The 101,727-nt window shown below is 42.6% G+C and carries 97 protein-coding genes and 2 tRNA genes (1 of these 99 cut by a window edge); 56 read left to right on the forward strand and 43 right to left on the reverse strand.

Annotation, left to right across the window (positions count from 1 at the left end; all coding sequences use genetic code 11):
- The 5 genes from ccsA to maf all read left to right on the forward strand — a co-directional run.
- Nucleotides 1-1,827: the 3' portion of a cytochrome c biogenesis protein CcsA gene (ccsA, locus tag HY064_04185; protein MBI3509839.1), read on the forward strand. It extends 885 nt beyond the left edge of the window; the window shows 1,827 of its 2,712 coding nt (coding positions 886-2,712); its start codon lies off the left edge, out of view; its stop codon occupies nucleotides 1,825-1,827.
- Complete coding sequence (locus HY064_04190) at nucleotides 1,824-2,603, forward strand: DUF2520 domain-containing protein (protein MBI3509840.1); 780 nt, start codon at nucleotides 1,824-1,826, stop codon at nucleotides 2,601-2,603. Before ccsA ends, HY064_04190 begins: the two co-directional genes overlap by 4 nt.
- Nucleotides 2,600-3,100 carry a 3-deoxy-D-manno-octulosonate 8-phosphate phosphatase gene (locus tag HY064_04195; protein ID MBI3509841.1) on the forward strand — a complete coding sequence of 167 codons (501 nt, stop codon included), beginning with the start codon at nucleotides 2,600-2,602 and terminating at the stop codon, nucleotides 3,098-3,100. Before HY064_04190 ends, HY064_04195 begins: the two co-directional genes overlap by 4 nt.
- 234 nt (nucleotides 3,101-3,334) lie before the next feature.
- On the forward strand, nucleotides 3,335-4,330 hold the full coding sequence (locus HY064_04200) for a geranylgeranylglycerol-phosphate geranylgeranyltransferase (GenBank protein MBI3509842.1): 996 nt from the start codon (nucleotides 3,335-3,337) through the stop codon (nucleotides 4,328-4,330).
- Nucleotides 4,320-5,003, forward strand: a complete 684-nt coding sequence (gene maf / locus HY064_04205; protein ID MBI3509843.1) for a septum formation protein Maf — start codon at nucleotides 4,320-4,322, stop codon at nucleotides 5,001-5,003. The genes HY064_04200 and maf overlap by 11 nt, the downstream gene beginning before the upstream one ends.
- 38 nt (nucleotides 5,004-5,041) lie before the next feature.
- Here the strand turns inward: maf and HY064_04210 are convergent, their stop codons facing one another.
- Nucleotides 5,042-5,782: a hypothetical protein gene (locus tag HY064_04210; protein ID MBI3509844.1), complete on the reverse strand. Its 741-nt coding sequence runs from the start codon at nucleotides 5,780-5,782 to the stop codon at nucleotides 5,042-5,044.
- A gap of 84 nt (nucleotides 5,783-5,866) precedes the next feature.
- Here HY064_04210 and HY064_04215 point away from each other — a divergent pair, with 84 nt between their 5' ends.
- A complete protein-coding gene (locus tag HY064_04215; GenBank protein ID MBI3509845.1) occupies nucleotides 5,867-6,517 on the forward strand; it encodes a hypothetical protein in 651 nt (216 codons plus the stop codon).
- Nucleotides 6,518-6,526: 9 nt separating this feature from the next.
- On the opposite strand, the gene HY064_04220 is transcribed toward HY064_04215, so the two are convergent.
- Complete coding sequence (locus HY064_04220) at nucleotides 6,527-7,930, reverse strand: FAD-binding protein (protein ID MBI3509846.1); 1,404 nt, start codon at nucleotides 7,928-7,930, stop codon at nucleotides 6,527-6,529.
- A 107-nt stretch (nucleotides 7,931-8,037) separates the two neighbouring features.
- Between HY064_04220 and HY064_04225 the strand changes: the two genes are divergently transcribed.
- From HY064_04225 to HY064_04245, 5 genes are all read left to right on the forward strand, one after another.
- Complete coding sequence (locus tag HY064_04225; GenBank protein MBI3509847.1) at nucleotides 8,038-10,230, forward strand: S9 family peptidase; 2,193 nt, start codon at nucleotides 8,038-8,040, stop codon at nucleotides 10,228-10,230.
- 122 nt (nucleotides 10,231-10,352) lie between these two features.
- On the forward strand, nucleotides 10,353-12,221 hold the full coding sequence (locus HY064_04230) for a peptide MFS transporter (protein ID MBI3509848.1): 1,869 nt from the start codon (nucleotides 10,353-10,355) through the stop codon (nucleotides 12,219-12,221).
- Nucleotides 12,222-12,313: 92 nt separating this feature from the next.
- A complete protein-coding gene (locus tag HY064_04235) occupies nucleotides 12,314-14,410 on the forward strand; it encodes an oligopeptide transporter, OPT family (GenBank protein ID MBI3509849.1) in 2,097 nt (698 codons plus the stop codon).
- A gap of 40 nt (nucleotides 14,411-14,450) precedes the next feature.
- A complete protein-coding gene (locus HY064_04240) occupies nucleotides 14,451-15,065 on the forward strand; it encodes a DUF255 domain-containing protein (GenBank protein ID MBI3509850.1) in 615 nt (204 codons plus the stop codon).
- Nucleotides 15,066-15,098: 33 nt separating this feature from the next.
- Complete coding sequence (locus HY064_04245) at nucleotides 15,099-15,500, forward strand: hypothetical protein (GenBank protein MBI3509851.1); 402 nt, start codon at nucleotides 15,099-15,101, stop codon at nucleotides 15,498-15,500.
- A gap of 17 nt (nucleotides 15,501-15,517) precedes the next feature.
- Here the strand turns inward: HY064_04245 and HY064_04250 are convergent, their stop codons facing one another.
- The 3 genes from HY064_04250 to HY064_04260 all read right to left on the reverse strand — a co-directional run bounded on the left by HY064_04250 (nucleotide 15,518) and on the right by HY064_04260 (nucleotide 19,722).
- The gene (locus HY064_04250; GenBank protein ID MBI3509852.1) at nucleotides 15,518-16,270 is read right to left on the reverse strand and encodes a response regulator transcription factor; all 753 of its coding nucleotides are present in this window, start codon (nucleotides 16,268-16,270) and stop codon (nucleotides 15,518-15,520) included.
- Nucleotides 16,271-16,300: 30 nt separating this feature from the next.
- The gene (locus HY064_04255) at nucleotides 16,301-19,288 is read right to left on the reverse strand and encodes a histidine kinase (GenBank protein MBI3509853.1); all 2,988 of its coding nucleotides are present in this window, start codon (nucleotides 19,286-19,288) and stop codon (nucleotides 16,301-16,303) included.
- Nucleotides 19,289-19,648: 360 nt separating this feature from the next.
- Nucleotides 19,649-19,722 (reverse strand) — tRNA-His (locus HY064_04260).
- A gap of 100 nt (nucleotides 19,723-19,822) precedes the next feature.
- Here HY064_04260 and cadA point away from each other — a divergent pair.
- The 7 genes from cadA to HY064_04295 all read left to right on the forward strand — a co-directional run bounded on the left by cadA (nucleotide 19,823) and on the right by HY064_04295 (nucleotide 29,810).
- The gene (gene cadA, locus HY064_04265) at nucleotides 19,823-21,958 is read left to right on the forward strand and encodes a cadmium-translocating P-type ATPase (protein MBI3509854.1); all 2,136 of its coding nucleotides are present in this window, start codon (nucleotides 19,823-19,825) and stop codon (nucleotides 21,956-21,958) included.
- A gap of 1 nt (nucleotide 21,959) precedes the next feature.
- Nucleotides 21,960-22,751 carry an FkbM family methyltransferase gene (locus HY064_04270; GenBank protein ID MBI3509855.1) on the forward strand — a complete coding sequence of 264 codons (792 nt, stop codon included), beginning with the start codon at nucleotides 21,960-21,962 and terminating at the stop codon, nucleotides 22,749-22,751.
- A gap of 3 nt (nucleotides 22,752-22,754) precedes the next feature.
- Entirely contained in the window at nucleotides 22,755-23,930 is a 1,176-nt protein-coding gene (locus HY064_04275) for a glycosyltransferase (protein ID MBI3509856.1), read from the forward strand.
- The gene (locus HY064_04280) at nucleotides 23,927-25,657 is read left to right on the forward strand and encodes a hypothetical protein (GenBank protein ID MBI3509857.1); all 1,731 of its coding nucleotides are present in this window, start codon (nucleotides 23,927-23,929) and stop codon (nucleotides 25,655-25,657) included. The genes HY064_04275 and HY064_04280 overlap by 4 nt, the downstream gene beginning before the upstream one ends.
- Entirely contained in the window at nucleotides 25,654-26,931 is a 1,278-nt protein-coding gene (locus tag HY064_04285; GenBank protein ID MBI3509858.1) for a hypothetical protein, read from the forward strand. The genes HY064_04280 and HY064_04285 overlap by 4 nt, the downstream gene beginning before the upstream one ends.
- Nucleotides 26,931-28,922, forward strand: coding sequence for an asparagine synthase (glutamine-hydrolyzing) (gene asnB, locus HY064_04290; GenBank protein MBI3509859.1), 1,992 nt, complete (start codon nucleotides 26,931-26,933; stop codon nucleotides 28,920-28,922). Before HY064_04285 ends, asnB begins: the two co-directional genes overlap by 1 nt.
- Nucleotides 28,923-29,096: 174 nt before the next feature.
- Entirely contained in the window at nucleotides 29,097-29,810 is a 714-nt protein-coding gene (locus tag HY064_04295) for a hypothetical protein (GenBank protein ID MBI3509860.1), read from the forward strand.
- Nucleotides 29,811-29,861: 51 nt separating this feature from the next.
- On the opposite strand, the gene HY064_04300 is transcribed toward HY064_04295, so the two are convergent.
- The gene (locus HY064_04300; GenBank protein ID MBI3509861.1) at nucleotides 29,862-30,320 is read right to left on the reverse strand and encodes a hypothetical protein; all 459 of its coding nucleotides are present in this window, start codon (nucleotides 30,318-30,320) and stop codon (nucleotides 29,862-29,864) included.
- An 89-nt stretch (nucleotides 30,321-30,409) separates the two neighbouring features.
- On the opposite strand from HY064_04300, the gene HY064_04305 reads away from it, so the two are divergent.
- Complete coding sequence (locus HY064_04305) at nucleotides 30,410-31,681, forward strand: replication-associated recombination protein A (protein MBI3509862.1); 1,272 nt, start codon at nucleotides 30,410-30,412, stop codon at nucleotides 31,679-31,681.
- A 72-nt stretch (nucleotides 31,682-31,753) separates the two neighbouring features.
- On the opposite strand, the gene HY064_04310 is transcribed toward HY064_04305, so the two are convergent.
- Complete coding sequence (locus HY064_04310; GenBank protein MBI3509863.1) at nucleotides 31,754-32,176, reverse strand: hypothetical protein; 423 nt, start codon at nucleotides 32,174-32,176, stop codon at nucleotides 31,754-31,756.
- A 144-nt stretch (nucleotides 32,177-32,320) separates the two neighbouring features.
- On the opposite strand from HY064_04310, the gene HY064_04315 reads away from it, so the two are divergent.
- The 5 genes from HY064_04315 to HY064_04335 all read left to right on the forward strand — a co-directional run bounded on the left by HY064_04315 (nucleotide 32,321) and on the right by HY064_04335 (nucleotide 38,670).
- Nucleotides 32,321-33,934 (forward strand): hypothetical protein, encoded by a 1,614-nt coding sequence (locus HY064_04315; GenBank protein ID MBI3509864.1) that lies wholly within the window; start codon nucleotides 32,321-32,323, stop codon nucleotides 33,932-33,934.
- Nucleotides 33,935-33,936: 2 nt separating this feature from the next.
- The gene (locus HY064_04320; GenBank protein ID MBI3509865.1) at nucleotides 33,937-35,202 is read left to right on the forward strand and encodes a hypothetical protein; all 1,266 of its coding nucleotides are present in this window, start codon (nucleotides 33,937-33,939) and stop codon (nucleotides 35,200-35,202) included.
- Nucleotides 35,203-35,241: 39 nt separating this feature from the next.
- Nucleotides 35,242-36,750 (forward strand): hypothetical protein, encoded by a 1,509-nt coding sequence (locus HY064_04325; protein MBI3509866.1) that lies wholly within the window; start codon nucleotides 35,242-35,244, stop codon nucleotides 36,748-36,750.
- Nucleotides 36,751-37,844: 1,094 nt separating this feature from the next.
- A complete protein-coding gene (locus HY064_04330; protein MBI3509867.1) occupies nucleotides 37,845-38,252 on the forward strand; it encodes a hypothetical protein in 408 nt (135 codons plus the stop codon).
- A gap of 19 nt (nucleotides 38,253-38,271) precedes the next feature.
- Nucleotides 38,272-38,670: an SRPBCC domain-containing protein gene (locus HY064_04335; GenBank protein ID MBI3509868.1), complete on the forward strand. Its 399-nt coding sequence runs from the start codon at nucleotides 38,272-38,274 to the stop codon at nucleotides 38,668-38,670.
- Here the strand turns inward: HY064_04335 and HY064_04340 are convergent.
- The 11 genes from HY064_04340 to HY064_04390 all read right to left on the reverse strand — a co-directional run bounded on the left by HY064_04340 (nucleotide 38,655) and on the right by HY064_04390 (nucleotide 46,693).
- Nucleotides 38,655-39,497: an N-acetylglucosamine kinase gene (locus HY064_04340; GenBank protein MBI3509869.1), complete on the reverse strand. Its 843-nt coding sequence runs from the start codon at nucleotides 39,495-39,497 to the stop codon at nucleotides 38,655-38,657. The genes HY064_04335 and HY064_04340 overlap by 16 nt on opposite strands.
- Nucleotides 39,498-39,577: 80 nt before the next feature.
- Nucleotides 39,578-40,249 (reverse strand): response regulator transcription factor, encoded by a 672-nt coding sequence (locus tag HY064_04345; GenBank protein ID MBI3509870.1) that lies wholly within the window; start codon nucleotides 40,247-40,249, stop codon nucleotides 39,578-39,580.
- 74 nt (nucleotides 40,250-40,323) lie between these two features.
- Nucleotides 40,324-41,265: a ribonuclease Z gene (locus HY064_04350; GenBank protein ID MBI3509871.1), complete on the reverse strand. Its 942-nt coding sequence runs from the start codon at nucleotides 41,263-41,265 to the stop codon at nucleotides 40,324-40,326.
- A 3-nt stretch (nucleotides 41,266-41,268) separates the two neighbouring features.
- A complete protein-coding gene (locus HY064_04355) occupies nucleotides 41,269-42,066 on the reverse strand; it encodes a T9SS type A sorting domain-containing protein (GenBank protein MBI3509872.1) in 798 nt (265 codons plus the stop codon).
- A gap of 18 nt (nucleotides 42,067-42,084) precedes the next feature.
- The gene (locus HY064_04360; protein MBI3509873.1) at nucleotides 42,085-42,459 is read right to left on the reverse strand and encodes an STAS domain-containing protein; all 375 of its coding nucleotides are present in this window, start codon (nucleotides 42,457-42,459) and stop codon (nucleotides 42,085-42,087) included.
- A gap of 77 nt (nucleotides 42,460-42,536) precedes the next feature.
- Nucleotides 42,537-43,475 carry an aspartate carbamoyltransferase catalytic subunit gene (locus HY064_04365; GenBank protein ID MBI3509874.1) on the reverse strand — a complete coding sequence of 313 codons (939 nt, stop codon included), beginning with the start codon at nucleotides 43,473-43,475 and terminating at the stop codon, nucleotides 42,537-42,539.
- Nucleotides 43,472-44,008, reverse strand: coding sequence for a bifunctional pyr operon transcriptional regulator/uracil phosphoribosyltransferase PyrR (gene pyrR / locus HY064_04370; protein ID MBI3509875.1), 537 nt, complete (start codon nucleotides 44,006-44,008; stop codon nucleotides 43,472-43,474). The genes HY064_04365 and pyrR overlap by 4 nt, the downstream gene beginning before the upstream one ends.
- Nucleotides 44,009-44,086: 78 nt before the next feature.
- The gene (locus HY064_04375) at nucleotides 44,087-44,785 is read right to left on the reverse strand and encodes a hypothetical protein (protein ID MBI3509876.1); all 699 of its coding nucleotides are present in this window, start codon (nucleotides 44,783-44,785) and stop codon (nucleotides 44,087-44,089) included.
- A gap of 207 nt (nucleotides 44,786-44,992) precedes the next feature.
- A complete protein-coding gene (locus HY064_04380; GenBank protein MBI3509877.1) occupies nucleotides 44,993-45,754 on the reverse strand; it encodes a hypothetical protein in 762 nt (253 codons plus the stop codon).
- On the reverse strand, nucleotides 45,724-46,416 hold the full coding sequence (locus HY064_04385; protein MBI3509878.1) for a hypothetical protein: 693 nt from the start codon (nucleotides 46,414-46,416) through the stop codon (nucleotides 45,724-45,726). Before HY064_04385 ends, HY064_04380 begins: the two co-directional genes overlap by 31 nt.
- Before the next feature lie 203 nt (nucleotides 46,417-46,619).
- Nucleotides 46,620-46,693: transfer RNA gene (locus HY064_04390), tRNA-Pro, on the reverse strand.
- Nucleotides 46,694-46,840: 147 nt separating this feature from the next.
- Between HY064_04390 and HY064_04395 the strand changes: the two genes are divergently transcribed.
- From HY064_04395 to HY064_04470, 16 genes are all read left to right on the forward strand, one after another.
- Nucleotides 46,841-47,746, forward strand: a complete 906-nt coding sequence (locus tag HY064_04395; protein ID MBI3509879.1) for a hypothetical protein — start codon at nucleotides 46,841-46,843, stop codon at nucleotides 47,744-47,746.
- A gap of 24 nt (nucleotides 47,747-47,770) precedes the next feature.
- Entirely contained in the window at nucleotides 47,771-48,244 is a 474-nt protein-coding gene (locus tag HY064_04400; protein ID MBI3509880.1) for a hypothetical protein, read from the forward strand.
- 99 nt (nucleotides 48,245-48,343) lie between these two features.
- Nucleotides 48,344-51,610 carry a PD40 domain-containing protein gene (locus HY064_04405; protein ID MBI3509881.1) on the forward strand — a complete coding sequence of 1,089 codons (3,267 nt, stop codon included), beginning with the start codon at nucleotides 48,344-48,346 and terminating at the stop codon, nucleotides 51,608-51,610.
- Nucleotides 51,611-51,810: 200 nt separating this feature from the next.
- A complete protein-coding gene (locus HY064_04410) occupies nucleotides 51,811-52,428 on the forward strand; it encodes a hypothetical protein (GenBank protein MBI3509882.1) in 618 nt (205 codons plus the stop codon).
- Between the two features lie 101 nt (nucleotides 52,429-52,529).
- Complete coding sequence (locus HY064_04415) at nucleotides 52,530-54,431, forward strand: RecQ family ATP-dependent DNA helicase (protein MBI3509883.1); 1,902 nt, start codon at nucleotides 52,530-52,532, stop codon at nucleotides 54,429-54,431.
- A gap of 121 nt (nucleotides 54,432-54,552) precedes the next feature.
- Nucleotides 54,553-54,906, forward strand: coding sequence for a hypothetical protein (locus HY064_04420; protein MBI3509884.1), 354 nt, complete (start codon nucleotides 54,553-54,555; stop codon nucleotides 54,904-54,906).
- A 23-nt stretch (nucleotides 54,907-54,929) separates the two neighbouring features.
- Entirely contained in the window at nucleotides 54,930-55,508 is a 579-nt protein-coding gene (locus HY064_04425) for a DNA-3-methyladenine glycosylase (protein MBI3509885.1), read from the forward strand.
- 96 nt (nucleotides 55,509-55,604) lie between these two features.
- Nucleotides 55,605-56,786, forward strand: coding sequence for a class I SAM-dependent rRNA methyltransferase (locus HY064_04430; protein MBI3509886.1), 1,182 nt, complete (start codon nucleotides 55,605-55,607; stop codon nucleotides 56,784-56,786).
- Entirely contained in the window at nucleotides 56,783-56,935 is a 153-nt protein-coding gene (locus HY064_04435; GenBank protein MBI3509887.1) for a hypothetical protein, read from the forward strand. The genes HY064_04430 and HY064_04435 overlap by 4 nt, the downstream gene beginning before the upstream one ends.
- 71 nt (nucleotides 56,936-57,006) lie before the next feature.
- On the forward strand, nucleotides 57,007-57,351 hold the full coding sequence (locus tag HY064_04440) for a hypothetical protein (protein MBI3509888.1): 345 nt from the start codon (nucleotides 57,007-57,009) through the stop codon (nucleotides 57,349-57,351).
- 95 nt (nucleotides 57,352-57,446) lie between these two features.
- Nucleotides 57,447-58,379: a methionyl-tRNA formyltransferase gene (locus HY064_04445; GenBank protein MBI3509889.1), complete on the forward strand. Its 933-nt coding sequence runs from the start codon at nucleotides 57,447-57,449 to the stop codon at nucleotides 58,377-58,379.
- 162 nt (nucleotides 58,380-58,541) lie between these two features.
- On the forward strand, nucleotides 58,542-58,817 hold the full coding sequence (locus HY064_04450) for an HU family DNA-binding protein (protein MBI3509890.1): 276 nt from the start codon (nucleotides 58,542-58,544) through the stop codon (nucleotides 58,815-58,817).
- Nucleotides 58,818-58,877: 60 nt separating this feature from the next.
- A complete protein-coding gene (locus tag HY064_04455; protein MBI3509891.1) occupies nucleotides 58,878-59,921 on the forward strand; it encodes an agmatinase family protein in 1,044 nt (347 codons plus the stop codon).
- The gene (locus HY064_04460; GenBank protein ID MBI3509892.1) at nucleotides 59,908-60,606 is read left to right on the forward strand and encodes an RNA methyltransferase; all 699 of its coding nucleotides are present in this window, start codon (nucleotides 59,908-59,910) and stop codon (nucleotides 60,604-60,606) included. Before HY064_04455 ends, HY064_04460 begins: the two co-directional genes overlap by 14 nt.
- A gap of 40 nt (nucleotides 60,607-60,646) precedes the next feature.
- Nucleotides 60,647-60,811, forward strand: coding sequence for a 30S ribosomal protein THX (locus HY064_04465; GenBank protein MBI3509893.1), 165 nt, complete (start codon nucleotides 60,647-60,649; stop codon nucleotides 60,809-60,811).
- 47 nt (nucleotides 60,812-60,858) lie between these two features.
- Complete coding sequence (locus HY064_04470) at nucleotides 60,859-61,227, forward strand: hypothetical protein (protein ID MBI3509894.1); 369 nt, start codon at nucleotides 60,859-60,861, stop codon at nucleotides 61,225-61,227.
- 184 nt (nucleotides 61,228-61,411) lie between these two features.
- Here the strand turns inward: HY064_04470 and pdxH are convergent, their stop codons facing one another.
- On the reverse strand, nucleotides 61,412-62,062 hold the full coding sequence (gene pdxH, locus HY064_04475; protein MBI3509895.1) for a pyridoxamine 5'-phosphate oxidase: 651 nt from the start codon (nucleotides 62,060-62,062) through the stop codon (nucleotides 61,412-61,414).
- Between the two features lie 247 nt (nucleotides 62,063-62,309).
- On the opposite strand from pdxH, the gene HY064_04480 reads away from it, so the two are divergent.
- The gene (locus tag HY064_04480; GenBank protein MBI3509896.1) at nucleotides 62,310-62,879 is read left to right on the forward strand and encodes a YqgE/AlgH family protein; all 570 of its coding nucleotides are present in this window, start codon (nucleotides 62,310-62,312) and stop codon (nucleotides 62,877-62,879) included.
- 174 nt (nucleotides 62,880-63,053) lie between these two features.
- Here HY064_04480 and HY064_04485 read toward each other — a convergent pair whose 3' ends face one another.
- Complete coding sequence (locus HY064_04485) at nucleotides 63,054-63,491, reverse strand: hypothetical protein (GenBank protein MBI3509897.1); 438 nt, start codon at nucleotides 63,489-63,491, stop codon at nucleotides 63,054-63,056.
- A gap of 564 nt (nucleotides 63,492-64,055) precedes the next feature.
- Here HY064_04485 and HY064_04490 point away from each other — a divergent pair.
- Complete coding sequence (locus HY064_04490) at nucleotides 64,056-64,538, forward strand: TlpA family protein disulfide reductase (GenBank protein MBI3509898.1); 483 nt, start codon at nucleotides 64,056-64,058, stop codon at nucleotides 64,536-64,538.
- A 10-nt stretch (nucleotides 64,539-64,548) separates the two neighbouring features.
- Here HY064_04490 and HY064_04495 read toward each other — a convergent pair whose 3' ends face one another.
- From HY064_04495 to HY064_04505, 3 genes are all read right to left on the reverse strand, one after another.
- The gene (locus HY064_04495; protein MBI3509899.1) at nucleotides 64,549-64,860 is read right to left on the reverse strand and encodes a hypothetical protein; all 312 of its coding nucleotides are present in this window, start codon (nucleotides 64,858-64,860) and stop codon (nucleotides 64,549-64,551) included.
- Nucleotides 64,861-64,865: 5 nt separating this feature from the next.
- Nucleotides 64,866-65,381: a hypothetical protein gene (locus tag HY064_04500; GenBank protein MBI3509900.1), complete on the reverse strand. Its 516-nt coding sequence runs from the start codon at nucleotides 65,379-65,381 to the stop codon at nucleotides 64,866-64,868.
- Between the two features lie 580 nt (nucleotides 65,382-65,961).
- A complete protein-coding gene (locus tag HY064_04505; GenBank protein ID MBI3509901.1) occupies nucleotides 65,962-66,882 on the reverse strand; it encodes a hypothetical protein in 921 nt (306 codons plus the stop codon).
- Nucleotides 66,883-67,184: 302 nt separating this feature from the next.
- Between HY064_04505 and HY064_04510 the strand changes: the two genes are divergently transcribed.
- Nucleotides 67,185-69,311, forward strand: a complete 2,127-nt coding sequence (locus tag HY064_04510; GenBank protein ID MBI3509902.1) for a BatA domain-containing protein — start codon at nucleotides 67,185-67,187, stop codon at nucleotides 69,309-69,311.
- A 4-nt stretch (nucleotides 69,312-69,315) separates the two neighbouring features.
- Nucleotides 69,316-70,590, forward strand: a complete 1,275-nt coding sequence (locus HY064_04515; GenBank protein ID MBI3509903.1) for a dihydroorotase — start codon at nucleotides 69,316-69,318, stop codon at nucleotides 70,588-70,590.
- Nucleotides 70,591-70,678: 88 nt separating this feature from the next.
- Here the strand turns inward: HY064_04515 and HY064_04520 are convergent, their stop codons facing one another.
- The 3 genes from HY064_04520 to HY064_04530 all read right to left on the reverse strand — a co-directional run bounded on the left by HY064_04520 (nucleotide 70,679) and on the right by HY064_04530 (nucleotide 75,749).
- Nucleotides 70,679-72,694: a hypothetical protein gene (locus tag HY064_04520; protein ID MBI3509904.1), complete on the reverse strand. Its 2,016-nt coding sequence runs from the start codon at nucleotides 72,692-72,694 to the stop codon at nucleotides 70,679-70,681.
- A 178-nt stretch (nucleotides 72,695-72,872) separates the two neighbouring features.
- Complete coding sequence (locus HY064_04525) at nucleotides 72,873-73,595, reverse strand: YebC/PmpR family DNA-binding transcriptional regulator (GenBank protein MBI3509905.1); 723 nt, start codon at nucleotides 73,593-73,595, stop codon at nucleotides 72,873-72,875.
- A gap of 132 nt (nucleotides 73,596-73,727) precedes the next feature.
- The gene (locus tag HY064_04530) at nucleotides 73,728-75,749 is read right to left on the reverse strand and encodes an HDIG domain-containing protein (GenBank protein MBI3509906.1); all 2,022 of its coding nucleotides are present in this window, start codon (nucleotides 75,747-75,749) and stop codon (nucleotides 73,728-73,730) included.
- A 186-nt stretch (nucleotides 75,750-75,935) separates the two neighbouring features.
- Here HY064_04530 and HY064_04535 point away from each other — a divergent pair, with 186 nt between their 5' ends.
- Both HY064_04535 and HY064_04540 read left to right on the forward strand, forming a co-directional pair.
- Nucleotides 75,936-77,114 carry a thiolase family protein gene (locus tag HY064_04535; GenBank protein MBI3509907.1) on the forward strand — a complete coding sequence of 393 codons (1,179 nt, stop codon included), beginning with the start codon at nucleotides 75,936-75,938 and terminating at the stop codon, nucleotides 77,112-77,114.
- 87 nt (nucleotides 77,115-77,201) lie between these two features.
- Nucleotides 77,202-77,981, forward strand: coding sequence for a C40 family peptidase (locus HY064_04540; GenBank protein ID MBI3509908.1), 780 nt, complete (start codon nucleotides 77,202-77,204; stop codon nucleotides 77,979-77,981).
- A 128-nt stretch (nucleotides 77,982-78,109) separates the two neighbouring features.
- Here HY064_04540 and HY064_04545 read toward each other — a convergent pair whose 3' ends face one another.
- From HY064_04545 to HY064_04575, 7 genes are all read right to left on the reverse strand, one after another.
- Nucleotides 78,110-79,000: an RHS repeat protein gene (locus tag HY064_04545; protein ID MBI3509909.1), complete on the reverse strand. Its 891-nt coding sequence runs from the start codon at nucleotides 78,998-79,000 to the stop codon at nucleotides 78,110-78,112.
- A gap of 98 nt (nucleotides 79,001-79,098) precedes the next feature.
- A complete protein-coding gene (locus HY064_04550; GenBank protein MBI3509910.1) occupies nucleotides 79,099-79,506 on the reverse strand; it encodes a hypothetical protein in 408 nt (135 codons plus the stop codon).
- 79 nt (nucleotides 79,507-79,585) lie between these two features.
- The gene (locus tag HY064_04555) at nucleotides 79,586-81,103 is read right to left on the reverse strand and encodes an NAD(P)H-hydrate dehydratase (protein ID MBI3509911.1); all 1,518 of its coding nucleotides are present in this window, start codon (nucleotides 81,101-81,103) and stop codon (nucleotides 79,586-79,588) included.
- Between the two features lie 7 nt (nucleotides 81,104-81,110).
- Entirely contained in the window at nucleotides 81,111-81,566 is a 456-nt protein-coding gene (locus tag HY064_04560) for a hypothetical protein (GenBank protein MBI3509912.1), read from the reverse strand.
- A 25-nt stretch (nucleotides 81,567-81,591) separates the two neighbouring features.
- Nucleotides 81,592-82,149, reverse strand: a complete 558-nt coding sequence (locus tag HY064_04565) for a hypothetical protein (GenBank protein MBI3509913.1) — start codon at nucleotides 82,147-82,149, stop codon at nucleotides 81,592-81,594.
- A 3-nt stretch (nucleotides 82,150-82,152) separates the two neighbouring features.
- Nucleotides 82,153-82,452, reverse strand: coding sequence for a DUF2752 domain-containing protein (locus tag HY064_04570; protein MBI3509914.1), 300 nt, complete (start codon nucleotides 82,450-82,452; stop codon nucleotides 82,153-82,155).
- Nucleotides 82,453-82,468: 16 nt separating this feature from the next.
- A complete protein-coding gene (locus tag HY064_04575) occupies nucleotides 82,469-82,825 on the reverse strand; it encodes a hypothetical protein (protein ID MBI3509915.1) in 357 nt (118 codons plus the stop codon).
- 392 nt (nucleotides 82,826-83,217) lie between these two features.
- On the opposite strand from HY064_04575, the gene HY064_04580 reads away from it, so the two are divergent.
- Nucleotides 83,218-83,562: a single-stranded DNA-binding protein gene (locus HY064_04580; protein ID MBI3509916.1), complete on the forward strand. Its 345-nt coding sequence runs from the start codon at nucleotides 83,218-83,220 to the stop codon at nucleotides 83,560-83,562.
- 284 nt (nucleotides 83,563-83,846) lie between these two features.
- Here HY064_04580 and HY064_04585 read toward each other — a convergent pair whose 3' ends face one another.
- A complete protein-coding gene (locus HY064_04585; protein MBI3509917.1) occupies nucleotides 83,847-84,608 on the reverse strand; it encodes an MBL fold metallo-hydrolase in 762 nt (253 codons plus the stop codon).
- Nucleotides 84,609-84,766: 158 nt separating this feature from the next.
- Here HY064_04585 and HY064_04590 point away from each other — a divergent pair, with 158 nt between their 5' ends.
- Nucleotides 84,767-85,189 (forward strand): hypothetical protein, encoded by a 423-nt coding sequence (locus tag HY064_04590; protein MBI3509918.1) that lies wholly within the window; start codon nucleotides 84,767-84,769, stop codon nucleotides 85,187-85,189.
- Between the two features lie 174 nt (nucleotides 85,190-85,363).
- The gene (locus tag HY064_04595; GenBank protein MBI3509919.1) at nucleotides 85,364-85,597 is read left to right on the forward strand and encodes a hypothetical protein; all 234 of its coding nucleotides are present in this window, start codon (nucleotides 85,364-85,366) and stop codon (nucleotides 85,595-85,597) included.
- A gap of 175 nt (nucleotides 85,598-85,772) precedes the next feature.
- Here the strand turns inward: HY064_04595 and HY064_04600 are convergent, their stop codons facing one another.
- The 3 genes from HY064_04600 to HY064_04610 all read right to left on the reverse strand — a co-directional run bounded on the left by HY064_04600 (nucleotide 85,773) and on the right by HY064_04610 (nucleotide 92,991).
- Entirely contained in the window at nucleotides 85,773-86,582 is an 810-nt protein-coding gene (locus HY064_04600) for a M48 family metallopeptidase (protein ID MBI3509920.1), read from the reverse strand.
- Between the two features lie 10 nt (nucleotides 86,583-86,592).
- Complete coding sequence (locus HY064_04605) at nucleotides 86,593-86,862, reverse strand: ATP-dependent Clp protease adaptor ClpS (protein ID MBI3509921.1); 270 nt, start codon at nucleotides 86,860-86,862, stop codon at nucleotides 86,593-86,595.
- Between the two features lie 219 nt (nucleotides 86,863-87,081).
- Nucleotides 87,082-92,991 carry a PD40 domain-containing protein gene (locus tag HY064_04610; GenBank protein MBI3509922.1) on the reverse strand — a complete coding sequence of 1,970 codons (5,910 nt, stop codon included), beginning with the start codon at nucleotides 92,989-92,991 and terminating at the stop codon, nucleotides 87,082-87,084.
- A 671-nt stretch (nucleotides 92,992-93,662) separates the two neighbouring features.
- Here HY064_04610 and HY064_04615 point away from each other — a divergent pair.
- The 7 genes from HY064_04615 (at nucleotide 93,663) to HY064_04645 (ending at nucleotide 98,043) form a co-directional block, all read left to right on the forward strand.
- Nucleotides 93,663-94,145, forward strand: coding sequence for a hypothetical protein (locus HY064_04615; protein MBI3509923.1), 483 nt, complete (start codon nucleotides 93,663-93,665; stop codon nucleotides 94,143-94,145).
- Nucleotides 94,146-94,219: 74 nt separating this feature from the next.
- A complete protein-coding gene (locus HY064_04620) occupies nucleotides 94,220-94,597 on the forward strand; it encodes a hypothetical protein (GenBank protein ID MBI3509924.1) in 378 nt (125 codons plus the stop codon).
- Nucleotides 94,594-95,262 (forward strand): hypothetical protein, encoded by a 669-nt coding sequence (locus HY064_04625; GenBank protein MBI3509925.1) that lies wholly within the window; start codon nucleotides 94,594-94,596, stop codon nucleotides 95,260-95,262. The genes HY064_04620 and HY064_04625 overlap by 4 nt, the downstream gene beginning before the upstream one ends.
- 423 nt (nucleotides 95,263-95,685) lie before the next feature.
- Entirely contained in the window at nucleotides 95,686-95,985 is a 300-nt protein-coding gene (locus HY064_04630; protein MBI3509926.1) for a hypothetical protein, read from the forward strand.
- Nucleotides 95,986-96,181: 196 nt separating this feature from the next.
- On the forward strand, nucleotides 96,182-96,391 hold the full coding sequence (locus HY064_04635; protein ID MBI3509927.1) for a hypothetical protein: 210 nt from the start codon (nucleotides 96,182-96,184) through the stop codon (nucleotides 96,389-96,391).
- A 45-nt stretch (nucleotides 96,392-96,436) separates the two neighbouring features.
- Entirely contained in the window at nucleotides 96,437-96,613 is a 177-nt protein-coding gene (locus HY064_04640) for a hypothetical protein (GenBank protein ID MBI3509928.1), read from the forward strand.
- Nucleotides 96,614-96,762: 149 nt separating this feature from the next.
- Nucleotides 96,763-98,043 carry a T9SS type A sorting domain-containing protein gene (locus HY064_04645; GenBank protein ID MBI3509929.1) on the forward strand — a complete coding sequence of 427 codons (1,281 nt, stop codon included), beginning with the start codon at nucleotides 96,763-96,765 and terminating at the stop codon, nucleotides 98,041-98,043.
- A 396-nt stretch (nucleotides 98,044-98,439) separates the two neighbouring features.
- Here the strand turns inward: HY064_04645 and HY064_04650 are convergent, their stop codons facing one another.
- From HY064_04650 to HY064_04675, 6 genes are all read right to left on the reverse strand, one after another.
- Nucleotides 98,440-99,078, reverse strand: coding sequence for a hypothetical protein (locus HY064_04650; protein MBI3509930.1), 639 nt, complete (start codon nucleotides 99,076-99,078; stop codon nucleotides 98,440-98,442).
- A 4-nt stretch (nucleotides 99,079-99,082) separates the two neighbouring features.
- On the reverse strand, nucleotides 99,083-99,667 hold the full coding sequence (locus HY064_04655; protein ID MBI3509931.1) for a T9SS type A sorting domain-containing protein: 585 nt from the start codon (nucleotides 99,665-99,667) through the stop codon (nucleotides 99,083-99,085).
- Between the two features lie 623 nt (nucleotides 99,668-100,290).
- Nucleotides 100,291-100,740, reverse strand: a complete 450-nt coding sequence (locus HY064_04660; protein MBI3509932.1) for a hypothetical protein — start codon at nucleotides 100,738-100,740, stop codon at nucleotides 100,291-100,293.
- Nucleotides 100,737-101,012, reverse strand: a complete 276-nt coding sequence (locus HY064_04665; protein MBI3509933.1) for a T9SS type A sorting domain-containing protein — start codon at nucleotides 101,010-101,012, stop codon at nucleotides 100,737-100,739. The genes HY064_04660 and HY064_04665 overlap by 4 nt, the downstream gene beginning before the upstream one ends.
- Nucleotides 101,009-101,473 (reverse strand): hypothetical protein, encoded by a 465-nt coding sequence (locus HY064_04670; GenBank protein MBI3509934.1) that lies wholly within the window; start codon nucleotides 101,471-101,473, stop codon nucleotides 101,009-101,011. The genes HY064_04665 and HY064_04670 overlap by 4 nt, the downstream gene beginning before the upstream one ends.
- Nucleotides 101,473-101,622, reverse strand: a complete 150-nt coding sequence (locus tag HY064_04675; GenBank protein MBI3509935.1) for a T9SS type A sorting domain-containing protein — start codon at nucleotides 101,620-101,622, stop codon at nucleotides 101,473-101,475. The genes HY064_04670 and HY064_04675 overlap by 1 nt, the downstream gene beginning before the upstream one ends.
- Nucleotides 101,623-101,727: the final 105 nt, after the last annotated feature.

Raw genomic sequence — 101,727 nt, forward strand, 5'->3', positions numbered from 1 at the left:
CTTTACAAACAAAAAGGACAATCGCTCTTCACCACATTTCTCCTCTGCATTTTTGCTTTTCTTCTCATAGTGTATTCCACCTTTCTCACGAAGAGCGGGATCCTCGCAAAAACTTCCGTGCATGCATTTACAGATGATGGGCTCAATGAAGAACTCACTGCCTTCATGGGATTTTTTCTCTGGCTTTCGGTGATGCTGCTTTCTTTCAATACTCGTTTGAAAATTATTTACACAGCGATCGCCGTACTGGTTCTCATTATGTTTTTCAACGGAATGCACGGCGCATCCATGTTGCTGCTGCTCGTCTCCTCGTTCATTTCGCTCATTCTCGGTTACTGGAAATTTTTTCCGAAGACCGACAAAGAAGAAGAATTGTGGTCGAGAGAATTCTGGATGTTCATCGGTTCTCTTGTTCTTCTTGTTGCTGCATTCCAGATCATCTTCTACACTTCATCGCCGGTCGTGAATAAATTCCTCGAAGTTTCTCCTGTTCATCATTTCATGCAGAGCATGTATCACCAGACCGGGTGGCAATGGATAGGAAAAATGGCCGATGCGAATATTGCACCCGATAAAGATGTGGTGAACTTCTTCAACAAATGGCAGATCTCATTCGCAGTCATCATTTGCCTGCTCGTTGGTTTCACACAATACCTGAAATACAGGAACACAGATTTCAAAACTTTTATCCGTGAGATCCGCATTCCGCTTATTGCTTCCATTGTTCTTTCCGTCATCATTTCGTTTACGATCTATTACAACAGCCAATGGAATTCAGTAACGCAGAAAAAACAATACATCTTCATGTTGTGTTCCATCCTGCTCTTCTCCTGCATCTTCACCATTCTTGCCAATGCGAATTACTGGAGAAAAGTTTTCGGTGGAAAAATTTCAAAAGCAGGTGCGTCCATCGCGCACGTAGGATTCGGTGTGCTGATACTTGGCGTGGTAATTTCCACTTCTAAAAAAGATACCATCTCGAGAAATACTTCGAAAATGGATCTCACTGGTTTTGCCGAGGACATTGACAATCTCGAAAATATTTATATGCTCAAAGGAGATACGCTGCCAATGGGACCTTATCTCGTAACGTACACAAATCACCAGAGAAAAATAAAGAACGGAACCGGTTACGTTTATTTCAATGTCGATTTTATCGAGAAGGGCGATAATGGGAAACCGGAAAAAGTTTTTACGCTCAGCCCGTTTTACCAGTTGAATCCCATTATGGGAAATGCGCGTGAGCCCGATACCAAACATTATATCTTCCGCGATATTTATTCGTCGGTGAAATTTGCCGAGGATCGTTTACTGGACGATTCTGCTGAAAAAGCAGATCTTAATTCCGATCATTATGATGAACCACTGGAACATAATCTCACCTTTCGCGATACGCTTGGATTGGAGAATTGCATTCTTGTCCTCGACAGTGCCAATGAAGATTCGCTCTCCCCGCTGAACCAGACAAATGAAAAAAATCTCGTTGCCTACTTCAGCATTTTCAATTCGAAGATGGAACGCCACATAATCGAGTCGCGCATTTTCTTCGATAAGAAAACATCGGTGTTCAAGCGCATTCTCGATGGAGAAGATGAATCGACCGGTGTCAAAGTCTCTTTTGCCGATGTGGACAATGAAACGAAAAAGCTGAAAATATACACGAGCATCCGCCTCAATCACAAACCGGATTACATGGTGCTGCAGGTTTCTGTTTTTCCCGGAATAAATATTCTCTGGATCGGTTGCCTCATTATGATCACCGGAACTTTCATTGCCGTACGCGAACGTGTCCGGAAAAAAAACAGGGACGATAAAAAAGCAGCATGAAAGATCTTCGTTGTGCACTCATCGGTTCAGGAAATGTAGCCACGCACCTCGGCATCGCGTTACATCGCGCGGGCGTACGCATCACGTGCGTGTACAGCCGCAATGGCGCACATGCACGCACGCTCGCTGCAAAAGTGCATTCAAAAGCGGTCACAAAAATTTCCGGGATCAATGAAGCAGATGTTTTTCTAATTGCGGTAAAAGATGATGCAATCTCCGCCATAGCGAAAAAACTCAATGTGAACGACGGGATCGTTCTCCATACTTCCGGTAGTGTGGGAATAGACGTGCTGAAAAAATTCAATCAGCACGGTGTACTTTATCCTTTGCAATCACTTTCCGTCAACCGGAATATCCACCTCGAAGATGTTCCGATGTGCATCGAGGCGAATGACAAAAGCACTTTACTTTCGGTGAGCAATATTGCGAGTGTGCTTTCTGATTTTGTTTATGAACTGGATTCACACCAGCGCGCAGCCGCGCATCTCGCAGCCGTGTTCGCAAATAATTTTTCCAATCACATGTATCACATCGCGGATTCCATACTCGAAGAACACGACCTTCCCTTCGATCTCGTTCGCCCGCTTATCCTGGAAACTGCAATGAAAGTGCTCGATCATTCTCCTGCTGCTTCACAAACGGGCCCCGCTTCGAGAAATGATAAGCATGTGATCAGCCGGCATCTTGCTTCGCTGAAAAAAAATCCGGCTTTGAGAAAAATTTATTTCGACATCACGAAAAATATTGCTGCGCAGAAAAAGAAAAGAAAAAAATGAACGGAAATTTTAAATCACGTTTGCACAGCGTAAAGGCATTTATTTTCGATATCGACGGCGTACTTACCGACGGAAAACTCATTCTCAATTCCGACGGTTCCATTTCAAGAAGTGTGAATGCGAAAGATGGTTATGCTTTAAGCCGCGCAGTGAAAGCCGGTTTCAAAGTGGCGATCATTTCCTACGGCCGCGAAGAAGTGATGAAAAAAAGATATTCAGAACTCGGGCTCACCGAAGTTTATCTCGGCATCACCGACAAAGAAGAAAAACTGAAAGAATTTGAAAGTGTTTATTACCTGAATGCAGATGAAATACTTTTCATGGGCGATGATGTTCCTGATCTCCTGGCAATGAAAAGATGCGGAGTTCCCTGTTGTCCGTATGATGCCGTGCACGAGATCCGCGAAATTTCTGTTTATGTTTCTCCAATGAAAGGTGGCGATGGTTGCGCGCGCGATGTGATCGAACAGGTGATGCGATTACAGGGAAAATGGTAAACCCTGTCAATTGTCATTGGGAAAATTATTTAAACTGAAATCTCAATGACAATTGGGTAGTGGGGCAGTTTGAAAATTCTTAGCGCCTTAGTGCCTTTGTGGTTTAATAAAAGAATGGTTTAGGAACCACGAAGGCGCCAAGGCGCGAAGTTGAATCGGAAAAGAGCAAACTGAGCCACTACCGACAATTGGCAAATGACCTGTGTCCAATGACAAATGACTATTTTTACGCAGATGATCTCCTTCCTCAAACTTATTCGTCTCCCGAATCTTCTCATCATGGCTTTCATGCAGTACATGGTGCGATACTGTGTTATCCTTCCCATACTCGAATTGCGCAAACATGATCTTGATTTTTCATTGCTGGAATTGCAGATGACCCCGCTCGATTTTTTCCTGCTTGTTCTTTCTACGGTAATGATCGGTGCGGCAGGATACATCATCAACGATTATTTCGATGTGAGGATCGACGGAGTGAATCGGCCGGAAACAAACCCGATCGGTAAAGTGGTCAAGCGGCGCGTTGCGATGGCGGCACACATGACGATCAATATCATCGGCGCTCTGCTCGGTGTTTATCTTTCCTGGAAATACGGATTGCTGCGCGTGGGTGCATTTATTTTTCTCTCTGCTCCTGCCCTGCTCTGGTTTTATTCCACGAATCTTAAACGGCAGTTTTTCATTGGTAATTTCATCATTGCACTACTTTCAGGATTGGTTCCACTGGTGGTCATACTTTTCGAGATCCCGAATATTTACAAGGCGTTTCCCGAATTAGTGCAGGGCGGTTATCTCGATCTCAGTTTTGCTTCTCACATCACACTCATCGTCGGACTTTTTGCATTCCTGGTTACATTGCTTCGCGAAATAATAAAAGATGCAGAAGATTACGAAGGCGATCTTGAATACGGATGCAAAACAATTCCTGTGGTTCTGGGAATTTCAAAAACAAAAATTCTCATCAGTACGCTTATCGGCCTCGTAGTTTGCGCCATCGGTTATGTGCAGTACCTGCAATTTGATGCGAAGGACTGGATCTCTTTCATTTATTTTTTAGTGTTGCTGCAGGTGCCTTTTCTTTTTCTTGCTTACCGCGTGATGAATGCGAAAGGAAAAAACGACTGGAGATTCATGAGTTTCATTGTGAAGATCCTCATGGTCGCCGGGATCTCCTACCTCTTCGTTTTCGCACACAGCATTCATGAACTTATCGCTGCTGATGTTTCCTGAAAATCTTTCCGGCAAAAAAATAATTCTGACTTCACGATCTCCACGGAGACAATTTTTATTGCGTGAATGTGGTTTGGAATTTGAGATCGCTGAAAATGAAATCGAAGAATATTTTCCACCCGAACTGAAAGCAGAACAGATCGCTCTTTATCTCTGTAAGAAAAAAGCAGAGGCGTTATATGATGATCTCGATGAATATTCATTGCTGATCACCGCAGACACCATTGTGTGGATCGAGGGCCGTGTATTGAATAAACCGAATGACGAAGCCGATGCTTTACGGATGCTGAAAATGCTCAATGGAAAAAAACATGAAGTGTTCACCGGAGTTTACCTCATGTCTTTGATGGATGAAAAAACTTTTTGTGTACGCAGCGAAGTGTATTTCAAAAACAGGACGGATGAAGAATTGCTGAATTACATCCGCATAAAAAATCCGTTCGATAAAGCAGGTGCGTATGGTGCGCAGGAATGCCTCCAACCGGGAATGAATCCGTGCTCCAATGAAGAAAATGATTTTCTGAAAAAAATTGGCAAAACTTCTTTGCTGGAAAAATGTCTTCCTCCTGCAGGAGAAAATCCATTCGTGCTGGTCGATCACATCGAAGGATCTTATTTCAATGTGATGGGATTGCCGGTGAAAGAATTGTTTGAGGAGTTGCAAAAATTCTGATCACAATTTGCTTTCGACGATCATTTCAAATTTCGAATTTATTGTTCCGAGGGATCATCAGCCCATACTTTAACATCGGCTGCATATTTTTCCTGGTGAATAACACCTTCGCCTTTTTTCACCCACGTCATCATCCCTTCTTTTTTCTCGCCACGATAATTACACAACTGTACCGTATCGCCGAGCGGATTGATGAGCGCGATCATTCCGTCTGGTTTTCCTATCGGGCAATACAAATAGGTTTGCCAGTCCGCAGGCGCGCGCGGATCCTTGCTCGCGCGTATGCGCACGCTGTAAAATCCGTCGGAAGTTTTTTCCAGTTCGGCCATTTGCTGCAGGTGAATGATGTAACACAATCCGCCGAGTGAACGATAGATCGTCTCGTATTTTTTCAGCAGCAGCGTATCCTGCGACGTGCGCACGAGTTCAGTTGAATCACATCCTTTGACATAATCTTTCCGCTGATCCTGCGCTTTGGTGACCGCCTTTTGCTTCTTCGCTTTTTTCTTTTTCAGTTTATCCAGGTTTTTCTGATGCTCGCGGTCGCGTTTCACTTTCTGCTTTCTCATTTTCGCTGTGTCGGCGGCTTTTTTCATTTTATCGGCATGTGTTTTCTTTTTTTTCTTCTTTTTCTTTTTTGGTTTTTTCTTTTTGTCTCGGTGGCCGTGTCCGTTTTCATTCTGCACAGTGTGACGCGCATTTGCCGGGTGAAAAGGCATTCCCGCCACGAAAATGATCGTGGCAAAAACAAACAACGGAATAAAAAAGCGTCCCCTCATGGTGAATTCTCTAAGAAATATAATGACAAATTTCAGAAAAGTAACAGCATTTGAATTCTAATTCTCATATTAGCGATCCGGCTCATGAATTTTTCACACAACATTCATAAATACATCCTTTTCATTATTGCGCCGGTTCTCGCTGTTGTAGTTTTCATTGGCATACAATTTCTGCGGAACAAAAAGATCCGGTACGCCTGGAAAAATCTTTCTTTGATCGGTGCGAAGTATGGAATTCCTTTACCGATGAAGGCGGTGACTTTTTTCAAACCGGTTTATCCGCAGTTGTCGGGAACAACGGGAAATGTAAAATTGATCGTTAATACAGAGAGGGAAACGGACGACAGCGGAGGAAATTATAAAACGACCGTCATTATCATTCAAACGCAACGTGCGAAATTCAAATTCGAACTCTGCAAAAAAAGTCTTTTGAATAAACTTCAGCGACTCTTTGCTGACGATCCTGTTGAGACCGGCAATACTGATTTCGACAAACATTTTATTCTCAACAGCAACAATCCTCCATTGATGCCCTCGTATTTCAATTCGAACATTTGTGTTTTATTGCTGAACAACATGCACCTGGTGGAAGGAACAATCAGTTTCGATTTCGATACCATCTTTTATTCCGAGAACACGATCATTTCGGATGATGAAAAAAGAGAACGCTTTTCAGCGCTCATCGATCTGCTGGTTAAAGTTTCATTGCACATGACCACTCCGCTGAAACGATAGAATGCGATCTCAATAAAATATTTTCCCGGGATTCAATATCTCATTCGGATCGAATAGTTTTTTTATTCCGCGCATGAGTTCAATTCTTTTTTTATCAATGGCAATGGGCAGGTAAGGTTGCTGCACCAAACCAATTCCGTGTTCACCGGAAATAGTTCCGCCGAGTTTCACGCACAATTGAAAAATTTCTGTGATCCCTTTTGGCAATTCATTCTTCCACACGTCATCACTCAACTCTCCTTTAATGATATTCACATGCATATTTCCATCGCCCGCATGGCCGTAACAAACGGATCTGAATCCATATTTTTTGCCAATGGCTTTCACCCCTCTTAAGAGTTCCGGTAATTCTGCTCTCGGAACAACAGTGTCTTCTTCCTTGTAAACTGAATTTGACCGAACGGCCTCCGCAACTTTCCTGCGCATTTTCCACAACATATCTTTCTGCGATTGCTGATCGGCAAAAAGAATTTCACCGCATTCGAATCGCTGCATCACTTGCGAAATTTTTTCTGCGTCTTTGTAAAGCAAATCCATTTCATTTCCGTCCACCTCAATCAGCAAATGAGCTTTTACATCATCACTTACTTCAACTGAAATATCCTTTTCAAATTTTCTCACCCAATCGATCGCATCACGCTCCATGAATTCCATTCCCGATGGAATAATTCCTGCACGGAAAACTGCATTCACCGCTTCACATGCTTTTTCCGCCGAATGAAAAGGAACCAGCATCACAAGATTATTTTCAGGATACGGAATGAGTTTGAAAATAATTTTTGTGATCACGCCCAGCGTTCCTTCACTGCCTATCATGAGTTGTGTTAAATTATAACCCGTGGAATATTTCAGCACATTCGCGCCCGTCCACACGATCTCGCCAGTAGGAAGAACCATTTCCATGTTCAATACATAATCTCTCGTCGTTCCATATTTCACTGCTTTCGGCCCGCCGGAACTGTGCGCGAGATTTCCGCCGAGAAAACAACTTCCCTTCGAAGCAGGATCGGGCGGATAAAAAAGTTTTTTTTCTTTCACCGCATTCTGAAATTCTTCATTGATCACGCCGGGCTCCACAGTTGCCTGGAGATTCCGTTCATCTATTTCAAGAATTTTATTGAACCGTTCCATCGACAAGCAGATTCCCGCGTGTATGGGAAGCGCGCCTCCGCTCAGCCCTGTGCCGGCGCCGCGCGGAGTGACCGAAATTTTTTTATTATTCGCAAGTTTCAGAATTTCTGAAATTTCATTTGCTGTACGCGGCTTCACGATCACAGAAGGTTTGTAAATTAAATCTTCCGTTTCATCGCGCCCGTATTTCTCACGGTTTTCTTCATCAGCAAAAACATATTCTTTCCCTGCAATGGAAATGAGTTGAGTAATGATTTCCTGATCGACCGAATTGTATTTCATCCTGAGAAACTGCCGTTGGTAATAAGATTGTTCCGGTAAAAACTGCTACAGATCGTGCAGCGAACATTTTCTTATTTTCACACAAAATTACTCTTTACCCACTCACTATGAAAAAGAATATTTCAGCCACCATTTTTGCAGCTTCCCTGGTTTGTTTTTCATTCGCTCAGAAACAGATCACGCTCGACGATGTATGGAAGAACGGAACTTTCCGCGCCGATTACAATTCGGGCTACACCTCGATGCATGATGGCGAACATTACATGGATTATACAGAGATCGGCGCCAAAAATGAGGCGGCCTACGTTACGTGCGAATACAAAACGGGGAAACAAACTTCGGTGCTTTTTAAAATGAATGAATTGATTCCTGAGAATGAAACGCAACCCGTCCAGATGGATGAAATGACGCTGAGTCCCGATGAAACAAAAGTGCTGATCTCCACAGCAACCGAACATATTTACCGCTACTCTACTAAAGTGACGAATTTTATTTTCGATATGAAAACGAAAAAAATGTTCCCGCTTTCCACCGGAGGGAAACAGCGCCTTGCACAATTTTCTCCCGACAGTAAAAAAGTGGCGTTCGTCCGCGACAACAATATTTTCATTGTGGATCTCGATACAAGAAAAGAAACGCAGGTAACGATGGACGGGGAATGGAACCATGTGATCAATGGCGGAACAGATTGGGTTTACGAGGAGGAATTCACTTTGCCCAATGGAATGTATTGGTCGCCCGATAGTAAAAAAATAGCTTTCTATCGTTTTGATGAAACGCGCGTGAAAGAATTCCAGATGACGATGTACAACACCGGGCTTTATCCTGAACCTTATTCTTACAAATATCCCAAAGCCGGAGAAGAAAATTCGATCGTTACTATTCACATTTACAATCTTGATTCGAAACAAACTATTCCTGTTGACATCGGTACCGAAACCGACCAGTATATTGCGCGTGTGAACTGGACGCAGGATGCGAATACACTTTCCTTTCAGCGTTTGAATCGTTTGCAGAATAAGCTGGAATTATTTCTTGCCAATGCAAATGACGGAACATCAAAAGTAATTCTAACCGAAAAGCGCGACACGTATGTGGAAGTGTATGACCATCTCACTTTTCTCAAAGACAAACTTCATTTCATCTGGAGCAGCGACGAGAGCGGCTATCTTGAATTGTATGAATGCACGATGGACGGGAAAAATAAAATGCAGATTACCAAAGGAGATTTCGATGTGATCGATTTTTATGGTTACGATGAAAAAACAAAAACACTTTTTTACCAGTCCAATGAAGGAAATATTGTGGGACGCGATATTTATTCCATCAAAATAGACGGGAAAGAAAAAAAGAAAATTTCTACGCGTTCCGGAAATAATTCTGCATCCTTCAGTTCGGGAATGAAATACTATGTGAATTTTAATTCGAATGCAAATACGCCTTATTACATTTCCATCAATGACGCGAGTGGCAAAGAAGTGAAAATGCTGGTGGATAATCATGAACTCGCGCAGAAAGCGAAAGATTATGGTTTTGCAAAAAAAGAATTTTTCACAGTGAAAGACCGTGATGGAGTTGAACTCAACGGATGGATGATAAAACCGGTAAAAATGGAAGAAGGAAAAAAATATCCGGTGTTGCAGGTTGTGTATGGCGGGCCGGGGCATAACACGGTGGTTGACCAATGGGAAAGCGCCGATTTTTACTGGCACCAGTATTTGCAACAACAAGGTGTGATCATTGTTTCTGTTGACAATCGCGGAACAGAATACCGCGGCGTGAAATTTAAAAAATGCACGTACGGCCAAATGGGAAAATTAGAAAGCGCCGACCAGATTGATGTTGCGAAATATCTCGGCACTCTTCCTTATGTGGATGCAAAACGCATTGGTATCTGGGGATGGAGTTACGGCGGATACATGGCAAGTTTGTGTCTCGGTGTAGGCGCCGATTATTTTAAATGTGCAGTAGCCGTTGCTCCTGTTTCGAGCTGGAGATTTTACGATTCTATTTACACGGAGCGCTACATGGGATTGCCGCAGAATAATGCGCATGGCTATGATGATTTTTCGCCGGTGAATAATATGGATAAAGTGAAAGGGAAACTTTTATTAGTACATGGAACCGGCGACGACAATGTGCATTTCCAGAATTCAGTTGCGCTTATCAATGCGCTCATCGATGCAAATAAAGAATTTGAATTCTACATGTATCCCGACCGCAATCACAGTATACGCGGAGGAAATTCCAGGATCCATTTGTACACCAAGATCACTGATTTTCTGAAAACCAACCTCTGAAAATTTACGATTTACAATTTACGATTAGCAATTTTTTAGTATCAATAAAATCAAATTGTACATCGTACATCCTACATTGTAAATCCCTTATCTTAGCGACCTATCTAAAAACACACGATTATATGTCAGAAACTCCAAAAGGACATCCGAAGGGATTGTATGTGTTATTTGTAACAGAAATGTGGGAGCGTTTCAGTTATTATGGAATGCGCGCACTGTTTGTGCTTTTCATGGCGAAGGCACTTCTTTTCAGCGTTGCACTCAAATCGCAGATCTATGGAAGTTACACCGGGCTTGTTTACCTCACTCCACTCATTGGAGGATACATGGCCGATCGTTATTGGGGAAACAGGAAATCGATCATCATTGGTGGAATTATGATGGCGGCCGGCCAATTCTTCATGTTCCTTGCCGGAACTTTCTACACCAATTTAAGTTTTGCATCCATTCTGATGTTCGTCGGTCTTGGATTGCTCATTTTCGGAAATGGATTTTTCAAACCGAATATTTCCACGATGGTCGGACAACTTTATCCTAAAGGAGATAAACGGATCGATTCTGCTTTCACCATTTTCTACATGGGAATCAATCTCGGAGCTTTTATCGCACCATTGTTATGCGGGTATCTCGGAGAACGTTACGATTCAGAAGGAAATAATCTTCCGCAATATTTCCGCTGGGGATTTCTTGCCGCCTGCTTCGGAATGATCCTGAGTGTGATCCTTTTCATCTGGCTGAAAAATAAATACATCGTTACTCCGGAAGGTGAGCAGATCGGTGTGAAACCAAACAGTCATCGTAATACAGACGACAATATCACGAATGAAGTAAAGAAGGAATTCCCGAAAAAACTTTTTGTGATCTGGGGTGCTGTTGCGGTTTTTCTTTTCTGGGCATTTGAATTTGGTTTTGGTTTTGCATCCGACAGCTGGAAATTTTCTTTCTCCAATGTCCACAGCAATCTCATCGCATTCATCCACGACCCGATGGGATTCACGCACCACACACTTGGAATCGATTTCGATCTTGTTGGAAGTATTATTTTCTCCATGGCTGTAGCAATCCCAGGACTTATCATCAGCGATCCTTCATTGACAAAAGTAGAGAAGCAGCGCATCTGGGTAATTTACATTGCTTGTTTCTTCGTTATATTTTTCTGGAGTGCATTTGAACAGGCGGGAGCATCACTCACTTATTTCGCGGATGAACAAACCAACCGGGTTCTTTTCGGATGGACCGTTCCCGCAGCTTATTTCCAGAGCATAAACGCGGTTGCTATCGTGATCTTCGCACCACTCTTTGCATGGTTGTGGACGAAACTCGGAAGTCGTGGCATGGAACCCGCTTCTCCTTTCAAACAAGCGCTCGGATTATTTCTTCTCGCTATCGGGTATGTGGTCATTGCATTTGGAGTAAAAGGACTTGCTCCCGGAATGAAAGTTTCCATGATGTGGTTGATCGCTCTTTACACCATTCACACATTCGGTGAATTGTGTTTGTCACCGATAGGACTTTCCATGGTAAATAAACTTGCTCCCGTGCGTCTTGCTTCTTTGTTGATGGGCGTTTGGTTTCTTGCCAATGCTACTGCGAATAAATTTGCAGGAACACTGAGCGGACTTTATCCCGAACCACTCGTACCAACTGAATTGGTTTCCGACATCAAAACAACAACAGGAATTGATATTGTGAAAAAAGATTCTAAATCGTCGGACTACAAAGGGAAAAAGGTTTACAGTATGGAAGTGATCGATTACAGTTCCATCAAAAAAGATTCTACTTACAACGGTATCAAAGGCGATTCACTGCGGAGTAACATTGTGATCAAAGTAGAAAAAGGAAGTGTCACCAAGGAAAAAGCATTCGCCGGATTCAGGATCGATAATTTATTTTCATTTTTCCTCATCTTCGTTTTCATGGCGGGAATAGCTTCTGTTATTCTTTTCGTGATCAGCAGTATGCTCGTAAAAATGATGAACGGCATCCGGTAAAATAGTATTCGAAAAAAAATAAAATCCCAAATTCCAAATTGCGCTGAAAACAAAATGGGATTTGGGATTTGTTTTTTTAATTTTTTAAATTAATGGCTGAAGAAAAAGAATTCAAACCGTACGTAAGCGATCTCGTGAAAATGCCGGAGCTTACTGTGCGTGCAGTGATCTTCGGTTGCATTTTCGGCGTCATCTTCGGTGCGGCGAATGTTTATCTCGCACTCAAAGCAGGACTCACCGTCTCTGCTTCCATTCCTATTGCTGTGCTCGCGATTTCTATTGGAAGAAAATTTCTGAAGACCACCATTCTTGAAAATAATATTATTCAAACCACCGGTTCCGCAGGAGAATCCATTGCATCCGGAGTAGTGTTCACGCTTCCCGCATTTTTATTTCTCAGCACCGACGCACACGGAGAAGTTTATTTCAATTACTGGACGATCCTCTCACTCGCAGTTGTCGGCGGATTACTCGGAACGCTCATGATGATCCCTTTGCGTCGTTCGCTCATTGTGAAAGAGCACGGAAAACTTCCTTATCCCGAAGGAACCGCGTGCGCGCAGGTACTCGTTGCGGGAGATAAAGGAGGAGATTTTGCAAAGACCGCTTATCTTGGATTGGCAGCAGCAACGATCTACGCATTCGGCCAGAAAATTTTCCAGGTGATCTGTGATGTTCCAACGTATCTCGTTTCTGCGAAAAATAAATTCATGCCTTCGGCGAGAATCGATTGTGAAATCACTCCTGAATATCTCGGCGTTGGTTACATCATTGGCCCGCGCATCGCCGGACAATTAGTGGCGGGCGGAGTTCTTGCGTGGCTCGGACTCATTCCTCTTCTCGCTTATTTATTGCCGCCGGAAACGATCGCACTGCAACAAGTGAAATTGGGTTTTCTCCAGGATATTCATTCGGCAGGCGGACAAGGCGGATGGGATCCGATCGCAAAAGTTTTTGCCGATCCTGCAGAAGCAGTTTATCGCGCGTACATACGCCAGATAGGCGCAGGCGCAGTTGCCGCCGGAGGATTCATTACGCTTTTCAAAACATTGCCAACCATCATTTCATCTTTCCGCGAAGGATTGGCGTCAATGAAAAATCGGGAAAAAACTGATTCACGAAAAAGAACGGAACGCGATCTTTCGTTGAAAGTAACTTTATTCGGTTGCCTCGCACTCGTTTTCATCATTGCACTTCTTCCGAATCTTCCGACAGCAGGAATTCCCGGAAAAATTCTCATCGGATTTCTCGTCATCATTTTCGGATTTTTCTTCGTCACTGTTTCCAGCAGAATTGTCGGCATCATCGGATCGAGCAACAGTCCTGTTTCCGGAATGACGATCGCCACCATCATGGGAACTTCACTCGTGTTCATCGCATTCGGATTGACCGGAAAAGTTTTTGAACCGATGGTGCTTGTGGTAGGAAGTTTAATTTGTATTGCCGCTGCGAATGCAGGAAATACTTCGCAGGATTTAAAAACCGGATATCTCATTGGGGCAACTCCACGCGCGCAACAAATCTCGCTTTTTATCGGCGCTGTTGTTTCCACTTTCATTGTCGGGCTCGTTGTGCATTTACTCGATACGCCAACAGCAGCACAGGTGTCAAAAGGAATTCATCACATGATCGGCCAGAAAGGATACGAAGCTCCGCAGGGAACATTAATGGCAACGCTCATCAAAGGTTTACTTTCTTTCAATCTCGACTGGCAATTTGTAATGGTCGGAGTTTTTCTCGCGATCACCGTTGAATTGATGGGAGTAAATTCACTTTCATTTGCAGTGGGCGCTTATCTTCCTCTTTCCACAACACTTCCGATTTTCGCCGGCGGATGTGTAAAAGGAATAGTAGATTGGAAAGCAAAACGCAAAGGAGAAAAAGCAGAAGATACTGAATTAGGAAAAGGAAGTTTGTTCGCTACCGGGCTTGTTGCGGGCGGTGCGCTGATGGGAGTGATCGTGGCGATACTCGGAGTAGTTGCTTCGAATATGATCGAAAAGAAAAATGCGTTGCTCGCTCAGCAGAATCTTCCCGCTGAAAAAAGTTTTATGGAAAAACTCAGTGTGAGAGATCACCTTGTTTCTTTAACAGGCGAGCATGGTTATGCGCTGCTGGGAGTAGTTTTCTTCATGGCACTTGGTTATATCCTTTACCGCGTTGCCACCGGGAAGAAAGCGATGAAATAATTGGCCTGATTTTCGTAACTTCGTTATATAAAATGCCATCATGAAAAAGACCCTCGTATTGTTCTTCGTTCTCTCGCTCTCTGCAGCCGCTTATGCGTGGATGCACAGCATTGCTAAAGCGAATGATCTGAAAGTTGAGGATTCCACGGAAATAAAATGGTACACGCTGGAAGAAGCGCAGAAACTCAGCGATCAGAATCCGCGGAAAATTTTTCTTGACATCAGTACCAGCTGGTGCGGATGGTGTAAGACGATGGATGCAAATACTTTTAAAAATCCTACCATCGCTAAATACATGAACGAACATTATTACTGTGTTCATTTCGATGCAGAAACTCATGACACTGTAATTTTCAACGGGCAGAAATTCTGGAACCGCGGGCCGGTGGGACAACGAAGCGCCAATGATTTTGCGATCACTGTTCTGCAGGGACGTCTCTCCTATCCTTCCTTTGCTTTTATTTCAAAAGACAGGATGACGTTTACCATCATGCAGGGATATATGTCGCCCGAACAATTCGAACCTTATATTCATTATTACGGGGAAGACAAAGAAAAGACAATGACGTATGATGATTTTCTGAAGATCTTCAAATCAGAACTTCCACCGCCTGATCCTAATCAGCAACAACAAAATGTTCCTGCTCCTCATTGAACGAAAAAGCGATCTGAAATTACAGTGAAGGAAATGGAAACTCCCGGCGAACTGCACACGGCTCCTGATCTCAAGGAAAGGATAGTTGCTGTACTCAGTGCAAAAAATCTCACCTACAAACAACTGGTCGATTACATTGGCGTTTCAGAAGCTGCGCTCGATCGTGCGCTCGCGGAAAACACCATCGAGATCCGCACACTGGAATTGATCTCAAAGGAACTCCGCATTCCGCTTTACAGTTTCTTCCGTGATCCGAATGCCGTGCCGGGTGAGATTGAACAACCTTTCTACAATGTGAATATCTGGGCGCCGGAAGAAATTCAACTGAGAACAGAGAATGAGAATTTGCGTCTTGAAGTGGAACGACTGAGAATGGAAATTGCGAAGAAAGAATTATTGATACAGGGGCTGGAAGGACAATTGAAGAGTAAATAATTCGGATTTTAAATCTCTCAGTGCAATCCCAGCCGTTCCATCAGCTCTTGTTTTTTTCTTCTTGAAACTTCCACCCGCGATCCGTCTGACATCACCACGCATCCTCCTTCTGATTTGATGAAACTATAAATATGATCGGCGTTCACGAGATGAGTTTTGTGAATACGGATGAATTTCTGCAACGGCGCCAGCATCTCTTCATAATCTTTCAGTGTTTTTGCAGAATGGAATTTCTCGCCGCTTGCCGTAAAAATAAAAGTGTAATTATTATCTCCTTCCATGCGAACGATATCATTGAGCGGCGTGAATTTAATTTCGTTCACTCCGTGAATCGCAAGTTTCTGAAGTGTTGGCGGCTGGCGCAGATTGCTATTGAGCGTTTGATAAACTTCGCGGTTATGATTGCCCGATTGAATTTTTTTCTCAGCCCTGTCCACTGCACTCTTCAATTCTTCCACCTCCACCGGTTTCAGCAGGTAATCGATGGCGCTGTAACGCAGGGCGGGGATCGCGTAATGGCCGTAAGAAGTGACAAAAATTATTTCGGAATTTTTCCGTTCCACTTCGTCGAGTAAACGAAACCCGTTTCCACCGGGCATTTCCACATCGAGAAAAATAAGTTCAGGATCTTTTTCAGCAATAACTTTTTTTGCTTCCTCCACATTTCCTGCTGTCCCCACAATTTCTACCTGCGGGCAAAAACGGGTGAGCAGAGTTTGTAAAACTTCCCTGCTTTTGGGTTCGTCGTCTACGAGAATGGAACGTATCATGGATTTTCGGTGGTGAATTTACAAAACAAATCATTCATTGGCATCAGTTTCCTTCTCAAATGAAACGCGTATTTCCACTTTTGTGCCCCGTGCTTTTCCGCCAAGATCTTTAAGATCGGTGATCGTGATAACAGGTTGCTGTTCGCCGGAACGATCGTTGAGCTGCAAACGTTCTTCCGTGATCTTCATGCCATGTGATTTTCTTTTCTCACTTCCCAATGAAGGTTCAGCGGTTTTACTCACTCTTCTTCCCACGCCATTGTCTTCGATCGTGATGATCACTTGTCCTTTTTCATGTTTCAGTTTCACATTGATCAACGCTTCTCCTTCCTGTTTCGGAAGCAATCCGTGCCAGATGGAATTTTCCACGAAAGGTTGAATAAGCATTCCGGGCAAACGGATATTATTTTCCGCAAGCCAGGGATCCACTTCAAGATCGAAACGGAACGTACGTTCAAACCGGAGTTTCTCCAGCTCTACATACAATTTCAAAATATCTGTTTCCTGGTCCACGGGAACAAGATCGGAACGAGACTGATCGAGAACGAGACGAATGAGGCGTGAAAATTTCGAGAGATAGGAATAAGCCTGATCGGTATCGTTTTTCAGAATGAAATGCTGGATGGAATTGATAGCGTTGAAAATGAAATGCGGATTCATCTGCGCGCGCAATGCAGACAAGCGCAACTCCGACATGCGCTGCTCGGTCCGGATCTTTTCTTCTTTTCTCCTGCGAAGTTGTTTCGTTCTCAACATCGCGATGTACCAGATGAAAGAAACAATGACGATCAATGAAAGAAGAATGAACCACCACGTTCTCCAGATCGGTGGATGAACGATGAAATGAAAAACAGCAGGTTGTTTGCTTATCGTTCCATCGCCATTCATCGCAAAAACTTCGAGTGAGTATTGCCCCGGTGCAAGACCTGAAAAAGTGATCTCCCTGTTCGAAGTGATCAGCCATTCTTCTTCATCACCACCGGCAAGACGATAACGGAATTTCAATCCTGCGGGATCGCGGAATTCCAATCCATCGAGAAATACACGTATCGCCTCATCGCCATAATTGAATTCTGCAGTTTGGTTGAGATCATATTCCCTGTGCGCAGTACGCACGCTCGATATGTACACGGGAGGTGCGTGATGTTTCTCCACGAGCAGATCCATATTTATCCAGCAGAGTCCATCGTTGCTACCGATCCATATCTTATTGTCGAAGACCAGCAGAAGTTTCACTTCATTCGTAAGTAAACCATTGGTGATATTGAAATTCCGGATGTCTGCTTTTCCTGATCCCGAATTGAAATTGCTGATCATCGCAAGCCCGTTATTCGTTCCAACCCAAATCCTGTTTTGCGGATCGATCGTTATGGTGCGACAAATATTGCTGGGCAATCCGTTTGACGTATTGAAAAAAAATCGTTTATCTCCATTCATAACAATAACACCTTCGCCGCGAGTCGAGATCCAGAGGTTTCCTGATTCGTCTTCACACATAGCGTCAATTCTCACCTGGAGATCTTTTATTTTTTCGGAATAATATTCCGGAACACTTTTCCCCATCTTCCATAAACCATTCAATGCGCCGAGCCACAGTGTTCCATCGTGCGTATAAAGCGCGGAGGTAAAACGCAGGGAAGTAAGCTGGATGGAATCGATCGAGAAATTCCGTTCGCACCACATAATATCGGAATGAGAAAAAAGAAAATATTTCCCATTCACAGGGTTGCGCGTTATTCCTTTTTCATGGCCGGTAAGTTTTGACATCCCGATTGTTTTCAGGTTTGAATCGAGAATCAAATTCCTGTTTCCACTCAGGAAAACAGAATCGCCCGAGGAGATCATGGCTTCTATGGCAATATCCATATCAGTGCCGATGAATGCTGATTTGAAATTTTTATTCCCGCTTTCGTCGGGCGAAAAAACCGTGACTGTTGCATTCGGCAAACCCAACAGCACTTTATTTTTTCCGAAACTGCTTAGTGACAGGATCGTATTTGCCGGAATTCCATCACTCGCCGTAAGGTATCCGAATTGAATATCGGGGCGGTAATACAACCCTTCACCTACTGTAGCGAACCAGAATCCTCCTTCATTGTCTTCGAAAACTGTTCCGACCGTTTTCCCGGGAAAAAATATTTTTTCCTCCGCATTCAGATCACCATTGGTAAAAAGATCGACGCCACCGTAATAGAACGCCACCCATATATTTCCCTCCTTATCTTCATTAAGGCCGATGATTGTTTTTGCAAATTCTTTTTGAGTAACCCTACCGTTGCCATCAATAATATAAAGTGTGTTCAGGAAAGAATAAAGTAAACGATTGTCTTTTGTAACAAGCATCCGGTTGTTCGTGGCGGAAGTAACCGCTTCCGGAAAAGTTATCGTAACCAGGTGATCATTATGAAAAAAAGCTCCATCAAGTTTGTCTGAGTTCATGGAACCATAAGAAAAAATATTTCCTGCAATATCGGTCCACGTAATTCGAAGCGAATTATAAACGATCGGGATCGGTGAAGGACAGGAATGCAAATGCGAATAATGATCGGCTTCTATCAGCTTGTAACAACCATTTGTGTAAAGCCCGCCGGTGGTAACGCTTCCGTCATTTCCCGTGACCATGCAGTAACTTACTTTTTGCCCGTTGCTGTAAATGATCTTCAGCGAATCATTCGCAGCAACAGGATTGAATTTTTTTCCATCGAAAAAACTGAGCGCTCCGGAAAATCCTTGCGTCCATATTTTTCCGTCAGAAGCTTCTTCTATCCGGAAAATAGTATTGTCGGCAAGGCCTTCATGTGTTGTAAAATTCTGAAACGATGAACCGTTGTACCTGCACACGCCTGCATCAGTGCACATCCAGATATAACCTTTAGAATCCTGAATCACCCTGTAAATTTCTGAACTCGGCAATCCATCTTTCACCGTGATGTGGCGGAATCCACCAATGACCGGCCCTTCCTGCGCGGAAAGAAAAAAATACTGGAGAAAAAAAAGTAAACTACAGAAGCGCTTCATTCCAGTCTAAATGTAGAAATAAAAAAAAGTCTCCATCACTGAAAACTTTTTTCGGTAGTGTATCAGTTTGGATTTTGACAATATTTTCAGTTTGAAACTTAGTGCCATTGTGTCTTTGTGGCATCGCGAAATTTCATTGATAACAAAACAATTTTTATCTGGAAAATACTTACGAGGTCACAAAGGCTCAAAGAAATATCAAAAATTTCAAACTGACCCACTACCCTTTTTTCGGGTGGCCAATGGGCTTCCCTCTTTTCGTTCAGCATTGCCGAACTTCACTCGGGATAAACTTCTCGCCCCATCGTTTTTTAATTATAGAAATCAAAAAAAAGTCTTCATCTCTGAAGACTTTTTTCGGGTGGCCAATGGGGCTCGAACCCACGACCCTCAGAACCACAATCTGATGCTCTAACCAACTGAGCTATGGCCACCGTATGCAAAAAATAAAACTGAAACGGGGGCAAAGATACAATTTCCGACAGTTCATCAAAACAAACTCCGCTCTCAAAATGCGTAACTTTGTAAATGAATATGCATCATCACGGAGAACATATTGACCTCAAAATTGAGGGAATGGATTGCGCGAATTGCGCAACGGGCATCACGAAACGCCTTACCAAGAAAGGATATCATGATGTGCAGGTAAATTTTGCCACAGGCGAAGCTTCTCTGGAGATGGCGGAAAATGCATCCATGGAAGATGTGATAGGTGAAATTGAAGATCTCGGTTATAAAGTGCTCCGCGGGGAGGAGAAAAAAAAAATAACGATCGGCATCCGTGAAAAATTCTGGTTCTGCCTGCTTTTTACGATCCCGCTTTTCTTCGGGCATTTTTTTCTTCCGCATGATCATTTTCTCCTCAGGCCGGCAACACAACTTCTTCTCTGTATTCCTGTTTTTCTCGTCGGTGCAATTCACTTCGGAAAAAGTTCGTTCGGCTCACTGAAAAGCGGCGTTCCGAATATGGATGTACTCATCCTGATGGGATCGACCGCTGCTTTTATTTACAGCATCGCCGGCTATTACCTGCATTCCGGAATGGAAGGCGCGGAAAAATACATGTTCTTCGAAACTACTGCCACCATCATAACGCTCGTTCTTCTCGGAAATCTTCTCGAACATATTTCAGTAAAAAAAACAACTTCTGCCATTTCGGAACTTTCTGCTCTTCAACCTGAAAATGCGCACCTGATTACGACGACCGGCAATGAAGAAAAAATAAACGACATCGCTTCACGCGAATTGAAAGTGCATGACCTCGTCCTTGTGAATACCGGGGAAAGTTTTCCTGCAGATGGAATTGTCATTGCCGGAAATGGTACAGTGAACGAAGCGATGATCACCGGTGAAAGTGTTCCCGCAGAAAAAAATACTTCATCTGTTGTTACTGGTGGAACTATTCTTCTCGCCGGCCCGCTTCGGGTGAAGATCACAAGCACCGGGAAAAACACTTCGCTTTCAAAAATTATTCAGCTGGTAAAGCAGGCACAACAGGAAAAACCTCCTGTTCAAAAACTTGCGGATCGCATCAGCGCAATTTTTGTTCCCGTTGTGCTTGCCATTGCCATTGCCACATTTCTGTTCTCCCATTTTCTTTTCAGCATGGAATGGTCAGTTGCCATGATGCATGCCATTGCCGTCCTCGTCATCTCGTGCCCGTGCGCAATGGGATTGGCTACTCCCACCGCAGTCATGGTTGGAATAGGCCGCGCCGCGAGAAATGGAATTCTTATTCGCGGAGGAAGAACGCTGGAAGAAATTGCTGCGGTAAAAACTATTGTATTCGATAAAACCGGAACGCTTACGACCGGAAAATTTTCCAATTTCGAGATCAATGTCAATGGAAATGAAAGGGAAGAATCGTTGCAGAATATTCTTTTCACTCTTGAACAGAATTCTTCTCACCCGCTGGCAAAATCGATCTGCGGGATACTGGAGAAAAAAAATGCGGTGATCGTAAATGGTTTTACTTCTATACAGGAAAAAAAAGGGATCGGGATCAGTGGAACAGATGCTTCCGGAAATAAATGGGAGATCGGTTCGTGGAGAATTTTGCCGGAAAATAATGGCAACGATGCCGACATTTATATTCTGAAAAATAACTTCATCGCTGCATCCATTACACTCAACGATGAGATTCGGCCGGGAATGAAAGAAATGATTGCTTTCCTGAAAATGAAAAAAATCCAAACAGTGCTGCTGAGCGGTGACCGGAAAAATAAATGTGATCATGTTGCGGCGCAAACCGGAATTGAAAAAGTTTTTGCAGAACAGCTCCCTGAAAATAAATCTGCTGTCATCGCACAATTGGTGAAGGAAGGAAAAACTGCAATGGTGGGCGACGGGATCAATGATGCGCCCGCGCTCGCACTTGCAAATGTGGGAATCTCTCCCGGTGATGCTTCACGTATCGCGATGCAGAGTTCGCAGGTGGTTTTACTGGGCAGTAACGAAATGAAAAAACTCAGGGAGGCATTTCTCATTGGCAAAGCAAGCGTGCGCACAATCCGTCAGAATCTTTTCTGGGCATTTTTCTACAACGTGGTCGCGATCCCCATTGCGGCAGCCGGGCTACTCAACCCGATGATCGCAGCGCTTGCGATGGCTTTTTCCGATGTGATCGTGATCGGTAATTCCATTCTTCTCCGCACAAAAAAACTTTCCTGATATGCAATTGATCAGGGAAATTCTCAAACCGGCTTTCCGTTATATGCGCGACAGGAATTTCCGTGAATACCTGCGCGTCAAAAATAAATGCAGAAATGTAAAAGCAGGAAAAAATATTTCCCTGCGCGTCATGGGATATCATCTCGAAACAAATCATGCTGCCGCTTTTCTCCATCAATACGAAACGATCGTTCGCGACCATGCTTTTGATTTTGTGAATGAAAATAATTCACCGCTCATTTATTCCATTGGCACCAACATCGGGCTTGAAATATTTTACCTCCGGAAAAAATATCCCGCTGCAAAGATCCGCGCATTTGAAGCGGATAAAAATTACGCTGAATTACTGAAAAAAAATCTTGCTGCTAATTCGATCACTGGTGTTGAGGTAATAACGGCGGCTGTGTGGATAGAAAAAGGAACAGTATCTTTTCGTCCGGATGGTGCGCTTGGTGGAAAAATAAATACAGGTTCGGAAAAAATTCCTTCTGTCCGCCTCCGCGATGAAATAAACGGAGAAAAAAAAATAGACCTGCTCATCATGGATATTGAAGGAGCGGAATTAAAAGTACTGGAAGACTGCAGCGATGTTCTTCACCAGATTGAAAATATTTTTGTAGAATGGCACGGAGAGCGAGGAGAGCGACAACAATTGCCCCGTTTGCTCGAATTGCTTTCCGCTGCTCATTTTCATTGCAGGTTCAACAATAATATTGCCTCTTCCCCGTTCAGGAATACGCCGGTTGAAAATGGTTTTGATTCCATGCTGGAAATCTTCGCTACGAGGAAATGAACTATGCAGAACGAAAAAATGCATATCCTTTTTATTTGCAGCTGGTACCCGAACCGGAAGTTTCCTGCGCTCGGAAATTTTATCCGCGATCATGCGCACGCGCTCAGCACAACGCATCGCGTGAGCGTATTGTATGCGTGTGCGGATGAAAAACTCGAAGAAGGGCGAAGTGAAATTGTAAAAAACAAAAAGGATAATTTACTTGAACTTGTATCCTATTACGGTAAAACAAAAATTTCGGCCCCGGTATTTTCCCAGCTTGCAAAAAAGAAGAATTACATGCGTGCGATGGAAAATATTTTTCAGATGGCAATTACGGAACATGGATCTCCATCTGTTATTCACGCCCAGGTGATCTGGCCAGCGGCGATCGCAGTACTCCCCTTGCTGAAAAAATATCCGGTTCCTCTTGTAATAACGGAGCACTGGTCGGGTTATCTTCCTGAAGACGGAAATTATAAAGGTGCGATCCTGAAATATTATTCACGGAAAATGGTTGAAAAAGCCAGAGCCGTTACGGTTGTTTCTGACCGGATGAAACAAGCCATGCATAAACACGGCCTAACTAATAATTTTATTCTGCTGCCGAATTGTTCCGATGAAAGAATATTTCACACCGCGGAAAATAAAGTGAAGAAAAACGGATTTCATTTGCTGCATGTTTCCATGCTTGTTGATCGGGAAAAAAATATTTCCGGTATCCTGAATGTAATGGAAAAGCTGAAAATCCAGGATGGCATCACGCTCGATATTATCGGTGAAGGTCCCGAAAGAAATAAATTCGAAGCGATGGTTCATGAAAAAGGACTTGAAGAAAATGTTTTTTTCAAAGGATTCGGAACGCCGGAGCAAATCGCATCCGCAATGAGAAATGCCGATGCTTTACTCCTCTTCAGTAATTTCGAAGGAATGCCGGTGACAATCATCGAAGCTTTACTTTCCGGAATTCCTGTCATCGCAACACGAACCGGCCACATTCCTCAAATGATCGATGCTTCCAATGGAATTCTTGTGGAGACGGGAAATGAAACGGAACTTATAAATGCGATCCTTGATCTGCAAAAGTCTATTGATAAATTCGATGCAGTGGCCATCAGCAGAAATGCAAAAGAAAAATACAGTTACGCCGCCGCGGAAAAGATTCTTTCCGGAATTTATGACTCGCTGAAAAAAGAATGACGGGAAAAAATAAAATACGCGTCGCCATTCTCTGCAGGAAATATGAATTCGAATCCTGGGAAGCCGGTTGTATCCGCGAAGTGCTTTCCCTGCCGTCCGTGGAGATCGTATTGCTCATTGCCGAAGAAAAAGAAATTATTCCGCATAAGAATATTTTTCAACGGATCGTTTCTTATCCCTACCGGAATTTTCTCTGGAGATTCTTCAAACGCTTCCGACTTAAAATTCCGGCCATGAAGATCGTTTCCATGGAGGATGAATTGAAACACATTCCGATCATCCATTGTCAAACAGAGAAAAAGGGAAAGTATTCTGAATATTTTACGGAGGCCGATCTTGAAAAAATAAGTTCACAGCAACCGGATGTTATTCTCCGTTTTGCTTTCAATATCATCCGCGGAAAAATACTCACGCTTCCCCGCTATGGCGTCTGGTCTTTTCATCACGCCGATGAGCAACTGATTCGCGGCGGCCCCGGCGGATTCTGGGAAATTTATTTTCACATCAATCGCACAGGAGCGATCCTTCAGCGGCTTACTGAAAAATTGGACGGGGGAATCATTCTCCGTAAAGGATGGATCAAAACCATTCATCGTTCTTACAAAGCAAACCTCGACCGGTTGTTATATAACACAACCCCATGGATGAAGCAGGCGCTCATCGATATTCAACTCGGGAAATCTCCTGCACTCGCGGGTACGCCCGTTCGCACGGAGGTGCGCGTGTACACGTTCCCGCGCAATGCACAGATGATCCGCTGCTGGCTCCTTGTAAAAAAAGCAAAATGGTCTTTCCGTTTCCGCAAACTTTTCCGGCCGGAAAAATGGCATGTTGCTGTTATCCATCAGTCGAAAAAAGATATGCTTGATTCCGGGCTCGTGAATAAACCGGAATGGCTTCCCGAACCTGCGAAGAATGAATATTACGCCGATCCCTTCGGATGGAAAAACGGAAATGAGTATTCCATTCTTTTCGAACATTACAGTTACAAAAAGAAAAAAGGGGTGATTGCCGGTGCGATGAATTACCCGGGAACAGGAATAAAAACAATTCTCGAAAAAAAAGAGCATCTCTCCTATCCATTTGTTCTCCAATGCCCGCCCGTGCCTCCCGCCCGGACGAGCCATTCGGACGGGGTACGGACGGGGAAAAATGAACCTGCTTTCATCCCGGAATGTTTTCAGTCGGGAAGAATTTCATTGTATTCAGGAATTGAAAAAAATAATCCTGCTGAGAATATTCTTCTTGAAAATTTTCCTGCAGTCGATACCACACTACTTCAATGGAAAAATAAATTCTGGATCTTCTGCACGAAAGCCGGCGAAGAAAGCAATACTTCACTTTATATTTTTCATGCTGATGATATTTCCGGTAAATGGTCGCCGCATTCCAACAACCCTGTGAAATGCGATATTGCATCGGCACGCCCGGCCGGAACTCCGTTCGTTGTTGATGGAAAATTATTTCGCCCCGCGCAGGATTGCAGTAAAACCTACGGAGGTGCTGTGGTTCTGCAGGAAGTTGTGGAATTGAGCGCGCATAATTTTTCCGAGAGAGAAGTGCAGCGCCTGGAAGCTCCGCCTCAATGGAAATACAACAGGGGATTGCACACGATCTCTTTCATTGACGAGGATACTTTGCTTGTCGATGCCAAACGATTTGCTTTTAACTTTGATAACTTCCGCCACCAGTTTTCCCTGATGATCCGGAATATCTTCCGTTCATGATCCGCAACATCCTCACTAATTTTTCCGCCCGGCTCAGTGTTGCTGCGCTGAATTTTTTTATGATGCTGCTTACCACACATTATCTCGGCAAGGATATACGCGGAGAAATTTCCATGCTCATGGTCGGCGTCGCCATCATTCACCTTGTGAGTGATCTCGCCGGAGGCCCTTCGCTCGTTTATCTTGTTCCGCGCACGAGCATACGCAAATTGATGATAACTGGAATTGTGTGGAGTTTCATCGCAACAGCCGGTACCGGGTGGATACTGCTTAACCGGCAAATGGTTCCAACGGAATATTCAAAAGAACTTTTCATCATTGGAATTCTTATTTCACTGCATTCGCTCAATCAGAATATTCTCCTCGGGCAGGAACGCATTCGCGCATTCAATTTTCTTTTCATTTTCCAGGGCGCTATCCAGTTCCTTTCTATGTGCATCGCATTATTTTTATTTCACCAGCACAAATCTTATCCTTACCTGTATTCTGCAATGGCGGGCAACGGGCTTGCATTTCTAACCGGCCTTTATCTCGTCAGTAAAAAAGTAGAAACGATGCGCGTTGAAGAAACGAGAAATATTTTTCTTCTTTTATTCATGAACGGTTACTTCACACAATTTGCAAGCTTAAGTCTTCAACTCTGCAAGAGCAGGAATTTCAATGTGCTTCAAAGCACACTTAAAGACGGCAAAGGCGCAGTTGGAATTTATTCGACTGCATTTTCTTTGTCGGAAGCCATTCTTTTATTGTCGGCGAGCGCTGCTGCGGTTACACTTTCGCGCGTTGCCAATAACGCGGATCATAAACTCGAACGGAATGCGGTTCTGCGTTTGGGAAAATTCAGTTTCATTCTTACTTCGTTGGCGGTGATCTTTTTTGTTTGCCTTCCTTCCGGTTTTTACACCTGGCTGCTCGGGAAAGATTTTTCAGAAGTGAAAAATGTTTTTATAACCCTCACACCGGGGATTCTCCTTCTTAGTTTCAGCACGGTCTTCTCCCATTATTTTTCGGGAGCCGGAAAACATTACATGAATTTTCTCAGCAGCATTTTTGCACTTGGCTCGACGTGGCTGCTCTCGCAATACATGGTCGATCACTTCGGAACAAATGGCGCTGGATATACTTCTTCCCTCTCCTACGTTTTACTCGCTGGTTTCATTTTCGCAGGATTCATGATCATGAGCAGGAACCGCGGTGAATGGAAAATTTTAATTCCGTCGAAGGAAGATCTCGCATTTGTAAAAAATTTCATGAAAAGAAATTCAGGGCGCTGATGTGTGGCATAACAGGCATAGTACGTTTTAATTCTTCGGTCAATGCAATTCACCGCGTTGCAGTGGAGATGAATAATGCATTGCGCCACCGCGGACCGGACGGAGAAGGATTTATTTGTGTGAATGAAAATGGGAAAATTGAAAAATGTTCCGGTGCAGAAACTCCGCAGGAAATAATTTCTTCTTCCTATCCGCACGCTCCCGTCAATTCCATTTCTGATCAGCAGGATCCAGTTCTTGTTTTCGGCCACCGCCGGCTTTCCATCATTGATCTTTCGCCCGGGGGCCACCAGCCGCTTTGTTTTGCCAATGAAGAATTGTGGATCACTTTCAACGGCGAGATTTATAATTTTCCGGAACTGCGTGAAGAGCTTTTGGCGCTTGGTTATTTTTTCAGAACACAAACGGATACAGAAGTTGTTCTTGCCGCTTATCATCAATGGGGAGAAAATTGCACCACGCACTTCAATGGCATGTGGGCGTTCGTGCTCTTCGATAAAAAGAAAAATATCCTCTTCGGTTCGCGCGACCGATTCGGAGTGAAACCATTCTATTATTATTCTGATAAAAATATTTTCACTTTCGCCTCAGAACAAAAAGCTTTTCTTAAAAACAAATATGTTTCCACTTCACTCAACCCATTGGCTGCGGCAGATTATTTTGTGGCGGGAGAAATAGAATACCGCGAAGAAAGTTTTTTCAAAAATATCATCGAACTTTTTCCCGGACATGCTTTTGTGCTGGGCCTCGACGGAAAGAATTTCAGGAAATGTCAATGGTATGCATTGCCGGAAAAAGAAGATCAGCCGGATCTTTCTGAAGAACGTTTCCAGCACTACATCGCCGAAACAAAAAATAATTTTATCAACGCGGTGAAACTCCGCCTGCGTTCGGATGTCCCGGTTGGATCCTGCCTGAGTGGCGGCATCGACAGTTCTTCCATCGTAGGTGTGATCGCACATTTTATTGCTGAAAAAGAAAAAATAAATATCGGCGATCAGCTGAAAGTTTTTACGGCTGCATTTGACGAACCGGAAATTGATGAAAGTAATTTCGCAGCGGAAGTCGTTGCACGCACAAAAGCAGAATGGCACAAGGTGACACCGGCTCCGCAGGAATTGATTACTGATCTTGAAAAACTAGTCTTCTGCCAGGATGTTCCCATCTGGAGCACGAGTACCTACGCGCAATACCGCACGATGAAACTGGCCCATGATTGCGGAATAAAAGTAGTGCTCGACGGGCAAGGCGGTGATGAATTGTTTGCGGGTTATTTTCCTTATTACATTCCGTTCTGGAATGAATTGCGTGAAAAAAATCAGCGCATGCGTGCGCGTGATGAGATGCGCGCTTTCGGGCCTGATGTGCGTGCGTACAGGAAAAGAGAATTTCTCAAACAGCGATTCGTTCCTTCACTTCCCGTTGGACAACAGTTGCTGATACAGAAACAATATTTCCCGGATCTTGCTTACGTTGATCCTGAACTGCTCTCGCTCTACAGAAAAAATTTTGTAAAAAAAGAATTGCCTTCTTCACTGAATGAAACTTTGCGCGGCGAATTCATCAATACGCGGCTGAAAGGATATCTCAAATGCGAGGATCGCTGTTCAATGTGGCATTCGGTGGAATCGCGCACACCTTTCTCCGACGATCATTTGCTCATCGAATCGGCGTTCCGTATTCCCGGTATGATGAAGATCAGGAATGGATTCACAAAATATATTCTTCGTGAAGCCGTGCACCAATTCGTTCCCGAAAAAATTCTTGCGCGAAAAGATAAAATGGGATACAACACACCGAACAATAAATGGATCACGAAACTCAAAGATGAATTCCGCCCGTATTTTGAAACCGGGATGGAAGGTTATGTAAGAAAAGAAAAATTGCTCCGCGATTATGATTCTTTCTTTTCGGTGGAAGGAAAACCGGAGAATGGAAGAACTTTCAAATTCATTGCATTCGCGGCGTGGAGAAAAGTAATGGGGCTTTGAACCTTATTGAGATCTTCAATTCTGAAACAACACGCGCTCTTTTCCACGCGATTAACTTTGCGCCTTTACGTCCTCGCCGTTCCAATCTTATTTTCTCATTTTACCGCTAAGGCGCGAAGGCGCAAAGGAAAATTAAACCGGGATATTATCAATTTTCAGTCGTAACTTTATAGTATGAAAAAGGTTTTCCCATTTGCTTTTATTTTTCTTCTGCTTGGGTCTTGCGGGAATCCAAATCGATTGTACAATGAAAACCCGGAACGTTTTCATGCAGTAATGGATTCACTGAGTGATGAACATCTTATTGACGTGCGTGTTTCTGCTGAATTTAATAAAGGCCATATTGCCGATGCACAAAACCTCGAATGGAATACCGATCAGTTTTCAATAGCTCTGCAGTTTGATAAAAATGAGCCCGTGATGGTGTATGGTTCCTCCGGAGCGCAAAGCGCCGATGCTGCCTACTGGTTTCTCAATCACGGATTTCATAAAGTTTACCAGTTGGATGGAGGGCTGCAAGCATGGGAAAATTCAGGATTAGCATTGACAAAATCAACGGAGAACACGACTACAACTGATGTTCCTGTTTCAACAGCTTCTTATGCGGCATTGGTAAAATCGCAACATGTGGTGCTTGCCGATTTCAGTGCGGTGTGGTGTGGCCCTTGTCATCGCTTAGCGCCGAAGCTCGAAGAACTTTCGCAGGAAATGGCCGGAAAATTTTTGCTCGTGAAAGTGGATGTCGATCGTGACCGCCCTGTGGCCGATTCGATGAGCATCGCTGCAATGCCTACTTTAATTTTATACAAAGACGGAAATGTGGTGTGGAGAGCGGAAGGTGATATGGAAAAAGATTACATTGCCGGAAAACTTCGCGACGCACAATAAAAAAATCCGGATACAACCGCAACCGGATTTTTTTAAAAGTATTTTTCAGAACTATTTGCTTTTCTTCTTGCTGTCTTTCTGCGTTCCCACAAAGTCCCAGTGTTTTTTCACTTTCTCTTTTTTAGAAAGCTCTACGTTTCCTTCTATCCCGTAACCATCGATGCTGCCGGTAACGTGAATGGTCTCTTCCATTTTGTTGGTCATCTCTCCGTCAAATTCCACATAAAGCATTTCCACATCCGATCCTTCTTCGGTGTAGGCGGAATCTTTGGTCAGATCAATAGGAATGGCATCTGCGCCGGCATTTTTTCCAAAAAATTTGCAATGAAATTTACTGCCTTTGAAAGAACATTCATCAGTGGCCTGCGGTCCCGATTTCCCTTTTTTATTTTCCGTGATCGTGATCTTGTACGTTTTATTTTCCACGCTCGAAGTATCTCCTTTGAAAAGGAAAGAAGCAGCGAGAAAAAAAGCCGGAATGCTGAGAAGGAGAGTTGACGTGCGGTTCATTTGTTTTTATTTTATAGAAGCAAAGTTAAACTTTCGGGTGTATTTTTGGAGATGCGCATTTATTATTTACCAACGGATTTTTCATTACGATGAGTATTCCGCTTGCAGAACGCCTTCGCCCGGTAACTATTGACGGATACATCGGGCAACAGCACCTGGTGGGTGAAGGAGCTGTGCTTCGCAATATGATCAACTCCGGCAATATTCATTCCATGATCTTCTGGGGGCCGCCCGGCGTTGGAAAAACTACATTGGCAAATATCATTGCAACTACTTTAAAACGCCCGTTCTATTCGCTGAGCGCTATCAATTCAGGAGTGAAAGACATCCGCGATGTCATTGACAAAGCAAAGAGCCAGGCATTTTTCGGTACGAATCTTCCGGTACTTTTCATTGACGAAATTCATCGTTTCAGCAAATCGCAACAAGATTCTTTACTGGGCGCTGTAGAAAAAGGAACCATCACGCTCATTGGCGCCACTACCGAAAATCCTTCATTCGAAGTGATCTCCGCTTTGCTTTCACGCTGCCAGGTTTACGTGCTGAAGCCGCTGGAGAAAGAAGATCTGCTTCATCTTCTCGATGTAGCCATGAAAGAAGATGAAATATTAAAAAATAAAAAGATCATTGTCGAAGAGAACGAAGCGTTGCTGCGCTTGTCGGGCGGCGATGCCAGAAAACTCCTGAATATTTTTGAACTCGTTGTGCAATCGGGAAAAGAGAAAGTCTCCATTACGAATGAAATGGTGATGAAAAATGTACAACAGAATCTTGCGCTGTATGATAAAGCGGGCGAGCAACATTACGATATCATTTCTGCGTTCATCAAATCCATGCGCGGGAGCGATCCGAATGCGGCCGTGTACTGGCTTGCGCGCATGCTCGCGGGCGGAGAAGATCCGCTTTTCATTGCGCGGAGAATGGTGATCCTCGCTTCTGAAGATATCGGCAATGCAAATCCAAATGCGCTTTTACTTGCGAATAATTGTTTCCAGGCGGTGAATATGATCGGTTTGCCGGAAGGAAGGATCATTCTTTCGCAATGCGCAGTTTATCTTGCTTCCTCTCCGAAAAGTAATGCATCGTACATGGCCATTGAAAATGCGGTGGAATTGGTAAATGAAACCGGCGATCAGCCGGTGCCTCTTCATTTGAGAAATGCGCCTACAAAAATGATGAAGGATTTTGGTTACGGCAAAAATTACGGTTACGCGCACGCCTACGAAGGAAATTTTTCGGAGCAGGAATATCTTCCGGAAGATCTAAGCGGAACAAAACTCTACGAGCCGGGAAATAATTTGCGGGAAAATGAAATGAGAAATTACCTGAAGAATTGCTGGAAAGAAAAATATAATTATTGATTTTTCATTTTCGATTATGGATTTGCGGCGAATAGAAAACAATTGCAAATTCAAAATAAAAGATCCAAAATGTTAATCGTTCTCCTCTTCTGCCGAATGCGGAAACGGTTCGAATACTAGCATATAAATTATCCCGATCAGAAATCCACCGAGCGCCTGTTCTATTCCCTGCCAGGTAATGTCCAGCACAAGAAATTTTAAACTGAAATCTTTATTGAAGTTCACGTGCACCACTGTTGCAATTATATAAACAAGAACACCGCATGCAAAGCCAACCATCGGTCCGCGGAGCAATGGATGCTGCGAGAGTTTGTCGAAAAATTTTATGGTGAACGCTTTGCTGACAACAAAACCGATGAACAGATAGGCAACTGCCGCAAACGAAAGATAAACCTGCAGCGGATAATTGATGAAAGAATAATCCGTGCAAACGATCCCGTGCCAGAAGTAAGAAAGACCGAACATTCCTATTGAAGAAACGATCCAGCCGATCATAAACCTTTTTCCGTAAGTGCGCATGGTGTCTTTATCCTTCAAATTTACGAATAACGGGCTCACAGGGTTTCAGTCATTTCTGAACAGGTAAGAACCAGCGAATTAACCTCTATGCAACGAATGATTTGCGTTATCTTCGTTACCATGAAAATCATTGGAAGAAACCTGCTTCTTATCCCGGCACTTTGCGTTCTTCTGTGCACCTGCAGGCGCGGAGATCCTTCCTGGGAAACCGGTTTGGTTTTTCCTATCGCGCATGCCTCCATGTCTATTGATAATCTTGTTCCCGATTCGCTGACCAGCATCAATTCCGACGGATCGGTGAAACTTGTTTACTCTACAGATTTTCTCGGGTTGAACATGGACACTCTTTTTGATTTTCCGGATACTACCATCACGAACAGTTATAATATTCCATTCGGCAATCCGACTTTTTTGCCCGGCCAGGCCGTCACACCGAATACACCGAATCAAACCACATTCGCAGTGAACAGCGCACAATTGGTTTTCGGAATCCTTGAAAGTGGAATTCTCACTATGAAAATGAAAAATGATATCCGCAGAAGAATTATTGTCAATTACCAGATTCCGAATGCAACACTGAATGGAAATCCTTTTGATACCAGTTTTACAGTGCAGGCAGCGCCCGATTCCATTCACGCAAATTATCTCACTGTTGCGCTCGATCTTTCCGGTTACTCCATCGATTTCACCGGAACGAATCATGATCGCGTAAATACACTCACCACACTTTTCACCGCTACAATCGATCCAACTGAAACGCTTCCTGTCATTGTTTATCCTGCCGATACCGTTGCGGTCATTGCAACTTACGCGGGCGTGCGTCCTTCTTACATCCGCGGTTATTTCGGAAATCAGAATATTCACATCGGGCCGGAAGAAAGTTATTTTTCTGTTTTTCATAAAGTGCGTTCGGGTTCAATTGGTCTTGATTCATTGAAGATGTCTTTGTCGATCGACAATTATGTGGGAATGGATGCGCGCATCACCATGAACAGTATCTGGTCGAGAAATTCACGGACCAATAATTCTGTTTATCTCAATCATCCCATCATCGGAACAACGATCAATGTGAATCGAGCCACTTACACGTATTCCGATCCTCCTTCGGCGCCGAGTTCTTACAATTATGTTTTTGATAATTCCAATTCGAATGCAAAAGCATTGCTTGAAAATCTTCCGGATGAACTGGGTTATGATGTAACGCTCATCACTGATCCGCTGGGAAATGTTTCGGGCAATAATGATTTTCTTTATACACAGTATGGCATCAAAGCAAAATTAGATGTGGAAATGCCGCTGAATTTTTTCGCCGATCAGCTCGTTATCGCAGATACATCTGCAGTGAATTTTTCTTCTGTTAAAAACAAGGAGAAAATTGAAAAGGGAACACTCACACTTTATGCGCAAAATGAATTTCCGTTCGAAGCCGGGATGCAGATCTATTTACTGGATGCTTTCGGCAATGTGAATGATTCCATTGTTCTTGCGCCGGGAAGGATCAATGAAGCGATCACCGGTGTGCAGAATAATTATACGGTTGCCATCGGTTACAGTTCGAGTGAAATAAAAATTCCAATCAGCGCCGATCAGACTCAGCACTTGCTCAACAGCACAAAAGTTATTTTCAAAACCACGTTCGACACGCATACGAATCCGACGTATGTGAAAATTTTCAGCAGCAATCATCTCGACCTGCAACTCTCTGCAGATTTCGATTACCTCATCGGAAAATAATGATGAAAAATTTTTTCTTCGCATTCGTCTTTTTTTCTGCAACGGAACTCTCCGCACAGGATCCGCAGGTTTTCGCTTATCATCCTTCGTGGCCATTGCCCGATTCCTCGTTGCGCGAATGCATTTCCGTTTCGAGCGAATACGCTGCAGCTTCCGATGCATTGACGAATTCTTTCATTGACAAATTCTACCAGGGAGGATTCATTGATTCGTCCATGAAAGCAGAACAGGGACAACGCCTTCTTCCTTCCAACCGCTTCGGCGCTTATTCCGGATTTTCTGTTTCGTGTTCGTGGCGGCCACACCCCGACAGTCTCAAATGGGAATATCTTGTTGCCGTGCGCGACCGCCAATCGCTTTTCGGAAAATTTTCTGATGATGCATTTCATCTTGCGCTCGAAGGGAATCGCTCGTTCCTCGGAAGCACGGCCGATGTGGGCAATACAAAATTCACACTCATTCACTGGCAACAGATCCAGTTCGAAGCAAAATATTATTCTCCCGATAAAAGATCGCAAATGGTTTTGGGAATTTCATTTCTCAACGGGCAGCAATTCCAGGAAGCAAATATCCGCAGCGGAAAATTATTCACATCGAGCGACGGAACTTTCATCGACGCGAGCGCAGATGCGTCCTGGTACGCGAGCGACACCGCACATAAAGTTTTCGGCAGCAGGAACGGTTCGGGAAACTGTTTCAATTTCCGTTTCATCACTGCACTTGGAGATCCGAATAAAAAAATGAATTCGCAACTAATGTTCTCGGTGCAGGATCTCGGTTACATTCGCTGGAACACACATTCGCAGATCTACTCTACCGATACTTCCATTCATTACACAGGTGTAGATGCATCGCAGGCCATTCTCAATCCGAAAAATGTTTCCGGTGTTCCCGGAATAGATTCATTGATCGGCAAAGTGAAAAACGGACAGGTCATTTCTTTTTTACCGATCGGTTTGCGCGGGAGATATACGTTGTTCCTTCCTTCCCGCACGTGGATGGGAATTGATGTGCGTATCTGGAGTTACACGGGAGCATCAGCACAATTCACTTTATTCGGAGGATGGCATTGTCCCGATTCAAAATTCAACATCAGCGGCGGAGCATCGTGGGGAGGATTTGCGCGATTGCAGTTTCCATTGCAGGTGGGCTACACACCTTGTAAAAGATTTTCTGTCACCGTCGGTACCATCAATGCGGCGGGTTACATTCTTCCGGCAAAAACATACGGGCAGGGCGCGTATATGAATCTCTCATTCGGAATATGAACATGAAAACAAAATTTTTGCTGATTCAAAATAAAAAAAATGAAAACGAAAAAAAATAAAAAAATATTTTCCCGCTTTTTTTTCCTTATTGCTGCTCTGTCTTTTTTGTTGCCGCGTTTTTCATGGGCTCAAAATTCCCTGCGTTGGGAACAAGCAATCGGTGGACCGGGAATAGAATATGGTTACAAGGTAAAATCGTGTTTGGATCAGGGATATATTGTTGCGGGAAGCACTTCGAGCGGTGGAATTTCCGACGGCTATTTAGTTCGTACGGATAGTTTGGGTTTGGTCATGTGGTCAAAATATTTTGTTGGAAATAATGTGGATGTTTTTCGAAGTGTAAAAATTCTTCCCGATTCCGGATTTATCGTAGCGGGATTTTCAAATTCTATTGGTACTCACGGCGGCTACGACGGATTTGTAGAACGCTTCGATAAAAATGGCGATTCGCTTTGGGCGAAATTTATTGGAACCGGCGATTGGGATTTTTTCTACGACGTAGCGCCAACGTATGATGGCGGATTTGTTTTGGCAGGAGGAACTTATGGTTTGGGACAAGGCGATGAAGATATTTATTTGGTAAAAATAGATTCCATTGGAAATACAATTTGGGTTGGCGCTTATGGTGGAACAAAACAAGATGAAGGAAGGGCGATTATCCAAACCGGCGATTCGATGCTGGCAGTTGTCGGATTTACTTTTTCTCTCGGAGATTCACTTGGTGACAGTTGGATTTCGCGATTGACGCCAAATGGTGGGACTGTTTGGAGTAGGACCGCTGGGTATGCAGGAATTGAAGATAAAGCTTGGGATTTAACAGACAATTATTTGACCGGAAGAATTTTCTATTGTGGAGAAAATGAATCAGTACCTGGAAATGGAAAGGATGCATATTTTGGTGCGTTTTATTACAATGGAAATAATCAGTTTATTTATTCTACTGGAGGTAATTTAGATGAAGCATTTTATGGAATCGCTTCCCGTCCTGATGGTTCTATTGCAGCAGTAGGAGTTGATTATACTGTTGGAGCAGGAAATGGAGATATGTATTTTTTCGAAGACTATCATCCAATTTGGAACAGTACAAATTTCGGTTCAGCACAAATTGATGTTGGTTATGGTGTTGACATGGCTCTCGATGGCGGTTATATTTCTGTTGGGTATACCGAAGGATTTAATTCTATTCTTGCAAATGTTTACTTGGTAAAAATTGACACCAGTGACCAATCAACAGGACTGTTAAGTATCAGGGAACAACCTACTCCACTTTCTTTTGGTTCTACTGTTGTTTTTCCTAATCCTGTACAAGATGAAGCAGTAGTTAATTTTGATTCATTTCAATCTATAAATGACGAAATAAAAATGGAAGTATTTGATATTGCAGGAAGATCCGTTATGAATATACCTTCATCTCAATGGGAAATTACAAGTTCCAAAAATGCGAAATGTATCCTTGCTACAAATAAACTTAATGATGGAATTTACCAGTATATAATTTCAGATCGTTCCGCTGGAAAATGTTCAGGGAAATTTATTGTCGCACATTAGGGTAAATACTCCGTTCTTGGTAATGCAACCCTTGAAATCAATCTTATTCGGTATAAACTCTAATAAACTAAAACATTTTATTTCAAGTTTCATCTTTCTAATTAATGGTTTTAGAAAATCGCAACCAATTTAACTTCCCTTCTTTCCAAAAGATAGTTGGGAATTTGTTTTTTATAATTCTTCTTGTTTACTCAATTGTGTATGCGGTCGAACGTGTGACATATATTGATTCGGCATGGTTATTTTTTGAACGTGTGAATGGAGAAAAATTTTCTTTTCCCGGTCATCGATACAGCGCATTTTTTTCGGAGATACCACTTTTTATCGCTGTGAAATTTCACTTTCCCTTGAAGGCATTGATTTATATTTTTTCAACGAGTTACATAGTTCTATATTATTTTGTTTGGCGAATTTGCACTTTCACTTTGAAAAACCCCGTCGCTGGACTTACAATTATTTTAGGAACAATTATTGGAGTAAGGGAAACATTTCTTCATACTGTTTCTGAAACACATCAGTGTTTCGTTTATAGTGCTTTGCTCTTTGCTGTAATGAATGCCGATTTTAATGGAACAATTATTCTAAAAAATATTTCATGTGGCATTATTGCGTTACTTATTTTGTTTGCTCACCCATTTGGAGTTTTTACATCAAGTTTTGTTTTGCTGTATTATTTCATTGAAAGAAAAAAAATAAAAGACAATTTGTTTTGGCTAATTGGTTTAATTATTGTTGGATTTACAGTACTTAGTTTTCTTCATCCTGCCAATCCTTATGATGCTGCACAATTCCAACGACTGGCATCTTCGACAGGAACTGATTCTTTTTTTGACAGTGCTGCATTAAAATTTTTTGTAATTCACATTAAACATTTTTATTGGTTACCTCTATTAACTATTTTGATCGTTATCATTTGGTTGACAGTAAAGAAAGAATTATTAAAACTCGCAACAATAATAATTTCAGTCGTCGGCTATTTTATTATCGGATGCGTCACTTTCAAAAACGGCGATTCCTCCATCATGCTTGAACGAATTTTCCTTCCGGCATTTTTCATGATCAATTTGGGTTTGGCAGATTTAATTGTGCATGAAATGAAAATCAACAAATGGATTTTAATGTTCGCCGTTGTTTTTTTTATTTTCAACGGAATCCATTACATCAATGTTGGGTGTCTCATGTACAAAAAACGCGTGGCTTATCTCGACAAAATTGTTTCCACAGGAATTAAAAATGGTAAAGACACGTATTATCTTTCGCCGGAACAAATGGAAAAAGATAAAGACCTCATTCTTGTTCCCTGGGCGCTGGGCACGGAGACTCTTTTGTATTCAAATTTCAAATACGGAAAAAATATTTCTGTTTCTGCCGGCAGTGATCCTTGTGGCCCGGGTTGCGTGCGAATGACTTCTTTCTTCTGCATTCCGGCATCTGAACTGAATAAAAAATATTTCTCGCTTTCCGGAAATGCCTCGGCTGCATTACCATTCGATAACCATTAACTTGATAAAACAAATTCCCATGAAAACAGGTTCCATAAAACAAAAAGTAAAATTCAGTGTTTCCCCGAAAGAAGTTTATGAAGCGCTCATGAATTCGAAAAAACATTCGGCATTCACCGGGACTAAATGCACGATCGGTAAAAAAGAAGGAAGTGTATATTCTGCATACGACGGATACATTGTTGGCAAGAATTTAAAACTGGTACCCGGAAAAAAAATTGTTCAAACGTGGAGAGCGGTCGATGGCAAGTGGCCCGACGATCATTATTCTGAAATTACTTTTGATCTTAAATCTTCTGGGAAAGGAACTGAACTTACTTTTTCGCAGAAGAAAATTCCCATCGGCCAGGTTGCGGAATTCACGCAGGGATGGAAGGAACATTACTGGGAAAGAATGCATGATTATTTTTCAAGGTGAAAATCAACGAGTCCATCCATGGGAGATGCAACTATTCTTCCCGGCGCAATAGAAAATTTTTCAAGAAGTGGCAGAAGTAATTCACGGTTGTGCCAGGCAACAGAACCTGTAAAAGACAATTTCATTTTACTGCCACGCGAAAATTTTTTGAAATTTTCCAGGAAGTTTATGAAACTTTCTTCAATAATATTCCGGCATTCTTCATAGTGAGAATTAGTTGTTGCAATTTTTGAGAAGGAAGCAATGAAACGTGCAGGATAAGGATGATGATAAACCTGGTCGAGGATCTCTGCTTCACTTTTCCCACATTCCTCTTCAATTTTTTTCTGAAGTACCGGCGACAACTCGTGGCGAAGATATTTTCCGAGAATCTTTTTTCCAATGTGCACTCCTCCTCCTTCATCGCCAAGAATGAATCCGGGCGACGGCATACTCCTGCAGATATTTTCTCCATCATACTCGCCGGCATTTGATCCGGTTCCGAGAATTGCTGCAAATCCTTTTTCTTTTCCGCACAATGCGCGCGCGGCCCCGAGCAAATCAGTGCTCACCTGTACGCGGGCGTGCGGGAATGCGCGCTCAAGAATGATCAGCCATGAATTTCTTTTCAGTTCATTGCCGCATCCGGCTCCATAAAAAAACAGTTTCAATTCATTATTCCCGCTGCAAAACGGAAAAATTTTTTCTTCGATCAATTTCCGGAAATCTTCACCGGAAATATGCCACGGATTCAGCCCGGTTGTGAATATTTTGTGCTGTTCACGCGCGTCATCAATGAATCTCCATTCTGTTTTGGAAGAACCGCTGTCAGCTAAAAGCAACTTCATGGGTTGAAGTTATAAATTAAGAGCTGGAATAAAATGAAAAAGGACATTCCGCAGAATGTCCCTGATGAAAAGATATTTGTTCAATTCGTATTGAAAAGAAAATGATTCGGCGTTACGATATTATTTTTAATAGCGAAGAGCACCAGCCCTGCCGTATTGTTTACACCCAGCTTCGACATGATGTTTTTCCGGTGAGTAGTAATGGTATGTGTACTGAGGAATAATTTATCGGCGATCTCTTTATTGGTGAGTCCTTCCGCAATGAAAGAGATGATCTCCGCTTCACGGTCAGATATCCGCAAACCGTCGCAGGAAATTGTTTCTGCAGAAATTTCTTCCCCGTTATTTTTCACAACACTACTCAGAATTTTTCCGCAAAAGAATTTTTCGCCCTTGGCAGTGGCGTGTACGGCATCAAGTATTTCATCTTTTTCACAATCGCGGAGAAGATAGCTTGTGATGCCGGTCGACATCGCATCTGCAAGCATCCACCGGCTTGGTTTTTCCGAGATAGTAAGAAAACGTGTGGAAGGTGATTCGGAAATAATTCTTCTCAAAGTTGAAATTCCGAAAGCCGGATCGAGATGATCGATGATAATGACGTCTGGTTTCCCTGCCAGGGCAATTCTTGACAATTCATCTCCATTTGAAGCTTCCCCTGATAATAGAAGACTTTTATCACTAATAATCAATGATTTAAGACCTTCTTTTACAAGGTAATTACTTTGCGCGATAAGTATCGTTGTGATCATTTTCTTATTTAGACTAATTAAAAATAAGTAAACAAAGATATTTATTCAAGCCGGATTAACCACAAGTATATTTCTTATTTATTCACAAGGAAAACCTCCGGAATTGTGAATTTCGTCCCCTCTTCGGCTAGCTGGGTTTGCGGAAATTCTGTTCTTGCTTCTTCGAGCAATGGAAGAAGATCGGTATAACGAACAGAAAAATGACCGATCACTAATTTTTTCACGCCTGCTTTTTTTGCTGCGAGGCCTGCTTCAAGTGCCGTAGTGTGAAAAGTTTTTTCAGCACGCTCCAGCATCTCGTGCAGAAAAGTAGATTCATGATAAAGGAGATCGACATCTTTCACGGCTTCAATTACTTTCTCATTATATCGCGTATCAGAAACAAACGCATACGATCGTGAAGCGTATCTGCCTTTTGTAAGTTCCTCATTCCGGAATTTTCTCATTCCATCGGGCATAATGTCTTTCCCATTTTTCAGATCAGAAAAAAATTCGCGGGATATTCCGTATTCCGCAAGTTTTTCTTTATCCAGAGAAAACATTTTTTCTTTTTCCCGGAAAATAAATCCGCAGCAGGGAATTCGGTGATTGAGAAGAACGGTCTCGACACTCAAAACATGATCTTCGAATATTATTCCTGCCTTGTGAATATCATGTTCATGCCAGTTAATCTTGTAATTAAGTACGGTGCCCGATAATTCAAATTGAAGGTCAATAATTGTTTTCAATCCCGGCGGATGATAAATGGTCAACTCTTTTTTTCTTCCGAGCAAATGCAAAGAAGAAAGAAGTCCCATTAATCCGAGATAATGATCGCCGTGAAGATGACTGATGAAAATATGATCGATGCGCTGAAAACGGATCTTGTACTTTCGCAACTGGATTTGCGTTGCTTCTCCGCAGTCAATTAAAAAAAAACGCTCAGCCACATTCAGTAGCTGAGCCGTAGGATGACGTTTGGATGTTGGTGTTGCAGAACTACTTCCGAGTATGGTCAATTCAAAAGCAGCAGCCATTCATCAGTGAGATACTGTGATCCTTTTTGTAACAACAGAATTTCCCATTCTGAAAGAACACAAATAAACGCCGGAAGAAAGTTCTGAAGTATTCAAATCGTATTGCGCGGTTCCTTTTGCAACACTGATAATATCCTGCTTTATCACATTACCCAATACATCGTATATCACCAAATTCACATTACCTGCATTCGGAATATTAAAACGGAAATCGGTATGATCATCAGCAGGATTCGGAGAGTTAGTTGCAACAGAAAATTGTTTGATCTCGTAACTGTTGAATCCGTTTGCAGGCTGAATGACGAGTTTATAGCCGGTCTTGGTTGTTGCCTCAGGAGTAGGCACACTAAAAATTACAACCGTCGCAGTATAATAAACGATCAACGGATAAACTCCATCGCTATTAGGTCCGCCAAGTTCCTGTCCCGCTACTGCTAATCCCGTCACCGCCACGCATCCATAACCTGTACCCGGAGGAGTGGCTGTTGGAGTTGTAAAAGTTCCGGTACTTGGATTAGGAAGGTAAGTGAAGTTGGCAGGAATTCCGGTTACACTGTCTATCTGAACCTGCGTGATCGGAAATGTTCCGAACATAGTGACCGTGTCGGGTTGAATATGAAACTGGAGATCGGTGTTATAAGGCGTGCCCACGTAAGCGATCGGCAGATTCGTGATCGTATCGGGAATGATGGAGTAATTTGTATTGTTAGGCGGGCCGAATAATGAACTATTGATCGTGCACTGCGAATGTGATGCAATTGCGAGAAGAATTCCGGGAATGAGCGTGTAAATTTTTTTCATGTGGGGTAAGGTTGATTTTCAATCGCGCCCATTGTGCTCCACATCTTCAGCAACAAGAAGATCAATGGCAGAGGGAAGATCGGTAGCTATTTTGAGAATACTGTCGAGCTGGGAAATTGAAATGAGTTTTTTTACGGGATCCTGCAAACCGGTGATCACGAGAAATCCGTTCGCATTTTTACAAAGGCGATTTGCAACCAGGATTGCACTGAGCCCCGAGGAATCACAATATCTTGTTTCGCCAAGATCAATGATCAGGTTTCTAACTCCGTCTGCATTCAGAACAACAAGTTCAGATTTTAAAGCAGGAGCGATCATCGTATCCAGTTTTTCAACATTGATTCGGATGAGGGAATACCGTTCGCTTCTTTCAACTACAAATGGCTGATTCATATTTGCAAAAATAGGTTTTTTCCCTGCGAATGCAAAATGAAATTCTGAACGTGAAAAAGCGTAGATCGACCGGAACCTCAGTCATCTGTTCTTCCTGCGAGGAGATAAAGCACAGCCATGCGCACAGCAACACCATTCTCCACCTGGTCGAGTATGATGGATTGTGCCGAATCAGCAACTTCACTCGTGATCTCCACGCCCCGGTTGATCGGCCCGGGATGCATGATCGTGATCTCCTTCCCTACTTTGTTCAGCATTTCCATATCGAGCCCGTATTGCATAGTGTATTCGCGCAGCGTTGGGAAATATTTGATGTCCTGTCGTTCCAACTGAATGCGGAGCATATTGGCAACGTCGCACCATTCGAGCGCTTTTTTCAGATCGTATTCCACTTTCACACCGAGCGAAGAAATATAGCGCGGCATCAGCGTTCGTGGTCCGCACACCATCACTTCTGCGCCGAGTTTCTGCAGGCAGAAAATATTGGAGATCGCAACTCTCGAATGAAGAATGTCGCCGACGATCACCACTTTTTTCCCTTTTACGCTTCCGTGTTTTTCGCGGATAGAGTAAGCATCTAGCAACGCCTGCGTTGGATGTTCGTGCGCGCCATCTCCTGCATTCACAATTTTAGCATCAATATATTTTGACAGAAAAACACAAGCTCCCGGATTCGGGTGGCGCATCACCACCATATCCACCTTCATCGCAAGAATATTATTTACGGTATCAATGAGCGTTTCTCCTTTTTTCACAGAAGAATTGGAAGCGGCAAAATTCACCGTGTCCGCAGAGAGGCGGCGTTCTGCAAGTTCAAACGAAACGCGCGTACGGGTTGAATTCTCAAAAAACAAATTAGCAATGGTAATATCGCGTAACGAAGGGACTTTTTTGATCGGGCGATTGATCACATCTTTGAACGTGTTGGCAGTATCCAGTATCAATTCAATATCTGCAGCATTCAGTTGTTTGATACCGAGCAGGTGTTTAACACTGAGTTTTTTTCCGTTACTCATCCGTTCGTGTTTAACCATACTTTATCTTCTCCGCCATTCTCACTCCATTCCACTGTTACATTTTCCGAACTCACCGTATCCACGGTTCTTCCGGTGTATTTTGCCTGGATCGGAAGATTGCGGCTGAAGCGTCTGTCAACCAGAACAAGCAATTCCACATCTTTCGGACGGCCGAATGCCATCATTGCATCCAGTCCTGAGCGAATGGTTCTTCCGGTGAAAAGAACATCATCGATCATGATCACATTTTTATCTTCGATGATGAAATCAATATTTGTTTTATTCGGGACGAGATCCTTTCTCCGGAAATCATCGCGATAAAAAGTAACATCGAGTTCTCCCAATGGAATTTTATCGTTGGAAAGAATTTTTCCGAGCGTTTTGTGAATGCGCCTTGCAAGCAGGATCCCTCGTGGCTGAAGGCCAATGATCACTGAGGAAGAAAAATCGTCGTGTACTTCGATCAACTGGTGGCAAAGACGATTGATCGTAATGGAGAACTGCTGCGGATTGAGTATTAATCGTGGAGCCATATTCGGCGATTCAAAGATAATTAATCGGCGCTTTGAACTTCACCCGACATTCAATTGTTTCAAACCAAAAATGAACATTCACCGAATAAACTTTCCTGTTTCCGGATCGCATTTGAGCGTGTCGCGTATTTCTCTTCTTCCTTCGATCGGAAAATCTACAAAGTGAATAGCGTGTTCGTGAACCAATGCGGGTTCGAATTTCTGATATGCATAATGAAGCTGGTCGTAAAGAGAATCATGCCTCCAGAAAAAATTTCCATTATCCGAATTCAGTTTACCAACCATGCCGAGCGAGGAAACATAAATTGCATTTCCATCCAATACCGGCTGACCGGGATTCGGCACTTTAAAAACACTTTCCCATTCCGGTTTAGTTGCTCCTTCGGGGAACGCTGCAAAATAAGTTTTCACTCCTTCATGATCTGTTTCCTGCCAGTTCACAAAATATTTTCCGGAGGAAAGGGGGATAATAAAAATCTTGTCGACAAGAAATTCCGCCTTCAGGTCAAACAAAAATTTCCGCCGTGAAGAAACAGTATCTGAACATTCCACTTTTCCTTTGTAAGAAGAATAGAAGCGATTACCACCAATCAAACCGGTGAAATCATCGTAGGCAGACCGCTCGTCTTTATTGAGTTCAACTCCTTTCACCACTCCGGGCTTCAGATCTGCAACTGCATTCTTCGGCGCAACAGAAATATTCTTGTCAATGACAACCGGCCTGTTCCCGCACGCGAATCCGGCAACAGCCAGCACAAGTACCGATAAATTTTTCATTGACATCATCGAAAAGCAAATTTACACAGAGGGCAATGATATTGAAAGTGATCTCAAAATTGACATTCAATCATGAAATAATAAAACAAAATTCACAGAATGTGGCAGGAAGAGAAATCACAAACTGTTAAAGCCACCAATGAATTTTGGAATTTGTTATTTGAGATTTTCCGGAAATGCATATTCAATTTTGAGGACCTGATTATACTATCGCTGATTGTGCAGGTGAAAATTCTGTGCCGCCCGGTATTGAAGAAATTTCTGGCGGATAAAAACAGCGAGATCATATTCTGATGCAGTTTTCAGAAATGATTCCGGGATATTTATAAAATCAATGAAGTTGTCAAATTCATTTTCCTGCAGATCGATCACGCCCGACTTATTATAGGTGCGGAAAAGTTCTTTCAGTATATCGCGCTTGTTGTCTTCATTCTCCAGCATGGCCACTGCTTCTTTCGAGCGCCCTTCCCTGCTGTAGCGCTCATAGAGGTAAGTGATCGGGCTCTCCACTGCGTCGGTAACGCCCGAGGTTGTTCGCGTTTGTACAGCGCCTATGTGTTCTCTTTCTTTCTGAATTTCGCTGAGATCTTTTGCGGGATAAATGACGACTGAGTTCATCACGTTCGCTTTCATTTTTAAACCGATCCGCTCTGAATATTCATTGCGCATCACAGAATCGCGAAAACAAATACGGACAGGATTATATCCACCGGAAGAAATAACAAACGTATCTGATTTCAATCCGCCAATCCTGAATTCACCACCGGCAGCCGCATTTTGCCCGCTTCCAGTTCTATGGTTTACCACGATCGGCATCAGTTTCAGCGAAGAGTCCATCACATCATACACGCGTCCTTTGAAGACGATGCGTGTGGTGTCATTCTGTGCGTGTACTTCCGAACAGAGGAAAAAAATAAAAAAATATGCAAGGAGATTTTTCAATTCTGTGAGCGGCGGTTCTTCATCCACTTATAGATCCTTCCGGGTTTTCCTTTGTTCTGCTTTTTGTCCATGTCGTGCTGATTCTCACCGTAAAATTTCTTTCCGTGAATATTCCAGGCAACATCAAAATAAAAACCGGTATCGGAAATACTAAGGAGATCTTTTTTCTCCGAAGCAAAACGCATGCGATAATCGGCTGAGATCATAAACCCACGTCCAAGTGTTCGTGCAACACCACAACCGAGATTTCCGCAATACCATTTTTCCATGAGACGCATACCGATGTAATATTTATTATTGTCGTTGAGCGAAGGGCCAATGTAAGTTCCTCTCCAGTCGAGATGGCCGGCACCGAATAGAAATTTAAAAAGGTATTTTGTCTGGCCTATGTCGAAAAGAAAATTTCCGTCGAGTTCAGAATTCCACGCCTTAATATCATTGATGGATCCCGAAGCGTGATTCACAAAACCGGAATACTCGAAACTCCAGTAGAACCAGGGTTTAGTATGAATACCAATAAAAAAATGATCGCCCGGTTTATAATTTCCTTTCACTTCTTTCCTGTTATTGATAACGGAAAAACACGGACCTCCGCCAATGGAAATAAAGGGATGGAATTTTGCCGAACCCGGAACAATACCCATGTAGGTTTCCTGCGCGCCCAGGTGTGCAGCAAAAAACAAAATCAAGAGAAGAAAAATTCCCGGAACCTTCATACTATAAAGATAAGACGAAGTTCCCAGTGAAAAGATGCTCTGCTGCAAATGGTTCAGCTGCCAAGAGTGATCCTGCTATGAAAATTACAATGACGCAGAAGGGGTATATTACAAAACGGGCGTTTGTTTCCCCCGTGCTAAAGAATGCTACATAATGATCCGGAAAGAGAAAATCGTCGGGGTGAGAGGACTCGAACCTCCGGCCTCCACGTCCCGAACGTGGCGCGCTAGCCAACTGCGCTACACCCCGAATTGAATCGGTTTCCGCAAAAGTAATATTTTCATTATTCCCGATTGGTTTTGCTTCTGCCTCCGGCGGCGATAACTTCATTTTCATCGCGGAGATGGAAAAAAAAACTATTTTTGCTGAAACAGGTCAATGACCAAAAATCCTACTATGAAAAACCGTTTTATCAAGTCGTGGCTTCTCCCGGCCGCTGTTCTTGTCTTTGCACTTCATTCCTGTGGTAATGATGGCGATGGAAAAACTCCTACTGATTCTACTGCGGGAGATTCTACAGCTACAAAAGGGGATACAACCAAAAATCTGAACATGATCTCCGTGCCTTCTCCAACAGAAGTTTTCGGTTACATGAAAATGGTTGGTGCATCAAATGCCAATTCGAATTATCTCAATCCTACTGATAATGAGAAAAAATATGAGAGCAAAAAATCGCAGTCTTTAAATCTTGGCATATATTCTGCTGACCTGCTGTATTGCTCCACGTTCGGAGTCTCCGATAAAGTTCTTGGCTATTTCGGCACCTGCATGCGCATGGGCGATAAACTGAAAGTAGCAACCAACCTCACGGATAAAGACAAAGACCGCATCAGCAAAAATACCGGTAACGGCGATTCACTTGTTGCAATTTCGAATGACATGTATCTTTCTTCATTCGAGAATCTCGAGAATACCGATCGCGGCGGAGACCTTAGTCTCATGCTTGCAGGAGGATGGGTGGAAAGCCTTTACCTTATGAGTAACATGGTTAAAGATTTTGACAAAGACAAATCAACGGCTGAACACATAGCTGAACAGCGTCTCGCACTTGGAAATCTTATTGAATTCATGGACAAGTACGCTGCTAAAGATGCCGATGTAAAAGCTGTTCAGGATCAGATCAAAGATTTAAAAACACTTTTCGATGCATCGCAAACCTCGGGAACCAACAGTGCCACCTCCAAGAAAAATGGAAAACTTGTCATAGGCGGCGGTGCAAAAACAACACTCACCAAAGATCAGTTTGATAAGATCCAGAGTAAACTCAATGAAATACGTACCGGTTATATTAACCTCCAGTAAGAATCAACCTCAGAAAAAATAACTATGAAAAAGCTGTCGAAATATGTTTTGATTGCCGCAATGATCGGCATCACTGCACCTATTCCTTCACAGAATACCTGTTTAATGTATCACCGCCAGCCGGGATGCAGCCAGGCGTCTGAAGAAGGTTTCATTTACAATTCACAATCGAAAAGCGGTTTGTTCGCAAAAGGAACAACTTCTAAACTCAAAGCTATTTTCTACGCAGGATTCGATTATTCGATCTCTCTCTGCGCAGATCCGGCATTGGGAACCGAAATTGGTCTTGTTCTTTCTGATGCATCCACAGGCGAAGTGCTCTATGATAATGCAACAGATAACAAATCCAGTCACATGGAATTCTCCTGCGAATCTACTCGCAACATGTTCGTCACCGTCACCATTCCCGGCGAAGGTGTTAGCCGCGGCAAAGCAGTAGATGCTGCCTGCCTCGGAATTCTCATTGAGCAAAAAGTTACCCCGAAAGTCGGTTTCTGACCGCTCGTCAATTTTATTTCAAAAAAGCCCTGTCTTCATTACGAACGACGGGGCTTTTTTATTTTCTTTGATTCACCTCAAAACAAATTCCTGAAAATTATGCGCTACCAGAATGTGCTACTGATCGCTTCCTGTTTTATTCTCTTCGCTGCAACCGGCGGCGACAAAAAAAAATGGAATGTAAATGATCCTCCCGGCGATTATAAAGATGTTTCCTTCACCGTTACAGAAGGGACGTGGATGAATCTCGATGTGAGCCCTGACGGAAAAACAATTGCATTCGATCTGCTTGGTGATATTTATTCCATTCCGATCACAGGAGGAACTGCTACTCCTTTACAAACAGGTCTTGCCTGGCAATGTCAACCTCGATTCAGTCCCGATGGAAAAACAATTTGTTTTACAAGTGACGGTGGTGGTGGAGATAATATCTGGACGATGAAAGCAGATGGCTCCGATGCAAAACAAGTGACCAAAGAAAATTTCCGCTTGCTCAATAATGCCGTATGGTCTGGCGATGGCCAATATCTCATTGGAAGAAAACATTTTTCCTCTACCCGTTCACTCGGTGCCGGAGAAATGTGGATGTATCACAAAACCGGCGGTGATGGAATTCAACTCACGAAAAAGAAAAATGCACAACAGGATGTGAACGAACCCAGCGCTTCTCCCGATGGAAAATATTTATACTACAGCGAGGACATGTATCCAGGCGGATTTTTCCAGTACAACAAAGATCCCAACAACCAGATCTATGTGATCAATCGCTATGATCTTACCAGCGGAGAAATTACAAACGTTACGGGCGGACCCGGTGGCGCATTTCGCCCGCAGGTGTCACACGATGGAAAATTACTGGCATTCGTGCGACGCGTTCATGAAAAATCTGTTTTGTACCTGCGCGATCTTGCAACTGGAGAAGAATGGCCTGTGTATGATGATCTGAGCAAAGATCAGCAGGAGGCATGGTGCATCTTCGGAGTGTATACTGGTTTCAACTGGATGCCCGATAACAAACACATCATCATCTGGGCGAAAGGAAAAATTAAAAATGTGGACATCTCTACTCAGAAAGCAACTGAAATTCCTTTCTCCGTTACTTGTCATCACAGAATTTATAACGCGCTTCATTTCGATCACGATGCTGCTCCCGATAAATTCACCGCGAAAATGATCCGCAACGCAGTGACTTCTCCCGATGAAAAATGGCTCGTGTTCAATGCGGCCGGTTATCTCTGGAAAAAACAATTACCGAACGGAACTCCATCGCGACTCACAACGGGAACTGATTTTGAATTCGAACCCGCATTCTCGAACGATGGAAATAAACTCACTTATGTTTCATGGAACGATGAAAATACAGGAGCGGTGATGTCGCTCGATATGAAAAATCCGAAAGCCGTTCCGGTGAAGATCACCAGTGAAAAAGGAATTTTCCGCACGCCATCTTTTTCTCCTGACGGAAAAACAATTGCATTCTGGAAAGAAGGCGGCAATGATCACCAGGGATTTACCTATAGCGTAAAACCCGGAATTTATTCTGTTTCATCTTCGGGAGGAAATGCAGCTTTTCTTTTTGATAACGGCGGACAAAAACCAATGTATTCTTCTGATGGAAAAGAAATTTTTTATTATTTGGACAATGGCGATTCGAAAGAACTCGATGCTTACGATGTGGAAAAGAAAACTTCGAAGCAAGTAGCCACTTCTCCTTACGCTTGGGAAATAATTCCGAGTCCCGATAATAAATGGATCGCATTCCGCGAGCTTTTCAAAGTTTACGTCTGTGCTTTTCCTCCTTCCGGAAAATCGCTCGATCTCAGCAAAGACATGAGCCAGGTGCCAATGAATTGTGTAACGCGCGATGCAGGTCAATCCATTTGCTGGAGCAGCGACAGTAAAAAAATTCACTGGACGATGGGCAGTAAATATTTTGAAAGAGAAATTAAAAACACATTCACATTCGTCAATGGAGCTTCCGATTCTCTTCCTGCACTTGATACCACTGGAATTGAGATCGGCCTGGAATTGCAATCGGATAAACCAAAAGGAACGATCGCATTGACCAACGCACGCATCATTACCATGAATGCAAACAGTGATGTGATCGAAAACGGAGTAGTTGTGGTAAAAGAAAATAAAATAATCGCGGTTGGAAAAACCGGTGATGTGCAGATTCCTTCCGATGCAAAAGTCATTGACTGCAGTGGCAAAACAATTATGCCCGGGCTCGTGGATGTGCATGCGCACCTGGGAACTTTCCGCCAGGGATTGTCTCCTCAAAAACAATGGAGCTATTATGCGAATCTTGCTTTCGGTGTAACCACTACGCACGATCCTTCTTCGAATACAGAAATGGTTTTTTCACAATCGGAAGCAGTACGTGCCGGAAACATGATCGGCCCGAGAATTTTTTCTACCGGTTGGATTCTTTATGGCGCTGAAGGAGATTTCAAAGCCGTCATCAACAATTATGACGATGCACGTTCTGCAGTTTACCGCACAAAAGAATGCGGCGCATTTTCAGTGAAGAGTTATAATCAGCCGCGGCGTGAACAAAGACAACAGGTGATAGCTGCTGCACGCAGCATGCAGATGGAAGTTGTTCCAGAAGGCGGATCCTTTTTTTATCACAACATGACGATGATCCTCGACGGACACACCGGCATCGAACACAATATTCCTGTTGTTCCTGTTTATGATGATGTCGTGAAATTGTGGAGCGCAAGTAAAACCGGTTACACGCCAACACTCATTGTCACTTACGGCGCTACAAGCGGAGAAAATTACTGGTACCAGCATTCCAATGTGTGGGAAAATTCAAAACTGCTTAATTTTTATCCACGCGGTGAGATCGATTCACGCTCGCGCCACCGCACGATGATCCCGGAAGAAGAATACAACAACGGTTTCATTCTTGTTTCCCAGTCGTGCAAAAAATTAGCGGATGCCGGAGTGAAAGTTAATCTCGGCGCACACGGGCAATTGCAGGGGCTGGGCGCTCACTGGGAATTGTGGATGCTGCAGATGGGTGGAATGACGAACATGGAAGCGTTGCGTTGCGCAACAATGAACGGCGCCTATTACATTGGCATGGACAAACAGATCGGTTCAATAGAAACAGGAAAATTAGCCGACATCATTGTGCTCGACAAAAATCCGCTGGAGGACATTCATAATTCGCAGTATGTGAAATACACAATGATCAATGGAAGAATTTACGATACGGAAACCATGAACGAGATCGGCAATTACGATAAGAAACGCACAAAATTCTGGTGGGAGAATCCAAAATATTCGGCGCAGTACAACTGGCACGAAGAAACAAATTCATTCATGGACGATAATTGCGGAAATATTGAATAGTGGATGTAGGTGAATTACGGATTTTCTACGGAATACGGATTACAGAGGTAAACCGATTTTACAGTGGGTTTGCATACAATACTCCGTAATCTCCGTTCCAATTCGTAATCTGTATTCCGTAGAAAATCCGTAATCCTCCCCCTAAATGGGAACGGTTATTGCAAATGAAAATCACCACCTTTTGTCTTAACTTCATCGTCATGAAAAAATTACTGCTCTTCCCCGCCCTTCTTTTTTCATTCATTTGTTTTGCACAAAAAGATTCTTCGCACGTTGTCACTTATCACAAGAACGGAAAAGTGAACGAGGATTATCATTTGAATGCGAGTGGCGACAAGGATGGTCCGTATCTGAAAATGGGACGCAACGGAAAAAAATATGTTTCGGGCCAATACAAAGACGGAATTCCAATTGGTGTGTGGGAATATTTCGCTTCCGATACCACCGGAGATCTTGTGCAGAAACTGGATTTCGATTCGCACAAAGAAATTTTTGTGGATCCCGTGAGGCAGAATATGCTCATTTGCGGCCCGCGCTATTTCGGTGGCAATATGCTGAAGCAGGAATACATTCAGCACAGGATAAAAACAGATTTCACGGCAGAGGAAAGAGAAAAACTAAAGGGTGAGAAATATACTGTTTCATTCACAATCGATAGTGTTTCTCTGAAACCGGTGCTGGTCAATTGCAATGAAACTGATGTTCCACCGGATGTAAAACCAAAACTTGAAAAAATTGTTTCTGAAATGCCGGCGTGGCTCCCACCTGTTTGCAAAGATGAAAAAGTGTGGAGATTCAGTGTGACGTTTGCGTTTTGAATGACACAACAAATTCACAACCGGAAGAATTTTCTTCACCAAAATAATTTTCTTTTAACAAAATCACTTTCTCTCCAATCCCATCGTACTTTTGAATTGCAATGCACTCTCCTTCTTCCATTCTAAAAAAATACTGGAGCTTTGAAAATTTCCGTCCGAACCAGGAAGAAATTATAAAAAGTGTGCTTGATGGAAAAGATACGCTCGCATTGCTTCCAACAGGCGGCGGAAAATCAATTTGCTTTCAGGTGCCTGCATTATGCAGCGACGGAATCTGTATTGTTGTTTCTCCGCTCATTGCGCTCATGCAGGACCAGGTTGAAAATTTAAATGCACGCGGAATAAAAGCCATCGCCATTACTTCTGTGATGTCGAAAAAAGAAGTGGATGTTGCTTTTGATAATTGCGTTTATGGCGATCTGAAATTCCTTTATCTCTCGCCCGAACGATTGCAAACAGAAATGGCGCGCATACGCATTTCAAAAATGAATGTGAATCTTTTCGCGATCGATGAAGCGCATTGCATTTCCCAATGGGGATATGATTTTCGTCCGCCGTACCTGCAGGTTGCCGCTTTGCGCGAAATTCATCCTCACATTCCCGTGCTCGCGCTTACTGCTACTGCAACGCTTCGTGTTGTAGATGATATCCAGGAAAAATTATTATTCAAAAAGAAAAATGTTTTCCGGAGCAGTTTCGCGAGAACAAATCTTGCTTACACCATTCGCAAAACAGAAAATAAAATTGACCCTGTCGTAAAATTATCTTCCACACCCGAAGGAAGCGGCATCGTGTATGTGCGCAGTCGCCGGCGCACGCGGGAGATCTCAGATTTTTTGAAACGGAAAGGAATTGCATCTTCATTCTATCATGCCGGGCTTCCTGCTGCAGAACGGATCACCACGCAGAAAGAATGGTTGAGCGGAAAATCGAAAGTGATCGTGGCAACAAATGCATTCGGAATGGGAATTGACAAAGCCAATGTCCGTTTTGTGGCGCATCTCGATCTTCCCGATTCTCCCGAAGCTTATTTCCAGGAAGCGGGTCGCGCGGGCAGAGATGGAAAACTTTCTTATGCCGCTTTATTCTGGCAGGAAAAAGATATTGAAGAACTCGAACGCAATCATAAACTTTCTTTTCCTTCATTGACAGAAATAAGAAGAGCGTATCAATCCATCGCGAATTTTTTTCAGGTGGCTATCGGGAGCGGGAATGCGCTCACCCTCGTTTTCGACCAGCAGAAGATCTGCGAATCGTACAAACTGGATCCGGCTGTTTTTTTTCATTGCATAAAATTTCTTGAGCGTGAAGGTTACATTGCGGTGAATGATGCCGTGTACACGCCTGCACGTTTGAAATTCCTGGCGAACAACGATCAGCTTTATAATTTTCAGGTTCAGAATCCGGCTTTCGATAAATTCATCAAAACCATTCTTCGCTCTTATGGAGGATTGTTCGACGAGTATGTGCGCATCCGTGAAAAAGATATTGCGCGCAAAACTTCGCTGGGAGATGAGGAAGTGAAACAAAAACTTTTTTATCTCGACAAACTGGATCTGCTCCACTACATTCCGCAGAATGATAAACCCATGCTCACATTCATTCAGCCAAGAGCAGATGCAAAAAAACTTTTCATCTCGCCGGAAAATCTTTCGGAGCGGAAAAAAATTGCAGAAGAGCGACTGCGCGCCATGATCCGCCTGGTGAGCGATGAACGGAATTGTCGGCAGAAATTATTGTTGCGTTATTTTGGTGAAGAAAATTCTTCCGATTGCGGGATATGTGATGTGTGCAGAAAAAAAAGCAGTTCCGGTAAAAAAGCGGGGCGTAATGATCTCGCTAAAATAATCGTCGAACTCCTTTCTCAAAATCCGAAAAATATCCGCGAACTTCCGGCCGCTCTTCCTTCCTGCACCGAAGAAGATATCAGTTTTGTGGTAAGGCAACTGCTTGATTCGGGAAAAATAAAATTCAATACCAAACGGCACCTCGTCGTAAGCTGATCTTTCAGGTCAATGAAATTTTTTCCTACCTGATAAAAGACAAAAAAATATTCCAGCCGGCTGAGATCCCGCTGAAAAACTTTCGTATCTTTTTATTCCAAATATTTTAAAAACAAAAAACATGAAACCAGGAACTTTTTTTTCGGCCATTCTCATTTCCGTTATTTTTCTTTTTGTTTCCCATCCACTTTCCGCAACTCCCGCCGGTAAAGGGAAAATAGAAATAGTCATTACCAGTCATACCACCCGCGCGCAATTGGATTCCATGGAAACTGCACTGGCTGCACAGGGCGTAACGCTGGATGTGGACATGGCTATTTTCAGCAAGGCAGGGCAATTGGAAAGAATTTCCGGGAAAGTAACTTTTTCTGCTAAACAATTCGGAACATTCTCAAGCGATAATGTGGGAACCATTACTATCACCAAAAAAGGCGGGGCAATGAAAATAAATGTGCAGGATCCTGTTCAACAGTAACGTTTTTTTCTAAACCGGATTTTATGCTTGCAAAATCTTTTTATGCGGGCGCTGATGTAACACGCATAGCAAAAAAATTACTCGGAAAAAAGATCTGCACAAATTTTCGTGGACAATTCACTTCGGGGGTCATCACCGAAACAGAAGCTTATGCAGGCGTAACCGACCGCGCATCACACGCACACGGGGGAAAATTTACCGAACGTACGAAGATCATGTATGAAAAAGGCGGGACAGCTTACATCTATCTGTGCTATGGAATTCATCACCTTTTCAACATCGTAACGAATAAAAAAGGAATTCCTCACGCTGTTCTGATCCGTGCGATAGAACCGAAAGACGGAATTGAAATTATGATGAAGCGACGGAAGAAAAATAAGATCGGAAAGAATTTTTCCTCAGGGCCCGGAACAGTTTCACAAGCATTGGGAATTCATGTAAAATATTCCGGCGCGGATCTTACGTCAAAAAAAATCTGGCTCGAAGAAACAGGAATAGTAGTCCCGAAAAATGAAATTATCATTGGCCCCCGAATCGGTGTAAGTTACGCAGGAGAAGATGCGAAGTTGCCGTATCGGTTTTTATGGAAGAAAAGGTATTAGGTAATTTAGGTATTGAGGTAATTTTTGTGTCGTGAAATAATTCCTCCCGCCGAATACCTCAATACCAAATATCCCAATACCTTACCTTTGCCATCTATGGAACGTACCGCTGTCATACTAAGTTCAGGAAAAGATCAGTCGCTGAAAAGATTTCATCCGTGGGTTTTTTCGGGCGCGATAAAAAAAATTAAAGGCCCCGTTCAGGAAGGCGATCTCGTTGACGTTTTTTCAAATAAAGAGGAATACCTCGGCACCGGGCATTATTCTTCGGGTTCCATTGCCATCCGTGTTTTTTCATTCGACAGTAAAGAGATCGGCGCACAGTTCTGGAATGAAAAAATTTCAAAGGCATGGGAGTACAGAAAAAATATTGGAATTACCGAAGATAAAAACACCAATGTGTATCGCCTCATCTATGCCGAAGGAGATGGAATGCCCGGGCTCATCGTTGATTATTACAATGGAATCGCAGTAATGCAGGCGCATTCTCCCGGAATGCATTTTCAGCGAATGGAAATTGCAACTGCGCTGAAAGAAATTCTCGGCGATAAACTGAAAGCGGTTTATGATAAAAGTGCGGAGTCTTTGCACAAAAATTCTGAACAACAGGTGACGAACGGATATATTCTCGGCGAAGCAGAGAACCACGTGGAAGTAACCGAGAATGGAAATAAATTCCTGATCGATTGGGAGAACGGGCAGAAAACCGGTTTCTTCATTGATCAGCGTAATAACCGGAAATTGCTTTCACAATATTGTAAAGGAAAAAAAGTAGCAAATACTTTCTGCTACACCGGCGGATTTTCCGTGTACGCAGGCACAGCGGGCGCGAGCGCAGTACACAGCGTTGATTCATCGAAAAAAGCAATTGCGCTTGCAGAAAAAAATATGGAACTGAACGGTCTGAAAGATCATGCTGCTTTTGCTATGGACACTTTCGATTTCCTGAAGGATAAAGAAAATGTTTACGATGTGATCATACTCGATCCACCGGCATTTGCAAAATCGATGAGTGCAAAACATCATGCAGTGATGGGATACAAACGGTTGAATGCAGAAGCGATCATGAAAATAAAACCCGGCGGAATTATTTTTACTTTTTCCTGTTCGCAGGTCGTGAATCGCGGATTATTTGCCGATACGATCATGTCGTCAGCAATCGTAGCCGGGAGAAATGTGCGCGTGCTGCATCACCTCACTCAACCGCCCGACCATCCTGTGAATATTTTTCATCCCGAAGGAGAATACCTGAAAGGGCTTGTACTTTACGTGGAATGAAAAAATTATTTTTCATTCCTGCTGTTCCGTTGTTTCTTTCACTAAAAGGAGATAACACGATCAACCTGCCTGTTTTCAATATTACTTTCAAAGTTCCTTCCAAATGGAAAGTTCAACCGTCACTGCCGCACGTGCTAATGAACTTTTAAATGTTCTTAACACGATGTGGCCGGCATCAGCCAATCACTGAGTTTTTATAATTTTGAAAAAAATCATACCCATGAAAAGTTCACGACTCATTATCATTCTGCTTCTCCTCTCTCCCATTCTTTTTTACCGGGCAAGTTGTCACCAGGTGAAAGAAGCTGTCACTTATAAAGCCGATCCTAACTATGATTACCCGGGAAACGGGTACATAAAAGCATTCGTTACCGATGTGGAACTCGACGGATGCAAATGGATGCTGCAACAGGAAAGTGATAATAAAAAACTTGAACCCGACGGATTGCAACCGGAATTCGAACACGACAGTCTCAAGGTCTGGTTGAAATTCGAACCGGAAGACCGGATGAGCGTGTGCATGGCCGGGCAAACGATCAAAGTACTCGATATTAAAATTCGATGATTTGATCCCGATAAATATCGGGACGAAATTTGAAATTGAATTCATTTCTATTGTACTGATCTCCGCTATCGAATCACGAATTTCAAATTTTCGAAATGGATCCTGAATCTTTAAGAATTATTTTCATGGGAACTCCCGGATTCGCTGCAGGAGTTCTTGAAAAATTAATTACTGAAAAGTACAAGGTGGTGGCGGTGATTACTGCGCCGGATAAACCTGCCGGTCGTGGAAAGAAGTTGAACGAAAGTGAAGTGAAACAACTCGCAGAGAAAAATAATATTCCAGTTCTTCAACCTGAAAAATTAAGATCGTCTGACTTTCTCGATGAACTTAAAAATTTAAAACCCGATCTCGGTATCGTGGTCGCATTCCGCATGCTTCCCGCAGTTGTGTGGCAACTTCCTCCAATGGGAACCTTCAACCTGCATGCATCACTTCTTCCGCAATATCGCGGCGCGGCTCCCATCAATCGCGCAATTATGAATGGTGAAAAGAAAACGGGGATCACTACTTTTTTTCTACAACAGGAAATAGATGCGGGAAATATTATTTTCCGCGAAGAAATGGAGATTGCTCCCGATGAAACTGCCGGCCAACTTCATGACCGAATGATGCATTCAGGAAGTGAATTGGTGGTGAGAACTATAAATGCCATTACCAATGGAAATGCTCCACGCGAAAAACAAATTGTTCCCCAGAATAGCAAACTTAATGAGGCGCCGAAAATTTTCCGGAATGATTGCCGCATCGACTGGACTGCTACTGGAAAAAAAATTCACGATCATGTGCGCGGACTTTCTCCTTATCCCGGTGCATGGACAACTTTTGAAACGAAAGATGCCGAACTCATGGAAATGAAGATCCTTCGCACAAAATTCATTCCGGGTGAACTGCGTAGCGATTTTCCTCATGTAAAAACTGCAGATGGAAATATTCTCATTGAAGAATTGCAGGTTGCAGGCAAAAAAAGAATGAGCGCTGCGGAATTCATGAATGGATATGCGGTGAATGAAATACGTTTCATCTGAAATTTTTTCTTTCGTTCGCACAAAAAAGAAAAAAATCTTTATCACCATTTTTTGAACAAAAGCTCTACAACCCTTGACTGATGCGGGTTTGCGCGTATATTTGCTCCCCGCAATTCAATCATTGTTTAACAGGACAAATAGTCCACCCCAAAAAAAAATAAGATGAACAAAGCAGAACTGATCGAAGCGATCTCCACCAGCGCCAGGATTTCCAAAGCAGATGCCGGCCGCGCACTTGATTCCACCATCGAGAACATTTCAAAAGCACTTAAAAAAGGAGAAAAAGTTTCTCTCGTCGGATTCGGAACATTTTCCGTATCAAAACGCGCTGCCCGCACAGGACGCAATCCGCAAACAGGAAAAGCAATTCAGATCAAAGCAAAAAAAGTGGCAAAGTTCAAAGCCGGATCCGATCTTGCAGGAACGGTGAATAAATAACTGAGAAAAAAACTATCGGAAATCCTCTCGAAATCGGGAGGATTTTTTATTCTGAGAATTATGAATACTGATAAAATAAAATCTTTCGACCCCAACTGCCCCGGCGATCCCGATGGAAATATTTACGGGCTTCCTTTCACTCCGAAAGAAGCAAACATCGTGATCGTTCCTGTTCCCTGGGATGTAACGGTTTCTTATTCCGATGGAAGTTCAAAAGGGCCGGAAGCAATTTTCGATGCTTCATTCCAGGTTGATATTTATGATCCGATGATGAAAGATGCGTGGAAGATCGGATTGGCAATGGAAGAAATTTCTTCGGAAATAAAAAGAAAGAACAGTTCGCTGAGAAAAGAAGCAAAAAAATATATTCACGCATTCACCAATAATAAACTGAACAAAACTTCCGGAACAATTCTTGAAAAAATAAATGCAGGATCGGAATGGCTGAATGAAAAAGTGAAACAGCAATGCCTTCATTGGATGAATAAAGGAAAAATGGTGGTGTTGCTCGGCGGTGATCACAGTACGCCGTTCGGTTTCATGAAAGCGCTGGCAGAAAAATATTCTTCATTCGGAATTCTCCAGATCGATGCGCACGCCGACCTCCGCGCCGCGTACGAGGGTTTCACGTACTCGCACGCGTCCATCATGTACAACGCGCTCACGATCCCGCAGGTGAGCAAGCTCGTGCAGGCGGGCATACGCGATTATTGTGAAGACGAAGCAAAACTCATTGCAAAAAATCCTGCGCGCATAAAAACTTTTTTCGATCGCGATCTCAAACACGATAATTATTTAGGAAAAAACTGGAGCGAACAGGTGGAAGATATCATTTCTCATTTGCCGAATAACGTTTACATCAGTTTCGATATCGACGGACTTGATCCTAAACTCTGTCCGAACACGGGAACTCCTGTTGCCGGTGGATTCGAATTTGAACAGGCGGCTTATCTAATTCAGAAAGTTGCGCAGAGCGGAAAAAAAATAATCGGGATGGATCTGAATGAAGTTGCGCCAGGACATGATGAATGGAATGCAAATGTGGGGGCAAGGATGCTGTTCCGCATGTGTACAATGATGGCGCTCTCCAATGAAAAAGTCTGAAACGGGACAATACAGCAGTGCGTTGTACGAATATCTCTCGGGTTTTCTCACCGAAGAGCGCAGGAAAAAATTCGAAAAACATATTGCACTCCGCAGCCGCTATGTAACCATCGTAGTTGAAGATATTTTTCAGCCGCATAATGCAAGCGCAGTTCTCCGCAGTGCAGAATGTTTCGGCTTACAGGATGTTCACATCATTGAAAGCAAAAACAAATACAATCCCAACCCCGATGTGGTAATGGGCGCAAATAAATGGCTCACCCTTCATCATCACAGCGGAAAAGAAAATAATACCGATGAATGTATTTCGTTTCTTAAAAAAAATAAATATCGTATTGTTGCCACCACTCCGCACAAAAATGATCAGCTCATCAGCCAACTCGATCTTTCGAAAGGAAAAGTGGCGCTCTTTTTCGGAACAGAACTCGAAGGAATTTCAAAAAATATCATGGATGCTGCCGATGAATTTGTAAAAATTCCCATGTTCGGTTTTACAGAAAGTTTCAACATCTCTGTTTCAGCCGCCATCTGCATGTATGAATTAATGACAAAACTCAGAACATCAAATATTGACTGGCAATTAAGCGAAGAAGAAAAAAATAATATTTTGCTGGATTGGGCGCGGAATTCCATTAAGAAACCGGAACTTCTCGAAGAGGAATTTCGAAAAAAGTTAACTCAATAACCATTACATTTGCACCACACCAAACGAAAAAAAATCAATCATGGGAAAAGGAGATAAAAAATCAACCAAAGGAAAACGCTGGAGACATTCTTACGGCAATACCCGTCCGAGAAAAAAGGCGATGGCAAAAGCAAAAGCGAAAGCAAAAGCAGGCGCAGCACCTAAGAAAAAAGCTGCAAAGAAATCTGCAAAAAAAGCTGATTAAAAAAAATCCTCCGCAACAACGGGGGATTTTTATTTTAACTTTCTATAGTGAAAGCGCAAATCATTTTCATTCTTTTTTTCGTTTCTGTCATTGGTTGTGCGGCGCAGAAAGACAGTATTGTTCATTCGAAAGATGGAAAAGATTCCATTATTTTTCATTTCAAAAAAGAGCACATCAGGCGGGTAGAGCGTTTTTACCCCGACGGAAAATTGAGCGAGAAGACGCTCGAGAGAAAAAACGGAGACTTCAGATGGGATAAAAATTTCTATGAAAATGGAAAATTAAAATCACTCATGAAAAACAGAATCATTCTCCGGAACATCAAAAGAAAGTTTTGGGATGAAAATGGTAAAAAAAGCAGCGTAGAAAAAACTTCTTACCGAATGAAAGATATTACCGCAAGGAAAAAATGGTAACTGCAACTTAATTTAGTGCGCCCTAAGCGTCGCGGAAAAACACCTTGCCTCTTTTTCTATCGGACCGAAGTCCATCTTCACCGAAACAATTGCAATCTGTAATTTGTATTCGGTAATCATTTCTTCATTAATTGAACCAAGCATAATCTCGAATTTCAAATTTTGAATTTCAAATCGTTAATCATCACGGCGCTTTCCTCATAATTTTCCATCCCCCATTCGCGTGCACGTAGCAGATGCGATCGTGCAGGCGACTCTCCCTTCCCTGCCAGAATTCAATTTCATCAGGCATCAAAACATATCCGCCCCAGAATTCCGGGCGATGCACATTTTTTCCTTCGAAATTTTTTTTCTGTTTGTTCAATTCTTCTTCAAGCCATTTCCGGTCGGGAATAATTTCACTCTGCGGAGAAGTCCACGCTCCTATCCTGCTCTCCAATGGACGCGTACTGAAATATTCTTCCGAATCTTTTTCATTTATTTTTTCTATTCTTCCTTCTATGCGAACTTGCCGTTGCAACTCGGGCCAGAAAAAATTCAGGCATGCAAACGGATTTTCATCAATGTCTTTTCCTTTTGCACTTTTGTAATTCGTAAAAAAAGAAAATCCTTTTGCACTGAAATCACGGAGTAAAACAACGCGCGCAGAAGGGCGCATGTCTTTTCCTGCAGTTGCAAGCGTCATCGCAATCGGATCTGTTACATTCGCATCCATCGCTTCACGAAACCATTTTTCAAATTGCCGCACCGGATCTTTTTCCACCATCGACTCATCGAGTGAGGCATGCGAATACTCCGTTCGCAATTTACTGATGTGAGCATTGAGTTTTTCCATGTGGCAAAGTTAATTTTTCCCGACCGTTTTCTGCTGATATAAATCATCAGGAGCGCACCGTCTGGTGCATTTAATTTCCTGCGTTCCTCCTGCCTCGCTGTACTCCGCGTGGCGCGCTGAGCAAGTTCCATCCCAAAAATGCGGGGTACTTGCGGGCATGAGGGCTATGAAAAAAACTGCATCACTTTTAAAAACCAAATAACTCATAACCAATAACCAATAACCCATTACTCATTACCTTTGTCAAATGCTATTCGCAGAAAATAAAATGATTCCCAAAGCAGGACGACTTCTCGTTTCCGAACCCTTTCTTGCCGACGGATATTTTCGCAGGGCCGTGGTTTTGCTTACCGAGCACGGAGCGAATGGCAGCGTGGGATTCATTCTCAACAAACCGCTCGATATTAAAATTGAAGAAGCTATTCCCGGTTTTCCTGAATTTAATTTTCCTGCTTTATTCGGCGGACCAGTTCAGCGCGACCAGTTGTATTACGTGCACACGCTTGGAGAAAAAATAAAAGATTCAGTGAAGATCGCGGAAGGATTGTGGTGGCTCGGCGATTTTGACCAGGTAAAAGACATGATCACGAAAAAAGAGATCGGCGTTAACGAGATCCGTTTTTTCATTGGCTATTCGGGCTGGGAAAAAGATCAGCTGAAAAATGAGATCAAAGAAAAATCGTGGTTCGTTTCCAAAGCCGATCTCGATCTTATTTTTTCTGAAAAGCCGGAAGAGTTGTGGCAGATTGCCGTAAAAAAAATGGGCGCCGATTTTGCAATGATGGCCAATTTCCCTGAAGATCCTTCTTTGAACTAATTTACAATTTTTCAATTACAAATTACAGATTGGTTTATTGCCACTTTTCATTTGTAATTTGTAAAAAGCACTAAAATAAATTTCAGTTGAATCCGCATTCAAAACTATAATCGCGGAAACTAAAAAAGATACGTTTGTTTATTTCACTTCAGCGCTTCTCATCACTCATCACTCCTAAAACCTGCTTCCCTTCTTAGTCACGATCGCAGAATTCCCGTTGAAATTAAAATCCCATCCCGATTCGAAAATTTTCGGAAGAAATCTTTTGTAGAGTACCGTTCGTTTCGACGCTTTGCTTTCATCCTCTCCGTCCTTAGGAATGCCGGTAAATTCATAGCACATGATCTTCGTGTGTTCTGCCATGAACATTTTAATGATCGCTGCAATCGTATTCATCACGCGAAAAACTTCCCCGCGATTAGTGACCACGTATTCTTCGCCGTCAAACTCATCATTGATCACACCGAAAACAATGGTAGCATGAAGAATATTATCCTGTCGCCGGCCGAATCGTACCTCGTAAACCAATCCGCTGTCGGAAGTAAAAAAATAAACACCTGCCGAAGCTATGGCAGGAGGAACGATCTTATAAATGGGCACCGGGGCCGGCATATAGCGTGTTTGAATTGTAAAAATACGTTTTTCGCAGGGTTAGTGACCAATTTATTAAATTCAGGTAGTGGCTCAGTTTGAAATTTTCCGATTCAACTTCGCGCCGGATCCTGCCTGAAGAATTGAAGGGTGGTTCCTAAACCATTCTTTTATTAAACCGCAAAGACGCTAAGGCGCTAAGAATTTTCAAACTGATACACTATCTAAATTCATCTTTATTCCGGTGATGCACCTTCTACCGATAATATTTTCCTTTTCTCCGCTCTCCGGCTCATTCTGCGACATTACCGAATAAAATAATCCGGCTCCATTCCTGTATCTATTTTCTCCAATGGCGTTATAAAAATAAACCATGGCACCGCTGGACTTCCGAATCTGGTGGGGAATATCCGGCGGCCTGGGAAAGCAAAGAACTGCCTTTTCGGGGGCGGTTCTTTTTTTTATGATCGTGCTAATGATTGTAATGAAGTTGATGTGGTAAGTCTGAAGAAAAAAAATGACCTGCAACAAATAAAAATTTCACTGACTCAATAACTCATTACCCATTACTCCTAACTTTACATTATGCACCGGTTTCCCATTCTGCTATTTTCCATTATTTTATTTTCCTTCTCGGGAAAACAACCTCCTTCATTGATTAAAGTCACTCCGCTAATGCAGCGCATAGAAAAAAACAGCGACACCACTTACGTTGTTAATTTCTGGGCAACATGGTGCGGTCCGTGCGTAAAAGAGTTGCATTGCTTCAAAGAGATCGATTCTGCTTATGCAGGAACAAAAGTGAAAGTGATCCTGGTCTCGCTCGATTTCAAACGGGAAATTCCCACCAAGCTTGTTCCATTCCTCGAGAGCAGGAAAATGAACCAGGAAATTTATGTACTCGATGAAACGAATGACAATGTGTGGATTCCGCGCGTGGACAGTTCCTGGCAGGGGAATATTCCGGTCACGCTGATATCGAATTCAAAAAACAAGAAAAGAGTTTTTCTCCCGCGCGAAACTTCTTATCCTGAACTGGATAGTTTAGTGAAAGACGCGAAAAAATAATTCCTGATTTTTATTTCGCTTTCTTCCGCACGTACGCGAGCGCAGACTTTGCAAATTCTTCCCAGCGGTTATTATGAGTTGCAGGAAGCACCACCCACTCTTTCATTGGCCTTCCCTTCATTGGTTCGAAAAGTTGCGCGCCTTTTAATTTCAAAGCAGAGGCATGCGTTTCTCCTGTGAGTTTGAACACCATCGCTTTTCCGTGCAGGCCGGCCAGCGCTTTGCCATTCACTTTAATGATGGGCATTCCGAACATCTGCCCCATTGCAACGCCTTTCAGATTTGTTCCGATCTCGCGGAACAGTTTTTCTTCTTTCACCATAAATTTTATTTTTCAGCAGACCATTTTCCGAGTTGCTTCAGCACTTTTTCTGCTTCTTCCATTTTCTGCGTTCCGAAAAGTATACGTTTATTATTTTTCATTACGAATTGAATTCCATTTTTGCCGGAAGTATTATAGCACCATCCCTGTTTACCGGCCCAGCGTATTCCCCATCCGCCAAATTCCATCAGCGGCCGATATTCTCTGGTGTAAACATGCTGCACATTTTCCCAATCGATCTTTCTCTTCGAAAAAAGGAAAGGATAAAACGTGTAAGTGAAACCTGACGAATCCATTCCGGTATTCAGTCTGCACAAAAGGAACATGAGCGTCATCAATGCGACAACGGATTCGCCGATATACAAGACCACGTTTGGCGCGGGTTTATTTCCGAAAGGATGGCCGGCAATGACCTGCCAGTAAATTCCGAAAAGAAAAATTCCATTGGCAATGAGCATCAGCACCCAAAGCCAGATCTGTTTGAATCGCTGTGATTCAGAAAAACTTGAAGTGGTTTCCATTTTAAGCGGGTTTGTTTGCCCGAAAGATACAATTTTACCCGGGATGGAATTTTCTCAATAAAATCCTTTGCGCATGTCGGTTTTGCCTGCGTAAAAAAAATAGGGTTGTGCGCTGGTGAGTGAAAGCATTTTTTATTTCAGCACACGGCGTAAATAATCAGCGCCCACTTCACGGTGAAAAACACCGAAGTTTTTCCAAATGAACAATAGCCCGCGACAGTCTGAAACCGAGGATCACACATCTCAAACCGAGGGTCACATATCTGAAACCGAGGATCAGATGTCTCAAACCGAGGATCACATATCTGAAACCGAGGATCAGACATCTCATTCCGAGGATCACATATCTCAAACCGAAGATCAGATGTCTCAAACCGAGGATCACATATCTGAAACCGAGGATCAGACATCTCAAACCGAGGGTCACCTATCTCAAACCGAGGATCAGATGTCTCAAACCAAAGATCAGACATCTCAAACCGAGGATCACACATCTCAAACCGAGAGTCACATATCTTATCCGATAATTAAGCGGGTTTGTTTGCCCGCAAGATACAATTTTACCCGGGTTGGAATTTTCTCACTTCGCGGATTCTCCCGTCCACATATCATTCTCCGTTTCAATCAATGAAATTTCAATACGCTCGGCTTCCAGTTCTGCTTTTGCACCGGTGGCGTAATCCGAAATTTTTCTATTGTAAATATTCGTCTCCTTGTAAATTTCGCTGGCAAAATGCCCGTAGTCGAGCAGGTCGGCAGAATTGTGAATATAGGTGGGGCCGTTCTGGATGAATAAAAATGTTTTGCTTTTCAATACCGGTTCCAGTTCGGAATAATTTATCCAGCATACATCCGTATCCTTATTCATTGCCGCAAGATGCATTACCGGGCAAATGCTGACGATCTTCGTTTCCGCGTGAGGGATCTTTCCACCGTACCAAACTATATCTTCCTTGATACGATAACCGGTAATGTGATGGAGCGAATCGTACATTACATATTCCGGAAGTTTTCCCGCACATTGTTTCTGTAATTGATCATCGTCGTAGATCGTGATCTCCCCATTCTCAAAAGAATTCTCGATGGTGCGATAAAAAGTATCATCTCCGAAAAGTGACATGCGATCATCGCGCGGGATCAAACGCCAGATCCTTTTGGTAATGAGCACCCCGTCTTTTTTGTCGGCATCTTTTTTCCCGGAAACAAAAATTACGGAGTCAGGAACTCCCATTTTGTAATTCACCTTTGCACGCACTTTTCCTTTTTTATCATACATCGTCCATTCGCCATCGCGCAAACTCCATTTGAATGAACCGGTAGATTTAGTTGTTCCGTCGGAGTAATAAGAAACATAATCGCCGAAGAGTTCTCCGCGCTTGGTCTGGTAAGTCACAGAAATGTTATCGTCCTTATAGGAATGATCGATGATGGGTGTAATGAAAAAAGCTACAGGAACCAGCAGCAGCGGCAGCAACAGAATTTTTTTCGGGAGAAGTTTCATAATGGAATAACGCCGAATGGCAGGAAAGTGACAGCAGGAAGGAAAAATAATCCTGAGTACCTGTGCAAATCCAACATCCTCAATCCAAATACCTCCATACCACCGCGCCGGTAACGGGTAGTGGCTCAGTTTGCTCTTTTCCGATTCAACTTCACGCCAGAGCTTGCCCTGAAGAATTGAAGGGCGGTTCCTAAACCATTCTTTTATTAAACCGCAAAGACGCTAAGGCGCTAAGAATTTTCAAACTGAACCCACTACCCATTAACGCATTACTCGCAACCATTTTTCCTTAACTTTAACCTTTGATGAAGTTTGTTAATCCTCTTTTTCTTTTTGCGCTTTTTTCTCTTGCGATCCCCATTATTATTCATCTTTTCAATTTCAGAAAATTCAAGCGGATCTATTTCACGAATGTCCGCCTGCTGAAAGAAGTGAATCTCGATACTAAAGCAAGAAATAAACTCAAGAATCTTCTCATCCTCGCCTGCCGGCTCCTAACTGTTTTCTTTCTCGTATCTGCATTCGCGCAACCTTACATTCCACAGGAGAATGCTGCCATTCGCACCGGCGACAAAGCGGTAAGTATTTTTATTGATAATTCCTTTAGCATGGATGCGATCGGGAAAAACGGGACGCTCCTCGATGAGGCGAAAAAAAATGCGAAGGAAATTGCAGCCGCGTATAAAGCCACCGATCGGTTCCAGTTGCTTACGAATGATTTTGAAGGAAGGCATCAGCGCCTTGTGAATCGCGAAGAATTTCTTTCGCTCGTGGATGAAGTGAAATCTTCTCCTTCAGTACGCACACTTTCAGAGATCACCAAACGGCAACAGGATGCACTGAATACAGAACCGGGAATTCAGCCGGGAAATAAACAGGCATTCATCATCAGCGATTTTCAGAAGACGATCACCGATCCGGCAAAAATAAAAACCGACTCTTCCATAGTTTTCAAAACACTACAGCTTTTTGCGCAAAGCAGGAATAATATTTTTGTTGACTCGGCATGGTTCTCTTCGCCCGTGCGCAATCTGAATTCACCGGAACAATTACACATTCGCATTCGCAGCAAATCAGACCAGGAAATGGTGAACGTGCCCATGCGGCTTTACCTGAACGGGGAAGCGCGCACACCTTCTTCATTCAGCATTCAACCGAATGGAACCATAGACACTTCCATTTATTTTACCATTCGTGAACCGGGCTTGCAACAGGGCCTCGTGGAGATCAATGACGACCAGGTGACCTTTGATGACCGGTTGTATTTTTCATTCAACGTTTTAAAAGCGATTCCGATTCTTTCTGTAAATCCATCGCCAGATGATGCCAGAATTCATTTGCCCGCAGGCCTTGATTACCCGGATTCACTTTTCGGAAAAGATTCATCTTTTAAATTCACTGAATCGGAAGAAAAAAAACTCGACTACTCTTCCTTCTCCGGTTTCCGTTTTATTGTGCTGAATAATCTTCCGGAAATTTCTTCCGGGCTTGCAACAGAACTGAAAAATTTTGTGAACCAGGGCGGAAGTATTTTTATTTTTCCGGGAGAGAATATCAACCTTGCTTCTTACAATGATCTGCTCAGCCAGGTGAATGCCGGAATGATCCAGGCAAGAGATACGATGAACACGGTGGTGGACCGGCTGAGTTATGATCACCCGCTTTACCAGGGAGTTTTTGAAAAACAATCGGGCAATATTGATCTTCCTGTTGTTTACGATCATTATAAAATTGTTACCGGATCGCGCACTACAGGTGAACCGCTCATGCACCTGCGCAATGGCGATCCGTTCGTGGTGGACTGGCGCTCCGGAAAAGGAAGTGTTTATCTCTGCGCTGTTCCTACGCTTGATGCGTGGAGTAATTTTCCGCAGCACGCCCTATTCGTTCCCACGCTCGATCAGGCGGCTTATTTCAGCGAACCGCAGGGAAATTTATTTTACACGATCGGTTCCGATGAAAATATTGACATTGGTGATCCCGGTGTAGCGGGCGAAAATGCTTTTCATCTTTCCAATCCGAAATTAAGTTTCGATGTCATTCCCGTGCATACCATCATTGACGGGCACACGATCCTTGATGTGCATCGCGAAGTAAAAGATCCTGGAAATTACATTGTAAAATTAGGGCCCGATAACGTGGGCGGAATTTCTTTCAATTACGACCGGAAAGAATCGGACCTCAGTACAAATACGAGTGATGAACTCAGTGAAAGTTTTGCAACTGCGGGATTGAAGAATTTTTCCGCACTCGAAAATGACGGCAAGGGAATTACCGCAGCATTAACCGAGATTGATAACGGAAAAAGATACTGGAAGATCTGCATCTGGCTTTCGCTGCTTTTCCTGCTCGGAGAAATTCTCATTATCCGCTTCTGGAAAAATTCAGCGATCACAACTAAAATTAAAACTACACCTATAACAAGATAAGATCATGAATGTGCTTCTGCAGAATGTAACAATAATAGATCCGTCGTCACCGCACCATGATACGAGAACAGATATTCTCATTGAGAATGGTAACATCCGCCAGATCGGAAAATATATTTCTCCCGAAGGAATAACACTGGTTAAAGGAAATGATCTGTATGCAGCGCCTGGTTTCATGGATCTTCACGCACACCTGCGCGATCCCGGATTTGAATACAAGGAGTCGCTCGAATCGGGAGCAGCAGCAGCAGCAGCCGGCGGATTCACAGCCGTACTCGCCATGCCCGATACTTTTCCCGTGGTGCAAACAAAATCTTCTGTTGAATATATTCTGAAACGTTCGCAGATTTTACCAATAGAAATAGTTCCTTCCGGCGCTATCTCGCAGGACCTTGATGGAAAAGAAATGGCGGAGTTGTACGACATGCATCTTGCAGGAGCGAAAGCTTTTACTGACGGTGAACATCCCGTTTCCAATTCAGGATTACTCGTGCGCGTACTCATGTATGCGAATAATTTCGGCGGAAAAATTCATGTGCGCTGCGACGACCGCACTATTTCTCATGGCGGACAAATGCACGAGGGGCCAATGAGCACCACACTCGGGCTGAAAGGAATTCCTTCACTAAGCGAAGAACTGATGATTGCGCGGAATATTTATCTCGCAGAATATGCAGGATCGCCCATTCATTTTATGGCGGTGAGTACTGCGAGAAGTGTTGAACAGATACGCTCGGCGAAAAAAGTAGGATTGAATGTTACTGCATCGGTCAATGCTGCCAATCTTTTCTGGACTGATGAAATGCTTTCCGATTTCAATACAAATTTCAAAGTGGATCCTCCATTGCGTTCGGAAGAAGATCGTCTTGCATTGCTCGAAGGGATCATTGACGGAACGATCGACTGCATCACCTCGGGCCACGCGCCGGAAGATGTGGAATCGAAAGTGGTGGAATTCGATCTCGCTGCTTTCGGAATGACGGCTCTTGAATCGGCATTCTCTGTTGCGAACAGCAGCGGAAAATTAAAACCTGCTCATCTCGTACGCGCACTCTCACTCGCGCCACGCATGATAACAGGAATGGAAATTCCGAAAATAAAAGTCGGAGAAAAAGCAAACCTTACCGTCTTCGATCCGACAATGAAATGGACCTTCACGGAAAAAGATAATAAGAGCCGATCGAAAAATACTCCGCTCCCTGGAAAAGAACTCACCGGAAAAGTGGTTGGAATATTCTGTAAAGGAAAATGGATAATGCATAATGAAATAATGAAATAATGTATAATGATTATTGCCACGAATAAGAGACAACCTTGCTATTATACATTCACCATTATACATCATCCATTATTTCATTATGCATTATTCAATTTCCCATTAACAGCTCTTTCTGTTTGATCAGCCGTTTCTGAATTTTTCGGTGCATGGCGTTGTGAAATTTTTCTTCCTTCCTGATCTTTCTCAATAGCGCACGTTTCATTCCTTTCACTTTCGTATGCAGTTCTTTTGCGATGCGCATATCGTTACTGAAGATGAGGTTGAGTGATTTTCCGTATTTCCTGAAGAAATTTCCCCACATCGCGTAACGCCATTTTTCACTCTGTAATTCGTCAGCGAACTGACGGCTGAGTATCCATCGTTTCCATCGTTCCTTTTTGTACATGTGATTGTAAATTTCCAATTCACGTTTTCTTTCTTTGTTGAATCGCACGAGCGAATCGTCAATATCACGGATCTGTTTTTTGCACGATTTGAATTCTGCTTTTTCGTCGAGCGTTCCCTGCGGAAGTTTCCCCATTTGTTTCAGCATTCCCATTGCCAGTTTCAGATCTGCTTTTGCTTTTACCGCATTGGCTTTGCTCACCGCGTAAGATGAATCCAAACTCCATTTGCCGGGATCACGAAGAAGTGATTGCAAAGAATCTTCCTGTTCCTGCACCAGCATCACTTCATTCTTGCGCGTGTACACGAGCGTGTCGAAAGCATTCTTGCCCATGCCGCGATAATAATTCACAAATTTCATGTCGTTGGTTTGAATGAGAAGGAATCTTTTTTTGTCCTTCACCAGCGAATCATAATACGGCCCTTCCCAATAGAACTGATCGTAACCTGCATCATTCATCGCCTGCTTTTCATCGGTGATCTTTTCCTGCAGCATTGCATATTTTTCTTCGAGATCGTCGTGCATTTTCTGTTGCTGCGGATTCAACTGGCCGGGCCGGTCAATATTTAATTTTCTTCCTTTCACAACGTGCGACTCCCATTCGAGATGAACATCGTCTATCCGCAATTTTCTTTTCTGCTTTACGATCAGGAATTTTGTTTTGCGCAATGCACCGAGTGCAGTGTGCTGTTTTCTCATCAGTGGTTTTGTTTCCGATTCCGTTTGAATTTTCATTCGCTTATTACGCCGCATATAGAATTTTCCTTCGTTGGAACCATCCTTCGCCGCTCTCTTGTAATAAAATGAAAGCGTATCGAGATAATCGAGCGCCGAATCATAATAAGCCATTCGCGTTTGCCACCACATATTCGTGTCGGCAGAAATGATGAGGTGATATTTTGCGCACGTGAGCATTCCGTAAGCAATGTCCTGGTGATTTTTTTCATTGAGATGCATGGCCTGGTAACCTTCCACAATTTGTTGCTCGTACTGTCGCGCATCAATGATGGGCGGAATGGAATCATACCACGAAATACAATTCACCGGGTTCTCTAAATAATTTTTTGTGGAGTTCGGAGAATACTGGAATGAATCAATGGGAACAGGACAATCCAGCAATTGCCAGGAAGCAGTCGCGGGATAATGATCAAGTATCATTTTTTCCGGTGGAGGGAGGTAATAATTCTCGTTGTGTTTTTTACGGAAACGATAACGCGGTGTGAATGGCAAATGAAAAAGACGGCAGAAAAATTTTCTTGCAGAAGATTTTTTTAATCTGAGCGAACCTCTCGACCACGTAACGTCGATCAGTTTCCATTCTCCATCAAGGTAAACTGCATTCCACGCATGATTATCGAGGTACAACGTGTCGCGCGCTTCGTACCAGGGCTCATACGCGTAACCGAAAATGATGGACGACTGAACGCCGGCAACCGAACAAAGCGAATCGAAAAGAATGCTGTAACCGAGGCAAACTGCCTGCCTGTTGAGAAGAATATCATTCGGATCTTCAATTGGCAAACCGTAACGGATGTGTTTGGTCATCCACAGAAAAATGCTTCTCACTTTTTCATCATCGGTCATCGTCGAATCCGTGAGCGCGTGTGCGAGCGTAATGTAATTGAACGAAGAAAGAAAAGGAGCTTTGCCGGGTTTCTTATTCTGGGAAAAAAGAAAAAGCGGGAGGATCAGGAAAATGAAAATAAATTTTGGCCGCATTGGGGAATTCTGCTGCAACTGTAACGCCGGATTTCACTAAAGATACAGATTCAAAATTCAAAAATTCAAAATTCAACGATTCAAAAATTCAAGATTCAAGATTCAATTATGGGCATCTCTAAAAACACAGAAATGCAAGGCGGGCAAGTTCGAAGTTATTAGAGATGCCCTTATTCAATTATTCCTCTGCTACATTGCTATACACTTCCTGCACATCTTCATCTTCATTTAATTTCTCAATGAGTTTTGTTACTTCCGCCTGTTGTTCCGGGGAAAGATGAATCGGAATATTAGCAATGCGCATGAGTTTAGCTTCGAGTACCTGCACTCCTGCCGACTCCAGCCCTTTCTGCATATTTCCGAATTCACCGAACGGGCAATAGATGTAAACTTCATTGTCATTCTCGGCGCCTTCAATATTATCCAAACCAGAATCAATGAGCGTCAATTCCAGTTCATCCATATCTTTTCCATCAGTAGAAATACGAAATACACCTTTGTGATCGAAGTTGAACGCCTGTGATCCGGAATTTCCGAGTTCACCTCCGTTGCGATTAAAGATCACACGCAAATTGGAAACTGTTCTTGTGGGATTATCTGTTGCAGTTTCCACCATGATGCCGGTACCGAACGGGCCTTTCCCTTCGTAGATCACTTCGTGATAATTCGTCGTATCTGCTTTTCCCGCTGCTTTGGTGATCGCATTATCTACACGATCCTTCGGCATATTCACCGCTTTCGCATTCTGCATAACGATACGCAAACGCGCATTGGTGTCAGGATTTGCGCCGCCGGCTTTTACGGCAATTGCAATTTCTTTTCCGATGCGGGTGAATTGTCGCGCCATTTGTCCGTAGCGCTTGAACATCCGGTGTTTTCTTTTTTCAAATACGCGTCCCATGATTATTCTTATTTAGGTGATTTTACCAATGAAAAATGCGGGGATTCAAAGATACGAATTTGGTTAATGAGGTATTTGCTATTGATTGAAATAAACTTTTGTCATAACCTCTCACCCCAATACCTCAATACCCTATTTAGGATATTCCACCCGCACATGATAAATACTCCGCAATTTTCTCTTGAATATTTTTTTGATCTCGGTAATATCTTTCAGGGTGATGTCTGAATTATCGAATTGTTTAAGATCGGCTTGCTCATCAATAATATTTTCAATGAGTGCATCAATGGAGTCGCCGTCATATTTCCGGAGTGAGCGCGAGGAAGCTTCCACGGCATCGGCCATCATGAGCACCGCTGTTTCTTTCGAATAAGGAATAGGCCCGGGATAACGGAAAAGTTCTTCATCGACAGGATCAGCAGGATTATTTTTTTTGAAGAGTGTGAGAAAATAAGCAGTGTTTGTTGTGCCATGATGTGTGCGTATAAAATCGATGACCTGGTCAGGAAGTTTTGCAGCTTTTGCTTTTTCAATTCCGCGGATCACGTGGCCAATGATGATGGAAGCGCTTTCCTCGAATGTAAGTTCGTCGTGCGGATTCACACCGGTCGCCTGGTTCTCGATGAAATAAACCGACAGGTCACCTTTTCCAATGTCGTGATATAGTGCGCCCGCGCGCACGAGGAGCGTATTCCCTCCCACTCTGCGAATCGCTTCTTCCGCAAGATTCGCCACCTGTATCGAATGCTGGAAAGTTCCAGGGGCTTTTTCTGCAAGCTCGCGCAACAATGGATTATTTGTGTCTGCAAGTTCCATCAATGTAACATCAGAAACAAAACCAAAAAGTTTTTCAAAAATAAAAATGAGCGGAAACCCGAGAAGAAGTAAAACTGCACTGATCGAATAATTGATGAAATCAGCAGGGTCGATGGCGCTGATGTGTCCTTCGGAAATAGTGAGCAACCCGAAATGGAGTAAAGAATAAGAAAGCAGTACCACGATGACAGAAATAAAAAGCTGCGACCTGTTCTTCATATTCACAATACTGAAGATGACAGAAATTCCCGTTAGCAATTGCACAAACACAAAATGAAAACGATCGCCAGGAAGAAAAATTGAAATAATGAAAATGGTAATGAGGTGAACGAAAAGGGCAATGCGTGTGTCGAAAAAAGCGCGCATGATAACCGGCAGAATGCAGAATGGCAGCGCCAGCAAAGGAAGATTATCAATCACGGAAGGGAGGTAAGACATTCCAACCGTAAGCACTACCATGAGCAGGATGAAAAGCAAGCGCGAATCGTTGCCGAGAATTTCCCTCCGGAATAAACGGATGAAACGAAACAGGATGAACAAAGAAAATCCGACAAGAAAAAATCGTCCGGCAAGAATGGCCAGCCAGTTATTTTCTCCCTGGCGTTTTTCTTCTTCGCGATAAGAAACCAATTTATTGAAAATGTTGTCCGTCACCAATTCACCGCGATGAACAATGACCTGGTCTTTATTCACCACACCGCGTTTGTCAGAAATATTTGCGAGCTGCTGCGCGAGTGAACGATTGGTGAGGGTGGAATCAAAAACAATATTCGCATTGATCTCATTCTCACTTTTACTTTTCCAGATGTTCAGCGTTTTTCCACCGAGGCGGTGCGCAATGATCGAATCGGCTTCGGCCACATCGGGATATTCGAGCAGCCGGTGTTCTTCTGCAATATTCCCTTTCACTACCAGAATTTTATCGCGGATGGTTTTTCCGCTCGCATCTGCAACCGCGCGTATGCCGTTCGAATAAACTTCATCGAGCGCAGTGATCACTTTTTTTCTTTCTCCTGCGTTTAGGTCCTGCAAAAGGCGGAAAAAAAACTGTTCTGTTGCAGGAGCAACGGTCGTATCGAAGCGGAAGTACGGAATGCATTTTTTCCGGATCTCTTTTTGCTCGGCATCCGTTTCTTCATTTGATTTTGAAACCGCGAAATCATAGGGAGAAACAAGATCGTCATGCGTCCATTTCTTTCCGCGTACCTGTTCCACATCATAATGAAAATGCAATTGCCCCGGATTGAACCATACCATAATGAAAAGCGCCGCAATAAAAAGAAATCCTTTGTAGAGTAAAGAATGCCGGTCGCGTATGAAAGAAAATATCCTGTTCATTTTATGGAGACGAATTTACTTAATAGTGATGAGTTATGGGTTTTGAGCCGTGAGTTTGATTTGACCTGATGTTGAGAAATTATATGTTGAATGCCAGCTGCTCATTGTAATATATTTTCATCTCATAATTCACAACTCATAACTCAATACTTATCTTTGCACAACCAATTTTCCAAATCAATTAGTATGAAAGAAGTTTATATTATTTCAGCAGCGAGAACGCCGGTAGGAAGTTTCGGCGGCGCACTTACGGAAGTTTCTGCCACACAACTCGGCGCGACTGCTGTAAAAGCTGCAGTAGAGCGCGCAAAAATAAATCCCGAAGATGTGAATGAAGTTATAATGGGATGTGTGTTGCAGGGAAATCTCGGGCAGGCGCCTGCGCGGCAAGCTGCAAAATTTGCCGGACTTCCTGATCACGTTCAGTGTACGACTGTAAATAAAGTTTGCGCTTCGGGAATGAAAGCAGTGGTAATTGGTGCGCAGGATATCATGCTCGGTGATGCTGACATTGTTGTTGCAGGCGGAATGGAAAATATGTCGGCAACACCTTTCTATGCAGAGAAAGCAAGATATGGTTACAAATATGGCCATGGCCAATTGGTAGATGCTATAGTGAAAGATGGTTTGACCGATGTGTATCACCAGAATCTCATGGGAAATTCTGCAGAACTCTGCGCTGCAAAATATAAAATCACCCGCGAGCAGCAGGATGCTTTCGCAATTGATTCTTACAAAAAATCGGCTGCTGCGTGGGCGAATGGGAAATTCAAAGATGAAGTGGTTCCCGTTACTGTAAAAACACGCAAAGGAGATGTGGTGGTTTCGGAAGATGAAGAATTTAAAAATGTTTCTTTCGAAAAAATCCCTGCGCTTAAACCTGTTTTTCAGAAAGACGGAACAGTAACTGCAGCAAATGCATCCACGATCAACGACGGCGCCTCTGCACTTGTACTCATGAGTAAAGAAAAAGCTACAGCACTCGGATTGAAACCGCTTGCAAAAATTATTTCTTATGCCGATGCGGAACAGGCGCCCGAATGGTTCACCACCACTCCTGCAAAAGCAATTCCCCGCGCCGTAGAAAAAGCCGGATTGAAAATGAGCGACATTTCTTTTTTCGAGATCAATGAAGCATTTGCCGTTGTTTCTATTGCCAATATGCAACTCATGAATCTCGATCCTTCGAAGGTGAATGTGAATGGCGGTGCAGTTGCGCTTGGCCACCCACTCGGAAATTCAGGTTCAAGAATTATCGTTACGCTGTTGAACGTTTTGAAACAGAATAATGCGAAATACGGTGCAGCGGGAATTTGTAACGGCGGTGGCGGGGCGAGTGCGATTGTTATTGAGAATTTAGTATAGGAAAAAGTTGTCGGCGGCAGTTTTCAGAACTATCCCTTTATTGAAGAACTGAAAACTGACAACTGACAACCGGTAACTGACAACTTCATGTACGGAATAATCCATCTCAGCGTAATCCCCGTTCGTAAAGAACCTTCAGACAGAAGCGAGATGATTACCCAATTGCTTTTCGGTGACACTTTTAAATCGATCGGTGAAAAAGATAACTGGTTGTTTATTCACAGTGATGCCGATGGATATGAAGGATGGATAGACCGGAAACAATCAACAGAAATTTCAGAAGCCGAACACAAAAAAATAATTTCAGCACCCTCATTTGTTTCAAAGGATCTTTTCGGGATCATCACCAATAAAAATTCAGGCGAATCATTTCCAATTCCATTAGGATGTTCTCTGCCGGAATATTTTGACGGGATGTGTTCCCTCGCAAAAAATAATTTTTCATTCGATGGAAAAGTTTGCTATCCCAATGAAAAAACGACGCGCGATGAAATTGTGGAGACCGCGCTTCTTTTTCTGAATTCTCCATATCTCTGGGGCGGAAAAACTTTTCTCGGTATTGATTGTTCAGGTTTCACGCAAACTGTTTTTAAAGCGAATGGAATAAAACTGAAACGTGATGCGTGGCAGCAGGCAGAAACTGGAACTTCCTATTCATTCGTGGAAGAATCTCATGCAGGCGATCTTGCTTTTTTTGACAATGAGGAAGGAAAGATCACGCACGTGGGAATTGTAATTCACGACAACCGCATCATACACGCGAGCGGGCGCGTGCGCATAGATCATTTCGATCATTACGGCATTTTTACTCCCGAGCGCGGCGGGTACACGCATAATTTAAGAGTGATAAAGAATATTGTGGGGTGAGGATTTGGATTTTTGATTTTTGACTTGAGATTCGTGTATAATATTTTCCTACTTTATTAGTCCTTTCTACTCCCTCCTTTAAATTGAGAATAATTGATTTCCTTCTTCTGAAAATCATACCCGAAAAATCAATACGTCCATTCCCACTTAGTCAGTCCGCCAATACCATCATGATAAATGCATTTGGCCGGACGCCCCTTCGCATCGTACGTTGTTTCCCATATTTCAGTCAGGGACATATTCCCGTAAGAATTACGGGTTAAAACATTCCCGTTTTTATCGTACGAATATTTTAGCTCCCTGATCGGATCACTGTTGAATTTGTTGGCCCAGGTTGCATCTGTCATTCTTCCTGCATCGTCGTAAGTCAATGAAAGGATCTCTGATTTATTTCCCGGATAATAATAATAAACGGAAGATACATTTCCGTTTTTATAATTCCAGATCGTACTGTCGCATGATCGCGGATCAGCAAGATCAATATCCCAATAATATTCACGCGTTTTTTTCCCTTCTGCATCATAAACAAAAGAGTCGCTGGATGTCAGGTTCAGTGTTTTGGTTGCATTTCCATCTTTATCTACGTATGCATATTCTCTCTTACCGGTAACGGCACCGGCGTTATTGTAAGTGTAATATTTCTCCCAGGATCCCTTGCATATTGCTTTGATCTTTCTTCCTGCCGCATCAGTTTCAAATTGAATATGGATCGTGCTGTCGCGAAGCCATTCATCAACCGGATGATGTTGTGCATCATAATTCCATATTGAACGGGAAGAGATCTCTTTCCCGGAAATTTCGAGTTTGGTTTCTTTCATTCCAGACTGGTCAGAAAACAGTGAATCGATTTTTACAACACCATTTCCCTTATGCGGAATCATTTTTAAAGTGAGAAATTTACCGCCAGGATCGCGATGATAAATAAAAACAGATTCGCTGGCCGGATCAGTTTTGTTGCTTGCACTGTCAATATTGATGGTGTGAAGGCGGAAATAATTTACGCCTTTCATAGAATCCATCTCAGTTATTGCAACGGGAAAATTCTGCGAGAATGATGTGAAAGGAAACAAAAATAAAAACCGGATGAAGAGTAGTGAACGTTTCCTCATAATGAAATTTATTCACTCACCGGAATAGTAAGCGGATAATCTTTGCTCTCGAGATTGTGTGTATCTGTAATGAGATACTGGTATCCCCACACAGGAGTAACATGCGTTGAATCCCAACCCGGGTCAACTCCTTTTGCATAGAAAACATATTGCTGCTGCCCGTTGAGAATTCCGCTCATCGTGTAATTTCCATTGGCATCAGTTACGTAACGCAGATCATAAAGTGTAGTATCTGTTCCGGGAAAAACAAGAGTGCCTCTTTTCACGAAAATTCTTGCGTAAGGAATGGGAACCGTGTGATGCTGCACGGAAAGAAGACAACGTACCACTCCGCCAGGAACTGTTCTCACTTCATCTTTTTTGTGACAGGAGGTGAAGGCGAAGAGAATTATCACTATGAAAATAAAATTTTTCATTCTTCGGATGAGTGTATCTAAGGTACAAAAAAATCAGTTCTTCCCAAATGGTTTTGAGTAATGAGTCCGAATTCAAAACTCATAACTCCACCAAAACTTTCCACGCTCTGCCAATATTCTCCGAAATATCTCCTGCAATTACACCGTTCTCCGTAACGGCAGATGCAGAAATATCTCCGGCGAGTCCGTGCAGGTAAACGCCGATCCTGCAACTCTCCAATGAAGAATAGCCCTGTGCGCGCAATCCTGTGATAATTCCGGTGAGTACATCTCCGCTTCCGCCGGTTGCCATTCCGGGATTTCCGGAAGAATTGAAATACACTTTCCCATCGGGACAAGCAATGGAGGAATACGCACCTTTCAGCACAATGAAAATTCCATTTTTCGCTGCAAGCTCTTTCTGCGTTTTCATACGCTCAAAACCATTTTTATGTTTTTGTGTGAGCCGGTCGAATTCTCCGGGATGCGGAGTGAGAATGGTTTCTTTCGGAAGAATGGAAAGCAGGTTTTTATTTTCAGAAATAATATTCAACGCATCTGCATCAAGCACCAGCGGGCCGTTGAATGAATTGATCAATTGCCGCAATGCAGTTTCTGTTTCTTTCGCTTTGCCAAGCCCCGGCCCTGCTCCTATTGCTGCGAATTCTGAAACCGGAATTTTACCGGAAATAAAATCTGTTCCCTCCTGCTCCACCAGCATCGCTTCAGGAACTGCAGTTTGCATAATGAGATTTCCTTCGCGCGGAACACATGCGCTCACGAGCCCGGCGCCCGAACGCAGGCATGCGCGTGCGCACAGGATGGCTGCTCCCATTTTTCCTTTGCTGCCGGCGACAATGAGAGCGTGGCCAAAAGTTCCCTTGTGAGAAAATTTTTCACGCGTGTGAAGATTTTTTTTAATTTCTTCTTTCGTATTGAAATAAAAAGAAGAATTTATTTGTTCAGGAAAAGATTTGTGAATGCCGATATCAAGAATATGAAAATCGCCGACGAAGGAACTGTTCTCAGAAAAAAGGAACTGCAGTTTCGGATATTGAAATGTCAATGTAAATTTTGCATGCACCACATGTTTCAGCGAAGAAGAAGAATTATCATCGCCGTTGAGCCCGGAAGGAATGTCAATGGAAACGATGGCATTTCCGAACGAATTCATTTTATCAATGAGATGCGCGAATGTTCCGGCAGCTTCTCCTTTGAATCCTGTTCCGGTAAGTGCATCAATGATTATTCTTCCTTCGGTTACATTCACCAGTTCTATCGTATCGTCGGTGAGAACAGAAATTTCTGTTTTACCGGATTTTTTCAGCCGCGAAAGATTTTCATTGAAATCGGGAGCATCTTCTTTTGAAATACGAAGCAGAAAAACTTTCACATCACATCCCTGTTCCGAAAGTTGCCGCGCTATGGCAAGTCCGTCGCCTCCATTGTTTCCATTGCCGCAAAATATCCGGAAAGGAAAATTTCTTCCGAATTTTTTCAGGATCCACACCGTGCAGGAAAGCGCTGCACGTTCCATAAGGTCGATCGAAGCTACCGGTTCATGCGCAATGGTAAATGCATCGGCTTCCTTAGTTTGAGCAACGGAAAGAATTTTCATGATCCGATCAGGAAATCGAGATGATAAAAATTACAAAAGCGATGATCATGAATCCAAAAAGGCACAGCCCGATTATTCCGCATGTTTTTGCAGCTTTAGCTTTTCTGTAAGAACTTTCATTGTAACGTCCCTGCTGAGAAATTTCAATTTCGCGTATTGCACCCGCTCCCATTATGATCGCGCAAATATTCAGAACGATGCCAATGATATTCCAGAACAGGATGAGGCCAATGATACCGCATACTTGCGCATTCACTGCTTTCTGAAGATCGATAGGTTGATTGCTGATATAAGGATTGTAAGGCGGAACCGGTGGCAAATATGGATTCTGATTCGGAAGCGGATTCTGCGGGTAAGGTGGTTGCGGCCACTGTGGTTGATATGGATTCTGAAAATGCTGCGGCGGATTCTGGTTCTGTTGATTCCAGTTCTGGTAGTTCTGATCGAAAGGAGGATTGGACATGAATAAAAAATTTAAAAAACTTTTTTCAGAAAGAATTACTCAACGAAGAAATGAATGCGAGTTCCATAACAAAAACGATGAGAATAAGAGCGCCAATGGATAGCCCTATGATCGCACAGATTCTTCCGGCTTTTACATTGCTGTAAGAATTTTCGGAATAAACACCTGGATTCATTTCATAAACATTCTTCGCTTTGTTTCCCATCACGAGAGAAGTGATGCCCAGCGCCACACCCACTACACCATAACAGAACGCACCGAGGATGGAAATTATTCCGAGAACGAGTACCGCACTTGCATTCGGCAGATCGCGCTGTGCCATGTACGGATTATTGTATTGCTGGTACGGATTCTGGTAATACTGTTGCTGGTACGGATTCTGGTAATACTGTTGCTGCTGATTATTCTGATAATAATTCTGCTGCGGATTGTAGGGAGAATACTGATTAGGATTCTGCGAATACTGGTTGATGTTCTGCGAATACTGGTTAGGATTCTGCGTGTACGGATTTTCCTCGTTTCCCTTTTCCGGTTTTGGCGCATAAGGATTATCATCAGGAGGATTGTTCGGCGGGTTACTCATAGTTCAGGACAGGTGATGAATTTCTTTGTAGAGATAACTTACCACGATCACCGCTGCTGAAAAAAAATAGAATCCAAGTAAAAACATTGTTCCTTTTCTGAATCTGAATTTCAAATGAAGAAAAAGAAAAATGAAAGTGAGGAGCAGTGGAATAAGAGCGGGGTAAATTTTTATGCTTTCAATAAGATCGCCCCGGAGGAGGAACAGCAACGAGCGCTGAAAACCGCAACCGGGGCAATCGATACCTGTAATGGATTTTATGGGACAAGGAATAAGATGATCCTGCAGCCAGTTCAGATCCATGACAAGATTTTATTTTCTACCAGTGAGAACCGAACGCCGAAGCGAGGAACACGATCTCAATGATGTAAATGATCCAGATGATAGCACCCAGGCAAAGTCCGATGATAGAACAAATACGTCCTGCATTCAGATTTTTGTAAGATGCTTCTTTGTACATGCCGGGATTTGCTTCGTAGGCACGTTTTGCTGTTCCGGACATAACGAGTCCGATCGTTCCGAGAATTGGGCCGAGTCCGCAGATAGCGATCGAGCAGATTCCCATAACGAGAACGAGTGTCGCATTCGGAACGTCCATCTGGCCGCCCATCGGGTTGTTCATAAAAGGATTTCCCTGGGGTTGATTCGGAGGAAAGGGAGGATTCTGATTTTCCATAGTTAGAAGTGGTTTTTTAATTGTTATGCCGACTAAGATATAAAATTACTTAACGCGTGAAAATGAATGATTTTAGCAGTTGAATTGATAAGTTTTATTTCTTTGATTATCATATACTTATTCGTTTACAATTGTTTATATACGAATATAATTAGTTGGGAACCGAATGCTGTGAAGTCTGACGGGCATCTTTGCACCGTCGAATCAGAAAAATTGAAATTCGGCAGTTGATAATTGAAGATCAGTTTTTGTATTTATTAATGAGCGTCCTACAGGAGAGTATTTCTCAGAAAAAAAATCAACGCAGTATTTAAAAGCACGGAGACTGATCGCCATTATCACTTCACATCTATTCTTTCATTATTAATTTTTAAAAATTATTTTTTATGACAATGCTTCGTAACAATGTACAACTGATCGGGAATCTGGGAATGAATCCCGAAGTGAAATCAACTTCAACAGGAAAAAAGGTAGCGCGATTCACGCTTGCTAATGTGAATTTCAAAACGCAGGGAGAAACAAAAACCACTTTTGTAAACTGGTTCAATCTTGTGGCGTGGGAAAAACAGGCGGAGATCGCCGAGCAGTATCTTTATAAAGGAAGAAAAGTAGGTGTGAACGGACGACTCGCCACACGGAACTGGGTGGACGCCGACGGAAGAAAACATTCCATCACGGAAATTATCGTAAGCGATATCATTATGATGGATGAGCCGAAGATTGAAAAGGCGGCTTGAGAAAAAATGCTTCATAACAGTTTTTATCAGCGGCAGTGGTGAGCGGCAGTATATAATAAACCAGGATATCTCTAACAACATTGCTCGTAACCCCGAACTTAAGTTCGGGGTTAATGAAAACAACGCTGCAAAAGGACTTTAGTCCTGAATGAATCTTTAATCGATATAAACTCAAATGTGATGAAGTTGGAAGAATGCTCCGGCCTATGGCAGATTTTCCTGAAAATTTTTTTTCAAAAAAATAAATTCTCTGACTGCAGCTTTCCACCTACAACTACTGAAACCTAAATCTCGATCACCAATCCATCATAAGCCAGAAAAATATTCTCCGGCAGATTTTTCTGCACCTCCCCGTGTTTTCCCATCTGGTGTGAAATATGAGTAAGAAAAGTTTTTTTGGGGTGAAGTTCTCTTGAAACCGCTATGGCTTGCTCCAGTGTGAAATGAGAAATATGTTTTTCATGGCGGAGCGCATTCAACACCAGCACTTCACTTCCGTAAATTTTTTTCTTCTCTTCTTCAGCAATGAAATTCGCATCAGTGATGTATGTAAAATTACCGATACGGAAACCAAGAACAGGAAGCTGGTGATGCATTACCTCCAGCGGAATAAATGGAATTCCTTCTGCTTCGAACGCGTGATCGGTGATGGTGTGAAAATCGATGCGTGGAATTCCGGGATAAGAAGGCGTTTCAAAAATGTAGGAGAATTCTTTCCTGATCGCTTCCTGCACACGATGAGTTGCATAAACCGGCATCGATTTTTTATGAATGTAATTGAACGCACGCACTTCATCGAGCCCGGCGAGATGATCTTTGTGCTCATGCGTCAGAACTATTGCATCAAGCGTGCGCACCTTTGCACGGAGCATCTGCTGCCGGAAATCGGGGCCGGTGTCAATGACAATTTTTTTTTCGTTCGTTTCTATCATCACGGAAGTCCGCAGCCGGTTGTCGCGCGCATCAGCAGATGTGCACACTTCACACGCGCACCCGATGAGTGGTACACCCTGGGAAGTTCCCGTTCCGAGAAAAGTTATTTTCAATGGCATTCTTCTGTAAAGTTACGCGGTTATGGTTGATGGAGAATGGAGAATGGACTGAAGCATTAAAAGGTAAAATATTTTCTTTGCCGGCTCATTGTACTTCTTCATCTTCCATCATCCATCTTCCATAAATACCTAATTTTATCTCTCTCCTGAATATGCCGAACAACAATTACAACGGTGAAGCGATAAAAAAAATGACGGCCATGTTCCGGCCGTTCAATACGGCTGCATACAACTGGCTCATTGAAAAAAATCTGCGTGAACTGGCGGAAGCCGCGGAATTCATAAAGACGGGAAAGGAAAAGAATTTCCGCTGGATGATCGATCACAAATATTTCGAAGTGGCTGCATTCTGCAATGCAGTTCGCGGCGACAAAAAAGCATTTCAGTGGTTGATGCAGAACAAAAATATTTTCTGGGCGGCAACGGCGAATGCTGTGAACAAAGACAAACAGGCGATGGCCTGGCTGAAAGCAAATAATTTAACCGTGTATGCCGATCTTGCTGAAGCGATCATCGAATTCGACAAAATGGACAACAGTGATTTTTCGGGATATTATACTGCGCCCGGTAACTGAATTTTATTTCTCCAATAGAGTTTATTCCGAATAAGATACTAAATGCGAAACAGGAAACTTTTTGACATTCAAATGAATCAGACTGAGCACCGGGAATGCCTTGCAAATGCTCAGTTTTTAAGAATGGAGCACTTGCAATCATTGTTATACAACTCTTAATCGATATAAACTCTAATGAGAATCGTAGGAAATATTCCACATCCCGACATGAGCATCACTGTGTTTCACATGAACGATAAATTCATTGTGAAATTCGAAGCGGGAATGATGGAACAGGTTTATAAATTTCCGCAGGAAAAATTCGGTGGAATGGATGCGATCCGTGAAGCGATGAATGAAACGTTCCTGAAAAAAGTAAAAGCGAGATTCAATGAGATGTTTCTGGATATGAAGGGGCTTGGGTTATGAGTTATGTATGGGCATCTCTAATAACTTCGAACTGCAGCGTTGGGCTACGTCCTCAAAATCCTCATTTACGAATAGTAAATTCCGGTTTTTCGGACTTGCCCGCCTTGCATTTCTGCGTTTTTAGAGATGCCCGTATTTAAATGATGTGAACAATTACAAACCCGGAATTAGAAGCTCACGGATTCACCGGCTTCTTATAGTATTTCATCGCAGTAGGCATGAACGCTTTTATATTCGCAATTCGTGTCGCATCATTCGGATGTGTACTCAGGAATTGTATCGGTTGATTCGGACTCACCTGTTGCATTCTTTCCCAGAAAGCGATCGCTTTATTCGGATCGTAACCGGCCATTGCCATAAAACACAATCCTAATTTATCGGCTTCTGTTTCGTGCTTGCGCGAATACGCGAGCGCGCCGAGCGTAGTGCTTGCTCCATAAACCTGGTTGAAAATATTTGCGGTCTGTTCCGCTTGTGTCGAAAGTGCAACATTCAAAGCCACTCCTCCCATTTGTATCGCGAGCTGTTCACTCATACGCTCGTTCCCGTGACGCGCAATGGCGTGCGCGATCTCGTGGCCAAGTACCACTGCAAGTCCGTCTTCATCTTTTGTGATCGGGAGAAGCGCATTGTACACCACAACTTTTCCGCCGGGCATACACCATGCATTCACTTCATCACTCTGCACGAGATTGAAAATCCAGAAGTAACCATTCACACGTTTCGACTGGTTATGTGTTTTGAGATAATTCACGATCGCATCAGAGATCTTCTTCCCTACTCTGTTCACAAGCACAGCGCCGGAATCGGGCTGATGAATGACGGTGTGCGCTGCAATGAATTTATTGTACTCCTGCGTACTCAGGTAAAGCATTTCCGATTCAGGAATGAGATTGAACTGTCGCCGGTTCGTGATCGGAACCCTGGAACACGAGAAAGAAAAAAATACCGTAAGTAAAAATGTGAATGAAAATATCCGTTTCATAAAAGAGAATTTATTCGATGCGTGCAGAGATACCGCGCTCAAGAATAGTTTCGCAAACCGGAATGAGGTCTTCCATCGATCCACGCTTCACCCCGCATTTTCCGGTATTGTGGATCAGTAATGCGCATTGCTCTGCCTGCAGTGCATTGTGCCCGCAAACTTCCATGAGTGTTTTAATCACCCAATCGAACGTATTCACATCATCATTATACACAATGAGATCATGAATATCTGTAAGTTGTTCTTCGAGTAAAGTAATTTCCTGCTGTTGTGTTTTCATGGGAGTACGAAATCCCGATAGCTATCGGGACGAAAATTCTACTTAAAGTTACGAAATGCGAATGAATACGAAATTAGTTTTCTCCACGGGATAGTGGGTCAGTTTGAAAATTCTTAGCGCCTTAGCGTCTTTGCGGTTTAATAAAAGAATGGTTTAGGAACCGCCCTTCAATTCTTCAGGGCAGGCTGCGGCGCCAAGGCGCGAAGTTGAATCGGAAAACTAATGCACGGCATCTTCAAGCGGAACTTTCTTTCCGTTTTTCCACGCAACTATGAATGCATCCGTAATCCCTTTCTGCACCGCATCATTCTTCAGCACATCCGCTTCATCTTTACTCACGTACATTCCCACCTGATAATACGTAAGTCCTGTTTCTGAATCATAATAATTTTTCACTCCCTGCGATGAGAACCGGAGGATCTTCGTTGCAATTTCAAGCGGAACCTGCCCCTGGAAAGCACCGAGCTGAACGCAGAAAACTATTCCGGTATCGGGAATGAATTCGGAAGAAGAAGTATGCACCACATCAGTTGATGAAGAATTATTCTGCTGATCAGTATTTGCTGATTGCTGCTGAGAATTATTTTGCTGATTATTATTTGCCGATTGTTGCTGAGAATTATTTTGCTGATTGTTATTTGCTGATTGTTGCTGAGAATTATTTTGCTGATTGTTATTTGCTGATTGCTGCTGTGAATTATTTTGCTGATTATTATTTGCCGATTGTTGCTGTGAATTATTTTGCTGTGAATTATTAGGAACACCATCTTCATATCCGCCTTCCACTTCCGGTGTGGGAGAAGTTTTTCCTTCTTTCTCCAATTCCTGCGCCTGCGCAATGGAAATGCGTTCACCATCGTAGTACGCAGTGACAAATGCATCTGTCGCTCCATGCGCCACGATAGTACGCCTGGTGGCGATGGCCGAATTCACATCATTGTATTTTCCGGAAGAATAACGGATCTGTCCGTTCGGCGCTTTCGATGTGAAAAGTCCGCGGAGATGCTGCAGCCGCGCGTCGTTGGAATACGTATTGTAAACACCAACCTGCACCGTGTAGAATAATCCTTTCACTTCGGAAACATCTTTTGCATTCGCAACGTTCTGATTGTTGACTGATGATTGTTGATCGTTGATTTGATTCTGCTGGTTGTTGTTTTGATTCTGATCAACAACAACCTGCTGCTGATTTCCATTTTGTCCGCTGCAATTGTAGGAGTCAGCAATGGAAACGCGTTTGCCATTACAGTAAGCTACCACGAAAGCATCTTTGTAACCGATAGCACGGATTTCATTTTTCGCATCATCGGCATTTTTGAAATTGGTGAATTTACCTGCGGTGTAGCGCGTCAATCCGGAACCTGCCGGTTCGCCGGTAACGGGCTGTACATTTTTGAAAAGATCCATCGGGATTGGATTGCGGAATGCGCCGATCTGAACTTTGTAAATAACACCTTCCGGCAATTGCGGATTCATTTCTACAACCGCCGCTGTATTGGTATGAAGTTTCAATTCTTCACCGGGAGCAAGGCGATTCACTACTGAAGTTTGATTGTTGATGTTTGATTGTTGATTGTTGATTTGATTTTGATTTTGGTTATCTGTTACGTGCTGATCAACATTCTGATTGTTGACTGATGATTGTTGATTGTTGATTTGATTCTGATTATCCGTTACGTGCTGATCAACATTCTGATTGTTGACTGATGATTGTTGATCGTTGATTTGATTTTGATTATCCGCAACAATCTTTGCATTTGGATTTTCAGCATTCGCCACCGCTTTCACATCCGATTGTTGCTGTGCATCGAGTCCCTGCAAAAGTTGATCTGCTGTTTTGTGTTTATCAGTTGCATCAATACGAGCAGTTCCTGCCATGGCATTCACTGAATCACGCTTTGTGAGATCACTCTTTGCCGCTTCATTATATTTTTTCGACTGATCAACCAGCACTTGCTTTTTATTCGGATCAGTTTCATCTGCGGCCTGCATAGCGAAATCCTGCGCCTGAGAAATATTCTGATTGGCATCTGACTGGTAAGTTTCACCAAGTTTATTCAAACGCGAAGCTTCATCATCCGATTTTACAGCTTCAGCATTTTTCGATGCAAAGGAATTGTAAACAGAAGAATTTTTTATTGAGTCTGCTTTTTCGCTGCTCATCACTTTTCCATTCGAAGGATCAATGATGTCCTTGTGAGTTATTGATTGCTGATTATTATTCTGATTCTGATTATCCGTCACATGCTGATCAACATTCTGATTGTTGACTGATGATTGTTGATTGTTGTTTTGATTCTGATTATCCGTTACGTGCTGATCAACATTCTGATTGTTGACTGATGATTGTTGATTGTTGTTTTGATTCTGATTATCCGTTACGTGCTGATCAACATTCTGATTGTTGACTGATGATTGTTGATTGTTGATTTGATTTTGATTATCCGTTACATGCTGATCAACATTCTGATTTTGATTATTAGCGACAAGCGGAGTTACTCCTGCTTTTTTATAATCGGCGAGTGCATCCTGCTGTTTCTGCAACGCTTGTTTTTCTTTTTCTTCTGCAGCTTTCTGGTGAATGTCTTTGGTGTAAGGATCGGAAGCCGAATCTGCTTTTTGACGTTCTGTTTTCGCATCGCCGAAAAGTTTCACCGATTCATCGGAAAGCAATTGTGCAGAAGCAACGGAAGGATCATCATTATTCGCCGAACCATTTTCATAATTCTTCAGTTGATCTGTATTCGAATTGAACTGCGCCCGGTTGGCCTCTCCCTGTTTCGCCGATGCCTGCGATTCTTTTTCCCACGCCTGGCGCTGCGCATCCGTGGCCTGCGCGAGTAATTTATCTTTCGCATCTCCATTCGCATTCGAAGCTGCATTGGTCAGCGAATCCTGCTTGTGATGCAAGCCATCGGCCTGCAAGGTGAGATCTTCTTTTTCTTTGATGGAATTCTGCGCCGCTGCTGCATCGTAATTTACATGCTGCTGCGACTGATTATTCTGCTGCTCATTCACATGCTGCTCCGCCACCATTGAATTCTGGCGTTCCTGCACGGCCAGCGCCTGTTTATCATTTGCCTGCTGGCGCAGATCCGTGATCTCTTTGCTGAGCTGATCCTGCTTTGTTTTGTTGTGTGTCTTCTGGAATTCTTTTTGTTTTGCATCGGCCTGCGCATTCAGCGTGTCGGCCCAATCATCATAAATATCTGCTTTTGCAGTTGTGGAATCAGAACTTTTTCCTGCAACCGCCAGTTGATCCTGGAATTGCTTATCGGTATTCGCTGCCGCTACATTGGTATTCGCAGTGGATTGTTGCCCGGCAATTTTTGCATTGTTCTCCGCTTTTACAGCATCATTCTGTTTCTGCTTCTCATCTTTCTGCAATTGCGCAATATCTTTTTTGATCGCAGCTTGTTGTTTTTTATCGGTTGTTCCTGCTAATTCATAATTTTTTGCTTTCACCTGGTCGTCGATCGTTGCTGCCCAGGTGGAATCTATTCTTGCAATTTCATTTTGTTTTTTCACCGGATCGGAAATTCCATCGGTCTGCGAAAGTTCAGAAGTGTACTGCTCATTCACCGCTTGCATATCCACAGCGGAATCCTGATTGTTGGTGTTTGATTGTTGATTGTTGACCTGGTTTTGATTTTGATTATCGGTGATATGTTGATCAGTGTTTTGATTTTGATTATCAGTTACATTTTGATTGTTGGTGTTTGATTGTTGATTGTTGATTTGGTTTTGATTCTGATTAATAACAACATTCTGATCATTGTTCAAATTTGTGGGCGGGGCAAATGTGCGTGCATTGCCATTGTCATTCACCACCTGCTGGTAAGCAACCGCATCGGAACTGATCTGTTTTTTATCATCAGCAGAAACAGGCGCCGATGAAATGGAAGTATTCTTCGATTGCGATACCGTATTTTTTGCAGCGGCAAGCTGGTTATCGAGATCGTTGGTTTCATTCTGCAATATTTTTACGTTCGCATCATCTTTTGCGAGTTGCTGCTTATCATCATCCACATCTTCTTTTATTCCTGCAATTTGCTGATCGATCTGCGCACGCGCATCTGCATCTTTCTCTTTCGATTTATCACTTTCGAGCTGAACGATCTTATCTGACTTCATGGTAATATCGTCACGCATGTCTTTTGCATCAGCAGTTGCTTTGTCGAGTTCCTGGTGTTTCTTAGCCGATTCGTCCTGCAAATTATTCACCGTCTCCGTTTGATTCGAACGTACATCGGTCATTGCTTTTAAATCGCCCTCCATTTTTTCTGCTGCAGTAAGCGCTTTGCTGTCATTTTTATTCACCGCCTGGTCCAGCGCCGTTGCATACGATTTTGTTTCATCTGCTTCTTTCTGTTTCTGCGTTGCATCGTTATTCATCGCATCGGCAATTTCAAGAGCAGCCACCGTTTGCGATTCCAATGCATTGGCCTGCGACTGCAACTGCGCGGCTTTATCTTCCGCATTTTGTTTGTCGGGCCCATCTGCCATTGCATCAGCAGCATTTTTTGCATCGGTAGCTTCTTTCTGCTTTTCTTTCGCCTGCGAATTCAACTGCATCGCATAATTGTAAGCCCGATCTGTTTGCGTTTTCAAAGTCGATGCATCGTTCTGCGTTGCATCTGCATCTTCGTACGCCGACGACACAAGTTCTGCATTGCTTACGTTAGTTGTTTTATGCTGATCGCCGGGATTGTTTTCTGTAATGCTGCTATCTGATGCTGCTGTATCAATGGACTGATCTGTATTTTGATTCTCATTTGAATTGGAATTATCAGCCAGCATCGCGGAATTATCTTCCGGCTTAATATCAAGTTTCGCTTTATCCTTCAGGAAAATCGGATCGAGCATGGACGTATCACTTTCAAGATCGGTAGCAATAAATAATTTTCTGTCGCCACTTTCATCTTTGTAACCAATCACCTGGCTGATGGCTTTGATGGAATACTGGGGAGGAATAAGAACACTTTCCGTTTGAGTAGTAACTCCGCGATGCTCTACCGTGAAAGAATATTTTCCACCGTTGTTCGGTAACGTAATGAAATAACCACCGCCTGCTGCGCTGCTTTTGTAAGTGCCCACCGTTTCTCCACTTGAGTTTTTCACGGTGATGTCGGCCGAATAATTGTAATCGCCCTCCGAAGGATGGAAATTTCCCTTTACCAAAACCAAATTCACCGGCTTGCGTTTTATCTGCACATGGTAAACCGTCATCTTTCCTTTCGGGCTGTTCCTGTTCGAAGCGAAATACGCAGTTGACTCATCGTAATCTGTTACAAAAAGAATATCATCGTCAGTAGAATTAATTGCGAAATCTACATTCACCGGTTTTTCCCAGGAATTGGTTTCATCATTGTATTCCGAACGGAAAATATCATACCCGCCCATACTGTTGTGCCCCTTCGAAGAGAAATAAAGAACTTTTCCATTCGGATGCAGGAACGGATAATCTTCATCGTACTCGGTGTTGATCGGGTAACCGGGATTGATGGGTTTTCCCCATTGCCCGTTAGGCAGACGATTCACGATGTAAATATCTTTTCCGTTCGACTCGTCATTTCCATAGGAAGAAAATGCCAGTTCATTTTTTTCGCCGGCAAGAAAAATAATGGAGTTCTCTCCTTTTTTCTTGTCGAGCGGAGTTTTAAAATCATCTGGCTTCACGAGTAATTGTCCGCTGTAGCCGGCGGTGGTAAGATCGTACCGCCTCCAGAAATCGAGTTCGCTCAGTTCTGCTTTGTCTATCACATAAATATCGGTGATGGCCTTCAGCATTTTTTTTCCGGTCTTGCACATCGCGATCTGGTTATCGACCTGCAGTTTCTCCGATTTTTTTTCTCCCGCCACTGTTTTGAATTTTGAATACGCAACTATTGCCTGGTCGAACTGGTAATTCAAATGATAAGCCCGGCCCAGGTAATACCACACATCGGGCTCTACTCCCGGACTCTTCGAAGCTTTTTCAAGAAAAGAAAGCGCCTGGTCTTTATCGGAACTCGCAAACAAAACACAAACTCCATAGCGGTAATTCAGCCCCGGATCTTCTTTGTCATTTGCCAGCAAACCGGAATACAAGGGCATTGCGGCCACATAATCTTCGGCTTCAAAAAGCATATCTGCATTTTTCCGGGTCTCAGCAGGAGTCTGTGAATGAAGAGGAATATAGCTTATGAGGGTCGCTATTGCAACGAACAAAAAAACCAGAATTTTCCTTCTACGCATTTCGTTTCAGGAGATCAAAAAAAATTTCAGGCGTTTTACCGGCCTGTCATTCAGTAATACTTCCCCAAAGTACAAGGATTAAGGGTTACACTTAAGATGCAAGAAACGCCTGATTTCCACAGGGGATAGTTAATTAAAACGGCAGAGTTTTTTCACGGGATAAATCTGTCCCTACCCCGTTCGGGATAATAACGCTTCACAAGGCATTTAGTTACCGATTTAACTTCTTTTTCAGTTACGAATTACTCCCGATAGCTATCGGGATCAATACTAAGATGCTGTTTAAATTTCATAGCCCGGCTAATGATGCGTGGCGGGTACATAATTATGCGTTCCGAAGCCCTCGCGATGCGTGGCGAGGCCATAATTATGCCTTCCGAAGCCCTCGTTATGCGTGGCGAGGGCATAATTATGCGTTCCGAAGCCCTTCTAAAGATTCAACACTGGAAAGAATTACCGTGTTGGATACAACTTGGAATGGTCGTCAAATGACATTCATTCACATTGTAAATGTAATTCAGGATTCACTTATAATAAACCTTCAGGGTTATAATTCTGAATCTATGGCTATATCGAAAACTGCGATTGATTCGGACATTTCTTATCGTATCCTTTCAATAAGCCAGAACTGGAAACGTTGTCCGATGGTTTTTTGGGGTGACACCCTTTGCGCATTTTCTATAGCAAACATGGCTGGAACTTCTCGCGCCATGATACACCTGCTTGTTGTTGATAAAAATTCAGGCCTTAGAATTTTACTTAATGATACTGGAAATTACAGAGCTGTTCTGCAGGGCCAGGTTTATTTTATCCCTGTTAACGCCAAACAAGGTTTGTGCTACATCCATAACAGTCCCTGCGACAGTGCAGAGGTATATTACCGAGCTGTTTTCAAGTATAGAGTAACAACCAAAGGTTTTGTGCAGGTCGGCAATCCCTGGAATATGTATTTGCCAGATCAATATGACACACTACTTTATCCTAACAATAGCTCGGTTGAAGGCTACCGGAAATATTTCACGAAAGTTTTTTCCAAACACAAATGATAATGGTTGCGTATCGGAATGAAAATTTAATTACACTTGAGGCGGAACTTTCCTGGTTGCAGTCAGTTATTGCATTGAAAGGGATCGAAAAATCTTCTGATGGTTCACCATCTGAAAATTTCTTCAAAGCAGCCGATGCGTGGAAGGGTACAACAAAAGAAGGTGCTCATAAAAATATTCCACTCCCCAAAAGTGCGGGAAAAATAAAAGTAAAGGAATCCAATCTGGACAAAACCGAAGGTGATATTAATTCGGCAACAGTTTCTTCAAAACTTGCCATGGGTACAGACTGCAGAATTGTGGATGCGCAGGATTTTAATGGGGAAACCTATGTTCTTGTCCGTTCTTTATACACAGAAACCAAAAATCCATTCAGTGGTTGGGTAAAAGACGGTGATGTCGATACCGACATTATGTTACCGAATTTCAAAAGTTCCAAGCAACCCCAATGACCTCCCGCTACTCTTTGCTTTTCGTTGCGATGGTAGCCCTTATACCTTCTGCTGTTTTTGCAACCCAACCAACCAACTGTGACAGCGTAGAAAAAGTTCTTTTGGAACAACTCTCTTCAATTCATTTTCTGCACTTGTATTCAGAAGGGATAGACGAAGGTGATACCGTTTTATTCATTAATAAAATATGGGAAGAGGAATCAAACCGATGTGCAATTGAAAATATTATCCGTAATAAAAAAGGAAGTAAAAGAGTTCAGTTCTTTGCAGCTGAAATACTTCTTGAAAATTGCAAAGAAATCCCGGCAGATATTGACCGCGCGGAATTGGGGAAACTTTACGCGCACGCCATCAGAAGAAACTATACCAGGGGACAGAATTATTGGGGAATGTATGCTGAAAATGATACAGGGATAGTCGGAGCACATCTCGTTAAGATCGGAAAACCTGCTATTCCGGCATTGACAGAACTGCTTCATAACCGATGGGGTGTTCATTACTATGGAAGTAAATCGGCAGAAGAGGGAAATGCATTCGGATACAGAAAAAAAGATGTTGCCGCGTTTTACATCAGAATAATAATGAACATTGATCTTCCCTGGCCGGAAACCAGGAAAGAGCGCAATATCATGATAAAGAGATTGAAAAAAGAGATCAGAAAATAAGTCGCCATCGTCATCCTGTGTCCCTCCCCCCGAATCTCCTTCAGAATAAAAGTAGACAAAAAGGCCTAACTTTAAAACTGAAGCAAAATGAAAAAATAAAAATTCAGCGAGAGCCAGATTATCAGTGGAGGTAATGTTGAACTTGGATTTGCCTTTGAAAAATACGCCTACGGTTTTTATGATCCATTAATGCCGGCAGGATCATGGCAGATTGATTTCAATAATAATTTTGAAAAAAATATTGCAAATATCTTCAATAGATTTTACGCATTGAATTTGCTAAATTTATTGAACAGTAAACTCATAATAATGAAACGATATTTGATATTTCTTTTGCAATTTTCCATCTTGGGTTCATCCTGTAAACCGTATCTCAAGTCGGGCTTAAAAAAAGAATATGTTTCCTGCAATTTCTTTCGTCCTATGAAAGATATTCTTAGATTGAAAAAAAACAATTCTTTCATACGTATAGTTGAAAGTTCAGATACCGGACCAAGATCAAGAAGTATCGGCTACTGGAGAATAGATGGTGACATGCTAATACTGGATTATAAGACAAGTAAAGATCTGCGCACTAAAAAGAAAACCATTTACTCCTCCTCGGGAATTTCAATACGGATCGATACTTTCTATTTTCATGAAGGAAAGATTTATGGAGATAAAGAAGGAGAAACCTATAAGAATAATTTTGAAGATTCTGCTCTATGTCGTTGTAAATATTAAGAGGCTGTTTAAAATTCATTTTTGGGAATTGTTATGATGCCATTTTTGTTCAGCCGAGACGCATTTTGCAGGCCATAGTGGAGCGACTACGGCCAAGAAATGCAACCCCGCCTGCTAAAGGAAAATGGGTCGTGCGTGGGCGGGCAGGGAAGGATGGACAAAAACACAGATTAGAATAAATTAATTTCTAAATCATATGCAACGACCCCTCCTATCACCCGAAACTTTCTTCGCCGAAGAACCTTTATTCGCCAACGATGGTTTGTTGAATGAAAAAGGACTGGCGCACAACACCGCTTTGCTTTCAAAGAAATTCGAAGGGCTGAATAAATTATTTGAAAAACACCGTGAAGAGCAAACGCAGGAAAATATTGTGGTACCACAAGTTGTTTCTGTAACCCAATAATCAAAAGCTCTGGTAATTATTTTAAAAATTTATTTCTGAACGATAATGCCCAAAAAAGAATGCCCGTCCTGCGCCATGGAAATTGATTCGGAATGTAAAGTCTGCCCCGTTTGCGGATTTGAATTTCCATCGGTTGGAAAAAAACGCGCGTGGATCGTTCTGCTTCTCCTTCTTGTTTTCATTATCGTGAGTATTCTTGCCTGGTTCCGGAGATTTTTCTGAGCGCAGAAATGCCGGTCTTAAAATTTTCAATTGCCTCTTCACTCTTGACTTTCTCGAAGCGCTTTCTTAACTTTAGATTTCTATTGCAAGTGATTTGTGTTCTTCATCGAACTGTCAATCAATAAGTATTTTTTTCAATCGACCTGGGAATGAAAAAATTTTATTGGTTTCTTCTCATCACATTTCTTTCTCCGACTGTAAATTTCCTTTCGGCAGCTTGGGTTGTTACTTATTCCATGACACCGAGCGTTCCGGGATTCACGCAGATCTACGGAACAGCAGGCAATAATGTTTTAGCAGAACCTGCAGCATGCAGCGACCAGATCACAACTGCTGTCACGCCAATAGGTTTTACTTTTCAATTTGACGGAACCAATTATACCACCTGGCAACTAACGGATAATGGCTGCCTCATTTTCGGCGGAGGTGCTCCTACGACTTGTGCAAATCCCGAATTCAATTCGCAGATACCGAATGATCTTGCTGATAATGGAACTATGTATCGTCCGTTTCTTGCGCCGCTCTGGGATGAATTGTGGTTCAAACCAACTTCTGCTTTCGGACAAGGCAGTTATAAATTATCGGGAAGCACTCCGAATCAAACGCTAACCATCGAATGGCTTTTCATGTCATGGAAAGGAACGGGCGCGCATACTACCGATGATATTTCTTTCCAGGTTGTTCTTCATGAAACTTCCATGGTCATCGATTTTATTTACAAGAATGATGCGGGAGCTTTGAATGCACCGTCTGCTTCGTGCGGACTTGGTGCGATTGCAAATGCAACTTTTTATTCGCTGAATAATCTTACCGGTGCTCCTGCAGTTTCAAGTGCTGCGGCAACAAATACTCTTGCTGCAAAACCAAGCAACAACGGGCAAATGTATCGCTGGACACCTTCTACTGTTTTACCGGTTTCTCTTGTTGCTTTTTCAGGTTATGCTTCCGGAGAAGAGAATGTACTTAACTGGAATGTCGCATCGCAGATCAACAATCATTACTTCACTTTATTCCGAACGTGCGATGGAAATTCTTATGAGAATATTGCGCAAGTGAACGGCGCAGGAACCACATCAGAACTGCTCGATTACACAGCAACCGATAATGATCCCTGCCCTTCGATCACCTATTACAAACTCGAATGGACCGATTATAACGGGATCACAGAATCTTCTCCGCTCATTGCAGTTTCCACTTCTTCAAAAACACCGGTTTATCTTTTTCCTGACCCGGCATCATCGATCATAAACATACCGTTACTAAAAGAACAAACTTCCTATTTCATAACTGATGCACAGGGAAGAATGATCCGCAATGGTGTAATGGAAAAAGATGAAAGTGTTCTGGATATTACCGGTATTGACAGTGGAATTTATTTCCTGGCGCTGGGTGAAAAGCAATACAAAATGGTGATCGCTCACCGTCAATAGTTTTTTTCTTGTGACTGAATAGCGGCGATGAGGACGCGATCAGATAAATAGGGACTTACAGCTGACAAAGCGTTCTGAATTTGGTTCGGATTTCATGTTGCGATAGTTTTGATGAGGGATTGAGCGTCACCGGCAGCATTCTGTATGAAAGAAAAAAAGCAATTGCAGGAATGATTCACTCAAGACGTGGTTCACCGGGGGGATACATTATTTCTCAATTATTATTTTTTTACGCTCTATCATTTCCCCTGCTGTTAAGGTTACAAAATATGTCGAGAACATATTTTCCCGAAGCATGAATGGTGTCATCGCTGCACAATAAAGTATCACTTGTAATTTCATTGCTCATGCGAAAATTATTGGTATTGGCAGTAAAAACTTTATAGAAAAGATTTCTCACCACGCACCTCCCATACTGATGCCAATCCATGGAAAGAAAGGAAGTGCATCTTGTGGATCGCCTTGGTATTTACGAGAAAATAAACGAGAAAACAGTTTCATGCCGATCATCAACCTGCAAAATATTTTTTCATTTTTATTTTGCCATTGGTAGGATAGGCCGGGTGTGACCACAAAATCTATGTCATGATAATACGAATCAACAGTACCTCCAGGAGGAATTACACTTCCGTGAGTGGTAATAAAATACCATTTCCCGGTTGCAATCGAAACAGACAAACTTCCCCATAGTGTATTTCTTTTATATTTTTTTAAATAAACAAATTCTCCATTGGATTTATGGCTTTGTCGAAAAAGAAACCCAGCGTCAAAAGTATAACTAACGAAAGAATTGTGAAGTGAGTTTTCCTTTATTTTTTTTGGAGTACCTATTCCTCCAAAAAGAATAAAACCATTTTCTCGAAATTTTCTTGAATAATTCAACGAAAAAATACTCGAAAGAAAATCATCTCCCAGAACACCAACATATACCTGATTTAAAGTTTGGGGAATGTTCAAAGAATCCTTTTGAGCTTCTGCTTTCAGAAAAGCAAAAGAAAAAAGGAGAAGAAAAAGTATTTTTTGTTTTATTTTCATTTTCCTACTTAATAATAATTACACGAACTGTTTCTTCCTGCTCCACATCTTGGAAATGAATAAAATAAGCACCGGGATCAAGTCCATTCATATCAATAATTTTTTGTTCGCCGTCAAAAAAGGTTTTTGAGAAAACAATTTTTGAATCTAAAGAAATAACTGAAACTTTCACTTCGTGTTCCCAGAATGAATCCAAAACAAAATTCACAAAATTATTTGTCGGGTTTGGGTAAATGGAACAGTGAGGAGAATCCGAAAAAGATTTTGTTTTTGTTGGGCTGGAATTATTGCAGTCGAGTTTCACGATGTATTGTTGTAATGTATCTGCGAAACCAAGTGTATCCGAAACTATCAGAGTAACGAGATAAGATCCGGGTTCAGAATAAAAAACAATTGGATTGCGAGCGTGCGAAATTTGTCCATTTCCGAAATTCCAATGATACTGCAATTGTCCTGAAGTATCTGTCTGATAAATTCCTTTTACCTTGATTGTATCTTCCCAGCACAATAGCGTATCACTTGTAATTTCATTGCTCATGCGGAAATTGTTGGTATTGGCAGTAAAAAGTTTAAAGAAAAGTTTTCTCACCACGCCCCTCCTATGCTAAGACCAAACCACAGCGGAGAAAAATAATATTTCCACCTTTCAGTTGGGCTTTCAACCACCGCAAAAGGTTTATATTTCGGAGTCCAGGCAATTCTGCAAATGAATCTTTCGTTTTTAGTTCGGTATTGATAGCCAAAATCAGTTGTAATCTGAAAATCATAATGAACTGTTACGGAGTAGAACCCTTCATTGGGAAATTGCTGTTGTTTCCCGAATGCGGAAGTGCAAAACAAACCGAATACGAGACAATTTCGCTTATTATTCTTTCCCGCTACTAAACCGGCCGGAGTACTCAATTGGTAACGATCGTGATAATTATAGTTTCTGTACCAGGGATCATCGGCCCAATCAGAATGATAAAGGCTGAATCCTACGCAGAATTCCAAAAAATATTTCTTCTGATTTGACCTAAACGAATAATTGATAGAAATTTTTGAATTTGAATTGAATGAAAACGGAGATAAATAATTGTTCCCGTAAAATTCTAAATAAATCGAATTCTTTCTTTCTTTACCAGCAGCAATACTATCATTGGACGATGCCCTGGAACTCTGCAAAAGAAATACAGCGATAAAAAATGCAAGTCTGTATAAAATACTATTCATTTATTCCCGAATAAAATAGTTAGTAAAATACGCGCCTAAATTAGTATCTACGAAAGGAAACATATTTATTGCCTGCAAAGTGTCAAAATCAGTGGTTTTACTGTGGAAACCAACTCCAAACTTTTCTTTATTTTTTGTCCAAAAACCAAGTCCTTCATTATAAGAATGGCTAAGAGAATCGTAGCCATAACTCCGAAACTCAGGGTCAATCATTTTTCCTTTTCTCAGGACTTTAGAATTTCTATAGAACAAAAATGAGCCATCATTACGGAATTCAAGCTCATAGGTGTCTGGGGAAGTCAAAATCTGCATTCCCTGGCTGGGAATATATCGTGATGAATACAGAAATTTCCATTTATGATAAACTACTTTGTCTCCCCAAAATTCAACTTCCTTTTTACAGGACAGGGTGAAAATTAAAATCATACAGATGCAAATTATTTTCTTCATTGGATAATGAGTTTGTAAATATGTTTTTCATTTCCTTCAAAAATTTCAATGAAATACATACCCGGAGACAAAGAGGAACAGTCAAAATCATCAATCCCTGATAGTTGATTTTCTTCCATTATCATTTCCCCTTGTACATTAATTAGTTTTAAGGAGTAGATACAATTAGAAACTGAAACACCAGGAAGCTTCATGAAATTGCCGCTGAGATTTTCTAAGAAAAAATGAACGCTGCTGTGAGTTGTGTTGGAAAACAACTTTGTTTTTTTCATTCCTTTATGTAATAACAATAATATTCATGATTGCTATCCGCGGCAGCCAACCCGAAAGGATAAAAGTTTTTTTGGACATAGAGTGTATCAGCTCCTATGTTTCCTGTATTAGTGGGATAAGGGAAAGTAATAACATAATATTCCCCGTTAATATTTAAATAAAAATCAGAGCTATAGCCATATGATCCGGTTAATTGCGCTTTACAAGAATAAACTTTCAGCGTTTTTTCACATTTATCATTCTTGATCAGTTTTACCTTACTCCATCGCCTGAATTCTATTTCATACTTATCAGAGGGAATTATTAATTGAAATGAATCCGAAGGCAAAGAATCATCGTGTTCATGGATAAAAACCAATTTGTACTTCCCAATAATTCCTTCATAATCCGGATAAGTGTCCTTTCTTCTGCAGGAAGAAAAACACAATAGGAAAATTATCAGATATAAAAGTTTTCGCATTATTTCTCGATTATTATTTTTTTACGCTCTATCATTTCCCCTGCTGTTAAGGTCACAAAATACACTCCGTTCGCTAAAGAAGATACGTCAATTGATTGTGTTCCATTTTCAATATTGCGTAATACTTTTATTTCACGTAACACGATCATTGTTTGACCATTTTTTTACTGCAGATAATTTTGCCGTCTTTACTTTTTACTTGCAACAAATAAATTCCGCCGGGAAAATTATCTGAAACAATTTCTATTTCATTC

The sequence above is a fragment of the Bacteroidota bacterium genome (genome assembly GCA_016194975.1).
Classification (GTDB): domain Bacteria; phylum Bacteroidota; class Bacteroidia; order Palsa-965; family Palsa-965.

Coding starts and splice junctions, on each gene's coding strand:
- pdxH (MBI3509895.1), bottom strand. CDS start 62,062: ATGGAAAAACTCAATGCTCACATCAGTAAATTGCGAACGGAGTATTCG.
- HY064_04285 (MBI3509858.1), top strand. CDS start 25,654: ATGATCCGCAACATCCTCACTAATTTTTCCGCCCGGCTCAGTGTTGCT.
- HY064_04305 (MBI3509862.1), top strand. CDS start 30,410: ATGAGTATTCCGCTTGCAGAACGCCTTCGCCCGGTAACTATTGACGGA.
- HY064_04450 (MBI3509890.1), top strand. CDS start 58,542: ATGAACAAAGCAGAACTGATCGAAGCGATCTCCACCAGCGCCAGGATT.
- HY064_04630 (MBI3509926.1), top strand. CDS start 95,686: ATGAAAGATATTCTTAGATTGAAAAAAAACAATTCTTTCATACGTATA.
- HY064_04535 (MBI3509907.1), top strand. CDS start 75,936: ATGAAAGAAGTTTATATTATTTCAGCAGCGAGAACGCCGGTAGGAAGT.
- HY064_04280 (MBI3509857.1), top strand. CDS start 23,927: ATGACGGGAAAAAATAAAATACGCGTCGCCATTCTCTGCAGGAAATAT.
- HY064_04495 (MBI3509899.1), bottom strand. CDS start 64,860: ATGGTGAAAGAAGAAAAACTGTTCCGCGAGATCGGAACAAATCTGAAA.
- HY064_04410 (MBI3509882.1), top strand. CDS start 51,811: ATGAAAAAATTACTGCTCTTCCCCGCCCTTCTTTTTTCATTCATTTGT.
- HY064_04400 (MBI3509880.1), top strand. CDS start 47,771: ATGAAAAAGCTGTCGAAATATGTTTTGATTGCCGCAATGATCGGCATC.
- HY064_04445 (MBI3509889.1), top strand. CDS start 57,447: ATGGATCCTGAATCTTTAAGAATTATTTTCATGGGAACTCCCGGATTC.
- HY064_04320 (MBI3509865.1), top strand. CDS start 33,937: ATGAAAAATTTTTTCTTCGCATTCGTCTTTTTTTCTGCAACGGAACTC.
- HY064_04565 (MBI3509913.1), bottom strand. CDS start 82,149: ATGAGTAACCCGCCGAACAATCCTCCTGATGATAATCCTTATGCGCCA.
- HY064_04415 (MBI3509883.1), top strand. CDS start 52,530: ATGCACTCTCCTTCTTCCATTCTAAAAAAATACTGGAGCTTTGAAAAT.
- cadA (MBI3509854.1), top strand. CDS start 19,823: ATGCATCATCACGGAGAACATATTGACCTCAAAATTGAGGGAATGGAT.
- HY064_04455 (MBI3509891.1), top strand. CDS start 58,878: ATGAATACTGATAAAATAAAATCTTTCGACCCCAACTGCCCCGGCGAT.
- HY064_04315 (MBI3509864.1), top strand. CDS start 32,321: ATGAAAATCATTGGAAGAAACCTGCTTCTTATCCCGGCACTTTGCGTT.
- HY064_04670 (MBI3509934.1), bottom strand. CDS start 101,473: ATGCGAAAACTTTTATATCTGATAATTTTCCTATTGTGTTTTTCTTCC.
- HY064_04520 (MBI3509904.1), bottom strand. CDS start 72,694: ATGCGGCCAAAATTTATTTTCATTTTCCTGATCCTCCCGCTTTTTCTT.
- HY064_04485 (MBI3509897.1), bottom strand. CDS start 63,491: ATGCCGGCCCCGGTGCCCATTTATAAGATCGTTCCTCCTGCCATAGCT.
- HY064_04550 (MBI3509910.1), bottom strand. CDS start 79,506: ATGAAAAATTTTATTTTCATAGTGATAATTCTCTTCGCCTTCACCTCC.
- HY064_04335 (MBI3509868.1), top strand. CDS start 38,272: ATGAAAACAGGTTCCATAAAACAAAAAGTAAAATTCAGTGTTTCCCCG.
- HY064_04310 (MBI3509863.1), bottom strand. CDS start 32,176: ATGATCGGCTGGATCGTTTCTTCAATAGGAATGTTCGGTCTTTCTTAC.
- HY064_04480 (MBI3509896.1), top strand. CDS start 62,310: ATGCTATTCGCAGAAAATAAAATGATTCCCAAAGCAGGACGACTTCTC.
- HY064_04425 (MBI3509885.1), top strand. CDS start 54,930: ATGCTTGCAAAATCTTTTTATGCGGGCGCTGATGTAACACGCATAGCA.
- asnB (MBI3509859.1), top strand. CDS start 26,931: ATGTGTGGCATAACAGGCATAGTACGTTTTAATTCTTCGGTCAATGCA.
- HY064_04615 (MBI3509923.1), top strand. CDS start 93,663: ATGGCTATATCGAAAACTGCGATTGATTCGGACATTTCTTATCGTATC.
- HY064_04215 (MBI3509845.1), top strand. CDS start 5,867: ATGAATTTTTCACACAACATTCATAAATACATCCTTTTCATTATTGCG.
- HY064_04580 (MBI3509916.1), top strand. CDS start 83,218: ATGCTTCGTAACAATGTACAACTGATCGGGAATCTGGGAATGAATCCC.
- HY064_04600 (MBI3509920.1), bottom strand. CDS start 86,582: ATGAAACGGATATTTTCATTCACATTTTTACTTACGGTATTTTTTTCT.
- HY064_04435 (MBI3509887.1), top strand. CDS start 56,783: ATGAAAAAATTATTTTTCATTCCTGCTGTTCCGTTGTTTCTTTCACTA.
- HY064_04570 (MBI3509914.1), bottom strand. CDS start 82,452: ATGGATCTGAACTGGCTGCAGGATCATCTTATTCCTTGTCCCATAAAA.
- HY064_04545 (MBI3509909.1), bottom strand. CDS start 79,000: ATGGATTCTATGAAAGGCGTAAATTATTTCCGCCTTCACACCATCAAT.
- HY064_04465 (MBI3509893.1), top strand. CDS start 60,647: ATGGGAAAAGGAGATAAAAAATCAACCAAAGGAAAACGCTGGAGACAT.
- HY064_04245 (MBI3509851.1), top strand. CDS start 15,099: ATGGAAACTCCCGGCGAACTGCACACGGCTCCTGATCTCAAGGAAAGG.
- HY064_04300 (MBI3509861.1), bottom strand. CDS start 30,320: ATGAACCGCACGTCAACTCTCCTTCTCAGCATTCCGGCTTTTTTTCTC.
- HY064_04195 (MBI3509841.1), top strand. CDS start 2,600: ATGAACGGAAATTTTAAATCACGTTTGCACAGCGTAAAGGCATTTATT.
- HY064_04675 (MBI3509935.1), bottom strand. CDS start 101,622: ATGATCGTGTTACGTGAAATAAAAGTATTACGCAATATTGAAAATGGA.
- HY064_04635 (MBI3509927.1), top strand. CDS start 96,182: ATGCAACGACCCCTCCTATCACCCGAAACTTTCTTCGCCGAAGAACCT.
- HY064_04490 (MBI3509898.1), top strand. CDS start 64,056: ATGCACCGGTTTCCCATTCTGCTATTTTCCATTATTTTATTTTCCTTC.
- HY064_04440 (MBI3509888.1), top strand. CDS start 57,007: ATGAAAAGTTCACGACTCATTATCATTCTGCTTCTCCTCTCTCCCATT.
- pyrR (MBI3509875.1), bottom strand. CDS start 44,008: ATGGCTCCACGATTAATACTCAATCCGCAGCAGTTCTCCATTACGATC.
- HY064_04665 (MBI3509933.1), bottom strand. CDS start 101,012: ATGAAAAAAACAAAGTTGTTTTCCAACACAACTCACAGCAGCGTTCAT.
- HY064_04375 (MBI3509876.1), bottom strand. CDS start 44,785: ATGAAAAATTTATCGGTACTTGTGCTGGCTGTTGCCGGATTCGCGTGC.
- HY064_04270 (MBI3509855.1), top strand. CDS start 21,960: ATGCAATTGATCAGGGAAATTCTCAAACCGGCTTTCCGTTATATGCGC.
- HY064_04610 (MBI3509922.1), bottom strand. CDS start 92,991: ATGCTTTTTGAAGCCGAAGATTATGTGGCCGCAATGCCCTTGTATTCC.
- HY064_04225 (MBI3509847.1), top strand. CDS start 8,038: ATGAAAAAGAATATTTCAGCCACCATTTTTGCAGCTTCCCTGGTTTGT.
- HY064_04595 (MBI3509919.1), top strand. CDS start 85,364: ATGAGAATCGTAGGAAATATTCCACATCCCGACATGAGCATCACTGTG.
- HY064_04350 (MBI3509871.1), bottom strand. CDS start 41,265: ATGGCTGCTGCTTTTGAATTGACCATACTCGGAAGTAGTTCTGCAACA.
- HY064_04255 (MBI3509853.1), bottom strand. CDS start 19,288: ATGAAGCGCTTCTGTAGTTTACTTTTTTTTCTCCAGTATTTTTTTCTT.
- HY064_04660 (MBI3509932.1), bottom strand. CDS start 100,740: ATGAAGAAAATAATTTGCATCTGTATGATTTTAATTTTCACCCTGTCC.
- HY064_04605 (MBI3509921.1), bottom strand. CDS start 86,862: ATGAAAACACAACAGCAGGAAATTACTTTACTCGAAGAACAACTTACA.
- maf (MBI3509843.1), top strand. CDS start 4,320: ATGTTTCCTGAAAATCTTTCCGGCAAAAAAATAATTCTGACTTCACGA.
- HY064_04360 (MBI3509873.1), bottom strand. CDS start 42,459: ATGAATCAGCCATTTGTAGTTGAAAGAAGCGAACGGTATTCCCTCATC.
- HY064_04640 (MBI3509928.1), top strand. CDS start 96,437: ATGCCCAAAAAAGAATGCCCGTCCTGCGCCATGGAAATTGATTCGGAA.
- HY064_04325 (MBI3509866.1), top strand. CDS start 35,242: ATGAAAACGAAAAAAAATAAAAAAATATTTTCCCGCTTTTTTTTCCTT.
- HY064_04190 (MBI3509840.1), top strand. CDS start 1,824: ATGAAAGATCTTCGTTGTGCACTCATCGGTTCAGGAAATGTAGCCACG.
- HY064_04590 (MBI3509918.1), top strand. CDS start 84,767: ATGCCGAACAACAATTACAACGGTGAAGCGATAAAAAAAATGACGGCC.
- HY064_04540 (MBI3509908.1), top strand. CDS start 77,202: ATGTACGGAATAATCCATCTCAGCGTAATCCCCGTTCGTAAAGAACCT.
- HY064_04625 (MBI3509925.1), top strand. CDS start 94,594: ATGACCTCCCGCTACTCTTTGCTTTTCGTTGCGATGGTAGCCCTTATA.
- HY064_04500 (MBI3509900.1), bottom strand. CDS start 65,381: ATGGAAACCACTTCAAGTTTTTCTGAATCACAGCGATTCAAACAGATC.
- HY064_04250 (MBI3509852.1), bottom strand. CDS start 16,270: ATGATACGTTCCATTCTCGTAGACGACGAACCCAAAAGCAGGGAAGTT.
- HY064_04645 (MBI3509929.1), top strand. CDS start 96,763: ATGAAAAAATTTTATTGGTTTCTTCTCATCACATTTCTTTCTCCGACT.
- HY064_04555 (MBI3509911.1), bottom strand. CDS start 81,103: ATGAAAATTCTTTCCGTTGCTCAAACTAAGGAAGCCGATGCATTTACC.
- HY064_04420 (MBI3509884.1), top strand. CDS start 54,553: ATGAAACCAGGAACTTTTTTTTCGGCCATTCTCATTTCCGTTATTTTT.
- HY064_04200 (MBI3509842.1), top strand. CDS start 3,335: ATGATCTCCTTCCTCAAACTTATTCGTCTCCCGAATCTTCTCATCATG.
- HY064_04230 (MBI3509848.1), top strand. CDS start 10,353: ATGTCAGAAACTCCAAAAGGACATCCGAAGGGATTGTATGTGTTATTT.
- HY064_04530 (MBI3509906.1), bottom strand. CDS start 75,749: ATGAACAGGATATTTTCTTTCATACGCGACCGGCATTCTTTACTCTAC.
- HY064_04355 (MBI3509872.1), bottom strand. CDS start 42,066: ATGAAAAAAATTTACACGCTCATTCCCGGAATTCTTCTCGCAATTGCA.
- HY064_04295 (MBI3509860.1), top strand. CDS start 29,097: ATGAAAAAGGTTTTCCCATTTGCTTTTATTTTTCTTCTGCTTGGGTCT.
- HY064_04235 (MBI3509849.1), top strand. CDS start 12,314: ATGGCTGAAGAAAAAGAATTCAAACCGTACGTAAGCGATCTCGTGAAA.
- HY064_04275 (MBI3509856.1), top strand. CDS start 22,755: ATGCAGAACGAAAAAATGCATATCCTTTTTATTTGCAGCTGGTACCCG.
- HY064_04220 (MBI3509846.1), bottom strand. CDS start 7,930: ATGAAATACAATTCGGTCGATCAGGAAATCATTACTCAACTCATTTCC.
- HY064_04525 (MBI3509905.1), bottom strand. CDS start 73,595: ATGGGACGCGTATTTGAAAAAAGAAAACACCGGATGTTCAAGCGCTAC.
- HY064_04505 (MBI3509901.1), bottom strand. CDS start 66,882: ATGAAACTTCTCCCGAAAAAAATTCTGTTGCTGCCGCTGCTGCTGGTT.
- HY064_04330 (MBI3509867.1), top strand. CDS start 37,845: ATGAAAATCAACAAATGGATTTTAATGTTCGCCGTTGTTTTTTTTATT.
- HY064_04345 (MBI3509870.1), bottom strand. CDS start 40,249: ATGATCACAACGATACTTATCGCGCAAAGTAATTACCTTGTAAAAGAA.
- HY064_04460 (MBI3509892.1), top strand. CDS start 59,908: ATGAAAAAGTCTGAAACGGGACAATACAGCAGTGCGTTGTACGAATAT.
- HY064_04515 (MBI3509903.1), top strand. CDS start 69,316: ATGAATGTGCTTCTGCAGAATGTAACAATAATAGATCCGTCGTCACCG.
- HY064_04430 (MBI3509886.1), top strand. CDS start 55,605: ATGGAACGTACCGCTGTCATACTAAGTTCAGGAAAAGATCAGTCGCTG.
- HY064_04650 (MBI3509930.1), bottom strand. CDS start 99,078: ATGAAAATAAAACAAAAAATACTTTTTCTTCTCCTTTTTTCTTTTGCT.
- HY064_04560 (MBI3509912.1), bottom strand. CDS start 81,566: ATGTCCAATCCTCCTTTCGATCAGAACTACCAGAACTGGAATCAACAG.
- HY064_04240 (MBI3509850.1), top strand. CDS start 14,451: ATGAAAAAGACCCTCGTATTGTTCTTCGTTCTCTCGCTCTCTGCAGCC.
- HY064_04405 (MBI3509881.1), top strand. CDS start 48,344: ATGCGCTACCAGAATGTGCTACTGATCGCTTCCTGTTTTATTCTCTTC.
- HY064_04365 (MBI3509874.1), bottom strand. CDS start 43,475: ATGAGTAACGGAAAAAAACTCAGTGTTAAACACCTGCTCGGTATCAAA.
- HY064_04210 (MBI3509844.1), bottom strand. CDS start 5,782: ATGAGGGGACGCTTTTTTATTCCGTTGTTTGTTTTTGCCACGATCATT.
- HY064_04340 (MBI3509869.1), bottom strand. CDS start 39,497: ATGAAGTTGCTTTTAGCTGACAGCGGTTCTTCCAAAACAGAATGGAGA.
- HY064_04575 (MBI3509915.1), bottom strand. CDS start 82,825: ATGGAAAATCAGAATCCTCCCTTTCCTCCGAATCAACCCCAGGGAAAT.
- HY064_04395 (MBI3509879.1), top strand. CDS start 46,841: ATGAAAAACCGTTTTATCAAGTCGTGGCTTCTCCCGGCCGCTGTTCTT.